Here is a 102,630-nt window from a genome sequence, read left to right as displayed (position 1 = left end):
GGCAAACCCCACGCTCGGGCGATACATGAGCCGCTGGCGGACGCTCGCCGCTTGATCGAGCTTCGAACCGGGACTTATCCGGAGTCGGAATGCGCACGGGCCAACGCCAGAATCTTGCTCGACGTCTCCGCCACGCGATGACACCGGCCGAGATCGCGTTATGGCGTCATCTGCGTGGCCGGCAACGCTGCGGCGCCCGTTTCCGACGGCAGCATCCGATCGGGCCGTTCATCGCCGACTTCGCGTGCCTGGCGCCGACGCTGGTGATCGAGGTGGACGGCGGGCAGCACAGCGGCTCACGTTCGGATGTGAGCCGGGATGCGTACCTGCGCCAGAAAGGATTCCACGTGCTGCGGTTCTGGAATCACGACGTCCTGCGGAACGTGGATGGTGTCTGCCGGGTGATCGACGCCTGGCTCGAGAATCGTGAGGTCCGCATGGACTGAGCCCTCCCCCGCGCGCGGGGGAGGGTTGGGTGGGGGCAAACCGTGAGAGGGCGAAAAAAACGATGCGAGCGCATGACGAGATGCGCGTGCCCGTCGCTTCCGCGCCCCCCAGCCTTTGCCCCCATCCCAGCCTTCCACCGCAGGCGGGGGAAGGCGCAGGTCCATCGCGCTTCAGCCGCCTCGCCCGATCGGGGCGAAGCAATGTTCCGCATCAACGCAGGTTGATGACCGTCTGCGTGATCTGGTCCTGCGTCTGGATCATCTGCGCGTTCGCCTGGAAGTTGCGCTGGGCGGTGATCATGCTGACCAGCTGTTCGGTCAGATCGACGTTCGAGGCTTCCAGTGCGCCGCCCTGGACCAGGCCGAACTGCGAGGTGCCGGCGGCGCCGCGCAGCGGCTGGCCGGATTCGAAGGTTTCGGAGAACGCGTTGTCGCCGGCCTGCTGCAAGCCCTGCGGGTTGGCGAACATCGTCAACGCGACCTGGCCGAGCGGCTTGGAGACGCCATTGCTGTAGCTGGCCTGGACCACGCCTTCGGCCGAAACCGAAATCCCCGACAGGCTGCCGGTGGCATAGCCGTCCTGGGTCAGTTCCGACACGGCGAAATTCTGGCCGTACTGCACCGAGTTGCCCAGCTCCAGCGCCAGTGTCATCGGGCCGGCGCCGCCGGGCGGCGTGTAGGCGGGCAGGGTGAGGCTGCCGCCGGCCGGCGACACCAGCGCGCCGGTGGGCGAGTACTGCAGGGTCTGCGGGGTGCCGACATCGTTGCCGTCGATCTGGGTCTGCACGGTCCACTCGTTGTCGTTGGCGGTCTTGCTGAAGTACAGCGACTGCGAATGCGCGGCGCCCAGCGAGTCGTACACCGTGACCGATGTGGTGTGGCTGTAGGTCGTCGGATCGGCGGCGTCGAACGGCGCGTTGACCGGGACGGTCGCATTGCCGGGCAGGGTCACGCCCACGTTGACTGCGGAGCTGACCTTCGGCGGCGCGTCGCCCGTCGCCAGCTGCAGGTCGCTGAGCCTGCCGGTGTTGAAGCTGCGGCCGTCGCCGGCGGGGGCGTAGACCTGCAGGCGCTGTCCCGACGGGTTCACCACGAACCCGTTGTTGTCGGTGGTGAAGTTGCCGGCGCGCGAGTAGACCGTCTGGCCGTTGTTGGACAGGGTGAAGAAGCCCTGGCCCGACACGCCCATGTCCAGCGCCTGGCCGGTGAAATCGATGTTGCCCTGGTTGAACTGCTGGGCCACGCGCTGCAGGCGCGAGCCGGCGCCGACGGCGTTCTTGGCCAGGCCGTAGGGCGACACCGCGAACACGTCGCCGAACTCGGCGCGGCTCTGCTTGAAGCCGATGGTGTTGGCGTTGGCGATGTTGTGCGAGGTGACGCTCAGATCGGACGAGGCGGTGTTCATGCCGCTCAGGGAAATACGGAAGCTCATCGGGATTCTCCGGAGGAGTCGGGTACGGGTCGGTAGGAAGAGGACAGCGCGGCGGTCAGCCGATGCGACGGACGGCGGCGAGCGACTGGCTGCCGATGCCGGCCATGTTCAAGGTCAGGCCGCTGGTCTCGATGGAGACGCTCTCCACCTTCGCCTTCACGCGCACCGACAGGGCTTCGCCCGTGCCGGCACCGTCGGCGGCGCTGCCCGCGACCGCCCGGATCGTGTACGGGCCGCCCGGCGCCGGCGCACCGGCATCGGTCAGTCCGTCCCAGTCGAACGCCGTGGCACCGGCGCCGGGCGCCTGCACCACCATGCGACGCACCGGCGTGCCACCCGCATCGACGATTTCGATCGTCTGTGCGCCGGCGCGGGTCGCCTGGATCTCGCCGCTGAGCGGTGCGCCCGCGGCCAGCTGCACCTTCGAGGTTTCCACCAGCGCGTCGTGGCCGACGAGGCTGGCCGCGCGCAGGGTCTGGTCCGATTCCATGACGCTGGCCATCGAGCCCATCGCCGTCTGCATCTGGTCGATGCCCTGCACGGTCGAGAACTGCGCCAGCTGGCCGAGGAACTGCTGGCTGTCGAGCGGCTTGAGCGGATCCTGGTTCTTCAGCTGCTCGGTCATCAGCAGCAGGAAATTAGCCTGGCCCAGGGCACCGGTCGATTTCTCGGCGGGGGTCTGCTTCGGCCCGAGGCCGAGCGAGGCGAGGGTGTCGGTGTTGATGGCAGCCATGGTGGCAGTCTCGAAGGGCGGGCCGTCAGCGGCCCATGTTCAACGTGGCCAGTGCGGTTTCCTTCGCACTGTTAAAGACCTCGACGTTCGCCTGGTAGCTGCGCGAGGCGGAAATCAGATCGACCATCTGCGCGACCGGATCGATGTCCGGCGCATAGACGTAGCCGTTGCCGTCGGCCAGCGGATGGCCCGGCTCGTAGCGCTTGATCGGCTGCGCCTGGCTGTCGAGCACCTGGGTGGCGCGTACGCCCTGCAACGCCGGATTCGCGCCCACCTGTTCGGTGGTGAAGACCGGCTGCTTGGCGCGGTAGACGGTGTTGGGATCGCCCGACACCGAATCGGCATTGGCCATGTTCGAGGCGACGGTGCTCAGGCGCACCGACTGGGCGTTCATCGCCGAACCGGCGACGTCGAAGATCGGCAGGTTGCTCATGGGTGCGCTCCTTACTGGCCGGTGATCGCGGTCAACATGCCGCGCACCTTGGCCTCGACGAACGACAGCGAGGCGCGGTACTCGAGCGAGGCCTGCGCGAACGCCGCGTTCTCGCGGTCGCCGTCGACGGTGTTGCCGTCGAGGCTGGGCTGGCTGCTCGGGCGCAGGTAGTGGGCGTTGGTCACGGCGGTGGAGATCGCATTGCCCTGTTCCAGCGGCCCGCCGCGCTGCGCCGCCAGGGCGGCATTGAGCGCCCCGTTGAAATCGAGGTCCTGCGCCTTGTAATGCGGCGTGTCGGCGTTGGCGATGTTGGCGGCCAGCACCTGCAGACGCTGTTCGCGCACTGCGAGCGCGGTGCCGTGGATGCCAAGGAAGTCGGCCATGCTGCCCTCCAGTGGGCGGGGTGTCGCCTGCGATCAGGCAAGCCGCGTGCCAGAGGCGCTGCGACGGGCTTGCACAGGCGTGGCGAGCTGGAATGCGCGGGTGTCCCGATGTCGGCGCCGGTGGCGTCGGATTTCTGTCGCGCCGGTGATCTGCACGCGACTGACCTGACGCATCCAGGGTGGGTGCAACCGGCGTTCCCCGCCTGGCTCTCTCGCAGGGGGATCCGGCGCCCGGCGTTCAGCCGCTAGGCAATCGAGTGCGTCGGGCGCTACGGGCCACGTCACTGGATGACCCGCTGCGCGCTGTCGAGGGCGCCTCCGGACTGCGCCGGAATGACGGCAGCTGGGCGCCGGACGGACCAGCGCCGGCACATCCCTTGCAGCTCTCCCGCGCATGGACACTCCGCGCGCCCGATTCCGATCCGTCTGCCTGCCCGCGATGCTGGTGCTGGCCTGGGCGTCACCCGTTTTCGCCGACTCCGCGCCGCAGCCGCTCGACGCCATCCGCGCTGCCGCCCTGCAGGCGATCGGCGGCCCGGAGGCTGCCGGCGAGGCGCGTCTCGACTCCCGCCTGCGGCTGGCCGCCTGCAGCCAGCCACTCGAAGCCGTCGCCACCAGTCCGCGGATCGCCCAGGTGCGCTGCGGCGATGCGCCCGGCTGGCGTCTGTATGTGCCGGTCACGTTGCGCCGCGAGGCCGACGTGGTCGTCGTCACCGGTCCGGTCCGTGCCGGCGAGCCGATCGATCCGTCGAAGCTGAGCGTGCAGCGCCGCGAGGTCGGCCATCTCGACGGCGCGGTCTTCAGTGATCCTGCCGAACTCGCCGGCCGCATTCCGGCCCGCGGCCTCGGCGCCGGCAGCGTGCTGACCGGCAATGACGTGCAGGCCGGGCAGCCGGTCAAACGCGGCGATCCGGTCGTCCTCGTCTCGCGCGCGGGCGGCGTGGAGGTGCGCGTGCCCGGCGTCGCGCTCGGCTCGGCCCGGGTCGGCGAGCGGGTCGCGGTGCAGAACAGCGGCTCGAACAAGGTGATCCGCGGCCGGCTGACGCCGGAGAGCGGCGTGGTCGAGGTCGTCCTCTGAAACCCGCCGTCCGAAGCTGAACGTGTCATCACACACTCGCGGTGCGCGGGGCCTCAAGTTCCGCCGCGGGTGGCCGTTATCGTGTTCGTACCGAGCACGAGGAGCCGCCCGATGACCCACAGGATCGATGCACCGCCCCCGGCGGCCCGCGCACCGGAAGCGGCGGCGCTGTCGTCCGTGGGCCGCACCGGCGCCCCGCGCAACGAACCCGTCGCGGCGACCCCGGCGGTCGACCGCGTCATCCTGACCGGCGACGCCGAAGGACTGCAGGCCATGGGACGCGAACTGGGCACCGCACCGGCGGGTATCGACATGGCCCGTGTGAACGCGCTGAAGGCCGCGATCGCCGACGGCAGCTATGCCATCGACGCCCCGACCATCGCCACCCGCATGCTGGGTCTCGAACGGCAGCTGGAAGGCGCGCGATGACCGCGATCGCCCAGTCCGGCGCGCTCGACGCGCTCGAAGGCGCCCTGCAGGCCGAGCGCCAGGCCCTGCTCGACAACGACGTGGTCGCATTGCTGGCCTCCACCGAGGCCAAGGTCCGCGCCCTGCGCCAGGCCGAAGCCGCCCCGCCGGATCTCGCCGTCGCCGACCGCATTTCCGCGCTGCGCATCCTCAACCAGGCCAACAACGTGCTGTTGTCGCGCCGCCGTCGTGAAGTCGACTGGGCGCTGCGACACATGGGCCGTACGGAGTCGACCGGCACCTACGGCGCGAACGGCTACACCGGTACCCGCGCGCAGGCACGGCAGTTGGCGGTGGTGTGAGGCGCGCTCCGCTCTGATGTGTCAGGAAGGCCCGCGGAAGCGGGCCTTCTGCTTTTATGGGTGATCAGGTTTTCGACGTTGTGCTTCGCGCTCGCCGGCGCGGCCTATTGCCGAAGCCCGTCGCGCACGAAGCCTCACGTTCGTCGTTCCAGCGAAAGCTGGGCTTTCAACGGATGCATGTCCGATCATCCATTCTGATCTTTCTTTTCGCCTCGGCTCTGGTTTTTGGCTTTGGCTTCGGCTGTTCGCCGTTGACTGGAATCGAGCCGTAAAGCGAGCCGAGCATCGCAGGGCGTCGGGGTCGAAGAGCAGCCCATGTCTGAGCGTAGCGAGTTTGGGCTGCGTGCCCCGTCGCCCGAGAAGCGCAGGGAACCGCTGCGGCTGTATCGCGGCGGATCGCGTCCGGCGAAGGGACCTTTTGGTTCCTTTTGGGTCCGTCCAAAAGGGACTCGCACGCGCAGCGGGCGAAAGCTCTGTACTTGCCTGCGCTTCTCAGCTCGTCTCTCTGCGACTTCGATGTTCCCAGCAAAGAATCAACCGCAGGAGCGAAGGTCAAGTACAGGGCTTCCGCGCTGTCGCGCGGCTTACTTTTGTCTTGGCAAAAGTAAGCAAAACCGTCTTCGCCGGACGCGAGCCGACGCATGAAGCCGCGTCGGTCCCCTCCGCGCCTCGCCTGACGCGGCACGCAGCCCAAACTCGCTGCGCTCAGACATGGGCTGCTCTTCGGCCACGCCAGGCTCCGGTGCTCGGCTCGCTCTACGGCTCGATTTCAGATCAAGAGCTGAAAGCCAGAGCCAGAGCCAGAGCCAGAGCCAGAGCCAGAGCCAGAGCCAGAGCCAGAGCCAAAGCCAAAGCCGAAGCCGAAGTTGAAGTTGAAGTTGAAGTTGACGTTGAAGTTGAAGTTGAAGCAAAGCCGCACAGGTGCGCGATTCCGCGCGCGCCACAGGCCCGCCATCCCCCCGCGCTAGACTGTGCATCCCTGTCCGTTGCCAAACACCCCTATGCGCTCGAAGCTGGATGTCCGCCGGTTCCTGCCGGCACTGCTGTTCGCCCTGCTGGCCGTCGGTTGCCAGCGCGAATCCGGAGAACAGACCGCCGTGACCCCCGGGACCGGTGCTGCGCCCGCCGCCGTCGACCGCGACGAGCATTCCTACGCCGAGCCCGACAAGGTCGTCACCGAGGACCTGGCGCTCGATATCGCGCTCGACTTCGACGCGAAGACCATCGCCGGCACCGCGACCTACACGTTGCAGTGGAAGGACCCGGCTGCGACGCAGCTGGTGCTCGACACGCGCGATCTGACGATCTCGAAAGTCGAAGGCGAAGCCGCGGGTGGCCAGTGGCAGCCGTTGCAGTACGCGCTGGCGCAGGCCGATGCGACCCTGGGCAGCAAGCTCACCATCGAAACGCCCGCGCGCAACGCCAAGGTCCGTGTGACCTACGTGACCTCGCCGGACGCGTCGGGCCTGCAGTGGCTCACGCCGGAGATGACCGAAGGCAAGCAGCTGCCCTTCATGTTCAGCCAGTCGCAGCAGATCCACGCGCGTTCGTGGGTGCCGCTGCAGGACACGCCGGCCATCCGCTACACCTACACCGCGCACGTCACCGCGCGTCCGGACGTCATGGTGCTGATGAGCGCCGACAACGATCCGGCCGCCCAGCGTGACGGCGATTACACCTTCAAGATGCCGCAGAAGATTCCGTCGTACCTGATGGCGATCTCGGCCGGCGATCTGGTGTTCAAGGAGATTTCCGGGCGCGCGGGCGTATGGGCCGAGCCGGCGATGATCGATCGCGCGGTGGCGGAATTCGCCGACACCGAGAAGATGATCGCCACGACCGAGCAGCTCTACGGCCCCTATCGCTGGGAGCGTTACGACCTGCTGATCCTGCCGCCGTCGTTCCCCTACGGCGGCATGGAGAATCCGCGCCTGTCGTTCATCACCCCGACCGTCATCGTCGGCGACAAGTCGCTGGTCTCGCTGATCGCGCACGAGCTCGCGCACAGCTGGTCGGGCAACCTGGTGACCTTCTCCAGTGCCAAGCATGGCTGGCTCAACGAGGGCTTCACCAGCTACGTCGAGAACCGCATCGTCGAGTCGCTGTACGGCAAGGAAGTCAGCGACATGGAGTACGTGATCGCGCGCAACTCGCTGCGCGACAACATCGGCGCCATGCCCGAAGCCACCCAGGCGCTGGCGGTCAAGCCGGGGACCGATCTCGACGCCGACGACGCGCTGAGCGCGGTGTCCTACGACAAGGGCGCGTGGTTCCTGCAGTTCCTGGAGCAGCGCTTCGGTCGCGAGAATTTCGACACCTTCCTGCGCGGCTATTTCGACCACTTCGCGTTCCAGAGCATCACCACGGAACAGTTCCTCGCCTACGCCAAGGAAAACCTGTTCGACAAGTTCCCCGACACCGTGACCGAGGCCGAGATCCAGGAATGGGTTTACGCGCCGGGCATTCCGGGTTACGCGCCGCAGGTGATGTCGCGCAACTTCGGCATCGTCGATTCCGCGCGTCTGGCGTGGCTGGGCAGCGCGCAGCTGCCGCCGCGTCAGATCACCGATGCGTGGTCGACCCAGGAGTGGCTGCACTTCCTCGAAAGCCTGCCGCCGACGCTGACCGTCGAACAGCTGGCCCAGCTCGATGAGGCCTACACGTTCACCGGCACCGACAACGGCGAGATCGCGATGCGCTGGTATCCGCTGGCGGTGCGCAGCGGGTACACGCAGGCGAACGAGGCGCTGGCCGAGTTCACTGCGCGCGTCGGCCGTCGCAAGCTGATCATGCCGATCTACACCGCGCTGGTGCAGACCGAGCCGGGTCTCGCACTGGCGAAGCAGATCTTCGAAACCGCACGTCCGGGCTACCACCCGATCACGACCGGTTCGGTGGAGAAGCTGATCAACGAGGCCAAGCCGGCACCGGCGCCTGCGCCGGCTGACGTGCCGGCGGTCGATCCGGCCGCGCCTGCCGATCCGGCGGCGCCAGCACCCGCCAACTGAGGCGATGCAGGCATTGAGCCAACCGTTCGCGGCCGCCCTCGTGGCGGCCGCGTGCGTTGCGGCCATCGGCATCGCCGCATTCGCGTGGCTGCTGTTCCGCGAGCCGCGGCAACTGATCCGCGCCGAGTACGCGCGCCAGCGTCGAAGGCTGCGGCTGCGCGTGCATCGCGCGCGCATCGACGGCCTGCGCTGGTGCTGGACCGAACGCGCGGGCACCGATGCGTCCGCGTCGACGCTGGTGATGCTGCACGGCTACACCGGCAGCAAGGAGAACTGGTACCGGCTGGTGCCCGAACTCGATGCGCGCCATCGCCTGGTCATGCCGGATCTGCCGGGCTGGGGCGACAGCGAACGCATCGCGGATGCGGATCACGGCTTCGTCGCCGAAGCCGCGCACGTCGCTGCGTTCCTGCGTCATCTCGATGCAGGCCCGGTGGTGCTGCTGGGGCATTCGATGGGCGGCGGCATCGCCGCACTGGTCGCCGCGAAATATCCCGAGCTCGTCGCGCGCGTCGGTCTGCTCGATGCGGCCGGCGTGCACTTCGAGGACAACGCCTTCGGTCTCGCCGTACTCGACGGCCGCAATCCCTTCGGCATCGAGGACACCGCGTCGATGGAGCAGTACATGTCCGTGCTGTTCCACGAACGCAGTGCGCGGCCGCCGCTGCCCTGGCCGGGCACGATCGCGTTCGTGCGCCATCGCCGCAATGAGGCCGCGTTCGAACAATCGGTGCTCGATCGCATCGGCCGCAGTGACGAACGGTTTGCGCCCGGCGATGCTGCCGGCGAGATCCGTCAGCCTGCGGTGCTGATCTGGGGCGCGCACGATGCGGTGATCGATCCGAGCGCGATGGCCCTGTACGCTGCCCGCATGCCGCAGGCGCGTCAGGTCCTGCTCGAGCGCAGCGGCCACATGACCCTGATGGAGCAACCGCGCGATGTCGCCGACGCGGTGCACTGGCTGATCGAACGAGGAACGCCCGCATGACATCCCGACACCTGCTCGCCACCGCACTGCTCGCCGCGCTGCTCCCGCTGACCGCCTGCCAGGATCGCGAAGCCCAGGCCGCCGCACAGGCGCAGGCCCAAGCCGCCGCAGCCGAACAACAGGCCGAAGCGGCGGAGGCTGATTTCGAAGCCGCCATCGCGATCGAGAACTGGGCATTGGCGAAGGCACAGGCCGACGTGTTGCTCGCGCGCTACCCCGACACCGCCGCCTCAGAACGCGTGCGTGCGAAGTTCGACGACGTCGCGGCCAAGGGCGAAGCGTTGCGCGAAACCGCGCGCACCCAGGCGTTGTGGATCTACAACACCGCGAACGTCGAAGGCGGCGAACAGCTGTCGGCGGCGATCTACGCCAAAGACAACATCGACGTCGATGGCACCGGCGCGAAACAGGTGCGCCTGATCTTCCGCGACCATCCGTCCTGGGGACGCAGCAGCTACCTCGTGCTGCAGGCCGGCGATTTCGACTGCTACCCCAGCTGCCGCGTCAGCGTGCGCGTCGACGACGGCGAGCCGCGACGCATGGCGGCAAACCGCCCGAAGACCGACGAGGCCATCGCCATGTTCATCGACGACGAGCGCGCGCTGTGGCGCCTGCTCGACGGCGCGAGGACGGTGTCGATCGAGTTCCCGGTGAAGGCGGGCGGCACGCGGATCGCGGTGTTCGAGGTGGCGGGGCTGGATCGGGCGAAGATGCCGAAGTGGGGGTGAGGTGCGTCGGGCGGTTGTCTGCAGCCTCGATGGCTACTAGCGCCTCAGTGCTCGATCTTCGCGAATCGGTTCGTCCCCGGCATTCCAGCGGACGCCGGACTGCATCCTCATTTCCGCGCGGCATCACCAATCGCCCGATGTGGGATCTCGCGAAGATGGAAGCCCCGTGGTTCCGCTGACGCGAGACGCCTCCAGCGTCTAGTGGAATGTTGACGCAGCGACATCCGCAGAGCGCGCTCCCGCAGAGGCGGTCAGCAGGAGCATAGGTCAGCGGCAGTTGGCCTGGGCGAGCGCGACACGCTGATTCGCTGCAGTGCGCTCGCGCGTCACCATGCGCTGGCTGGCATCGCGCTGCGCGCGCAGTCCCGACCGGTCGGTCGGATCCGCGGCATCGCCACCGCGCGCTGCACGTTGCGTCTCGACCGCTGCAGCCTGTCGTTGCGCGCTCGCCACACGCGCATGGCTGGTCGGCTGGATCGACGCGGTCGCGCGTTGCAGACAGCGGTCGCGCGCGGCATTTCCTGACGGATCAGCAGCAGAGCGCGTGCCCGTCGCCGTCGGAATCCGCGGCGCCGGTTCCACCTGACGCAGCGTCTGTCCGGCATGTGGCGGCGGATCGGCCGGGTCGCGCAACTGCTGCGCAGTCGCAGGCAATGCGACGCACGCGATCAGCAGCGATGTCGTCAGGGCATGGATGAGACGCATGGAAGAGTTCCGGAGGTGCGCGAGGCGTGCGCTCTAGATGCCGCCGCACATCCGGTGGGTCAAGGCATGGCGGGACGAAGATTCAGCCGCGGGCCGGCTGTCGTCCCGCGGGCTCCGCATCGTCGGGATCGACACCGGCCAGCGGCGCCGGCGGATGGGCCGGCACTTCCGACGGAATCGCGCCCGGTTCGCGCGGCGCATCGCCGAGCATGCGCGCGCGGCGCCAGCCGCCCCACCGGTAATAGGCGATCGACAGCAGCATCGCCAGCAGCGCACTCGCGGGGAAGCTCCACCAGATCGCATCCACGCCCAGCACCGGCTGCATGAGTGTCGCGAACGGCACGCGCACGCCCCACAAGGTGACCGCCAGGATCAGCAGCGGCGGCATGACCGCGCCGGTCGAGCGCACCACGCCGAACAGCACGAAGGTCACGCCGAAGAACAGGAACGACCAGACCGCGATGCGGTTGAGATGTCGTGCGGTCTCCAGCGCCACGCTGGCATCGCCGAGGAACAGCGACAGTGCGGCGCGGTCGAGGAGCAGCAACAGCGCGATCAGTCCGCCGGTCATCAGCACGTTGAAGCCCACGCCGGTGGCGGCGATGCGCGAAACGCGATCCCAGTGACCGGCGCCGACGTTCTGCGCCGCCATCGTCGAACACGCTGCGCCGATCGCCATCGCCGGCATCTGCACGTAGGTCCACAGTTGCAGCGCGGCGCCGTAGCCGGCGGTGGTGTCGACGCCGTGCGCGTTGACCATCGAGATCATCGCGATCATCGCCGCCGACAGCATCACCATCTGCAGCCCCATCGGCAGGCCCTTGGCCAGCAGCGCACGCACGATGGTCCAGTCGGGCCGGTAGAGATGGCGCTCGGTGCGATGGATCCACAGCCGGTGGCGGCGATGGCGCAGCCACGCGAGCAGGGCGATCAGGCCGAGCGCGTTCGCGATCAGGCTCGCCAGTGCCGCGCCGGCCATGCCCATGTCCGGCAGCGGGCCGACGCCGAGCATCAGCAACGGCACCAGCACGATGTCGAGCGCGACCACCAGCAGCAGGAACAGGAACGGCGTGCGCGCATCGCCGGCGCCGCGCAGGATTGCCGACAAAAAGGCGAAGGCGTACAGGAACGGCACGGCGAGAAAGATCAGCTTCAGATACGCGTCCGCATGCGGCAGCGCTTCGGCCGGCGTGCCCATCCACAGCAGCACGGGGCGCGACAGCGGCAGGCCGACCAGCGCGACCAGCACCGAGGCGGTGAGGAAGAACGTCGCGCTGGTACCGATCACGCGCTTGGCGCCGGGCAGATCGTCGCGGCCGATCGCCTGGGCCACGAGGATCGTCGCCGCCATGCCGACGCCGAACACCGCGCCCAGCAGCAGGAACAAGATGTTGTTGGCGTTCGCGATCGCCGCCAGGGCGCCCTCGCCGAGGAAGCGCCCGATCCAGACCGCATTCACCGAACCGTTGAGCGATTGCATCACGTTGCCGCCCAGGATCGGCAGGGCGAAGGCGAACAGCGTGGGGCCGATCGCGCCGCGGGTCAGGTCACGTGGGCGGGCGGTGGGATCGGCAGGTCGGCGTCGCGGCATGCGCGCATTCAATCGTCAAGCGGATCGCGGTGCGGTGAGGACACGGGTTGGCGTGTCGCGGAACGGCGCCGCCGGAGCGTGCGGGATCAGAGCTCCATCGCGAAGGGCCGCCTCCCGGGCCACCCGCGAACGGGTATCGCACGCCAAACTGTGACCTGTGCACGCTGGGGCACCCCCCATCTGTCGCCCGGGGCCGCCGGCCGGGACACTGCCTCCATACGGGGTCACCCGTCCCCCGCCGATCCAGGAGCCCGCCGTGAGCCTCAACGCCCTCTCGTCCTCCGACACCGCACAGCGTCTGCAGAGCCTGCCGCCGCCGGGCGAGGCGACCCAGTCTTACACCGCGCAGCGCGGCGACACGCTGTCGGAGATCGCCAGGGCGCACGGCGTCAGCCTCGACGGATTGCTGGCGGCGAACCCACAGGTGCTCAACCCCGATGTCATCTACCCCGACCAGGCCATCGCACTACCGGCGGGCGTGAAGCCGCTGGGAGGCGAGGGTGCGCCGGTCAGCGCGACGACCGCGGCCAACGACCCGCAGGCGCCCTACAGCGGTGGTCCGCTGGATCGCACCCAGCTGGCCCAGCTCTTCCACGAGGCCGGCTTCCGCGGTGAGAACCTGGTGAGCATGGTCGCCATCGCGATGCGCGAATCCAGCGGCGATCCGGCCGCCTTCAACGGTAACCGCGCCACGGGCGACCAGTCCTATGGCCTGACCCAGATCAACATGCTCGGCGGCATGGGCCCGGAACGTCGCGAAGCCTTCGGCCTGACGTCGAACGACCAGCTGTTCGACCCGCAGACCAACGCGCGGGTCGCATTCGAACTGTCGAACAACGGGACCAATCTCTCCCCCTGGGGCGCCTACAAGGGTCTGACGAACACCTACAACACCGATGTGTCCGCCGCACGCGCGGCCGTCGCCGACGCGCAGGCGCAGGGCTTGCTCGGCACGCCGTTCAATGGTGGCGCACGTACCGGCGACGCCGCGCCCGTGCAGCAGAACGCACCGGCGTCGGCAACGCCGACGCTGGAGCGCGACGACCGCGGCCCGGCCGTCGTGGATCTGCAGAACCGCCTGGCGGCTGCGGGTTTCAGCCCCGGCACTGCCGACGGCATCTTCGGCGCCCGCACCGAGAGTGCGGTCCGCAGCTACCAGGCCAGCCGTGGCCTCGAGGTCGACGGCATCGTCGGCCCGAACACCTGGGCGCAGCTCAACGGCGCGCCTGCGGTCAATCCGCCGCCGGCCACCGGGCCGGTGGCGCCGGGCGACGTCGCCCAGGTCAGCGATGGCCCGAGCAACGCCCGCATTGCCGGCCTGCATCCCGAGCTGCGCGGCCAGGCGGCCGAATTCGTCAATCGCGTCGAACAGGAGCTGGGCATCACCCTGCGCGTGACCCAGGGCTTCCGCACCTACGCCGAGCAGGACGCCCTGTATGCCCAGGGCCGCACCACGCCGGGCGACATCGTCACCAATGCGCGCGGCGGCTACAGCAACCACAACTTCGCCACCGCCTTCGACGTCGTCGAAGTCCGCCCGAACGGCAGCGTCAACTGGAACCCGGACTGGCAGGCCATCGGCCGCATCGGCACCGACATGGGTCTGGAATGGGGCGGCAACTGGACGACCTTCGTCGACCGGCCGCACTTCCAGCTCGATACCGGTCTGAGCACCGCGGACATGCGCGGCCGGATCGCGGCCGGCAACGTAGACGCGGATGGGTTCGTCAATCTGCGTTGATGCGAAGTTATGGGAATTGGCAACGACACAGGGCGCCGAGAGGCGCCTTGTGCGTTGGGGCCCGGCGAATACGCGTGAATCCAGCTGGCCCGGTGGGTCGGAAAGAGGTGAACCGGGGGACCGATATCCGCGCCAACAAACACGCGCGGCAGCTGTGGGCGATGCTGGCGCGGGGCGAAGATTACGACGCCGAAGCTTGGCTGAGGCATCCGATGGTGCAGAGGCCGGCGAAGCGCAAGACACACGCCATGGCCACCTGAAAGCGGGGCACGGCACACGAGGTTCAATGCCAGGGCGAACAGGTAGCAAGCGGTCAGACCGTCCCGAAGAGAGCCTGACTAACAAGGTGGCGCCATCGCATGACACGGCTTATCCCCGTGCATGGGCCAAACCGATGAATGAGAGAGGCCGTCGGGTGCGGTTTTTTACCCTGGTCCGGATCGCAACCCCGATCCAACAAGACCGATTAAGGAAATGCAGTCTGGCAGCGCTTGAATCCCCAAATCACTATGGCGAGTGGCACGCAGCACGCAGCAAGACTAAGGAGCAGCGAACGACTGAAGCTCAAGGCAAGGACATCATGCACTCGGGGTTGACGGGAAGCTCTTTACGGATGTTAGGCGCCAACTGGAAGCACACGCCGCGCTAGAACTACGATGCCGCCAACGATGAGCGCCACCAGCAGCGAGAAGCCGCCAAACATTGCAAAGGCCTCAAGAGAAAATGGGGAGGGCAAGCCGCGCTCTTGAATTGAAGATGCAACTGCAAAGAGGAGTGGATTTGCAATCGCACTGACCAACGATGCGCGCCAGAAGCCGCGCAGTTGCCAATGGCAGAAGGCGGCCACTGCAAAGGCAAGCCCGGTAAGGACCAGCATGCCCATCGGAATAACTGGAAGGTCCATCTGTCAAATCTCCTTGTCGTAAGCGCCTAACGCCTGAGTTAAGCCGAAACGCGAAGCGGTTTCGGCTTGAACGAATAGTTAGGCCGCAGGCTACCCACGACACCTGAACCTTGTAAAGAAGGCCTTGTGTGCGAGCCACGTGAGCAAAGGTGCAGCAACCAGCACGACAACCGTAGCGTAGTTGCCAAAGTCGGTGTCACAAGCAAGAACAGAGTGACCACCGTGATTACAGCGAACGTCTCCAGGAAGAAGCTGACTGCGCCGCCAGAGCCACCACAGCACGCCAGCGGTGCTGCAGCACGCTAGGACCAGCGCAGCAAATGCGGGTATGTGGATACTGCGCCTCATCTCTGCGGCCTAACGCCTGAATTAAGCCGACTGGCGAAGCCAGTTCGGCTTGAATGAACTGTTAGGCGGCACGATCTCATCGAAGCCTGTAGTGGGTGGGATTGGCAAAAACAGCCGCTGCCGTTTGTTGCGCCTGCTGGTCCGTCAACTTTGCCTGTTGCAGCACCCTAACTACGGCTGAGAGATCGCGAGATGCAACTGCAGAATCGAAAGCGACGAACAGGCCAAAGTGAGCGAGCCGCTCATTGACCGTCATGCCTCCGATTTGATCGATCTCGCTCATTGCTCTTTGCCGCCTAACGCATGAATTAAGCCGATCCGCGAAGCGGATTCGGCTTGAATGAATTGTTAGGCAGCTCAGCCGTAAACGACCACATTGCCACCACCTTGACCGACCGCAACCATGCCCGACGGCCCCACCACCTGCCAAGCCTCATAACCACTTGAGTCAGCGACAGCCTGAAGAATCAGCACACCGAAGTGGAGAGTGAGATCAGCGGTCCCCTGCGCTACTTGGACCGCGATGAGTGTGTGGCCGAGCAACTTGCCCGCAAGCTCCGATACAGCATGTACTGGCTCATTGAGGCCGAAGAGTTGCCCCTCGTCTTGGCTGGTGCGCGTCAAAGTGCCAGATATGAGTAAGCGCCATAGCGACTCAATTTGTACGTTATAGCCGCCAGTCAAAGTAATAGCGCAAGTGCCGCCTTCCCATTGCTCTATGGCGTTAACAGTCTGGCCTATGAGCTGCGAAGTCCAAGAATCATCCATGAGCTGCCTAACACCAGAATTAAGCCGACCCGCGAAGCGGGTTCGGCTTGAATGAAATGTTAGGGCTCACGCCCCGCATGCTGGTACGACGGCCGGTGCCGGACTCATGTACGTAACCTCTCCCGCACAGATTTGATAAGCAAATGAAGTGCTGGTAACGCCGGAGTCCGGAATAGTCGCGGTATGCATGACCTTGCCGGATGGGGCGATGAGTCTGATCAATGCGCCATCAGGGCTGGCTGAATTGCCCGGTGTCGCAAGCTCAAGTGTGGAACCATCGGAAAGGTGAAGCTTAGCGGCTTGTTTGGAGGGCAACTGCACGTCGAGTGCAATTGGCAAAGAGTCGTCGAGTTGCAAAGTGCCAGTGAACTGAACGCGCTCTGGGGCGCCAGCCGATGCAACAAGAGAAACGCTGGTCAAGAACACAAATGCGGCTACAGCTTTCATCGTGCACCTCCAAGTTGTGGGATTGCTGCTCGTGAGCCCTAACGCCTGAATTAAGCCGATCCGCGAAGCGGATTCGGCTTGAATGAATTGTTAGGCCGCAGCCGGAGGAGCACAAAAACCACAATTGGGAGTGCAGCCGCGAACACTAGCAAGTCTATGGCGAGAACTGCGAGCGTGAAGGGTCTAGAGGATGGCACCGACATGAGATAGAAATCGAAGGCAGCGCCGAAGAGCGAGATGGTGGTGGCAACGAGAAGAGCGTACTGCCGATAGAGCAGCGCAACCGGAACCGCGAAGGCGATGCCGGCGAACAGACCGCAAAGGGCAGAAGCCGCAAGAAGCCCGGACAGCTGCAATGGCCGTGAGGAGAACAAATCCGGCAGCCACTGCGCCCAGAGTGCGAGACGTGAGTGAACGAGCCAGTAGCCGTATAGCAGCGGAAAGTAGAGAAGGATCTGTACGACGAGTCTCATAGATCTCCCATGCGGCCTAATGCTTGAGTTAAGCCGCGCCGCGAAGCGGCGTCGGCTTGAATGAACTGTTAGGCCGCTGACTGGTGCCCACTAACGGAACCGCAATTGTGCTTCTACATTGCCCGACAATGCCGCCGCAACAGCATCTTGCCACTCTTGAACTAACGCCTGATCTGCGGGAGACCCGTCTGCAAGTAGTGACATTGACCCAAGAATCCCGCCAAGCTCCTCGCAGCCCAGCGAGAATTGCTTGTCTAAGAAAGCATACATAGCCAAATACGCTTGATCTTGAGTCAACTGCGCTTGTGTAGTCATCGCGGTGCGTGCTCCTGCGGCCTAACGCTTGAATTAAGCCGTGCCGCGAAGCGGCATCGGCTTGAATGAATTGTTAGGCGGCACCCGCAGACGCCAACCTAGCCACGCGAACAGTAAAACTGAAATCGCCAACGAAGCAGCGGCCCACACCGAATTGCTCGGATAGTCGGGGCCCTCAAGTAGCACTGACAATACATTGGGCGGGATGATAGGCAGCATGCCCGGTGGTGGCATCGGCGCCACTAGCAAGCCAAGCAAGGCGCCTGTAAGTGGGCGAACCCATGGCAGGAAATCGGCGCGGCGATAGCGGAACGCCAAGAAAGCAAACGCGATTAGCAACGGCAAAGCAAACATGACCCAAGTGGCAAATGCCGTTACAACAGCGAGTAATAATCTCTCAACGTCCATGGAGATACTCCGTGCCGCCTAACTAGTATTCGACCCCGGATGCGGGGTGTTGCGCCGAGTATGCGTCGGGTGTGGGCCAGCCGCAAAGGTGGTGTCTGGCAAAGGGAATCAAGGGTTTGACGCATGTGGGGCAGTCTTCGCGATCGCGTGGCCGACTGCGTTATCAGGCAGGAGCCGATAAGCGGTGTTATGCGACGAAAGCGGGGTGTAACGCAGCTGAGTGGTGGTTGGAACAAATACCAATTCTCCAGATAGCGGATCTGGTGAAGCGCCGCAGGCCTCCCTGGATCGCGACAAACTTCACGCAATAAAAAGGCGCCCCGAAGGACGCCCTTGTTTCATTCGTCGCAATGTCGCCCGACTCAAGCCGTCGTCTTGCTTTCCAGCGCATACCCGAACTGCTGGCGGAACTGGAGCGAGAACTCGGCGTAATCGAAACGCTGGTTCTGCGTGCCGGGGTGTTCGACCTTCAGCGCACCCATCAGGTTGCCGATGCGGCCGATGGTCAGCCAGTCGCAGCCCTTCTCGATGCCGAACAGCAGGCCGGCACGGAAGGCGTCGCCGCAGCCGGTGGGGTCGGTGACGCGACGTTCGTGCGCGGGCGGGATGTCGTGGGTCTGGCCTTCGGCGTGGATGACGACGCCCTTGGGGCCGCGGGTGCAGATATAGGCGCGCACCTTGCCGGCGATGACGGTCTCGTCCCAGCCGGTGCGCTCCTGCAGCAGGTTGGACTCGTAGTCGTTGACGACGACGTAGTCGGCCAGCTCGATGAAGTTGCGCAGTTCTTCGCCGTTGAACAGCGGCATGGCCTGGCCGGGGTCGAAGATGAAGGGGATCTTGCCTTCCGAGAATTCCTGCGCGTTCTGCAGCATGCCCTCGCGGCCGTCCGGGCCGACGAGGCCGATGGTCACGTTCGGGACGTCCTTCACGTGGTTCTCGTGGCTGCGCATCATCGCGCCCGGATGGAAGGCGGTGATCTGGTTGTTGTCCAGATCGGTGGTGATGAAGGCCTGCGGCGTGAACAGGTCGGGGATTTCGCGGACCTGCGACAGGTCGATGCCGTGTTCCTCGAACCACTCGCGGTAGGGACCGAAGTCCTGGCCCACGGTGCCCATCGGAATCGGGTCGCCGCCCAGCAGCTTGAGGTTGTAGGCGATGTTGCCGGCGCAGCCGCCGAATTCGCGACGCATCCGCGGCACCAGGAACGAGACGTTCAGGATGTGCACCTTGTCCGGCAGGATGTGGTTCTTGAACTGGTCGGGGAACACCATGATGGTGTCGTAGGCCAAGGAGCCGCAGATCAGTGCAGACATCGGGCGGAAGCTCGCGCGCGGAAAGGTCGCACAGGGTACCGGCGCGGGGGGCGCGAGGCCAGCGCGGAGCCGGTCACGCCGGCGCGCGGGGCCCCGGAACGGACGCCGACCGGGCGCGCAACTGGGGGTGTCCCGGGGCCGCGGGCGGGCTGCTTTTTTGCTAGGCTAATCCGCTTCGTTTCGCCTCTCTGCCGGACGCCCTCCCCCGATGTTCAAGAAGTTCCGCGGTCTCTTCTCCAATGACCTGTCCATCGACCTGGGCACTGCAAACACCCTCATCTTCGTCCGCGGCCAGGGCATCGTGCTCAACGAGCCGTCGGTCGTGGCCGTGCGCCAGGATCGGACCGCCGGCCAGAAGGTCGTCGCCGCGGTCGGTTCGGAAGCCAAGCAGATGCTCGGCCGCACGCCCGGCAACATCACCACGCATCGCCCGATGAAGGACGGCGTCATCGCCGATTTCACCTACACCGAGGAGATGCTGAAGTACTTCATCAAGAAGGTGCACAAGTCGCGCTTCCTGCGGCCCAGCCCGCGCGTGCTGATTTGCGTGCCGGCGGGGTCCACCCAGGTGGAGAAGCGCGCGATCAAGGATTCGGCGCTCGAAGCAGGTGCACGTGACGTGTCGCTGATCGAAGAGCCCATGGCGGCCGCGATCGGCGCCGGCCTGCCGGTCACCGAGGCGCGCGGTTCAATGGTCGTCGACATCGGTGGCGGCACCACGGAAGTGGCGGTGATCGCGCTCAACGGCATCGTGTACTCGCAGTCGGCCCGCATCGGCGGCGACCGCTTCGACGAGTCGATCATCAACTACGTGCGCCGCAACCACGGCATGCTGATCGGCGAGTCCACGGCCGAGCGCATCAAGCTCGAGATCGGCTGCGCCTACCCGCAGGAAGAGGCGATGGAGATGGAAGTCTCCGGCCGCCATCTGGCCGAGGGCGTGCCGAAGATCGTGACCATCAGCTCCAACGAGGTTCTCGATGCGCTGCGCGAGCCGCTGTCGGGCATCGTCGAGGCGGTGAAGCAGGCCCTCGAACAGACGCCGCCGGAACTGTGCGCCGACGTCGCCGAGCGCGGCATCGTGCTGACCGGTGGCGGCGCGCTGCTGCGCGATCTCGACCGCCTGATCAGCGAAGCCACCGGCCTGCACGTGCAGGTGGCCGAAGACCCGCTGACCTGCGTCGCCCGCGGTGGCGGTCGGGCGCTGGAACTGCTCGACCTGCACGGCAACGAGTTCTTCGCGGACTGATGGCGTCGGGACCGGCGATCGGAGCGCAGTTCTGGTCGTCATCCCGTCGTCGCCGCAATACCCGTGCGGCCCGGGGCCGTGTCCCGCCTGCGGATCTGCTGCGCCGTCCCGCGGCGGGCCCGCGATCCGGCCGGCGCCCGCGCGTGCCCGGGCAACGATCCTGCGGCCTTCGACTGTTGAGCCCACGTCCGAGATGACGCCGAGCGACCGCCCCTGATGTCCGCCTACGCCAGCTCTCCCGCGCCCCGGCCCGGCGATGTCGCCGGCACGCTGCGTCTGCTCGCCTATCTCGCCCTGTCGTGTGCGCTGGTGGTCAGTGATCACCAGGGGGGCTGGCTGTCGCAGTTCCGCCAGCAGGCCAGCGTGGCGATGCAGCCGCTGTGGTGGCTGGCCGGTCTGCCGTCGCGCCTCGGCGACAGCATGCGCAACGATGCCGCCACGCGCACCCAGTTGTCGGCCGACAACCGCCGCCTGCGCAACGAGCTGCTGGTGCTCAACGCCGGCCAGGCGCGTCTGCGCGTGGAAGCGGTCGAAAACGCGCGGCTGCGCGCGCTGCTGGGCGCGGTGGAGCAGGGCAGTCTCGACGTGCAGCTGGCGCCGATCCTCGATGTCGACCAGGACCCCACGCGGCAGCGCCTGCTGCTCGACGCCGGCAGCCGCAATGGCGTGCGCGTGGGCCAGAGCGTCATCGATGCCGGTGGCCTGCTCGGCCAGGTCATCACGGTGACGCCACTGACCTCGACCGTGCTGCTGGTGACCGATCTCGAGCACGCGGTGCCGGTGATCATCGCCCGCAACGGCGTGCGTCTGGTCGCCTACGGCAGCGGACGCGCCGATCACCTCGCGCTGCGCAACATTCCGCTGTCGGCGGAGGTCGAAGTCGGCGACACGCTGGTGACCTCGGGTCTGGGCGGGCGGTTTCCGCCGGGCTTTCCGGTCGGCACCATCACCGAACTGCAGCCCGACGACAGCCGCGCGTTCCTGGTCGGCGATCTGACCCCGGCCGCCCAGCTCGATCGCGGGCGCGACGTGTTGCTGCTGCGCGATGTCGTGGTCCCGGTGACGACGGCCGATCTCGAAGCCGCCGCCGAACGCGAGGCCGCGGCGCGCGCGCAGGCCGAGGCCGACGCGGCGGCCGTGCCTGCCGAGGGCGCCGACGCGGCGCTGCCCGACACCGGCGACACCCCGCCCGCGGATACGCCGCCCCCCGCGTCGACCGGCAACCCGGACGCGCCGGCCGCGGCCACGCCGCCCACGCAGGCGCCGCAGCGATGAGCCGTCGTCGTCATCCCTGGGTGCTGCCGGTCAGCCTGTTCGTCGCCCTGCTGCTCGGCCTGTTGCCGTTGCCGCCGGGCCTGCAGCCGTTCCGGCCGTTCTGGCTGGCGCTGGTCGTCGGCTACTGGGTCATCGAGGATCCCGACCGCGCGGGGCTGGGCTTCGCGTTCTCGATGGGCCTGATCGCCGATCTCGCGTTCGGCGGCCTGCTCGGCGAGCAGGCGCTGCGGCTGGTGATCATGGCGTTCATCCTGCAGCGCTTCCGCTCGCAACTGCGCTTCTTCCCGGTCGCGCAGCAGGCGCTGGCGATCGGCGGTCTGCTGCTCAACGACCGCATCGTCAGTGCGGCGGTCCACTTCGCGCTCGGCGTACCGCAACTGCCGTGGGCGTACTGGCTGGCGCCGTTGATCGGCATGCTGCTGTGGGCGCCGCTGTATCTGGTCATGGACGCACTGCGCTTCGGGCGCAAGTCCTGAGGGCGGGCGGCGATGGCCAGGCGCGGGCGCCGTCCCGACATCCGCAACAACGCGGCCGAGGCCGCGGCGTTCCGTACGCGCGCGCTGATCGGGTTCGGCGCCGTCGTGCTGGCGCTGGGCGTGCTGGCGGGCTGGTACTTCAAGCTGCAGGTCGTCGACCACGACATCTACGCCAAGCGCTCGGAAGCCAACCGCATCAAGCCGCGGCCGGTGGTGCCTGGGCGCGGGCTGATCCTCGACCGCAAGGGCCGCATCCTCGCCGACAACGAGCAGGCCTACCGGCTCGAGGTCACGCCGGAGGAAGCCGGCGACACGCGTCGGCTGATCAGCGAACTGTCGCGGATCATCGCGCTGTCGCCCGACGACATCGCCCGGTTCGACCGCGAGCGCAAGGCGCAGCGGAGCTTCCGCGCGGTCACGCTCAAGCTGCGCATCAGCGAGGACGAGATGGCGCGCTTCGCGCTCGACCGCTGGCGCTTCCCGGGCGTCGAAGTGGTGCCGTATCTCAACCGCTACTACCCCTACGGTGATCTGTTCGCGCACGTCGTCGGCTATGTGGGCCGCACCGACGAGAGCGACGTCGCACGTTACGGCCAGGGACATCTGCTGTATCCGCAGACCGGGCGCACGGGCCTGGAGCGGTATTACGACGAAGCGTTGCGCGGCAAGATCGGTTACGAGCAGGTGGAAACCAACGTCGAAGGGCGTGCCCTGCGCCGGCTCGGCCTGCTGCCCGCGACCGCCGGCGCCGACCTGCGCCTGAGCGTGGACGCGGACCTGCAGCAGGCGATGGTGCTGGCCTTCGGCGGCCTGCACGGCTCGGCGGTGGCGGTGGAGCCGGCGACCGGCAACATCCTCGGCATGGTCAGCCTGCCGAGCTTCGATCCGAATCTCTTCGTCAACGGCATCTCGCACGACGACTACCGCAGCCTGATGGACGATCCGGCGCGTCCGCTGTTCAACCGCAACGTGCTCGGCGGCGGTCCGCCGGGTTCGACGATCAAGCCGCTGGTCGCGCTGGCCGGTGTCGACAGCGGGCTGCGGACGCCGGAATCGCGCGTGTTCTCGACCGGCGAATTCTTCATTCCCGGGCAGCGCCGCGGGTATCGCGACGCCGCGCGCGGCGCCGGCTGGACCGATCTGCGCGACTCGATCGCACGTTCGGTGAACTACTACTACTACCAGCTCGCCTACGAGATGGGCATCGAGCGTTTCGACCAGTACATGACGCGCTACGGCTTCGGCCAGCCCACCGGCATCGACCTACTGGGAGAGAACGCCGGCATCGTGCCGTCTCCGCGCTTCAAGGCCTCGCGGACGCGCGAGCCCTGGTATGCGGGCGAGACAGTGATCGCCGGCATCGGCCAGGGCTACTGGATCGCGACTGCGCTGCAGCTCGCCCGAGGCACCGCGGCGATCGCCAACGGCGGACAGCTCAACACGCTGCACCTGGCCCACGAACGCCGTGACGGTTTCGATGCGCCGTGGCGGGTGGTCCCGCGCCCGGCGCCGACCGCCATCACCGACAACCCCGCGCACCTGCGTGCGGTGCAGGAGGGCATGGTCACGACCATCCACGGCCGCGGCACCGGCACGCGCATGGCGATCGGCGCGGACTACCGCATGGCCGGCAAGACCGGCACCGCGCAGCGCGTCAGCCGTCGCGGCAGCGCGAGCATGGACCCGCGCAACCTGCCGTACCACCTGCGCCATCAGGCGCTTTTCGTCGGCTACGCGCCCGCCGAGAATCCGACGATCGCGGTCGCCATCACCGTCGAGCACGGTGGCTACGGCGGCAGCACGGCCGCGCCGATCGCGCGCCGCATCTTCGATGCCTGGCTGCTGGGCAAGATGCCCGAGGTGGAAATCGACGCCGCCACCGGCGCGCCGGCCGCCGTCGCGGCGATCGTGCCGGAGGCCAACCTCGCGCCCGAGCCGTCGTTCGAAGCGGTCGTCGCCGGTGTGCGCACCGCGCCGCGGGACGCCAACGGCCGGTTTCCCGGCGTACCGCCGGCGGACGCAGCCGCGACCGGCGCGCCTTCGACCGGCAATGCGCCGCCGACGGAGACGACGCCATGAACGTGATCCTGCGCTGGCTGCTGGAAATGCTGCAGCGCTTCACCCGCACCCTGGACTGGCCGCTGCTGGCGGCGCTGCTCGCATTGATGGGCATCGGTCTCGCCGTGCTGCACAGCGCGACCAACCAGAACGTCGCGATGGTCGCGTCGCAGGCCAGCCGTTTCGTCATCGGACTCGGCGCGATGTGGGTGCTCTCGCGCATTCCCGCCGTGCAGCTGCGCCGCTTCACCCCGGCCGCTTACGTCGCCTCGCTGCTGCCGCTGGTCGCCGTGCTGTTCATGGGCACCGGGCGCAGCGGCCAGCACTGGATCAACCTGGGCGTGTTCTACGTGCAGCCGGCCGAACTGATGAAGCTGTCGCTGCCGATGATGGCGGCCTGGTGGCTGGGCCAGCAGCCCACGCCGCCGCGGCTGTCCACGATCGGCATCGCGGCGGCGATCATCGGCCTGCCGACCGGCCTGATCCTGCTGCAGCCCGATCTGGGCACCGCGGTCCTGGTCGCCTCGGGCGGCGTGTTCGCGCTGTATCTGGCCGGTCTGTCGTGGTGGTGGTTCATCGGCGGCGCCACCGCGTTCGCGGTCGCCGCGCCGGCGGCCTGGTTTTGGTATTTCCAGCAGTACCAGAAGGACCGCATCCTGACCTTCCTCGATCCCGAATCCGATCCGCTGGGCACCGGCTGGAACATCATCCAGTCGAAGATCGCGATCGGCTCGGGCGGGTTCTCGGGGCAGGGCTGGGGCGACGGCTCGCAGTCGCACCTCAACTACGTGCCCGAGCACACCACCGACTTCATCTTCGCCGTGCTGAGCGAGGAGTTCGGCTGGCTCGGCGTGATCGTCGTGCTGGGCCTGTACCTGTTCATCGTCGGCCGCTGCCTGTGGATCGCCAGCGAGGCGCGCGACGGCTTCTCGCGTCTGCTGGTCGGCAGCCTGGGCCTTGCGCTGTTCGTCTACGTCATCGTCAACGGCGGCATGATCTCCGGCCTGCTGCCGGTGGTCGGCGTGCCGATGCCGCTGCTGAGTTTCGGTGGCACCGCGGCGGTGTCGCTGCTGGCCGGATTCGGTGTGGTGATGGCGGTGCAGGCGAGTGCGACGCGGCGTCGCTAGCCTTACCGGCCCTGACTGCGCCGGTGCAACGGTGCGTGCCGCGCGCACGTGCGTGCTAACCTCGCCGCCGATGAGCCGACGCCCGTTTTTCCGACTCGCCGTGGCCGCGCTGCCCTTCGCATTGGCAGCGTGTGCGACCCCCGTCAACCCGTCCGATGGTCATGCCGAGGACTTCGGAGCGGTGACGCCGTTGCCCGAGCCTGCACGCACCGAAGGTGCCCTGCTGGCGCCGGTGCCGCAGCCGCCCGAACGCCCGGTCGCGCCGAGCCCGGTCACCGATCCGGCGATCCCGCGCGCGCAGCGTGTCGAGAACTTCGTCAACTACACCGCCGCGACTTACGGCGCCGATCCGGCGCACGTGCGCGACGTGCTGGCGAAGGCGCAGGTGCAGCAGGCGATCCTCACCGCGATCAGCCGCCCGGCCGAAGCCGTGCGCCCCTGGCGCGACTACCGCCCGATCTTCATCAACGATGCCCGCATCAACGGCGGCGTGGCGTTCTACCGCGAGAACCGCGCCGCGCTCGACCGCGTGGCGGCCGAGACCGGCGTGCCGGCCGAATACATCGTCGCGATCATCGGCGTGGAGACCAGCTACGGCCGCATCACCGGCAACTGGAAGGTGGTCGACGCGCTGTACACGCTGGCATTCGACTACGCGCCGCGCGCCCCGTTCTTCGCCGGCGAACTCGCGCAGCTTTTCGCACTCGAGAAGGCCGAGCCGCAGCTCGACGTGCTGGACCTCAAGGGCAGCTACGCCGGCGCGATGGGCATGGGCCAGTTCATGCCGTCGAGCTATCGCCTGTGGGCGAAGGACGGCGACGGCGATGGCCGTCGCGACCTGCTGACCCACAAGCCCGACGTGTTCGCGTCGATCGCCAACTACTTCGTCGTGCACGGCTGGCAGCGGGGCGGCCCGGTCGTCGCCCGCGCCCAGCGCGATGCGTCCGCGGCCGACTTCAAGCCTGAGAACTGGGATCCGGTGTATCCGCTGGCCGATCTGGCCAGGCGTGGCTACACCCCGGCGCCGGGCCAGCCGACCGGCGAGGGCGCCACGCTGCTGTCGCTCGATGGCGAGGCCGGCATGGAGTACTGGCTGGCGTATCGCAACTTCTACGTGATCACCCGCTACAACCGCTCGCCGATGTATTCGCTGTCGGTGCACCAGCTCGCACAGGCGATCCGGGCCGGGGTCGGTCCGTGATCCGATGGCTGCTGCCGCTGGCGGCGGTGGCCCTGCTGGCGGGCTGCGCGGGTAACGCCAAGCGCGGTGATGCGCCTGTGGCCGGTGGTACCACCGCGGCGCCGGCGCCTGCCGGCAGTGCGCCTCGGCCCGCGTCGGGCGCGCGCGGAGTATCGCCATACGCACCGGCGCAGGAAGATCCCAGCACCCGCGGCCACTACACCGCCGGCGGTCTGTACCGCCCGGGCGTGCCGGACAGCCTCCCCGATTATTTGCCCAATGTGGACGCGATTCCGGAACCGGAGGTCGTTGACCTGCCGCGTTCCCCGGTCGGCAACCGCAGCCCCTACCAGGTGCTGGGCAAGAGCTATCGCGTGCTCGACGACCACAGCGAATTCGCCGAGACCGGCACCGCGTCCTACTACGGCGCCAAGTTCCACGGCCGGCTGACCTCGAACCGCGAGGTCTACGACATGTACGCGTTCACCGCCGCGCACAAATCGCTGCCGCTGCCGAGTTTCGCGCGGGTGACCAATCTCGACACCGGCAAGTCGGTGATCGTGCGCGTCAATGATCGCGGCCCGTTCCACGATGGCCGCGTTGTCGACCTGAGCTACGCCGCGGCAGTGAAGATCGGCATCCATCCTGCGGGCACCGGTCGCGTCGAAGTGCGCGCGCTGAGCCCCGGCGAGAACGCCCGCAACGACTACGATGCGGTTGCCGCTGCGTCGCCGGCCGTGGTGCCGGTGGCTGCCGCGGCTGTCTCGCCTTCGGCGCGACTTGCGACCGTCGCCGCCACGCCGGCGGCGAGTGCGATCGATACCATTGTCGAAGCGCTGCCGTTGGCCGCCGCGCAGGCGGGCGAACGTCCGGCGCCTGCACCACAGGGCGACCCGGCGAACGGTCGCTTCAACATGTACCAGAACGGCAAGGTCATGACCGCCGACGATTTCGACGCCTGGCTCGCCTCGCGCGGGATCAAGCTCGAGAACGGCCGACAGGTGCCGATCAATCCGCAACCCGCGGCTGCGCCGGCTGCTGCAACGGCCGCCGTCGCGGCGCCGACGCCTGCGCCGCTGCGCACGGCTGCGCAGGCCCTGGGCGGCGTGACCCTGCAGGTCGCCGCCTTCGGCGCACGCGCCAATGCCGAGCGTGCGCTCGCCACACTGCGCGGCGCCGGCATCGCGGCTGCCCAGCTGCAGGACGGCACCGCCGCCGGCAAGCCGGTCTGGCGCTTGCGCGTGGGCCCGGTCGAAGCGACGCAGGTGGCCGAGGTGTCCTCGCGCGTGGCCGGCCTGGGTTTCGGCGCGCCTACCGTCGTTCGCGACTGAATTTTTTCCATCAACCGCCGGTCGACGCGGCCGGTTCCCCGGAGTTGTGCATTACATGAAACTGTCCGTAGTCGTTTCGCGCATGTTGCTGGCCGCGCTGGCCACCGCCACGGTGGGCATCGCCGTGGCGCAGGATCCCGCGCCCACGCCGCAGCCCGCGCCCCGGCCTGCCGCGCCTGCCGCCGCCGCGCCCGCGCTCAGTGACGACCTGCCGACGCCGCCCCCGCCGACCATCACCGGCACCGCCTGGATCGTCATGGATTACGCCACCGGCCAGATGCTGGCGGGCGACAATCCGGACGAGCGCGTCGAGCCGGCCAGCATCACCAAGGTGATGACGAGTTACGTCATCGCCGCCGAACTCGCCGCGGGCAAGATCAAGCCCGACGACCAGGTGCTGATGAGCGAGAACGCCTGGCGCAAGGGCGGCGCCGGCACCGACGGCAGCTACAGCGGGTTCCCGGTCAACCAGACCGCGCCGTTGCTGGACATGGAAATCGGCATGGTGGTGCAGTCCGGCAACGACGCCGCGATCGCGCTGGCCGAACACGTCGCCGGCAGCGAGGAAGCCTTCGCCCAGCTGATGAATGCCTACGCCGCGCGCATCGGCATGAAGAACAGCCACTTCGAGAACGCGACCGGCCTGTCGGGCCCGGAGCACTACTCGACCGCGCGCGATCTGGCGATCCTGGGCCGCGCGATGGTGCGCGACTTCCCCGAGGAATACGCGCACAACAAGATCAAGGAATTCACCGTCGGGCCGATCACCCAGCACAACCGCAACCGGCTGCTGTGGCGCGACGACAGCGTCGACGGCATCAAGACCGGTCACCACAGCGGCGCCGGCTACTGCCTGATGGCGTCGGCCCTGCGCGGCGACCAGCGCCTGATCTCGGTCGTGATGGGCTCGACCAGCGAGGCGCAGCGCGCCACCGATTCGCTGGCACTGCTCAACTGGGGCTTCCGGTTCTTCGAGACCCACGCCGTCTACGACGCCGGCAAGGCCGTCGCCACGCAGAAGGTCTGGAAGGGCAAGGCCGACGCGGTGAACCTGGGCGTCGCCGAGCCGATGCTGGTCTCGATGCCGCGCGGCAAGTACGCGCAGCTCAAGCCGTCGATGGACATCCCGCAGACGCTGGAAGCCCCGATCGAGAAGGGCCAGGCCATCGGCACCGTGCGCGTCGAACTCGACGGCAAGGTCATCGCCGAGCGTCCGCTGGTCGCGCTGGAGGCGGTGGAGGAAGCCGGCTTCTTCAAGCGCCTGTGGCACGAGTTCCTGATGTGGTGGAACGCCTAAGAGCGGGGGCTTTGCGGCTTCATCGGGGCCGCGTGTTCGCCTCCTTCTCCCGCCTACGGGGGAAGGGGAAGGCTGGGATGGGGGCAAACGTTCCGGTTGCGACGGACCTCGCTTTCAGGTCATCCAGCAGTGCTTGATCCTCTTTCAGCGTGTACCTGACGCGCCACCCCCACCCAATCCTCCCCCGCGATACGGGGGAGGGCTTTAACGTCCAGGCGGTTTGTCGCCAGATCATGGTCCCCCACCGCTTGGGTTCGGCCGCCACTGCCCCGATAATCCCGCGATGGATATCTCCTCCGACAACCCCGACCACGGCTTCCAGTTCCCCGGCGTCTTCGAGATCACCGCGATGGGTCCGGCCGACGCCGGCCTCGACGCCGAGATCCCGCGCCTGCTGACGGCCGTCGGTATCGCGGTGCTGCACGAAACGGTCACCGCGCGCGAGTCGAGCGGCGGCAAATATGTGTCGATCAAGCTCAGCATCCGCGCCGAGACGCGCGCGCAGTACGACGCCGCACACGCGGCCCTGCGCGACCATCCCGAAGTGAAGTGGACGCTGTAGCCCACACCACGGAACGCCGCACATGATCCGCCAGCTGCTCTATCGCAGCGGCCAGCTGTTCGAGTTCACCCTGCAGGACATGCAGCGCCTGCTGGTGCGGGCGCGCGCCTACAACGCGCGCCACGGCATCGGCGGCATGCTGCTGTTGCAGGACGGGCTGTTCATGCAGCTGCTCGAAGGCCCGGCCGACGCCGTGGACGCGCTCTACGCGCGGATCGCGTCCGATCCCCGCCACTGCGAGGTTCGCCTGATGGTGCGCGCCGAGCGCACCGCACCGCTGCTGCCCGGCTGGCACATGGCCTGGGGCGAGGCACTGCCCGTGGACGAGGCACCGCTGTTCGACGGCATCGCGCCCGATACGCGGGCGCTCACGCTGCTCGAGGGTGCGCGCAACGATCGCGTCGCCGCTGCGATGCGCGATTTCCTGCACGGTGCGCCGGTGCCCCACGGCGGCCTGGGCTGCGCGCGCGTCATGGAGCGGGTGCTGTGAGCACGACGGCGATCGTCCGCCAGCTCGGCCGTCAGCCCTACGAGCCGGTCTGGCGCGCCATGCAGCGCTTCACCGATGCACGCGGGGCCGACGATGCCGACGAACTGTGGGTCGTCGAGCACGATCCGGTGTTCACCCTCGGCCAGGCCGGCAAGCCCGAGCACGTGCTTGCGCCCGGCGACATCCCGGTGGTGCAGGTGGACCGCGGTGGCCAGGTGACCTATCACGGCCCCGGCCAGCTGGTGGTCTATCCGCTGCTGCACCTGCCGCGCCTGAAGATCGGCGTGCGCGAGTACGTCTGCAGGATCGAGCAGTCGATCATCGACACACTGGGCGACTGGAACATCGACGCCGTGCGCCGCGCCGGCGCGCCGGGCGTGTACGTCAACGACGCCAAGATCGCCGCGCTGGGCATACGCGTGCGCCGGGGCTGCACCTTCCACGGCCTGGCCTTCAACGTGGCGATGGATCTCGAACCCTTCCAGCGCATCAATCCCTGCGGCTACGCCGGCCTGCAGGTGGTGTCGCTGTCCGATCTCGGCGGGCCGTCCTCGCCCCAGGCGGTGGCGCCGATGCTGCTGGAGAATCTGGCCGCGCAGTTCGGGCTGTCCATGCGCGCAGGCCCGCCGCCGGTGCTTCAGTCCGCTGAATGACACGCAGCGTCCCCGGCGACTGGCAAGACAGTGCCGGGGCAGGGGCCTACAATGGCCCTCCGACCGCAGCCCTGGCCGCCATGTCCTCTTCCGTCGACAAATCGATTCCGCTGCAGGTGGTGTCCGCCCCGCCGCCGGCGTCGCTGCAGACCGGCGTCAAGCAGGTGGCCGGCGACAAGATCGCGCGGTCGCCGGTGCAGTTCGCCGATGCCCCCGTGCTGCGCAAGCCGTCCTGGATCCGCGTCCGCATCCCGTCCAACGGCGCGGTCGCCGCGCTGAAGTCGAAGCTGCGCGAGAACCGTCTGGTCACGGTCTGCGAGGAAGCCAGCTGCCCGAACATCCACGAATGCTTCGGCCACGGCACCGCCACCTTCATGATCCTCGGCGAGGTCTGCACGCGCCGCTGCTCGTTCTGCGACGTCGCCCACGGCCGGCCCAAGCCGCCGGATGCGGGCGAGCCGCTGAATCTGGCGAACACCATCGCCGACATGGGCCTGAAGTACGTCGTGATCACGTCCGTCGACCGCGACGACCTGCGCGACGGCGGCGCCCAGCATTTCGTCGACTGCATCCGCGAAGTCCGCAAGCAGTCGCCGCACATCCGCATCGAGGTGCTGACGCCCGACTTCCGCGGCAAGGGCCGCATGGAGCGCGCGCTGGAGATCCTCAAGAGCGATCCGCCGGACGTGTTCAACCACAATGTCGAGACGGTGCCGGACCTCTACCGCAACGTGCGGCCGGGCGCCGACTACCAGTGGTCGCTCGACCTGCTGAAGAAGTTCAAGGCCCAGCATCCCGACGTGCCGACCAAGTCCGGCATCATGCTCGGCCTCGGCGAGACCATGGAACAGGTGCAGGGCACGCTGCGCGACCTGCGCGCGCACGACGTGGACATGGTCACCATCGGCCAGTACCTGCAGCCCAGTGCGCACCACCATCCGGTGCTGCGCTACTGGACGCCCGAGGAGTTCCGCGCGCTCGAGGACTACGGCATGGCGCTGGGTTTCAGCCACGTCGCCTCCGGCCCGCTGGTGCGCTCGTCCTACCACGCCGACCAGCAGGCGATGGGCGCCGGCGTCGCCGCCTGATCCGGGCCGACGCCGTCGCGGGCGACTGACGCCGCGATGAACGCAGCGTCGATTCATCCTGTATCCGTAGAGTCGATTGCACCCGGCGTGCAACTTTCGGCACTGTCGACACGTCTGTTCACGCGACAGCCTCGAAGGCTTGTCGCATGATGCCCCGCATCCGCAATCCAGGACCCTGCATGAAAGCTTCCCGCGTCGTTTCCGGCTCCCTGATCGCCCTCGCGCTGGCGGTGCCGCTTGCGCTGATGGCCCGGCCCGACGCCATCGCCGACGTACCGGCGACGCCGAACGCCGACCAGATGGCCGCGTCGAAGCTGGTCTACGGATTGCTGTCCGACAGCCGCTACGCCTACCGGCCCCGCGCGCTCGACGGCAGCCTGTCGGGCGAGATCTTCGACCGGTACTTCGAGAATCTCGACGCCGGCAAGCTGTTCTTCACCCAGCAGGACATCGCCCGGTTCGAACCGCTGCGTAGCGGCATGGGCGCGGCCGTCCGCGACGGTGACGTCGCCCCTGCGCTGGAAGTGTTCGCGCTCTACAAGCAGCGCGTGGCCGAGCGCATCACCGGCGCGCGCGAGCTGCTGAAGCAGGACATCTTCGATTTCAGCGGCACCGACCGCTGGGAATACGACCGCGAGGACGCTCCGTGGGCGGCCGACGCGGCCGAGCTCGACACCCTGTGGCGGCAGTCGGTGCGCAACGACTGGCTGCGCCTGAAGCTCGCCGGCAAGGCCGACGACGAGATCCGCAAGACGCTCGACCGTCGTTACCTCAACACCGCGAACACGGTTGCCTCGCTCAACGACGAGGATGCCTTCAGCAGCTTCCTCAACGCCTACACCGGCTCGATCGATCCGCACACCGACTACTTCAACCCGCGCGCGGCGCGCCTGTTCAACCAGAGCATGTCGCTGTCGCTCGAGGGCATCGGCGCGCAGCTGCAGAAGCAGGACGACGTGGTCGTGATCCGCGAGGTCATCCCCGGCGGTCCGGCCGCGATGAGCAACCGCTTCAAGCCCGGCGATCGCATCGTCGGCGTCGGCCAGGGCACCAACGGCCCGATGGAAGACGTGATCGGCTGGCGCATCGACGACGTGGTCGACAAGATCAAGGGTCCCAAGGACACCCAGGTGCGCCTGGACGTGATCCCGGCCCAGGCCACGCTCGACAGCGAACCGGTGCGCATCACGCTGACCCGTGCGCGCGTGCGCCTGGAAGAGCAGGCGGCCAAGGCCGAGACGCTCACCCTGCCGGCCGATACCGAAGGCGGCCGCGAGAAACAGATCGGCGTGATCAAGCTGCCGGCGTTCTACCAGGACTTCGAAGGGCGCCGGAACCGTGATGGCGAGTACGCGTCGGCGACGCGCGACGTCGCGCGCCTGCTCGAGGAGTTCAAGGCCAAGAAGGTCGACGGCGTGGTGCTCGACCTGCGCAACAACGGGGGCGGCTCGCTCAACGAGGCGGTCGAACTGACCGGCCTCTTCATCGACCAGGGTCCCGTGGTGCAGGTGCGCGAATCCGGCGGCCGTGTCGGCGTGCAGGGCGATCGCGAACCAGGTGTCGCCTGGGACGGTCCGCTGGCGGTGCTGATCAACCGCGGCTCGGCGTCGGCGTCGGAGATCGTGGCCGGTGCGATCCAGGATTACGGTCGCGGCCTGATCATCGGTGAGACCACCTTCGGCAAGGGCACGGTGCAGAACCTGGTCGATCTCGACCGCTGGCCCGCGAACGAGACCAAGCGCTTCGGCCAGGTCAAGCTGACCATTGCGCAGTTCTTCCTGCCGGGCGGCAGCAGCACCCAGAACAAGGGCGTCGAGCCGGACATCCATTTCCCGGTGACGGTGGATGCCACCGAATTCGGCGAAAGCACCTACGACAACGCGCTGCCGTGGACCCGCATCGCCGCCGTGCCGCATACCCAGTACGGCGATTTCGCGCCGCTGCTGCCGCGCCTGGAACAGCTGCACGACACGCGCGTCGCGACCGACAAGGAGTTCGTCTGGTGGGCGGAGGACATCGCCGAATTCCGCGCCGAGCGTGAGAAGAAGTTCGTGTCGCTCAACGAGGCCGAGCGCCGTACCGAGCGCGACCGTCAGACCGAGAAGCGTCAGGCGCGTCAGGAAGAGCGTCGCGCGCTGGGCCTGGAGCTCGATCCGCTGGCCGAGGATTCCGACGACGATGGCCTGCAGGCCAGCGAGCGTGCGATCGCCCAGCAGAACCGGTTGGAGAAGGCCGCCGAAGAGCGTCCGGACCCGCTGCTGCGCGAGTCGGCCGCGATCCTGGCCGACGCGGTGCGCCTGCTCAACGCGGATCGCGACCTGTCGGCCACGGTGCTGCCGGAGTCGACGGCGCCGGGTCGCTGGGCGCGTTGATCCGTTGACACGCTGGAACACGAAGCCGCCGCGAGTGATCGCGGCGGCTTTTCGTTATGTGGGGTTGCGGCTGAGGCGCACCAAGAAATTTCGCCGAACACGTGGACTCGACGCCTTCCCCCGCTGGGCGGGGGAAGGTTGGGATGGGGGCGGACGGATAGGTTTTTTGAACCCGGAGTTCCATGCGAAGCCCGAGCCCTAAGCTTGGAGACCCGCCATCCTGCCAATCGAGGTCGTCTACGCGCGCGCAATCAAAGCCCTCCCCCGCGAGCGGGGGAGGGCTTTGATTGCGCGCGCGTAGACGACCTCGATTGGCAGCGGTTTGGGCTTGGGATGCGCGCATGCGCAGCGCAGCGTCGCTGCAACACCACCGTTCCAGCCGTGCAACGGGCCGCGGGCGTAGAATTCCGCTCCGCATTCGCGGCTTCTCCTCTCTTCTCCGGAACCTCCATGAGCGTCGCGCCGGTGTCGCGTCCCGCCTCGGCCCTGGCCATCGCGCTGGCGCTGGCGGCCGTCTATCTCGTCTGGGGGTCGACCTATCTCGCGATCCGCTTCGCCCTCGAAGGCGGGTATCCGCCGCTGCTGATGGCAGGCATGCGTTTCATCGTCGCGGGTGGGCTGATGTATGCCGCGCTGCGCCTGCGCGGCGTGCCCGCGCCGACGCGTAACCAGTGGAAGACGCTGCTCGCGATGGGCGTGCTGCTGCTCGGCCTGGGCAACGGCATGGTCTGCATCGCCGAGCAGAGCGTGTCTTCGGGTCTGGCCGCGGTCGCGGTCGCCTCGGCGCCGATCTGGATCGCGCTGTTCGCGGCGATCCGTGGGGACCGTCCCTCGCGCATCGAATGGGCCGGTCTCGCGGTCGGCTTCGCCGGCGTGCTGTGGCTCAACGCCGGCAGTTCGTTGACCGCGTCCCCGATGGGCCTGATCGCATTGCTGATCGCGCCGCTGGCCTGGGCCTTCGGTTCGGTGTGGAGTCGCGGCCGTGATCTGCCGTCGCCGTTCATGGCGGCCGCGGCGCAGATGCTCGCCGGCGGCGTGATCATCCTCGCGGTGGGCCTGCTGATCGGCGAACGCTTCGCCGAGCTGCCGACGCTCAAGGGCACGCTGTCGGTGGCGTACCTCGCGTCCTTCGGCTCGATCATCGGTTTCACGGCCTACGTGTGGCTGCTGCACAACGTGCGCCCGACGCTCGCCGGCAGCTACGCCTACGTCAATCCCGCGATCGCGGTGCTGCTCGGCGCGTGGCTCGCGTCGGAGCGCTTCCACGTCAACGATCTCGGCGCGATGGCGGTGATCCTGGTCGCGGTGGTCGCGATCACGCTGGGCCGCGCGCGCGCGAAGAAGCCGGTGCCGACGCCGGCCGCAGCGGTTGCCGGAGAAGATCCATGATCGACGCCGCACAGAGCCGCCGCGGCCTGTGGATCGCGGTCGCGGCCTTCGTGATCTGGGGCCTGATGCCGCTGTACTGGTATTTGCTGCGGCACGTGCCGTCGCTGCAGATCGTGCTGCACCGCTCGATCTGGTGCGCGATTCTCGTCGCCGCGTTCCTGACCATCCGCCAGGGCCGCGGCTGGCTGCGCGAAATCCTCGCGCAGCCGAGACTCGCCGGCATGCTCGCGATGTCGGGTTGTCTGATCGCGGCGAACTGGGCGCTGTACGTCTGGGCGGTCAACAGCGGACACGTGGTTGAGGCGAGCCTGGGCTACTTCATCAATCCGCTGCTCAATGTCGTCATCGGCGTGGTGTTCCTGCGCGAGCGGCTGTCGGTGCCGCAGTGGATCGCGGTCGCGCTCGCCGGCGGCGGCGTTGCGTGGCTGACCTTCAACTACGGCAGCTTTCCGTGGATCGCGCTGTGCCTGGCGACCTCGTTCGCGCTGTACGGCCTGATCCGCAAGTTCGCCGCGGTCGAAGCGGTGCAGGGGCTCGGCGTCGAGAACCTGTTCGTGTTCGGTCCCGCGCTGCTCGCGCTGGCGTGGTTCGAAAGCCAGGGCGGCGGCGGATTCTTCTCGCTGCGCTGGGGTGGCTGGACCGACGTGCTGCTGGTGCTCGGCGGCGCGCTGACCGCGATCCCGCTGATCTGTTTCGCCTACGCGGTGCGACGCGTGCCGCTGACGATCATCGGCCTGTTGCAGTACATCGGTCCGACGCTGCAGCTGCTGTTGGGCGTGTTCTTCTTCGGCGAAGCCTTCGGCATCGACCGTGCGATCGGCTTCGGGTTCATCTGGGTCGGGCTGGTGGTGTTCGCGCTCGACGGCTATCTGCAATCGCGCAGGCGGATCGTCGCGCAGCAGGCCTGAGGTTTATGGGCCCTCTGGATTCGATGGGTTTCGCTGCGCTCTACCCATCCTACGAAAGCATCAGCGGGCGGCGAGCGCGGTCTGCGGGCAGGCCGCTGCGTCGAACCAGTCGACGACGGTCGGCGCCAGACGGTCGAGCCGCATCGGCAGGCTGAGGTGGTCTTCGCCGGCGAGTTCCAGATAGCGCGCACCGGGCACGGCTGCGGCGAGCGCACGGCCGTGTGCGACCGGTACATGGCGATCCGCATCGCCGTGCACCAGCAGCACGCAGGCCGGTGCCTGTGCCAGCGCGGCGCCGACGTCGATGCCGTCGAGCGGCAGCGACAGCGTGTCGCCGGCACGTGCGATCGCCGCGTCCAGCACCGAGGCGTCGATGCGCCAGCGCAGCCAATGGCGGGTGAGTTGCGCGTGCCAGCTGCCGCCGTCTTCATCGAGCATGTGCGGCACCATGTCGCGGATCGCGGCGCCGGCATTGTCGAAGGATTCCAGTGCGACGACCCGCTCGGCCTGCAGGCGCGGATCGGCCGCCGCGAACAGCGCGGTCGCCGCGCCGTAGGACACGCCGAAGATGTGCAGCGGGCCGGCGATCTCGCCCTGCGCGCGGAGGGCAGCGACCGCGTCGACGACATCGCCGGCCTCGCGCGTGCCGTAGCCCGACGGCGCATGGCCGGAACGGCCGTGATTGCGCAGGTCCAGGGTGATGGTGCGATAGCCGGCTTCGGCCAGCGCGATCGACCACGGCAGCAGCGAGCCGCCATCCATCATCCAGCCGTGCAGCAGCACGATGGTGCCGCGCGGCGGGGCGGACGGCTCGGACGGCGCGTGGAAATCGAGCGAGAAGTCGACGCCGTGCGGATCGTCGGCGGGCCGCGTCCACGCGTAGTCCATGCCGTAGTCGCCGGGATCGAGCGCACGCCAGAACACCGGCACGTCGTCGCGCGTCACGACGTGTCCGCTGCGGTTCGGCAGCCGCGCGAATGCGGCGTCGACGCGCTCTGTCTGCAGCAAAGGCGATACGCCGGGCGGTGCGACCAGCTTCGACGCCAGCGAACTCGCCATGCCCGGCCAGGACGAAAATCCGGCGACGAGCAGGCTGGCGACGAGGAGGGCGGCGAGGCGGCGCATGGCGATGGGCGGTGGCGAGGCGGCCGCGCAGACTATCGACGCGGCGCCGGGCGTCGCTATCGCACGGCGATGACAGCTGCATGACAGACGGTCGCCATTCATCGGCGCGCGCCGGTCACTGCACTGGCCTTCTGGCACAGTGCGGCCATGTCGACCTGTCGCACGGGAGTTCTTCGATGATCACCGCGCATGCCGCGATCGTGCTGGCCGCCGGCGGCAGCACGCGTCTGGGGCGGCCCAAGCAGCTGCTGCGCCACGACGGCGAAAGCCTGGTCGCACGCGTCGTGCGGCTGGTCGCGGAAACCCATCCCTGCAGGCTGGTCGTGATGCTCGGTGCGTATCACGACGCCGTCGCGGCGGAACTCGCGCCGTCGCCGCATGGTTTCGTCGAGCTGCACGACGTGCCCGACTGGCGCGACGGTCTCTCCGCCAGCCTCGTCGCCGCCGCGCGGGCGCTGCAGGCGCATCGCGGTCCTGTATTGGTGACCGGCATCGATCAGCCTGCGCTCAACGCGCTGCACCTGCGCGCGCTGCTGGACGGCGCCCGCAGTGTGCGTTCGGGCTGCGCGGCGGTGATGCACGGCGAACGCCCCGGCGCGCCAGCGGTGCTGTCGCACACGTTGTTCGCGCAGGTGGATGCACTGGCAGGCGATCGGGGATTCGGCGCGCTGTTGGCGGCATTGCCGGAGGACGCGCTGTTCCGGCTGCAGGCGCCCTCGCTGGCGCAGGACATCGATACGGCGGAGGACGTCGCGCAGGCGCTGGCGGACGGGTTGCTGGATCGTCCGGGGCACTGATGCGATCGATCGGGCTGTGCGTTGCGACCCGTGCTGGATGCTCGAACTAGCCGGGGTCTGCTCCTTCCCCCGCGTGCGGGGGAAGGCTGGGATGGGGGCGAACGATCAGCTCGAGGCAATAGGAGTGCCTGCGATAAACGCCAAGTTTCCGCTCGCGTCATCGTCTGTGATGGCCGACGGTTTGCCCCCACCCGACCCTCCCCCGCGTCGCGGGGGAGGGCTTATGGCGCATCTCGCGCCGTCCGGACGCGGTAGAACTCACTGCATCCGCGACAGCATCCACACCACGCACACCGCCCCGACGACGCCGATCGCCAGCGCCGCGTTGCGCCAGCGTTGCGCACGGCGCCGGTAGCGCGCGACGCGTTCGTCGTTGAGTGCGGTCGCGCGCGCGATCCACGGCGCTGTGTCGCGCTCGGCCTGTGCGTAGATCACCTCTGCGCGCGCGGGATCGGCCTCGGCGCGCAGCGCAGCGTCTTCGTAGCGTTCGAACGCACGCTTCTGCAGCGACTGGATCTCGCGTGCGATGTCCGCGTTCGACAAGGTGTCCGGCGATGCAGCACTCATGTCGCGCGCAGCGCCGCGGTGACCGGCAGGCGCGCGGCGCGCAGGGCGGGGAACAGGCCGCCGACGAGGCCGATGCCCAGCGCCCACTTCAGGCCGTTCCACAGCAGCTCGGGCGAGACCTTGAACTGGAACACCACCTGGCTGAAGTTGCTGCCCAGCGTGCTGACGCTGTAGCCGTTGAAGATGCTCCACGCGAGCAGTCCGCCGAGCAGGCCGCCGAGCAGCGCCAGCAGCATCGTCTCCAGCATCACCGCGACGACCACCGGCAGGCCGCGGAACCCAATCGCGCGCATCGTCGCGATCTCGCGCGCACGGCCAGCGACGGCGGCGTACATCGTATTGAGCGCGCCGAATACCGCGCCGACCGCCATGATCGCGCCGATCACCGTGCCCAGCACGTTGATGATCGTGGCGAGCTGGCCGGACTGTTTGCCGTAGTAGGCGCGCGTCGTCGAGACGTCGAGCTTCAGGCGCTGGTCGGCATCCATCGCGGTCTTGAACGCGGTGAAGCCGGCGGTGCCCTCGGTGCGCACGGTGATCGACTGGTAGGCGCTGCGGTTGTAGGTCGACGCCAGCGTCTCGGCATCGGTCCACAGCTCCGAATCGTGTGCATCGCCGGAGGCGAACACACCGACCACCGTCCATTGCTGGTTGCCGAGCGTCAGCGCCTTGCCAACCTCGAGCCCGCGGAACTGGCCGCGCGCGCCCTGGCCGACGACGATCTCGCGCAGGCCCGGCGCGAATTTGCGGCCTTCGATCATCCGCACCTTGTCGTGCACGGCCCAGGCGAGTTCGCCGACACCGCGGAACTGCGCGTTGACGTCGCTGCCGTCGGCCTTCGACGGCAGGTTGACCACCTGCGACAGCTCCGGCGATAGCAGCGGGCGGCCCTGGGCATCGCGTGCGATGCCGGCGAGCGTACCGATCAACGGCACCTGGTCGCGGGTGATCACCGAATTGGTTTCGGCCTGCGAACCACCGCGCAGCACGATCGCCGACGTTTCATCGCCGGTGCTGTTGAGCGTCGCCTTGAAGCCCTCGCCCATCGCCAGCATCGCCACCAGCACGCCGACCACACCGGCGATGCCGACCACGATCACCGACGAGGCGCCCCAGCGCTGCGGCAGGCTGCTGATGCCGATGCGCGCCGCCGCCAGCGCCAACCGGCCACCGCGGGTGAGCACCAGCCAAAGCCCGATGGCGACCGCGATCGCCAGCACGCCGTACCAGGGCAGCAGCACCCACACCGTGAGCCCAATGATCAGCGCGACGATCGACAGCAGGTTCCAGAGCCAGGGTCTTGTCATGTCGGTCCGATCCGGTTCGTCATGCAGCGGAAAGCAGTGCGAAGGGCCATGAGGTCAGCGTCCCGCCAGCGCATCGACGATCTTCAGCCGCTGCGCGCGCAGCGCCGGCAGCACGCCGACGATGATCCCGATGCCGATCATCAGGCCCAGCCCGATCAGCCAGGTCTGCGCCGGCACCGTGGGCAGCGCGATCGCGCCGCCGCTCGCCGCGCTGACCCCGGGCATGATCGCTGAGGCGAGGCCCAGGCCCACCAGCCCGCCGATCATCACCAGCAGCACCGATTCCACCATCACCAGCACCAGCACGGTGCCGTCGGTGAAGCCGAGCGTCTTCAACGTCGCGAGTTCGGGGATGCGCTCGCGCACCGCCTGCGCCATCGTGTTGCCGGTCAGCAGCAGCAGGGTGAAGAACACCGCGCCCATGATCGCGGTGACGATCAGGCCGATGTCGGCGAACTGCTTGGCGAACGCCTGCTGGAACGCGGACTCGGTCTGCGACTTGGTCTCGTGGTCGGAGTTCGCCGAGATCGCATCGATCGCCTGCGCTACGCGCGAGGCCTGGTCGGCATTCGCCAGTTGCACGGTGAACCAGCTGACCTGGTTCTTGATGTAGTCGTTGGATTCGTCGAAGTAGGTCCAGTTCATCATCAACTGGTTTTCCGCGCCGACGTTGCCGCGGTCCTTGGCGCGGAAGATCGCCTTGAGTTCCAGGGGCCAGTCGTTGCTGCCGCCACGCGGGAAGATCGTCGCCTGCATCGGAATCGTGTCGCCGATCTTCCATCCGAACTTCTTGGCCAGCGCTTCGCCCACGGCCGCGCCGGTGCGCGTGTCGCGGAAGGCCTGGAGCTGGTCGGGCGGCACCTCGTATTCGCCGTAGACGTCGAAGAAATTCGGCGCGACCGAGAAGTTCGGGAAGAAGTTGCGCTGGTCCTGGTAGATGCCGCCGAACCACATCGCGTAAGTCACCTGGCGCACGCCGGGGATCGACTCGATCTGTGACTGCAGGCGCACCGGCAGCGACTGGGTGATCGACAGCCGCGAGGCGACGATCAGCCGGTTCGCGCCGTCGACGCTGCCGCCCGAATTGAAGGCCACGCGCACCGAATCGAGCATGCCGAACAGCAGGAACGCCGCGACCACCGACAGCAGGGTCAGCAGCGTGCGCGTCTTGCTGCGGAACAGCTGGGCCCACACCAGCGACAGGTATTTCATCGTGCCGTCTCCCGGTTGCGGTGGGTCAGTGCGCGCCGATCGGCGTGTCGACCAGCTCGCCCTTGTCGAGATGGATCGTGTGGGTCGCGTATTCGGCGGCCTTCGGATCGTGCGTGACCATGACAATGGTCTTGCCGTGTTCGCGGTTGAGTTCCTGCAGCAGGCCGAGGATCTCCTCGGCGCTCTGCCGGTCGAGATCGCCGGTGGGCTCGTCGCAGATCAGGAACGTCGGGTCGGACACGATCGCGCGGGCAATCGCCACGCGCTGCTGCTGGCCGCCCGACAGCTCGTTGGGCTTGTGCGTGCGGCGGTCGGCGAGGCCGACGAGGGTCAGCGCGATTTCCGCATTGCGCTTGCGTTGCGCCGCGCCCAGCGTGGTCAGCAGCAGCGGCAGCTCCACGTTCTTCTGCGCGTTGAGCATCGGCATCAGGTTGTAGAACTGGAACACGAAACCGACGTGGCGGCTGCGCCAGTTCGACAGCTGGCCGGCGCTCATGCGGTCGATGCGCTCGCCCTCGATCTCGATCTCGCCCGAGGTCGGCGTGTCCAGACCGCCGATCAGGTTCAGCAGCGTGGTCTTGCCCGACCCCGACGGGCCCATCAGCGCGACGAAATCGCCGCGCGGGATATCGAGGTCGATGCCGTGCAGCACGTCGACCTTTTCCGGGCCGCGCTGATAGGTCTTGTGCAGGTTGCGGATGCTGACGAGGGACGACATGGCACACTCCGGAGTGGATGCTGCTCGGTGGATGTGGTGTGCGATCAGCGGGATTCGCGTTCGGCGTCGGCCATGCGCACCTTCGCGCCGTCGGTCAGCGTGTCCGGCGGATCGAGGACGACGGTGTCGCCGGCGTTGACGCCCGACAGCACCTGGCGGTCGTCACCGAGCGCGATGCCGGTCTCGAGCGTCTGCTGCGTCACGGTGTTGTCCTCGCCGAGCACGAAGGCGACGTCGGCACCGTCGCGCTGCACGATCGCCGCGCCCGGCACGCGCACGCCGCGCGGCTGCTGCGCATCGTCCGCCTTGGGCGCTTCGAGGAAGCTCACGCGCACGCCCATGTCCGGCACGATGCGCGCGTCCTTCTGCTTGATCGCGATGCGCACCTTGACCGTGGCCTTGCCGCGGTCGGCGGCCGGGATGATCGCGATGACTTCGGCCGGAATCTTCCAGTCGGGATAGGCATTGAGCGTCGCCTCGACCGGCATCTTCGGCTGCACGCGGCCGATGAAGGCCTCGCCGACGTCGACTTCGACTTCCAGCGAATCCATGTCGACGATCGTGCCGATGCCGGTGCGGGTGAAGCCGCCACCGGCCGAGAGCGGCGAGACGATCTCGCCCGGTTGCGCGGCCTTGGCGGTGACCACGCCGGCGAACGGCGCGCGTACCACGGTGTTGTCGACGCCGAGATCGGCGATCGCCAGCGACGCGGACGCGACCTGGGTATTGCGCTGCGCGGTGACCAGCTGCGCCCGCAGCGCATCGCGCTGGGCGATGGCCTGGTCGTACTGCGAACGCGACACCAGCTGCTGCGCGACCAGCGACTGCAGACGCGTGGCATCGGCCTCGGCCTGCGCCAGCTGGGCCTGCACGCTGCCGGTCTGGCTGCGCGCGGCGGCGAGCTGCGAGGCCGACAGGCTGCGCTGCGCATCGGCGTCGATCGGATCGAGCGTCGCCATGATGTCGCCGGCTTCGACGCGCTGGCCTTCCTCGATCAGCACTTCGCGCACGCGGCCGGTGATCTTCGACGACACCGTCGCGGTGCGGCGGGCGACGACGTAGCCGGTGGCGTCCAATACCGATGCATTCGCGCCGCCGGCGGTGATCGCGACGACCGGCGCCGTGCGCACCTCGACGCCGCCATCGCGCCCGAACAGCGCCCAGCCGGCGACCAACACGAGCAGCAGCACGACGACCGCGATGGCGATCCACAGGCCGCGACGACGCGGCGGCTCCGGCGGCGCCTTGCGGTCGATACGGAGTTCGTTGAGCAGATCGGCCTTGGTATTCATGGGTTCCATGGCAAGCAGGACGGAGCGACAGGCGCGAGTGTGACCGCGGGCGGTACGGGATCGAACCTGCCGGAAGTCAGCGACCGGGGCGCCGGACCGGGCGGGCACCGTGAAGCGCCGGGCCGAGTCTGCGCGCTTCCCGGCCGCGGGTCACCTGACGGGTGTCATCTGCAGGAGATGACGCCTGCGACTGCCGGTGCCGGGCGCCGCGCACGAGACTGCGGGCCACCCGGAGGACCCGACATGCACCCAGCCCCGCTCATTGCAGACACCACGCCGCAGATACCGGCACCACTCGCGCGCCTGTGTGGCGTGCGCCGCCGCCGCGGCGCCGTGCAGGCGCTCGACGGCGTCGATCTCACGCTGCCATCCGGTCAGGTCACCGCGCTGCTCGGCGTCAACGGCGCCGGCAAGACCACCGCGATCGAGATCCTGCTCGGTCTGCAGGCCGCCGACAGCGGTGAGGTGACGCTGTTCGACCGGCATCCGTCCGACCTCGACGCGCGCCGGCACATCGGCGTGATGCTGCAGCAGGCGCAGTTGCCGGAACGCCTGCAGGTCGGCGAGCTGCTCGCCCTGGCACGCAGCTGGTATCCGCAGCCGCGCAGCGTCGCCGATTGCGTGGCGCTGGCCGGACTCGACGGCCTGCTCGGCCGGCGTTACGGCCGGCTCTCGGGCGGCCAGCAGCGTCGCGTGCAGTTCGCGATCGCGTTGTGCGGGCGGCCAAAGCTGTTGTTCCTCGACGAACCGACCACCGGTCTCGACATCGGCGCGCGCCAGCAGGTATGGCGCGCGATCCGCAGCCTGGTCGCCGACGGCGTCGGCATCCTGCTGACCACGCACTACCTGGAAGAGGCCGAAGCGCTGGCCGATCGCGTCGTCGTGCTCGATGCCGGCCGGGTGCGTGCCGACGGCCGCATCGGCGAGATCCGCGCGCAGGTCGCGCAGCGGCGCATCCGCTGCACGAGCGTCGTGCCTGCCGAGGTCGTGTCGACCTGGCCGGGCGTGCGGACCGCGGACGTCGTCGACGGGCACCTGGTGGTCATGGCCGAGCACGCGGAAGCCGTGCTGCGCCGGCTGCTCGACGCGGACCCGCAGCTCGCCGACCTCGATGTGCAACGCGCCGGTCTCGCCGAAGCCTTCGTCGCGATGACCGCGCCGGGAGCACCCGCATCCGATACGAATCTGGAGGCCGCGTGATGGGCACCACGATCGACCCCGGCGCGCGCGTCGCGCTGTGGCGCTGCCATCTGCTCGAGACGCGCTGCGAACTGCTGCGGCTGCTGCGCGAACCGATGTACATCATTCCGACGCTGCTGTTCCCGGCGCTGTTCTACGTGATGTTCGGGCTGCTGCTCGGCGGTCGCGGCAGCGGCGAGGCGGCCCGGTACCTGCTGGCCACCTACGGCGTGTTCGGCGCGATGGGCGCGGGCCTGTTCGGGTTTTCGGTCACGCTGGCGATCGACCGCGAGCGCGGCTTCTTCGCCCTGCGTCGCGCGCTGCCCGCCCCGTCGAGCGGGTGGCTGGTCGCGCGGCTGCTGATCGCGATGCTGTTCGCGCTCGCCATTGCGCTGGAACTCGCGCTGCTGGCGACGGTCTTCGGCGGCGTGTCGCTGGCGGCCGGGCAATGGGCGCTGCTGTGGACGGTGACCGTGCTGGGCGCGTTGCCGTTCTGCGCGATCGGCCTGCTGCTCGGCAGTGTGGCCAGCGCGAACGCGGCGCCCGCCTGGGTCAACCTGCTGTTCCTGCCGATGGCCTTCCTGTCCGGCCTGTGGCTGCCGCTGGCGATGCTGCCCGACGTGTTCGCGCGGCTGGCCCCGCTGTGGCCGGCCTGGCACCTGGCGCAGATCGCGCTGGGCGTGACCGGGCAACCGGCGACCACGTCGCCGTGGCTGCATCTGCTGGTGCTGGCCGTCGTGACCGTGGCCTGCTGCGTGCTCGCGCTGCGCCGCCTCGCGCGCGCGGTCTGACATCGCGCTTCGTCTTCTGGAGAGACCGACATGACACATGCGAACAGGACAGGACCGCGACGCTGGCCGGGCGTGGCCGCGGTGGCCGCCCTGGTGGCCGTGCTGGGCGGCGCCGTGGCACTGATGGGGCGGACGTCCGCGCCGACCGCGGGCGCGACGGCGGCAGGGACGCCGGCGGCGCACGCGTTCGCGATCCAGGACGTGCGCATCTTCGACGGCGTCGACGTCATCGAACGCGGCACGGTGGTGGTGCGCGACGGCCGCATCGAGGCTGCCGGTGCCGGGGTGGCGGTGCCCGACGGGGTCGAGATGATCGACGGCGCGGGCCGCACGCTGCTGCCCGGTCTGATCGATGCGCACGTGCATGCCTGGGGCGACGCGCAGCAGGACATGCTGCGCTTCGGCGTGACCACCGGGCTGGACATGCACGGCCTGGCGGACCGGCTGCCGGCCCTGCGCGCGCAGCGCGAATCCCTCGCGCCGACCGTACAGGCCGACCTCTGGGCCGCCGGCACCGCGATCACCGCACCCGGCGGGCACGGCACGCAGTACGGGTTTCCGGTGCCGACCGTCGACGCCGACACCGACATCCCGGCCTTCATTGCCGCGCGCGTGGCCGAGGGCGACGACTTCATCAAGCTGATCGTCGAGGACCTGAGTGGCTACGCCGCCGGCCGCACCCTGCCGACGCTCGACGCCGACCAGGTGCGTGCGGTCGTCGAGGCCGCGCACGCGCAGCAGCGCATCGCCGTGGCCCACGTGTCCACGCAGGCGAGTGCGCGTGCGGTGCTGGACGCAGGCATCGACGGGTTCGTGCACGTGGCCGACGATGCGCCGGCCGACGACGCCTTCATCGCCGAGGTTGCACGGCGCGACGCGTTCGTCATGCCAACGCTGTCGGTGATCGCCTCGTTGGCCGGCGACGCCGCGGGCCGGCAGCTCCTCGACGATCCGGCGCTGGCGCCGTGGCTGACGCCCGGACAGCGTGAAAGCCTGGCTGCGCGCATGCCGATGACGCCACGGCCGCAGCGCCTCGCCGATGCGATCGACAGCGTGCGTCGCCTGCACGCCGTCGGCGTGACCATCCTCGCCGGCAGTGATGCGCCCAATGCCGGCACCGCGCAAGGCGCCAGCCTGCACGGCGAGCTCGCCCTGCTGGTGCGCGCCGGTCTGACGCCGCAACAGGCGCTGGCCGCGGCGACGTCCGCGCCGGCCGCGCGCTTCGGGCTCGCCGACCGCGGACGCATCGCGCGGGGCCTGCGCGCCGATCTGGTGCTGGTCGACGGCAATCCGCTCCAGGACATCGCCGCGACGCGCCGCATCGCCACGATCTGGAAGAACGGCGTGCGCATCGAACGCACGCCATCCGGCGCAGCGGTCGCGACGGCCGCGGCGGGCACCCTGCCGGACGACCCCCGCATCAGCGATTTTGAGACCGGGCTCGACGCTCGCTTCGGCAGCTGGGCGCCGACGACCGATCAGATGGCCGGCGGGGCCTCGACCGTCGCGCATGCCCGCATCGACGGCGGCGCGGACGCGTCGTCCGGCGCGCTGTCGGTGCGCGGCGAGATCAGGCCGGGCTTCGCGTTTCCGTGGGCCGGCGTGATCTTCTTCCCCGCGTCCGAGCCGATGCAGCCGGTGGATCTGTCCACGCGTCGCGAGCTCGTGTTCCGCGTGCGCGGCGATGGCCGCCGCTACAGCGCGATGCTGTTCTCCGGCGCGTCGCCGACCGGGATGCCGGCGACGCAGCACTTCGACGCCGGCAGCGCGTGGACCGAAGTGCGTCTGCCGCTGTCGGGATTCGCCGGCGCGGATCTGTCGCAGGTGCGGGGGCTTGCATGGACCGCGGGGCAGCCGGAAGGCGGCTTCGCGTTTGCGCTCGACGACGTGGCGCTGCACTGACATGCAGGCGGAGCGCCGCGGCGGAAACCGGCCGCCACTTCTGGTGGGCGCCTGAGGTGGCTACGCTGCGCGACATGCAGACCCAGCCGGCCGCCACGACGATGCCCACCTTCGCAGGCCTGCGGGCCGCGCCGGATTCCATCATCGGCAGCGCGCTGCGCCAGGGGCGGCCGGTCTGGAGCGAAGGCATCCACGTGCTGTGGTCGGTGTGGGTGTTCGTCGTGCCGATGTTCTCGCCGCAGGGCTACGACCTGCGCTGGCTGGTGCTGACGCTGCTGTCCTACCCGGTCTTCATCGCCCTGTTCGCGGGCGCGCTGCTGCTGCCCGAACGGCGCGCCCCCTGGTGCGCGCTCGGCATGATCGCGCTGTGCTTCGGCCTGCTGCCCTGGTACGTCTCGAGCCTGAGCTATTTCGTGTTCGGCTGCGTGTTTCTCAGCGCGCTCTCGCGCACGTCCGTGTGGCGGTACGTGGGCATGCTGGCACTGTCGAACGCGGCGCTGCTGTTGTGGGCGCGCACGCTCGGCTATCCGTGGGTGGCGCTGGCCTGGATGCCGGTGACGACGGTGGTGATCGGCCTGCTGGTCCACGTGGAGCGCCTCAGGCACCGGCAGGATGCCGCGCTGCGGCTGTCGCACGACGAGGTGCGCCGGCTGGCTGCGGTCGCCGAGCGCGAACGCATCGGCCGCGACCTGCACGACCTGCTCGGGCACACGCTGTCGATGGTCGCGCTGAAGGCGGATCTCGCCGCGAAGCTGGTGCCGCGCGATCCGCATGCCGCGCAGCAGGAGATCGGCGAAGTCGGCGGCATCGCACGCGATGCACTGGCGCAGGTGCGCCAGGCGGTCAGTGGCATCCGCGCGGCAGGCCTGGCGGCGGAGCTGGCGTCCGCGCGGCTGCTGCTGGAAACCGACGGGGTCGCGTTCGACTACGCGCTCGACGATCGTGTGGCCGCCGCAGGCCTGCCGGACGACATCGAGACCGCGCTGGCGATGACCCTGCGCGAGGCGGCGACCAACATCCAGCGCCATGCGCGCGCCACCTGCGCGCACGCGCAGTTCGCACGGGACGCCGACGCGGTGCGTCTGCAGATCCGCGACGACGGTCGCGGCGGCGCGATCGTGCCGGGGAACGGCCTGTCGGGCATGCGCGAACGCATCGAGGCGCTCGGTGGCGTGTTGCGCATCGAAGGCGGTGACGGCACCCGGGTCGACGTCACGCTGCCGCTCTCCGCGGACCGCTCGACCGTCGGATCGGCTGCCTGACGTCGCAGGGCGCACGCGCCGCCGCGCGGTGCCTGCTAACGTTTCCGCCATGCCGCGCCTGCCCACGTCCGCCGATCCCCTGCGCATCCTCATCGCCGAGGACCAGGCGATGCTGCGTGGCGCGCTGACCGCGCTGCTGAATCTGGAAGACGACCTGTCGGTGGTCGGCAGCGTCGGCGATGGCGAATCGGCCTGGCGCGACCTGCAGCGCCTGTCGCCCGATCTGCTCGTCACCGACATCGAGATGCCCGGCCTCACCGGCCTCGAACTCGCGCAGCGCATCCAGCGGCATGCGTTGCCGGTGCGCGTGGTGATCGTCACCACGTTCGCGCGCGCGGGCTTCCTGCGCCGGGCGCTGGATGCCGGCGTCGGCGGCTATCTGCTCAAGGACGCGCCGGCCGAGCAGCTCGCCGATGCCCTGCGCCGTGTCCACGGCGGTGGGCGCGCGATCGACCCGCAGCTCGCGCTCGATGCCTGGAGCGAACCGGACCCGCTGAGCGAACGCGAACGTCAGGCCCTGCGGCTCGCGGGGCAGGGCATGAACGCCAGCGAGATCGCCGCCCAGCTGCACCTCTCGCACGGCACGGTGCGCAACTACCTGTCGGACGCAATCGGCAAGCTGGGCGTCGGCAACCGCATCGAGGCGTACCGGCTGGCGCGGCAGAAGGGGTGGTTGTAGACCACGCGTCGCCTGACGCGTGCGACCGGCAACTCCTTCCCCCACTGGTGGGGCATTGCGCCCTTTACGGGTGGAAGGGTGGGATGGGGGCGAACGATCAGGTCGCGGAAATCACTTGCCTAAGGTGTCGACGCACGTGCTTGGGTTTCGAGCGTCGGACGGATTGCCCCCACCCAACCCTCCCCCGCAGGCGGGGGAGGGCTCAAACCACCCAACCCTCCCCCGCAGGCGGGGGAGGGCTCAAACAGCGCGTCTCAGCGCGCCAGCCCCACCGCGACCAGCGAATCCCGCTCGATCCGCGCGTAGATTTCGAACTCGTCGTGCACGCGCGCACCGAGCGCCGTTTCGAACGCCTCGCGGTTCGCCTGCGCCGCGTACGCGCGCTGTTCGCCGCCGCCGAGGTTCGACTGGAAGATGCCGGCCGCGCTGACCGGCAGGAAATCCTCGTAGACCACCGGGTCGGCCGTGACCAGGCCGGCTGCGATCGCTTCGTCGATGCTGCCGCGCGCGATGGCCGATGGATCCGCACGTCCCGCATCGGTCAGCGCATAGCGGTAGTAGCCAAGTTCTTCGCGGCGCAGCGTGTCGTCATCATCCGGAAAATCGTTGAACGCCGTCGCCAGGCGCGCGGCGTAATCGCCGGTGCTGCCTGCGCCGCCGGCATCGCGTGCGCGTGCGAGCAGGCTGTCGTAGAGCGCGCGGCCCTTCGGCGTCAGCGCAAGGCCGCGCTGTTCGATCTCGCCGAAACGCGCGGTGTGCGTGCCGGCGTCGGCGCTGTCGCCGACGGGAAACCGCACCGGTTCCTGCAGCGCCTTGAAGCTGGTCTGGCGCAGCAGGATCGGGCAGCGGCGGCGCGGCGGACCTTCGATGACGGCCTTGGCATCGATGCCGCGCGCCTGCATCGCGTCCTGCGCCGCATCGATGTCTAGCGTGCGCGGCGTGAGATGGTTGATGTGCGGGCCGCGGAAGCACACGACATCGGCGATCAGGCGATGCGCCGACAGCAGCGCCTGGTAGGTCGCGTGCGAGACGGTCGCCTCGCTGTGCCAGCGGAAGGTCTCCAGCGCCTGCGCGACGAACTCGGCCGCCTCGTCTGCGGTCAGCCCACCGGCCTGCTCGAAGCGTTCGATCAATGCGAGCGCACGCGGGGTGAAGATCTCGCGCGCTTCGAGAATCGCAGCGGCCTCGTCGCGCAGCGCGGCATCCTCGATCAGTTCGAGCCGCAGCAGCGAGGTGAACACCCGGAACGGATTGCGCGCCAGCGACGCGGCATCGACCGGGCGGAACGCGGTCGCATGGACCGGGACGCCCGCGACGGCGAGGTCGTAGTAACCGACCGGCTGCATGCCCATCACCGCGAACAGGCGGCGCAGCGTCGCCAGCTCACGCGGCGTGCCGACGCGGATCGCGCCATGGCGCTCGGCGTCCAGGCGGTCGAGTGCGTCGCTGCGCTGCAAGCGCGCGGCCAGTGACGGGTCGCTGGACAGCGTCGCGGCGTTCACCTCCGACACCAGCTCCATCAGCGTGCCGTACAGCGGCACCTCGTCGCGGTACATGCGCGACATCGCCTGCGCGAACAGGCTGCGGATCTCGTCGGGGGACAGGTGCATCGAAGCGTTCATGGGGACCGGGCGGAGGACCGGGCGTGCCCCGGCGAAGCGCCCATTTTCGCCTGACGACGGCGACGGCGGGAACCTCGTCACGTTGCGGCGTGGTGTCCGCTTCAGGCAGGACGTGGCGCTGCTACCCTGAGCCGCCGCCGTGCATGACGAGGACACCTGATGCAGACCCGAATGCCGCTGGGCGCCCGCGTGGTCGCGCTGACCGCCCTGTTGTGGAACCTGTTCGGCCTGCTGATCTTCGTGCTGCAGGTGTCGATGACGCCCGAGCAGGTGGCCGCACTGCCTCGCGCGCAGCAACAGATCAACGCGGCCATGCCGCTGTGGATCTACGCCGTGTTCGGCGTTGCGACGATTGCGGGCACGGCCGGTTCGGTCGCGCTGCTCAGCGCGCGCCGCTGGGCCGAGCCCATGCTGCGCGTGTCGCTGGTGGCGGTGGTCGTGCAGATGGCGGCGAGCTACGCGCTCACGCCGGTCTGGTCGCTGACCGGCCTGCGTGGCCTGGGCCTGCCGCTGCTGCTGGTGCTCGTCGTCGCCGCGGTGTGGCTGTTCGCCCGCGGCGCCGCACGACGCGGCTGGCTGCGCTGACGCGGCGTCAGGCGCGCGTCTTCAGCAGCGCCCACGCCGCGCGCAGCCCCAGCGCTTCGCCGCCCTGGGGATGCCCGGCGCGATTGCTGTCGTTCCACGCATAGGTGTCCAGATGCGCCCAGGGCGTCCCGGCCGGGACGAACCGCTCGAGATACAGCGCCGCGGTGACGCTGCCCGCCATGCGCGAACCCGCGTTGGCGATGTCGGCGATGCCGCTGGTGAGATAGCGCAGGTACGGCCGCCACAGCGGCATGCGCCACACCGGATCGCGCGTCGCCTCGCCGCCGGCGATCCAGGCAGCCGCCAGTGCGTCGTCGTTGGAGAACAGGGCCGGCAGGTCCGGGCCCAGCGCGATGCGCGCAGCGCCGGTGAGCGTGGCGAAATCGAGGATGGCGTCCGGCGACTGCTCGCCGGCGAAGGTCAGCGCATCGCACAGCACCAGGCGGCCTTCGGCGTCGGTGTTGTCGATCTCGACGCTGATGCCCTGGCGCGTGGCGATGACTTCGCCCGGACGGAACGCGTCCGGACCGACCGCGTTCTCGACCGCCGGCACCAGCAGCGTGATGCGCAGCGGCAGCTTGCGCGCCATCACCAGTTCGGCCAGCGCGATGGCGTGCGCCGCGCCGCCCATGTCCTTCTTCATGTTGCGCATGCCGTCGGCCGGTTTGAGGTCGAGGCCGCCGGTGTCGAAGCACACGCCCTTGCCGACGATCGCGACGTGCGGATGCGCGGCGTCGCCCCAAGACAGATGCAGCAGGCGCGGCGCGCGGTGCGAGGCGCGGCCCACGGCGTGGATCGCGGGGAAGTTCTGTTCGAGCAGCGCGTCGCCGGCGATGCTCTCGAACGTCGCGCCGTGCGCGGACGCGATGTCGCGCACCACGGCTTCCATCTGCTCGGGGCCCATGTGCTCGGTCGGCGTATTGACCAGGTCGCGCACGCGCGTGGTCGCGGCGATGACGTCGACGGTCTCGGCATTTGGCGCGTCGACCGCCAGTCGCGCCGGCTTGCGCGCGCTCGTCTTGTAACGGGTGAACCGGTATGCGCCCAGGCCCCAGCCGAGCTGCACCGTGGCGGCGTCGTGCGCGCCGGCCACGCGCCAGTCGCCTTCGGGCAGGCCGTAGACCGCATGCGCGTAGCTGTCGGGATCGAGCGCATCGCCGATGCCCAGCACCGCCGCGTCCAGACCGCCGTCGCCGGGCAGCAGGGCCAGCGTGCCGGGCGCCGCGTCGAACGCCTGCGCCTCGAGCCAGGCCTGCACGGCTGCCGGCTGCGCGTCGCGCCAGGCCGCGTAGCCGTCGCGCGCGACGATGTGCAGCGGACGCGCGCGCTGCGCGCCGGTGGTGAAGAGGTCGGTCGTGGTGTCGGTCATGAAACCCCCGGGGTCAGGTGCGGTCGGCGACGGTCGGAACGGCATCGAGCCAGTCGGCGAGCGCGGTGAGCGTGTCGAATTCGAGATCGGGCGCGATCGTGGCGTGTTCCCAGCGCCGGTCCTCGCGATTGATCCAGCAGGTGCGCAGTCCCGCACGCGCGGCGCCGGCCACATCCATCTCGATGTGGTCGCCCACGTGCAGGACGTCGCCGTGTGCGCAGCCGAGCCGGTCGCACGCGGCGTGGAAGATGCTTGCATCCGGCTTGGCCACGCCGTGCTCGCGCGAGCCGAGCGTGAACGCGAACAGGTGACCGATGCCCACGCGGTCGAGATCCGCATTGCCGTTGGTCACCGCCGCCACCGGCACGCGCGCGGCGATGCGCGCGAGCGCGGCTTCGCTGTCGGGGTAGTACTCCACCTTGTTGCGCTCGGCGTAGAACACCTCGTAGGCCGCGTCCAGCAATCCCAGATCGCCGCCGCTGTCGCGCAGCGCGTGTTCGATGGTCAGTTGCCGCAGCGCGGACAGGTCGTGCATCAGGTGCGCGTTCTCGGCGAACACGCGCGTGCGCAGGTCGCGCATCTTCTCGATCGGATACATGTCCGCGGTCGCGGGACTGTGCGTACGCAGGAACGCATCGAGCGTCTGCTCCACGCGCACCCCGATGGGCGCGAACGGCCACAGCGTGTCGTCGAGATCGAGGGTGATGGCGCGGATGGGAAACGTCATGGGCCCATTGTAACGAGTGGCCGCATCGCGCCTCCGGCACGGGCTGACGGCCCGGCGCCGCCACGGGCACGGCGTCGGCCTTGGGTCATACTCGGCGCGCTGAAGCCGTTAACGGCGGGCCGCGGTGGCAAAGGGCGGCTTGCCATCTCCGATTCCGATGCCGAACGCCTACCGATTCTCCGACTCCCTGCTCGACTTCGATGCCCGCGAACTGCGCCGTGACGGCGTGTTGGTCGTCGTGCCGGCACGGGTGTTCACCTGCCTGCAATACCTGCTCGAACATCGCGAGCGCGCGGTATCGCGAGATGAACTGGCGATGGCGATCTTCGCTCGCAACAACGTTTCCGATGCGCAGCTGAGCCAGATCATCTTGCGTGCGCGCCGCGCGGTCGGCGATGACGGCCAGGAGCAGCGCGTCATCCGCACGGTGCCGAGTTTCGGGTTCCGGTGGGTGGCGGAGGTGACGCCGGTGTCCGCTGCAGAACAGACCGCGTCGCCCGCGCCGGAGTCCGGGACGGCGGCGCCTGCAACGCCGCCCGTCGACCCGATGCCGAGCGCGACGTTAGGCCGGGGGCGCCTGTTGTCCGGTATCGCAGTGCTGGTCGCGGCGGCACTGCTGGCGACTGCGGCGTGGTGGTGGACGACCGCCCGGCCGCGCGTGGATGCCGCGCCGCAGCCGGGTGCCGGCGCGTTCATCGTGCTGCCCACCGAGCTCGACCAGACCGCCGACATCGCTTGGGCGCGACTGGGCCTGATGGATTTCATCGGCGATCGTCTGCGCCGCGCCGGCCTGCCGGTGGCCGCCAGCGAAAGCGTGCTGTCGCTGATGCATGCGCACGACGGCGAGCGCATCGAACCCGCGCGCCTGCGCAACGAGGTCGCTGGCGACTGGGTGGTGCACAGCCGGGCGATGCGGCGCGGCTCGGGCTGGCGGGTCGAAATCACTGCCGAAGGGCGCGACGATGCGTCACGGCATGCTTACGGCGAGCACGCCGATCTGGTGCGCGCGGCCGATCAGGCCTGCGGCCGCCTGCTGGCGGCATTGGGCCGGGATGCCACCGGGCCGGACGTCGATGCAGACCTCAGCGAAAGGCTGCAGCGCGCGCAGGCCGCCTTGCTGAGCAATGAACTGGACGCGGCACGTCACATCCTCGCCGAGGCGCCGCCCGCGCAGCGCAACGATCCGCGCCTGCGGCTGCGTCTGGCGCAGGTCGATTTCCGCGCCGGTCTGTATCCGAAGGTCCGCGACGAGGTCGAGCGGCTGCTGCGGATCGAGGCTGCCGACACGCCGCTGTTCCGCGCCCAGGTGTTGCTGCTGCGGGCCGGGATCGACCGCCGGCTCGATCATCGCGTCGCCGCCGAGCGCGACTACACCGATGTGCTGGCGCTGGTCGGCCCTGCGGGCGACATCGTGCTCCGCGGCGATGCGCTCAACGGCCGCGGCATGGTCCGCTCGCTGCTCGGCCATTACGACGGTGCGCTGGATGATCTGGGCCAGGCGCGGATACTGGCCGTGCGCACCGGCGATCCACTGGCCGTCGCCCGGGTCGATGCGAGCCTGGGGTTTCTGGAAAAAGTGCGTGGCCGCCCGGCGCAGGCGGCGGAGTACATCGCCCGCACGCTCGGCGAGTTCCGACGCTTCGGCGCAATCTACGAGCTGGTGTCGATGTCGGTGGCACTGGCCGAAACGCAGCTGTTGCTGCTGCAGCCCGACGAGGCCCGCGCGAGCATCGAACAGGCCTGGGCGCTGCGCGCGCGCATTTCCGATCCGAGCCAGCTGACCAACATCGCCCTGGGCCGCGCCGAGGCGATGGTCCGGCAGGGTGCGTTCGCCGCCGCCGAGTCGATGCTGGGCGCCGATGCGGCCGGCCCGACGCTCAACAGCGATCTGCATCGCGCCGATGCCCTGCGGATCGAGATGGCCTGGCGCGGCGGCGATCCCGCGGCGGCGGTCCGGATCGCCGACCGGGTGCTGGCCCGGTGGAATCCCGAGGCACGGGCGGAACGGTTGTTCCGGGTGCGCTGGATGCGGCATCAGGCGGCGCTGGAAGCCGACCTGCCGCTGCGCGCCGACGACGCCCCGCGACCGGCCTCCGACGACACCGGCTATGCCTGGGACTGGCTGCTGGTGGCGATGACCGCGCAGGCGCAGGACCGCGATGCCGATGCCGGCCACGCCTACCGCGTCGCGGTGGCGCGCGCCGAGCAGGACGGCGTGCCCGAAGAGGTCGCGCAGGCCGTCTACGCCGGCACGACCTGGCTGCTGGCGCACGACGACCGGGCCGAGGCGACGGCGCTGGTCGGCCGCATCGCGCCCTGGGCGCGCCAGGATTTCGACCTGGCCTTGCTGCAGACCCGGCTGCTGCATGCGATCGGACAGGTCGATGCCTGGTCGATCGCGCTGCAGGATGCGAAGCGTCTGGCCGGCGAGCGGGTCATCCCGGCCGCGTTGCAGACCCCGCCCGCGCTGCCGCCGCGCGGCGCCGCAGACCTTTGAACGCAAACGGAAAAATGGAGATGTAATGGATCGGTAACGCGTCAGGAATGGTCTTCTCCGGCGCCGTGCGCCAAGGATCGGGCGTGCCGCACAGCGCGGCGACGCAGGTGGAATGCCCGTTCCGCCGCCACCGTGTCCCTCCGAGAGAAGACCCTTCATGACCCGTACGACCCTGGCGCTCGCCATTGCCGCATTTGTTGCCGTCCTGCCGCAGGCACGCGCGCAGACTTCCGAGACCGCAACGGATGCGACGCGACTGCCCGCCGCTGCAGCGACGCCGTCCGAGCCCGACGAGGCGAGCGCCGACGCCGAGGCCGACGACGCCCCGCAAGCCGGTATCGATCCGCATTTCCAGGCCGACGGCGATGCCGGTGCCTCCGCCACCGGCGCATTCGCGACGGCCGCCGGCTCGGGCGCGATCGCGAACGCACCCGGTGCATCGGCGTTCGGCAGCGGCGCTATGGCGCAGGCGATGCACACGACCGCGGTCGGCTTCGACAGCGCGGCATCGGCCGACTACGCCAGCGCGTTCGGCGCCGGCGCGCAGGCCGCCGCCGACAGTGCGACCGCCATCGGCGGCGAGCTCTACGTGATGAATGGCGAGACCTGGGAGATGGAAGCCTTCGCGACCATCGCATCGGGCCGCGAGAGCGTGGCCGTGGGCGCCGGTGCACGCGCGCTGGCGTACCAGTCGACGGCGATCGGCGCCGGTGCCTATGCCGCCGGCGAGGAGTCGGTGTCGATCGGCGGCAGTGCGCGCGGCGATTCGACGACGGCGGTCGGTGTCATGGCGACAGCGGGCGCCGACCATTCGACCGCGATCGGCAAGGGTGCGACGACCGGTGCGATGCGCACGCTGGCAGTCGGCGGCGGCAGCGCGGCGTTCGGCGACAGCGCCACCGCACTCGGGCAAGCGGCGCAGGCCTATGGCGCGCAGAGCGTGGCGCTGGGCTTTCGAAGCCTGGTGACCGGCGAAGGCGGCATGGCGCTCGGCGCCGATGCATTCTCGACTGCGGCGGGCAGTGTCGCGCTCGGCGCCAATGCCGTCGCCGATCGCGACTTCACCGTCTCGATCGGTGACGCGGGCGCGGAGCGGCAGCTGGTCAACGTCGCCGCCGGCACGGAGGGCACCGACGCGGTGAACCTCGCCCAGCTGCGCGATGCGACCCGGTACGCCGAGCTCTTCGAAGCGACCGGCGGCCCGGACAACCAGCAGCCCGCGACCGTGATGGGCGACTACGGCACCGCGGCCGGCTCGGGCGCGCTGGCCGCGTCGCTCGGCGCGTCCGCCTTCGGCAGCGGCGCGTTCGCCTACGAGAAGCACACGACCGCGATCGGCTTCAACAGCGCAGCGTCCGCCGACTACGCCAGCGCATTCGGTGCCGGCGCGCAGGCCTCGGCCGACAGCGCCACTGCGATCGGTGGCCAGTATTACGTGATGAACGGCGAAACCTGGGAGATGGAAGCGTTCTCGACTATCGCCTCCGGCCGCGAGAGCACCGCGGTGGGCGCCGGCGCGCGCGCACTGGAATATGCATCGACCGCGATCGGCGCAGGCGCCTACGCCGGCGGCGAGGAGTCGGTGTCGATCTCCGGCAGCGCGCAAGGGAATTCGACGACGGCGATCGGCGTGATGGCGACGGCGGCGGCCGATCATTCGACCGCGATCGGCCACGGCGCGGCGGCCGGTGCGATTCGCTCGTTGGCGGTCGGCGGCAGCGCCGGCGCCTATGCCGACAGTGCCACCGCGCTCGGCCAGGTCGCGCGCGCCTTTGGCGTGCAGAGCGTGGCGCTGGGATTCCGCAGCCAGTCCGACGGCGACGGCAGTCTGGCGTTGGGCGCCGATGCGTGGTCCACCGCGACCGGCAGTGTCGCGCTCGGCGCCGGCGCGTTCGCCGATCGCGCGCACACGGTGTCGATCGGTGCTGCGGGCGCGGAACGGCAACTGGTCAATCTCGCTGCCGGTACGCAGGGCACGGATGCGGTCAACTTCGACCAGCTCAGCGCGGTCGCCGCGCGTGTCGGCGAAGTCGCCGACAACGCGATCGGTTACGACGATGCGAGCCGCGGCCGGGTGACGTTCGCCGGCGCGCAGGGCACGGTGCTGACCCACCTCGCCGACGGCGACGTCGCGGCCGACAGCACCGATGCGGTGACCGGCAACCAGCTGTTCGAGACCAACCAACGCGTCGGCGTGGTCGAAGGCCGTGTCGACGGCATCGAGGACCGCATCGGCGACATCGAAGGCGTGGCCGGAAACGCGGTGGCCTACGACGACGATGCGCGCGACAGCGTCACCCTGGCGGGCGAGAACGGCACGCGACTGGGCAACGTGGCCGCCGGAGCGATCAACGCCGCGAGCCGCGAGGCGGTCAATGGCGCGCAGGTGCACGCGGGGATGCAATCGGTCGCGACTGCGTTCGGCGGCGGCACGGTCATCGATGCCGGCGGTCGTCTGATCGGCAGTGTGTTCACGATCCAGGGCAGCCACTACGGCAACGTCGGCGATGCGCTGGGCGCGCTCGACGGCGTGATCGCCGGACTCGATGGCCGGATCGGTGCGCTGGAGACCGGAGGTGGCGGTGGTGGCGTCACTGCGCCGCCATCGGGGCGTGGCGACGGCCTGGCGGTCGGCAACGACAGCGTGGCGGTCGACGGCAACGACACCGCGGTCGGGCATGGCGCGGTGGTCGAGGCCGAGGGCGGCACCGCGCTCGGCAGCAACGCATCGATCACTGCCGATGCATCCAACGCAGTCGCGGTCGGCGCCGACGCACGCGTCGAGGCGGCATCGGGTACGGCCGTGGGGCAGGGTGCACGCGTCAGCGCCGAGGGTGCGGTTGCGCTCGGTCAAGGCGCAATTGCCGACGAGGCGAATACGGTGTCGGTCGGCAATGCCGATCAGCAGCGTCGTGTGACCAACGTTGCCCAGGGCGTCCGCGATACCGACGCCGCCAACGTCGCGCAGGTGAATGCAGGCGATGCGCGCACGCTGCAGAGCGCCAATGCTTACACCGACAGCCGCTTCGCCGCCTGGGAAGACAACTTCTCCGCGCTGCGCGGTGAGATCGACGACCGCATGCGCCACCAGGATCGGCGCATCGACCGCATGGGCGCGATGAGTGGTGCGTACGCGGGCATGGCGAGCAACACGTCGGGACTCGCCGGGCGTAACCGCATCGGCGTGGGCGTCGGTGGACAGGGCGGCGAGCAGGCGATCGCGATCGGCTACCAGCGTGCGATCGGCAATCGCGCGAGTGTCTCGCTGGGCGGCGCGATCGCAGGTGGCGAGAGCAGCGTGTCGGCAGGTGCCGGTTTCAGCTGGTGACGTGACGACCCGTGCCGGCGCTGCCGGCGCGGGTCACGCCAGCAGTCGCGCCCAGCCCTCGAATCCTTCGATGCGCGACAGCACCAGCTTCACGCAGACGATCAGCGGCACCGCCAGCAGCAAGCCGACGATACCCCACATCCAGCCGAACAGCATCAGCGCGAGGATCAGCATCAAGGGCGAGATCGCCATGCGGCGACCGAGCACGATCGGGGTCACGAACTGGCCTTCGATGGTGTGCAGCAGCAGGTACACCGCCGCCGGAATCACCGGGGCCCAGGCCGCGTTCGGCCAGGTGCCTTCATAGCTGACGAAGCCCATCAGCAGCATCAGCAACACGCCGATCAGCGGGCCGACGTACGGCGCGAAGTTCAGCAGCGCGACCACGGTGCCCCACAGCAGCGCGTCCTGCAGCGGCAGGCCCATCCAGAACACCACGCCGGCGAAGACCGCGCCGAGCAGGGTATTGATGATCGAGATCGTCAGGACGTAGCGCGAGATCTCGTGTTCGATGGACTGCATGATGTCCACGGTGAGCTTGCGGCGCTGGCGGTCGGGCAGCATCGCGATCGCGTTGCGCTGCAGGTTTTCGCCATAGACCATGAAGAAGAACGTCAGCAGCACCACGGCCAGCACCGAGGCCAGCATCATCGGCGTGGCGACGATCGTGCGCCATGAACTGTTGTCCTGGATCTGCACCAGCTGCACACGCCGCTGCGGGCGATCTTCGGTCGCGCGCGCGAAGGACTCGGCGGCCTGGCTGGCCTGGTGCACCGGCTGGGTCATCGCCTTGAGGCGCGGCGCCAGGGTGCGCAGGGTCTTCGGCGCCTCCTGCACCCATTCGCTGGCCGGGCCGTAGAGTTGCAGGCCCAGCGCACCCGCGCCGGCGATGCCCAGGCTCAGCACCAGCAGCGCGCCCACCATCCGCGGAATCCACAGCCTGCGCAGGGCGCGCAGCACCGGGTTGCCCACCAGCGCGAAGAACATCGCCAGCAGGACCGGCAGGATCACCGCCTGCGCGGCCCACAGCGTGGCGAGGATCGCGAGCGTGGCGAGGACGACGAGCGCGGTCGAGGCGCGGGGTCGCAGCGCCACCGGCGTCGGCGTCGGCAGGGACGCGTCGTCTTCGGGCGGCGCGCTGGGTGTGGAATTCATGGGGACTCGATGGACCGGGCGCTCAGCGCCCGGATTCCGACAGTTCGGTTGCCGCTTCCGCGGGTCGCGGTTGTTCCGACAGCACCGGATCGGGCCGGCCGCGGTCCGTGCGCGGCGACGCGGCTGCGTCGTCGACGGCCGGCCCGTCTGCCGGTGCCGGTGCACCGCTGCGCTGCTGCTGTGACGCGCCGGCAGCGGTCTGTTGCACCTGCACCGCGGCGGCAGCGCCCGCGGCAGCGGCCGCCTGCGTCGCGCTGGCGCCGCCGGTCTTCGCGGCGACATTGTCGGCCGCCGCGTCGGCGGTCTGCGCAGCGTCGTCGGCCGTCTCGGCCGCCTTCTCCGCCGTCGCCGCCGCCACGGTCGCCTGCACCGAGGTCAGCAGGCCCGACAGGGCGCTGATCAGCTGGATGGACTTCGGCCCGCCCAGCTTGCCCAGACGGGTCAGCGCGCGACGCGGCTCCAGATGCCCGGTCGCGAATCCCATCACCAGACCGGCGATCAGGATGCGCGGCGGCGTCCAGGCGTCACGCCAGCTGGTGCGCAGGGCGCGGTAGCGGTCCGAGGTCTGCACCACGCGACCATCGACCAGCGTCTCGGCACGTTCGACGCGATTCTTGAGGCCTTCGAAATTCATGGCGTCTTCGCCTCGCCAGCGGTGCGTGCGGACGGGGACGTGTCGTCCTCGTCGTCGTCATCGCCGTGTCCGGCTTCCGAAAACATGCCCAGACGGGCCAGCTGGCGACGTGTGGCATGCATGCCCGCGTAGTCGAAGAACACCGACACGCGCCATGCGGCGATCGCGGTCACCACCAGGCTGATCAGCGTGGCGATCGAAATCGAGGCCAGCCACGACAGGCCCCACGATTGCAGGAACGCGATCGCCGCACCCATCGCCAGCAGCCAGGCGGATGCGCCGAACACCACCGACACCGCCGACCATGCCAGCGCACGCCCGAGGGCACTGCGCGACAAAGCCATGTCGGCCGCGACCAGCTTGCGCAGGGCGCGGCCGCTGTCGAGGCCGGAACTGAAGGTTTCGGTGGCCGCCGCACGGATGCGGCGGATGCTTTCGTCGAGGTGTGGCACTTCGCCGGGCGCACGGTCTGCGCTGCCGGCGGCTTCCTCGCGCGGGTCTTCCCCGGTCACGCGCTCGGTCACGAAACGCCGCGCTTACTTGCTGCGCGCGAGCTTGGCGATGATCCAGCCGGCGGCGAACGCGGTGCCGAATGCGGCGATCGGACGCTCGCGGATCAGGTCGGCGGCGCTCTCGACGAGATCGCGGCCCTTGTCCAGCAGCACGTCGTACTGTTCCTTCGCGGCGGTGCCGCCTTCTTCGAACGCAGCGACGCCGGCCATCGCGGAGTCGGCGAGATCGGACTTCACGGTCGCGCGGCCGAGCTTGAGCTCGTCGGCGGCCACGTTCGCGGCGTTCTTCACTGCAGCGCCGGCATCACGGGCGGCCTGGCTCAGGTGCGAACCTGCCTCGCCAAGATGGGTCTTCACCGCGTCGGTCGAAGTGGGGCTCATGGTCGTGCTCCTGTCGGTTGAACGGTGCCACGCACGCGGCGCGGCACAGGGGGGAAATCGGTCAGCGCATGATCAGGTCGTTGATGCGTCCACGGCGTGAAATGCGCAGCACCAGGTCGGACGGCCGGTCCGCCAGCGAGTCGCGGAAACCGGCCAGATCGCGGAATTGCCCGCTGTTCGCGGCGAGAATCAGATCGCCGTCGCGCAGGCCGCTCTGGAATGCGCGGCTGCCCGGCGCCACCGTCTCCACCAGCACGCCGCCGGCGCGCTGGTTCTGCCGACGCAGCGCCTCGGGCAGGTCGGCGAAGGTCGCGCCGGTGAGTCGCGCATCCACGCTCGCGCCATCGCGCGGCAACGCGGTCAGGCGCGTGTCCACCTTGAGCGTGCGCCCGTCGCGCACGACATCCAGCGTCACCGGCGTGTCGATCGCCTGCAGGCCCTGGAAGTTGCGCAGCGATTCGCTGTTGTCGATGCGTTCGCCGTTCGCCGCGACCACCACGTCACCGGCGCGCAGGCCGGCGCGCGCTGCCGGCGAGCCGCCGTAGACGCGCGTGACCACCGCGCCGCGCGCATCGGCCAGTCCCAGGCCCTGGGCGATGCGGGCATCCACCGTCTGCGTGTCGATGCCCAGCGTGCCGCGCTGCACGCTGCCGGTCGTCGCCAGCTGGGTCATCACGTTGCGGGCCAGGCCGATCGGAATCGCGAAGCCCAGGCCGATGTTGCCGGCCATGCTGCCCTGGGTGTTGAAGCTCGCGGTGTTGATGCCGACCAGCTGGCCGCGCAGGTTGACCAGCGCGCCGCCGGAGTTGCCCGGATTGATCGACGCATCGGTCTGGATGAAGTTCTGGAAGCCCACGCCCGGCACGTTGCTGCGGCCGACCGCCGAGATGATGCCCGACGTCACCGTCTGCCCGAAGCCGAACGGGTTGCCCACCGCCACGACGAAATCGCCGACCTGCAGGTTGGCGTCCTGTGCCAGCGGAATCGCGGTGAGGTTGTCGGCCTTGATGCGCATCAAGGCGACATCGGTGTCCATGTCCGAGCCGATGAATTCCGCTTCCACCGTGCGGCCGTCGGCCAGCGTCACCGACACGTCGTCCGCGCCTTCGATCACGTGGTGGTTGGTCAGCACGTAGCCCTGCTGCGCATCGACGATCACGCCCGAGCCCAGCGACTCGTTCATCCGCTCCTGGTCGAGTTCCGGAAACATGCGGCGGAAGAAGGGATCGTTGCCGAACGGACTCACCCGCACGCGCTGCTTGGCGTGCACCGACACCACCGACGGCGTCACCGTCTTGAGCATCGGCGCCAGCGACGGCAGCGGCGCGCCGTCGACCGCCGTCGGCAATGCGGCCATCGTCGGCACGGCGGCCACTGCGCCCGGCGTCGCGCCCGCGGGTTGCTGCACCACGTCGCGGATCGCGGTGGCGGCGAAGCCGCCGAACGCGGCGGCGCAGGTCAGGGCGAGGAGGGTGGTCTTGGCGCGCATGGAACGTCCCCTGTCGGCGGTGCGGCGTGCTCGACGCCAGCTTGGATGTGGTTCGACGGGCGACCCTAACGGCTGCCGTCGAGGCGTGCCAGTGTGCGACGCCGCATTTGAATCGGTGTTGAAAGTCGCATTCATCGGCAGGCCGCCGCGCGGCGTCCATGCGCGGGCCACGGAATCGCCGGAGACGCGGAATTCCGGTTGACACCGGTCCGAGTCCGGGCGTAGCGTGGACCCCCGTTGCCGCCACTACATCTTGGGTGTCGGTTCTGGAAATGCCCAACACATGGGGCTTTCAACGGTCAGCGACACTTCGCAGCAAAGGGGATGCACGCGATGGGTTCGAACGTCATGGAGCAGACGGCCCCAGGCCGCATCCGGCGATGTGCGCGCACGTCCAGCAGTCTCTTGAACACAGCACCGATCGGCGGCGCCTGATGCGCGGCCGGTTCGCGCGTGTCCGCATCACGCACATCACAGGCGACCGGTCCACGCCGGCGCGATTCCAGGAGCGCACAGCAGCATGAGTACGGTTCGCCTCGCGGCGGTGAAGTCCGATCCCGGTCGGGAGATTCCGATGCAGCCCGCGTCGGACGACATCTGGGACAAGAAGTACCGCCTCAAGACCAAGCAGGGCGTGGCCGTGGATGCCGACATCGACGGCACCTATCAGCGCGTCGCGAAGGCGCTGGCCGAGGCCGAGACCACGGTGGAGAAGCAGCGCCACTGGCACGAGCGTTTCCTGTGGGCGCTGCGCCGCGGTGCGATTCCCGCCGGCCGCATCACGTCCAACGCCGGCGCGCTGGAGCACAAGCCCGCGACCAGCACGATCAACTGCACCGTGTCGGGCACCATCGTCGATTCGATGGACGGCATCCTCGAGAAGGTCCACGAGGCCGGCCTCACCCTGAAGGCCGGCTGCGGCATCGGCTACGAGTTCTCCACGCTGCGGCCCAAGGGCGCGTTCGTCGCCGGCGCCGGCGCGTACACCTCCGGCCCGATGTCCTTCATGGATATCTACGACAAGATGTGTTTCACCGTGTCGTCCGCCGGCGGTCGCCGCGGCGCGCAGATGGGCACCTTCGACGTCAGCCATCCCGACGTGCGCGACTTCATCCGCGCCAAGCGCGAAGACGGCCGCCTGCGCCAGTTCAATCTCTCGCTGCTGATCACCGACGGGTTCATGGACGCCGTCGACACCGACGCCGACTGGCCGCTGGTGTTTCCGATCAACGAGAAGGAAGCCGCCGATTTCGATCTGGCCGATGCCGAGCAGGTGATCTGGCGCGAATGGCCGCAGACCCGCAGCTACGTGACCCGCGACGACGGCCTCGTCGCCTGCAAGGTCTACGGCAAGGTCCGCGCGCGGCACCTGTGGGACATGATCATGGTCTCGACGTACGACTACGCCGAGCCGGGGTTCATCCTCATCGACCGCGTCAACGAGATGAACAACAACTGGTGGTGCGAAACCATCCGTGCGACCAATCCCTGCGGTGAGCAGCCGCTGCCGCCCTACGGCGCCTGCCTGCTGGGCTCGGTCAACCTCACCAAGTTCGTGCGCGAACCCTTCACCGAGCGCGCGCGTTTCGACTGGGAGGAATACAAGGAAGTCGTGCGCGTGTTCACCCGCATGCTCGACAACGTGGTCGAGGTCAACGGCCTGCCGTTGCAGAAGCAGCGCGACGAGATCATGCGCAAGCGTCGCCACGGCATGGGCTTCCTCGGCCTCGGCAGCACCATGACCATGCTGCAGATGAAGTACGGCGAGGCGGACTCCTGCGAGTTCACCGAGCGCATCGCGCGCGAGATGGCCGTCGCGGGCTGGGAAACGGGTCTGACGCTCGCCCAGGAAAAGGGCGCCGCGCCGATCATGGAAGAGCGCTTCACCGTTACCGCCGCAATGCTGCGCAAGCGCCCGGAAATGGCCGTCGACGGCTGGAAGCTCGGCCAGGAGATTCCCGGCCGCGTACTGCATGCCAAGTACTCGCGCTACATGCAGAAGATCGCCGAGGTGGCGCCCGATCTCGTCGACCAGATCGCCGAGGCCGGCGCGCGCTTCACCCACCACAGCTCGATCGCGCCCACCGGCACCATCTCGCTGTCGCTGGCCAACAACGCCTCCAACGGCATCGAACCGTCGTTCGCGCACCACTACAGCCGCAACGTGATCCGCGAAGGCAAGAAGTCCAAGGAGAAGGTGGACGTCTTCTCGTTCGAGCTGCTGGCGTACCGCGAGCTCATCAATCCCAAGGCCATGCCGTACTCGGACGATGCCGACGCGCAGCTGCCGGATTACTTCATCGCCGCCGACGACATCACGCCCAAGGCGCATGTCGACGTGCAGGCCGCCGCGCAGAAGTGGGTGGACAGCTCGATTTCCAAGACCGCGAACGTCCCGACGGATTACCCGTACGAGGACTTCAAGGACATCTACCGCTACGCGCACCAGCAGGGCCTCAAGGGCTGCACCACGTTCCGCTTCAACCCCGCCGCGTTCCAGGGCGTGCTGGTGAAGGAAGCGGATCTCGCCAACACGACGTACCGCTTCGAACTCGAAGGCGGCGAAGTGCTGGAGGTCGCTGGCAACGAGCAGATCGAATACGACGGCGAAATGCACACCGCCGCCAATCTGTTCGACGCGCTGAAGGAAGGCTATTACGGCAAGTTCTGACGCGACCGCCTCGCGCCGGCCGCAATGCCGGCGCGCGCAGGGCGCAGCACGTCGATGTCGCACCACCGCCACACCCGCAATTGCTGCTCCCCTGCGCACCGGCTTCGCGCTACATTTCCGCCGCGGACAACGTGCTCCGTAAAGATCACTGACGAGGACACCCAGAATGAGTAACGGAAACGGGGTTGCAGACACCCTGACGCACGCCGCCGAAGATGTCGCCGAGAAGGCGAAGGACATCGTCGCCGAGGTCAAGAAGCGCGCCAGCGCTGTCGCGAAATCCGCGAAGAAGAGCGCGCAGGATGCCGAAAAGACGGTCACCAAGCGCGTCACCAAGGTGCGCAAGGCCGCGACCAAGCGCGCCGAAACGGCGAGCAAGGCCGTCAGCAAGCGCGTGTCCGCGGTGAAGAAGAAGCTCGCTGCCGCCAAGACCGCCGCCTCGTCCGAGATCGCCGCGCTCAAGCGCAAGGGCGCCGGCAAGACCGCCGCGAAGAAGGCCACCAGGAAGACCGCCAAGAAGACGACGGCGAAGAAGGCCACCGCGAAGAAGGCCCCGGCCAGGAAGGCGGTCGCCAAGAAGTCGGTCGCCAAGAAGGCACCGGCGAAGAAGGCCGCCACGAAGTCGGCGACCCGCAAGACCGCCGCCAAGAAGGCCGCGACCACCCGCAAGGTCAACGCGACCAAGAAGACCGTCAAGAAAGCGGTGAAGAAGGTCGCCAAGAAGGCCGCCGCCAAGACCGCGACCGCCAAGCGCAGCGTCGCCGCCCGCAAGGGTGTCGCCAAGAAGACGGCCAAGACCGCCCAGCGTTCGGTCGCCGCCAAGAAGGGCGCCGCCAAGCGCGCGTCGAAGAAAGCCTGATCCATCTGCTTCAAGGCCGCTCTCTCGATGAGAGCGCGCGGTCGTTTTAAAGCCCCTCTCCCTCAGGGAGAGGGGTTGGGGTGAGGGAAGCACGACGTCCCAATCCCGAACCAGGCGCCACCCATCCTCCAGAACATCCGTCGCGACAGCTGCCCGTCGCCGCCGAACGCGTCCCAAGCCGTACCGCCAACCGCCCCACCCAGGACACCCGCCATGGCCGTCAAGATCGACCGCAAGATCACCGGATACGCCGTCGTCAAACCGGAAGACAAGGCCGTCGAAGCCTCGTCCGTGCCGCGCGAGACCGTCGAGGCGGAACTGCCCAAGGCCGATGTCATCCACATGCACGAGCGCATCGAGCGCCCGGACGTCCTGATCGGCAGCACCTACAAGATCAAGTCCCCGCTGGTCGAACACGCCATGTACGTGACGATCAACGACATCGTGCTCAACGCCGGTTCCGAGCACGAACAGCGCCGCCCGTTCGAGATCTTCATCAACTCCAAGTCGATGGACCACTTCCAGTGGATCGTCGCGCTGACGCGCATCATGTCCGCCGTGTTCCGCAAGGGCGGCGACGTGACGTTCCTGGTCGAGGAAATGCGCGCCGTATTCGACCCCAAGGGCGGCTACTTCAAGGCCGGTGGCGTGTACATGCCGTCGCTGGTCGCCGAGCTCGGCATGATCGTCGAGGACCATCTCAAGTCCATCGGCATGATGCACGACCCGGAAATGAGTGAGGCCCAGAAAGCCCTGATCGCCGAGAAGCGCAAGCAGATCGCCCAGCGCGAAGGCTCAAAAAAAAACAGTGACGTGAGCGGCGCGCCGCGCGCGCCCAGCAGTGCCGACGAGCACCACGAAGACATCGCAATCACCGGCGACGGCGCGAGCTTCCCGCCGTCCGCGACCATGTGCCACAAGTGCAGCACGAAGGCGCTGGTGCTGATGGATGGGTGCGCGACTTGTTTGAACTGTGGGTATTCGAAGTGTGGGTGAGATCGAGACCTTTGCTTTCACACGGCACGGGTCGCAGGTTCGAACCCTGCACCGCCCACCACACATAAAGCCCTGATTCGTCAGAGCTTTTTTGTTGTCTGTGCCGCACAGATCGTGTCAACAGACTTGACGGTAACAGCATCGTCACAGCAAAGCGTGTTTTCCGCTGCTAGGGCGCTGAATACTTTGCCAAAGCCTGCCCTGCCCACTGCGCATTGGAGGCGCTACCCTTCTATGAACGCCTAGGGGGGATGGACGATGCAACTCAAGTCATTTCGTGTCAGGAAGTTCCGGAACATTGTCGATTCCGGGGACGTTGCTGCTTCGGATTCGGTGACATGCCTTGTAGGCAAGAACGAAGCCGGAAAGTCGGGGCTGCTGGAAGCGCTCTATCTGTTGCGCCCTGCCTACCAGGACAAGCCAGATCATGAACAGCAGTATCCACGCTGGCTCTTAGCAAAAGATCGACGCGCCGGCGACCTTTCCGAAGTGGAGTTCATCGAAGCTAGGTTCGCACTTGATGAAAGTGAGATCGAAGAACTTGAACAGGAAGTCGGTGCAAAATCGTTTAACTACGAATCTTTGAAGGTCACGCGAAAGTACGATGGCGGCTTGCTTTGGTATATGGATGCCAAGAATGCTGCATCAATAGCCACTCATCTTCGTAGCAGCCTTTCTAAGGATGTGCAAAAAATTGTAGGTAAGCCATCTACGCTCAAGGAGCTTGGCGAAGCTATCAATTCCATTGACAAAAGCGAGCATGAAGATATTGATGCCGCTGAAATTGCACAAGCTAAAAAGTTGGTAACTGATCGCAACCTACTTAAAGCGAGTGCATTTGATCTTATTCACGCCGTCATTGGCAAATATCTCCCAACTTTCTTCCGTTTCACCGGATACAACACACTTCCGGGGCGAATTGATCTTCGGGAAGTGACTGCGGCAGAAGAAAAGCCCGGCAACAGCCCAATGCAGACTGCCCGCGCGTTGATCGCGCTCGCCGGAACGACAGCAGAACAGCTTAGTTCGGATGACTATGAGCAACGCCGCAGCGAAATGGAAGCGGTGTCGATTGACCTTACAAATCAAGTCTTCGACTACTGGAAACAGAATCCAGATTTAGAAGTAATCATTGACGTTGATAAAGAACAAATCCAGCAACATAACGGCGTGCGCATCGCAGCCAGATATCTTGATATCCGCCTTCGGGACAGAAGGACGGGCTACTCCAACAACTTCAGTCAGCGATCTTCAGGGTTCCAGTGGTTCTTCTCTTTCCTGGCAGCCTTCAGTGAGTTTGAAAGCGAGGACTCCACCATCGTGCTTCTTGATGAACCTGCCTTAGCATTGCACGGCCGGGCGCAGGCAGACTTCCTCCGTTTTATCAATGAGCGACTCGCTGTCGTGTCCCCGGTTATCTACACGACGCATTCGCCTTTCATGGTCGAAATGGGTCAACTTGATCGGGTAAGAATTGTTGAGGATCGTGGGCCTCCAACTGGTTCCGTGGTGTCGAAAGATGCATTGGCAAGCGACCCCGACAGCCTGTTCCCATTGCAAGCAGCATTAGGCTATGACATTGCACAAAGTCTTTTCATTGGCCCTAACAACTTGGTTGTTGAAGGAACTTCAGATTTCATTTACCTGACAATGATGAGTCAGGTTGCAAATCAGAAGAAAAAAACGGCGCTAAACTCACGCTGGCGAATTCTCCCTAGCGGCGGCGCAACTAACATCCCAACGTTTGTGAGCCTTGTTGGCCCGCACCTTGATATCACCGTCCTAGCCGACTCGGACACACAGGGAATGCAACGCGTCACGGGGATGATTGAAAAGAAGCTGATTACAGGCACAAGGCTGATTCTTGCAAACGCGGTAACGGGGCAAAAGAATGCCGACATAGAAGATTTGTTTTGTATTGAAGACTACTTAAGCCTTTACAACGACACGTTCAAAGCGAAGTTGAAGCCTGCCGACTTAGGGCCTGGCGACAGGGTCGTTAAGCGAATCGAAGCAAAAATCGGCAAGACTTACGATCACGGTGAAGTCGCTGAAACGCTTTTGAAGACTCATCAGGGACGGACTTTTAGCGATGAGACTGTTGACAACTTTTCCAAGCTAAATGAACTCGTTAACGCGACCATGAAGGTGTGACGGAGGAAGTCGAATGAATGATGCCGAATGGACTGACGTTAACGACCGCCTTCCAATGCACGCAACGTCGGTGTTAGTGAAAGTTCGCAATGGTGACGCGCAGTTAACGGTGCCAGGTTCACTTACGGGCTCAAGAGCTCACGGGGGCCGGCTGAACTAAGGGTGCCAGGTTCACTTATCGCTGAGGCAATTGACCTCTTGAAGCACAAGGAGGGCTTGAACGTTGCATGGATGATCGACCGCCCGCACTGAGCTTTGCTGCATTGGATGCGCGTATCGAAGTGATGCCCGATGGCCCGGCCTCGATCCTCAGGACTTCGCGCACCCTCTACTGGCTCAACATCCTCGGATCAATCGCGATCGTGTTTGGGCTGCAGAACTAACGGTGCCAGGTTCACTTATCGCTGCGGCAATTGATCGGCAAACGGTGTCAGGTTCACTTCCGCTGTCGGGAGCTTGCGTATGTGTCGAAGCCTGATGATGGCGCTTCTCGTTGTGTGGTTGGCTGCGTGTGCGGGTGGCCTCAAAGCCGAGCAGCATCCCCAGCGTAGCGTCAGCTGGATTTTGCAGCAGTACGAACGAGGCGATCCTGCAGCGCTCGAGCGCGTTCTCGACATGCTGGGAACCACAGCCAGCTATACCCCCCATGACATCGGGCCTTCGAGAGATCTCGAAGACGCGCGCATCTACAACATCGGCGGATTCGGTTCCGGCGACATGTGGTTCCGCCTCCAGGCTTCACCCTGCTATTCGCTCGAACAGGCTCGGCGTGTCCTGAAAAGTGGTCTGGCGCCTCGGAGTGAACGCTCGTATCGATACGAGAATTCGCGGTATGTGCTGTTTCTTCGCATGAGCACTGAGCATCCCGACTGTCTGCACCAAATCGACTTCCTGCCCGTCGCTCTTGCGAAGTAGTAGAGCGATAAACCCTGAATGTCCTGATTTCAGCTAACAGTGCCAAGCTTATTTGTAGCGTTCGCAATTGACCGCTCGAAACAGGAGGCCGGGTCAGGTTCACTTTTGAGGTGTAGCGCGACGGCTGGCTGAAACGACAAGGCTGTTCAGAACGCGACAGAGTCTTTGAGAGCGCCGGACGCCAACGCGCCCGCTAAACTGGGCGCCCGTTTCCGCATTCGACAAGGATCCCCCCGAGATAACGGTGCCAGGTTCACTTATCGCTGATGCAATTGACCTCTTGAAGCACAAGGAAGGCTTGAACGTTGCATGGATGATCGACCGCCCGCACTGAGCTTTGCTGCATTGGATGCGCGGATCGAAGCGATGCCCGATGGTCCGGCTTCGATCCTCAAGACGCCGCGCATCCTCTACTGGCTCAACATCCTCGGATCGGTTGCGATCGTGTTCGGGCTGCTGCCGTTTCTGCTGGTGCAGTTCCTGACGCCGCAATGGTGGATGGTGCAGATGGCGCAGGTCGGCGTGTGGAGCGCGGGACTGCTGTACGCCCCCGGCATCCTTCGCGGTCTGGTCGTCATGGCCCGCGAGTTCTGGCACTGGCGCATCAAGCTCGTGGCGCAGAGCGACCACGACCTGGCGCAATTCCGCGGGTTGCGGACGTGGCTGCAGGCCTTTCCGCGCACCGAGCTGGAAGAACACCGAAATTTCGCGCGGTTCGCCCATGAGCGCCTCGGATCGAAGCTGGTGCTGCTGATGGGCGGGATCGAGCGCGCCGGCATCCTGCCGGTGCTGGTCGCCGGGTTCTTTCTGCTGCGTGAGGTCGACGGCCTCGGCATCGAATCGCTCGCCGACGTGCCGCTCTGGCAGGGCGTCCTGGCGCCGTTTCTCGTCATCACCTGGTGGATGGGCGTCATGGCCGTTCGCATGCGCCTGACGCATGAGCTGTACGTCATGGTGCTTACGGATGCGTTGGAGCACGACACCGAGGAGCCGGCATCAACGCTGATTGCTGAGCGCCGCGAATGCCAGGTCATCGAGAGTAGTGATCCGTAACGGTGTGCCAGGTTCACTTACGGGCTCAAGAGCTCACGGCGGCCGGCGCGACTCCAATTCTCTGTCTGAAGATGGTGGCTGAGTGCGGCCATTCCCGAATCTAACGCGGTAAATCCTGGGGGTTCCGATGTTCAGAGCAATGTGTGCAGTCATGATGTTGATCGCAATGCTGCTGCCTGGAGCCGCGTTGGCGACGGCACAGATGGCCGATCGTATCCAGATCGATGGCGAGGCGCACCTGCTTCACACAAATCCATTGGCCTCATATCTCCGCGAGCGGGACTGGAAACCGCCGCAGGACGCCGTCCGGTCTACCGCGAACTGGCGCGGCTACGTCGCTCACTGGGAAATCTCAGGCGGCCAGCTGGTGCTGAAAGACGTCACTGTCCGCATTGCGGTCAGTGAGAGCCGCGAATATGTCGATAAGAGCATTTTGCCTACGCTTTTCCCTGCCTCCCAGCGAGTGGTCGCGAGTTGGTACAGCGGCGCGCTCGTTGTGCCGGAGGGCCAAGTGAAGAACTACGTCCACATGGGCTACGCCTCCACGTTCGAGCGCTATCAAGTGCTGCGAGTCGCATCTGGGCGCGTGGTGGAGCATCTCCACCTATCCGCCGAAGCGTTCGAGGCCTACAGGGCTGAGAAGTTCAGGATGTTCACCGGGACGGAGGCGTATCGCGAAATGCTGGAACGTGTGCGCAATTTGGGGGACGGTAGAACCGAAGCGGGTGCACGGGATTTCATCAGGGATTTTGCGGCCGAGGAGTACTTGGCGCTTTGAAGCTGCGACGCGAGGCTGGGCACGCTCGAACCGCCGAAGAATCTGGCTTCCGACGTACCCGCTAAACTGCGCGCCCGTTTCCGCATTCGACAAGGATCCCGCCATGACCTCCATCACCACGCCGTCCGGCCTGCAGTACGAAGACACCGTCGTCGGCACGGGCAAGGAAGCGCAGCCCGGTCGCAATGTGACCGTGCATTACACGGGCTGGCTGTTCGAGAACGGCGTGCAGGGCGTGAAGTTCGATTCGAGCAAGGATCGCGATGAGCCTTTCATCTTTTCCTTGGGCGGCGGCATGGTCATCAAGGGCTGGGACGAAGGCGTGCAGGGCATGAAGGAAGGCGGCCAGCGCACGTTGATCATCCCGGCGAATCTCGGCTACGGCGCACGCGGTGCCGGTGGCGTCATTCCGCCCAATGCCACGCTGAAGTTCGACGTGGAGCTGCTGGGCGCCTGACGCCGGCGGCGCAGGCCGAAGTCATGGCGGCAGGGCCGCGCGCTCCGCACACGCCGTCTCCAGGTCTGCACCGCAGGTGCTGTGTGGGGCGCCGCGTCGAGCCGCGATGGCGGGCGTCGAGCGCCTGCCCCTACACTTGATGCGGATCGCGCCATGTCGGCGCAGCATGGGGACACGGATGAACCTTGGAATGGGCGATGGCATTGCGGCGCTGGGTCTGTTGTGGATGCTGTTCGTGGCGGTACTCGCGATCCTGTGGATTCTGGTGCCGTTCGCGATCTTCGGCATCAAGCCGTTGCTGCGTGATCTGATCCGCGAGCAGAAGACGACGCAGGCCTTGCTCACGACGATCTCCCAGCAGGTCTATCCGATCTCCGTCGAAGCCACGCGCACGCAGGCGGGGCACGCGGATCGCATCGACACCACGCCACACGCGTAAGCACCGCGGCACCCGTGGGCGGTGCCGGGTGCACTGCCGCAGCACAGCGCCTGTCGGCGCATCAGGGTGGCAACCAGCGCCAGGCGTGTCTGCCTGGCGCTTCGACGTGAGACGTTGCGATGTCTCATCACGCGCAGCGCCGATCGGAGCGCTTACCGCGTTGGCCGATCGACGGTTTCGGCGCCGCGCCGGGATGAGACAACCGCAGCTGCATCTCTTCGCATGCGGGTCACGAACGTAAACCGGCGTCATCACATCCGGAACGCTCCATCACGCGGTGGACGCATCGCACCCTCGACACTCTGCGCCACACCCCAGACGCTGGAGCTTCAGATGACTTCCAATCTCACCCGTATTCCGCTCGCCATCGCCATGTCGTCCATGCTCGCGCTGGCCGTGGGTTGCTCGAACGACCGCACCGCCGAAGACCAGGCCGCGATGCAGCCGGCCAACGATCCGGCCATGCAGACCACCACGCCGCCGGCCGACACGACCATGCCGCCCGCCGACACCGCGATGGACGGCATGACCGACGGTATGGATTCCGACCAGCCGGGTAGCGACACCTGGATCACCACCAAGGTGAAGTCCTCGCTGCTGGCCGACTCCGATGTCGCCGGTCTGAAGATCGACGTCGAGACCGTCAACGGCGTCGTGACGCTGACCGGTCAGGTCGAGCAGGCCTCGCAGGTCACCGAAGCAACGCGCATCGCGCGCGAGATCGAAGGCGTGACCGACGTCGTGACCACGAACCTCACGACCACGATGTAAGAAGCGCTGCGGCGCCGACCGGGCTCGATGCCCGGTCGATGACGCCAGGCGTCAAGCCGCTTGTAACGAAAAAGCCGCGCACCTTCGGGTGTGCGGCTTTTTTTTTTGGAGGCGTCAGGTGCGCGCCGATGCAGCGATCGGCGGGATGCATGCGCGACGACCGGCGTCCGGTCGCGTAGTACGTCGCCGGCGGATCGAGGTCGCGCTGATCGATACGGACGTGCTCGCCGTATGGGCAATCGCGCGCGTCCGCGCGCCATACTCTCCGGCATTCCGCACACGTCCCGGAGACAGCACATGCTCAACCACGTCATGGTCGGCTCGAACGACATCGCACGTTCGAAGCGGTTCTACGACACCGTCCTCGCGGTGCTGGGTGCGGGTGCGCCGCTGGAGAACCGCGCGGCGTCCGGACACATGCGGCTGTTCTACCGGCACGACGGCCATACGTTCTGCGTCAGCGAGCCGATCGACGATGCGCCGGCGACGCCCGGCAACGGCGCGACCGTCGGCTTCAAGTGCGTCTCGCCCGAGCAGGTGCAGCAGTTCCACGATGCCGCGGTGGCGGCCGGCGGCACGTCGATCGAGCAGCCGCCGGGGCCGCGGGACGCCGGCCTGGGCCGGCTCTATCTCGGTTACGTGCGCGACCCCGACGGCAACAAGCTCTGCGCGATCCACCGCCCCGCGTAAGCCCCGGGGGCGCCACGGCCAGCGGATCGGTGTGGGCGGCACCGGCCGCAGGCCCGGTGATGCGGGCCGCGTTGCGGGGGCTGCGCGGGCGTAGGATGCGCTGACCGCCGGCGCCCGCAAGGTGCCGCCATCCGGGAGATTCCGATGCGCCGCTTCCTGCCATGGCTGCTCGTGTGCGTGCTGCCCCTCCCCATGCTGGCCGGAGCGTCCGGTCTGGACGGCGACTGGGTCGTCGACCTGTCCACCGCGCCTGGCCAGGTCTATACGCAGCCGATGGTGCTCCGCCTGGTGGCCGACGGCACGGTGACCGGCAGCTTCTACGGCAGCGCGATCAAGGCGGGCCGCTGGCGGCAGGACCGCGGCCGCCTGTGCGCGAGCTTCCGCACCACCGACGGCGTCGGTCCGTACCACACGGCCGTGTGCCTGGACGGCGAGACCGCCAGCGGCCAGACCTGGGCCGAGCATCGCGCGTTCCTGTTCAACTGGAACGCGACGCGGCCCACGCCCTGACGGCGCGGGCGATCGCGGGTCAGGCCGAGCGCTGTGTGCTCACGTGCGCGTTCGCGACCTGCGCGGCCTGGCCGAGCAGATCGACGAACGGTTCCGGGCGGTGGAAGTGATAGCCCTGCCCGTAGGTGATGCCCATCTCCGCCAGGTGCGCGGCCGTGTCGGCATCCTCGATCTGTTCGGCGACGGCGCGGATCCCCAGCACGCGCGCCACGTCGACGAAGCAGCGCACGGCGGCCTGGTCCAGCGGCGAGCGCAGCACCCCGCGGACGAACTGTCCGTCGATCTTCAGCTTGTCGACTTCCAGCCGGCGCAGGTAGCCGAACGAGGATGCGCCGGCGCCGAAGTCGTCGAGCGCGACCTGGATGCCCTGCGCGCGCAGGTCGTTGATGAAGCGCTCGGCCTGCACGATGTTGGTGATGGCCGCGGTCTCGGTGATCTCGAACAGCAGCATGTCCGGCGGCAGGCCGGAGTCGGCCACCGAGCGCAGGGCGAAGCGGTGGAATTCGGAATCGCCGACCGACTGGCCGGACAGGTTGATGCTCACGCGTTCGATGCCCTGGCACGACAACCGCCGCAGGGTGGCCAGCACGTTGCGCAGCACCCAGCGGTCGATGCGGCTGGCCAGCTGGTAGCGCTCGGCACTGGGCATGAAGATCGCGGGTGAGACCAGGCGGCCGTACTCGTCGCGCATGCGCAGCAGGACTTCGCAGTGCAGGCCCTCGGTGCCACCGTCGAGCCGCACGACGCGCTGCGCGTAGAGCTCGAAGTTGTCTTCGTCCAGCGCGGCCTCGATGCGGGCGCCCCAGGCGGGCAACGGCAGTGCGCTGGCGGCATCGGCCGGCGCGTTGTGCAGCACCGCGCGCCCGCGCCCGGCGGCCTTGGCGGCGTAGCAGGCCGCATCGGCCGCCTTGATCAGCGCCGCCGAGCCGTTCCAGCGGCTGTCGAGCGGCACCAGGCCGATGCTGGCGCCCACCCGGAAGCGACGGCCGTCATCGGCGGCGTAGCGGTGCGCATCGATCGCGTCGCACAGGCGCTGGGCGATGCGTTGCGCGACGGGCAGCGGACAGCGCTCGAGCACCAGAGCGAACTCGTCGCCGCCGAACCGGGCCACGAGATCGGCCTGGCGCACGGCCGCGCCGAGCAGGTCGACGATCTGCAGCAGCACTTCGTCGCCCGCCTGGTGGCCGCAGTTGTCGTTGATGACCTTGAAATGATCGAGGTCGACGAACAGCAGGGCGCCGGTGGCGCCGCCGCCGTGGACGCGCTGCAGCGCATCGTCGAGCCGCGATTCGAGCTCGCTGCGGTTCGCCAGTCCGGTCAGCGGATCGTGGCGCGCACGGAAGCTCTTTTCCTTGGCCAGGCGGCGGCGCTCGCTGACATCGCTGAAGACGAGCACGGCGCCGTGCATGACGCCGGTGTCGTCGATGATCGGCGCGCAGGAGTCCTCGATGGCGACCCGCTGCTGGCCGTCGCGAGTCACCAGCACCGTGTCGGCGGCGAGTCCCACGGTGTCGCGTTCGCGCAGGCAGGTGTCGATGGGGCAGGGCGGCGCGCCGGGGCGTCCATCGGTTTCCAGGCGCAGCACGGCGGAGGCGGGCTGCCCGGTCGCATCGGCCTGCGACCAGCCCGTGAGGCGCTCGGCCACCGGGTTCATCCACACCACGCGGCCTTCGAGATCCGACGTCACCACCGCATCGCCGATCGACCGGAGCGTGGTCTCCATCAGCCGCAGCGTGCCGGCGAGCGCGATTTCCGCCTGCTTGCGCGCAGTGATGTCCTGGAACGCGCCGACCAGGCGCACCGGCCGGCCCTGCTCGAGCACCACGTCACCGACCGCGCGCGCCCAGAACTTCCGGCCGGTGTAACTGACCAGCGGCAGTTCGAGATCCCAGGGCGTGCCGTCTGCGAGCGCGCGTTCCACCGCCTCGGTGATCGCCGGCCGGCCCGACGGCGCGTAGAACTCCAGGGCGCTGTCGACGTCGGGTTCGACGTCGTCGGGCAGGTCGTGCAGGCGGCGCGTTTCGGCGGACCAGTCGAGCCGGCCGGTCGCGATGTCCAGTTCCCAGCCACCGACGCCCGCGGCGCCGTTCGTCCGCTCCAGGAAAGCTTCGCTGTGGCGCAGCGCCTCGGCCTGCCTGCGTTCTTCGGTGACGTCGGAATGGACGCCGATGAAAGCCGTGCGGGTGCCGTCGGCGCCGACGATCGGCTGGATCTCGACGTCGGCCCAGTAGATGCGGCCATCGGCGGCGCGGTTGCGGATCGTGCCGTGGAAGGCCGATCCGTCGCGGACCGCGTCGCGCATGGCGCGCACCGCGTCGGGGTCGGTGCCCTCGTACTGGACCAGCTGGCCGGGCGTCGCGCCGATCAGGGCCTCGCCCGAGTAGCCACTCAGCCGTTCGAACGCGGGGTTCGCCCATTCGATGCGGCCCTGCGCGTCGGTCAGCACCACGGCGTTGCGCGTGAGGCGGGCGACCATCGCCAGCCGCGCCAGATCGCCGGCCATGGATTCGGCGAACGCGAGCGCGCGCATGCGCGACGACGTCAGCACCCAGACCAGCAGCGCGGCCATCGCGCTGAGGCCCAGGCCGGTCAGCAGCACCAGCCACACCGGCACCGGGTCCAGTCCCGCGTACAGGCCCGGCAGGGCTTCGTAATGCGCCGCGAACCGGCGGCCGGCGAAGTCGAACGTGACCGTGCGCGTCTCGCCGGTGCCCGGCGCGGCGCGACTGGCGAACAGCTGCGTCTGGCCGGCCGGCGCGTCGAGGTCATGCAGTTCGAACCGGCCCTGGGTGTCGTCCGCGGGCAGCACCTGCCGCAACAGGTCCGGATAGAGGATCGGCGAGTAGACGGCGCCGATGATCGGGCTGCCATCCGCGCGCGCCGCGCCCGAGGCGAAGACCGGCGTCAGCCACAGCGCGCCCGGCGAATCGGGCGCCTGCAGCAGGCGGACCGGCGCGGTCAGCGTGGCGTCGCCGGTGCGGTAGACGCGCTCGACGGCGGCCCGCCGCAGCGGTTCGGAGCCGATGTCGTAGCCGAGCGCCGCGCGGTTGCCCGAAGCCGGTTCGATGGCGCGGATCGGAAACAGGTCGGCGGCCTCGCCGCTGGTGCGGAGCGCGAACTGGCCGTCGTATTCGGCCGCCACACCGTCCACCCAGCCCGGCAGGTCGGCGCGCAGCACGCGTTCGATCAGCCCGACGCCCAGCATGCCGGGCGCTTCCCGGGCGAGATCGCGCGCGTGGACGTAGCGCGCGAAGGTGTCGGCCCGCATCCGCGTGCCTGCCGCTGCATACGCACCACGCGCGCCGCCCAGGATGTAGGCGGGCCGCTGGAGGGCGTCGCGCATGGCGCGGTCGGTCCGGTCGCTCCACTGGTCCAGTCGCGTCTGCCGCGCCGTCTCGGCATTGGCCTCGACGCGATGCGCGAGCAGTCCGGTGGCGATCAGGCCGAGCACGAACACGACCAGCGGCACGCAGCAGGCGCGCCTGCCGATCGCGGTCCCGCGCCCGGTACGTGCCTTCGATAGGAATGCCCCGAATCCTGCGTTCACACACACCAGCCCGTTGTCCTGTCTGGAGCGGATCAAGCAAGTTGCGTGCCGGATGTGGCGCGGGTCGCTGGCATCGCGACGCCGCGTCCGGCTGTCCGGGCGATACGCCTGCAGCGGCGCGGACGCGCGCCGGGACGGGCGCATACTGCCGGCCTCCCACCCGCCGGCCGCTTCCATGATCGACCCGATTCCCCTCGAAGACCTGGCGCTGCTGGACGTGCTGCAGCAGATCAGCGAGGCCCGCGATCCCACGCCGGTCGAAACCGAAATGACCCGGCGTCTGCGCGAAGGCGCGCTGGTCGAGGAAGCCGAGGGCGACGTGCGCCTGACCCATGCCGGCATCGCGCTGTGCAAATCGCTGCAGCTGCGGGTGGCGGCGGACAAGCTCGCCAACGAGATCATCGAAAAGCGCGGCAGCGCCCCGGACGCCGTCCGTCCGTTGCCGGGCGAGCAGCCGCTGGTCGAGCCGCCGGCGATGCCCTGACGCCTCGCGCTGTGCGGATCGCCGCGCAGGCGGCAACCGCGTGCGGTTTTAAAGCGCGACCGGCGCGCTCGGTCAGCGCGCCGTTTTCGCAGATGGCCAGCGCGTCCGGCGCGCTGCCGCGCCGGTCTCGAACGCAAAACGCAGATCCCGGTCCCGCGCGAAGAAGCGCGTGGTCGATTCCGGATGCAGCAGGACGACGACGTCGCCGGCGGTCAGCCTGAGCTGCTCGCCTTCGACGACGAGCGAAATCCTGCCGATGCGCGCCGAGCGACCGAAGCCGGCGTTGGCGGCGCGCGTCGACGCGGGCAAACCGGATCGCCGCCGGTCCCGCGTGCCTGCCGCGATCGCTGCGTCGGCGATCGGCCGCTCCGGTGCGGCGAAGCCGTTCGACCGACAGACGTGTTCGCGATCCAGCGCAGGGGTGCACCGATGTTCGTTCCGAAATGGCTTCTGGCGGTCGGTTGCGGTGTCTTCGTCGCGTTCGCGGTCTGGACCTGGTTGCTCGCCAATGGCCGCAACCCGTTGCCGTTCCCCGACCGCGGCTCGCGGATCTTCGCGGCGGCGTCGCCGGAGGCCAAGGCGGCGATCGTCGACGTGCTGGCGCGCAACGGGCTGCAGGAACGCATTCGCGTCGACACCGACGGGGTGCTGCGCTCGATCCTCTTCGACGGCACGATCGTCAACTGGTCCGCGCCGGGCGTGACGCGCAGGCTGCAGGGCGCGACGTCGGCGATCGGTCTGGTCGCCGACGATCCGCTCGCCAGCGCCGAAGAGGCTGCAGGCGTCCTGCGTTCGCACGGGTTCCGCGCGGACGTGGTGCAGCACGTGGAACCGGACATGCCGGTGGTGTTCCTGCTGACCGATGCGATGCCGGGCACGGCGCTCAACTTCCGCCGGCACGTCATCCACATGCCGCGGCCCGGCGCCGCGTCGACGCGTTGACCACGAGGCGTGTCCGCATGTGCCGCGTCCGCGGCGCGACCTACATCTCCGCGTCGATCGTCTCGTCCAGCCGGTCGGAGGCCACCATGTAGCCACTGGCCTCGATCGCATCGCGCACTTCGAACAGCGCGATGCCCAGCGCGTCGAGATCACCGGCGTCGGCCATGCCGACGATCTGGATGCAGCGGTCGTTGAACCAGGTCCAGAACTGGCGATAGGTCTTGCCCTGCCAGTGCTCGTGACGGATGGCCTGGTAGAGCTCGCCCACGGCGATGGTCAGGTCGTCGCGCATCAGAACTCCGCCTGGCCGGGCAGCAGCGCCCGCAGTTCGGCATCGGTGAGATTGCGCCACTGCCCGGGCTTGAGATGCGCGAGCTTGACCGGACCGATACGCACGCGGATCAGCTGCTTCACGCGCAGCTTGAAGTGCGCGGCCATCAGGCGGATCTGCCGGTTGAGGCCCTGGACCAGGATGATGCGGAAGCCGAACTTGCCCAGCGGGCTGGTGCGGCAGGGAAGGGTGGTCTGGCCGTGGATCGGCACGCCGCGTGACATGCCGCGCAGCACCTCCTGGCTCACCGCGTGGTTCACGGTCACCAGATACTCCTTCTCCAGCTTGTTCTCGGCGCGCAGGATCGCGTTGACGATGTCGCCGTTGCTGGTCAGCAGGATCAGGCCCTCGGAATCCTTGTCGAGACGGCCGATCGGAAAGATGCGCTCGCGGTGATCGACGAAGTCGACGATGTTGCCCTTGACCGAAGACTCGGTGGTGCAGGTGATGCCGACCGGCTTGTGCAGCGCGATGTAGACGTGGCGCCGCTTGCCGGGTGCCGCGCTGCGCGTCTGCAGGGCCTGGCCGTCGACCATCACGGTATCGCCGTCGCCCACTTCCGAGCCCACGCGACCACGGATGCCGTTGACCGTGACCCGGCCTTCGCCGATGAGGCGGTCGGCCTCGCGTCGCGAGCAGAAGCCGGTGTCGCTGATGTGCTTGTTCAGGCGCATGGCCGCGTGCGGTGCCGGTGATCGCGAAGGGCACGCAGTCTGGCAGATCGTGCAGGCGGGGTCATCGAACGGTACACAGCCGCTGCGCCCCGGACTCGAGACGCGTGCGAACCGGTTCACGATGGCGCTGGCGCCTGTCGAGCGGACGGCGGCGACGGAGAGCGGCCACAAAAAAACCCGGACGTTGCCGCCCGGGTTCTCTGGCGCCGCTTGCGCGACACAGGTCGAGTCGAACTTACTCGGCCTGGACTTCTTCAGCCTGCAGGCCCTTCTGGCCCTGCGCGACCTTGAACGAGACCTTCTGGCCTTCCTGGAGCGACTTGAAGCCGCTGCCCTGGATCGAACGGAAGTGGACGAACAGGTCGTCGCCGCTCTGCGGGGTGATGAAGCCGAAGCCCTTGGCGTCGTTGAACCACTTGACGGTACCGGTCTGACGATCAGTCATGGTGTTACTCCTTGGATCAGTGAGTGAAAGCACGGCCCGCAAGTGCGGTGCCGGGACTGTATCGAGCAAGGGGTAACGCGAAGCGATGGAGCGGATCGTCTGGAGAGGCCGTTGCCGGCCCTGGAACCTGTGATCAACCGCATCGGAGCCACGATGTACCGTGATCCCGCTTTGAACAGTGGGTGCACCTTACAGCACTTTTCAGATTTGTCTGTGAACCGTGAGTGCCGGACGCCACGCCCGATGCCGCAAATCCCGTCCGGGAGGCGGTGTGACGGGCCGGAGCGGGGCGTCGACGCGGGTCGCGACGCACGGCGGCAGCGTGTCGCCCACCACACCAATGCGCCGGAACGCGGGCCATCGCCCGGATGCAGTGCGTCACCCGATCGGCAGGTGTCGATCAGCTGCGGCGGGACGTGGGCCTTGCCTGCAGTGCATCCAGGACCTCGGCATTCCGCCGCGCCCAGTCGTAGATGAGTTCGATCGGTTCCACCAGGCGCACGCCCAGCGGCGTCAGCGCGTAATCCACCGCGGGCGGCACGGTGGCATGCACGGTGCGCGCGACGGCGCCCGCGGTTTCGAGTTCGCGCAGCGTCTGGGTGAGCATCTTCCGCGAGATCTCCGGCAGGCTGCGATGCAACGCGCCACTGCGCGCGCTGCCGCCGTGACGCGCCTGCAGCGTGTGCAGCACCATCGACGTCCACTTGGTGCCGAAGAGTTCGAGCACGCGCCGGGGCGCGCAGTCCTCGCGCCAGTCCGCGTCCGCGCTGCCCGGTTTCATGGGGTGGTGACCATTTGGTGCCTTCTTTCGGATGTCGGCCCGGATGCGCAGGATGGTCGCTCGAATCGGCAAGCAAGGCGAGACAGATGACGCAGCAGGCACTGGTGGTGGGCGCAACGGGAATCGTGGGCAGTGCGCTGGCGACGCAGCTGCTGGACGCGGGCTGGACCGTGCACGGGCTGGCGCGGCGGGCCGACGCGCTGCCGGCAGGCGTCCGGGGCGTGGCGGCCGACCTCACCGATGCGCAGGCCACGCGCGCTGCCTTGGCAGGATGCGCGCCCACCCATGTCTTCATCACCACGTGGTCGCGGCAGGCCAGCGAAGCGGAGAACATCCGCGTCAATGCGGCGATGGTGCGCCACCTGCTCGACGGCCTGCAGCCCGCGGGTTCGGTGCGACACGTGGCGCTGGTGACCGGGCTGAAGCATTACCTCGGGCCGTTCGAAGCCTACGCGCAGGGCGCGCTGCCGCAGACGCCGTTCCGCGAGACGCAGCCGCGGCTCGACATCGAGAATTTCTATTACGCGCAGGAAGACGAGGTGTTCGCGGCCGCCGCGCGCGACGGGTTCCACTGGAGCGTGCATCGCCCGCACACGGTGATCGGCGCGGCGGTCGGCAACGCGATGAACATGGGCACGACGCTCGCCGTCTACGCCTCGCTGTGCAAGGCGACCGGCCGGCCGTTCCGCTTCCCCGGCTCGAGCGCGCAGTGGGACGGCCTGACCGACATGACCGATGCCCGCCAGCTGGCGAAGCACCTGCGGTGGGCCGCGACGACGCCCGCCGCCGCGGACGAAGCGTTCAACATCGTCAACGGTGACGTATTCCGCTGGCGCTGGATGTGGGGCCGCATCGCGGCATGGTTCGACCTGGAACCCGCGCCCTTCGACGGCACGGTGCAGCCACTCGAGATGCAGATGGCGCACGACGCCGACGCGTGGATGCAGTTGGCGCGCACGCACGGCCTGGTCGAATCCGACATCCATCGGCTGATCTCGCCCTGGCATACCGATGCCGATCTGGGCCGGCCGCTGGAAGTGGTGACCGACATGTCCAAGAGCCGGCGCATGGGGTTTCTCGACTACCAGGCCAGCGACGACGCGTTCTACGACCTGTTCGCGACGCTGCGTGCGCAGCGGTTGATCCCGTAGCCGGCGATGGCGCGCGCGTCACGGGTGGTTGATGGGCGCGGGCGCAGGGTGGGCTGCACATCCACCGCATCGCAGGGCGCATTGCCATGAGCATTCCGCAGACACCGGACAGCATGCAGAAGTCGCAGCAGGACAAGACGCCGCCGCAGAAGCCCGCGGACGAGACGCCGTCGAAGCTCTCCAACGACGACGTGGGCGATCGGGCGGAAGAGCGGCAGGGCGGTCACTGAGTGCATGCGGAAACCTGGCCATTTCCGCCTGCTGGAAACGGACATGTCGGCCGGCGCGGGACACCTGTGAAGCCGCGATGCACGCGGGCATCGCGGCGCGGAGGCGTCGACGATGCGGTGTGGTTTTACGCGTCCGTCGCTGACGTCCGCGCGCGCGCGGCGTCCACCAGTCGACCACCACTGGCCAGCGCCTGCTTGAGGGCTTCGGCGCCGTAGGGCTTCTGGAGCACGTAATGATCGCGCAGGCGCTCGGGCACGCCGGCCGCGCCGTAGCCGGTCATGAAGATGTACGGAATGCCGCGTAAGTCGAGCGCATCGGCGATCGGGAAGCTCTGTTCGCCGCCCAGATTGATGTCGAGGATCGCGAAATCGATGTCGCGGGTCTCGACCAGACGCAGGGCCTGGGCGACGTTCGAAGCCACGGCCGGCGGCGCGTAGCCGAGGTCGTCGAGAAAATCCTCCAGCAGCATGGCCAGAATGGATTCGTCCTCGACGATGAGCAGCGCGGCATCGGTCGCGATCATCGGCATTCCGGCTCGTGCGACGGGGCGTCCTGCGGATCGGTTTCCAGCCGCGCGCTGGCGCGGAACACGACGCCGCCGGGTGCGTAACGCAGCTCGACGTCGCCGCCCAGATCGTTGCGCAGCCCGCGCTCCAGCAGCCGCGAGCCGAAGCCGCGCCGCGTCGGTGGCTGCACCGTGGGGCCGCCGGATTCGCGCCAGTCGAACTGCATGGCGGCACCCTCGCCGTCATGCGTGCAGTCCCAGGTGATCTGCACTTCGCCACCGTCGCGTGACAGCGCGCCGTACTTCACGGCATTGGTGGCCAGCTCGTGCAGCGCCATGGCCAGCGCCAGCGCGCGCTGCGGGCTGAGCCTGCAGCTGGGACCCGACAGCTTGAAGCGGACGCCGGGCGCGGATTCGTAAGGGGCGATGGCGCCGGCGACGACGTCCTGCATGTCCGCGCTGTGCCAGTTCTCGCGGGTGAGCACGTCGTGCGCCCGCGACAGCGCCAGCAGCCGCGATTCGATGCGCGTGCCGCCGTCCTCGAGATTCTCGGCGGTGCCGAGCGTCTGCCGCACCAGTGACTGCACCGTGGACAGCGTGTTCTTGACCCGATGGTTGAGCTCGTGAACCAGCAGCTCGAGGTGCTCTTCGTGCATCCGCCGGTCGGTGACGTCGCGCGTGCTGCCGGCGACCGCCTCCACCTCGCCATCGGCGCCGATCACCGGGGTGAAGATGTAGTCGTAGACGCGCACGCCCTTGGCGTGGTGCGTGAACGGCACGTCGCCACGGATCGGCGCGCGGGTCCGGATCACGCGATCGATCTCGGCGTCGTGCATCGCGGCGTGCCAGGGCGCGTAGCCCAGTTCCAGACAGGTCTTGCCGGCAGCCTCTTCCCACGTGGTGCCCCACATCTCCAGCAGCGCATCGTTCGCGAACACGAAGCGGTGCTGCAGATCGAACACGTAGAGCAGATCGGGCGTGGCCTGCAGCAACGCCTCGTAGGCGCGCAGTGTGGCGGGGTCACGCGGTCGGGCAAGTTGCACGTCACGGGCTCGCAAGACGGTGGCCGACTCTAGCACCGGGGTTTGTGCGCATCCTGTCATCGGAGCGGAGATTCCTGAATGCCCGCCAGACGGCGACGGGACGTGCGTGCCCGTGTGTGACGACGCCCTGACGCGCCGCCCGCGTACGCTGCGCGCATCATCAGGATGCCGGACGCGTCACATGCACAGAGAGGGCCGATATGCACTCGTCGCGACGGTGACGCCGGCGGTGGACAGGCCCGGCCTGTGGATGGCGGAAGGCGCGCTGTATCTGGACGGCGGGTCCGATCCGGTCGAGATCGTGCGCGCGGGCGATACCTTCGAGACAGCGGCCGTTGCGGAGGTTGCGGCGATCGAAGCGGCCCGGCAGGTGGCCTCGACGCGCGACGCCGCGCCGCAGGTGCCGGAAGCGGGCTGAGGACGCTCAGGCCTCGGTAGCCTGCTCGAGTTGCGCCCACAGCGACTCGGACACGGTGTCGAGCGCTTCCAGCCGCGGACGGCCGAACAGATACCCCTGGAACAGCGGCACGCCCAGTGCGCGTAGGCGCCGGTATTCGCCGGGGGTTTCCACACCCTCGGCCAGGACCGTGCAGCCGAGCGTCCCGGCGATCTGCACGATGCCGCGCGCGATCGTGGTGCGCACCGGGTCGTCGTCGATGCCGCGGATCAGCGCGCTGTCGAGCTTGAGCAGATCGGGCTGGAAGTCGGCGAGCAGGCCGAGCCCCGCGTACCCGGCGCCGAAGTCGTCGATGGCGGTCAGGAAGCCCCGGCTGCGGTAATCGCGAAAGATGCGGGTCAGGTGCGCATGGTCGCGGATCTGTTCCGACTCGGCGGTCTCGAAGATCAGCCGGTCGGTCGGAAACCCGAACATCTGCGCCGCGGTCAGCGTCAGGCGGATGCAGGTCGCCGGCTCATAGACCGCATTGGGAAAGAAGTTGATGGACAGCCGCTGCTGCAGGCCGAGCCGCGCGGCGGTCTCGATGGCCTTGACGCGACAGGTCTGGTCGAAGCGGTAGAGCTGCGCCGGCGTGACGCGGGCGATGACCTCGGCCGCGCCGCCTCCATCCTCGGTGCGGACCAGCGCCTCGTAGCCGTAGATCGAGCGGTCGCGCGCGTCGACGATCGGCTGGAAGGCCATGCGGACTTCGAAGTCCAGCCGCTCCTCGCCGCCGCAGCCGCTGCACGGATGGGGCGAAGGCGCAGCGCCGAAGAATTTTTCCAGGTACATGCCGGTTCCGCGATGGAGAGATCGACCGGGCGTGGGACGCGCCGCGGCGTGCCGACATCCTACGGTCGTGCCGCAGGGCGGTGCGAGCGCTTCCGCACACAGCGCCCCTCCGCACCGCGCGCGCCTGCGCTCATCCCGTCTGCGGCAGCACGCATTCGTCCGGCACGTGATGCTTGGCCGCCAGTGCGTGGAGTGCCTGGTTGATCCAGTCGCGTTCGTCGGCCGGAGCGCTTTCGCGCAGGCGCACCGCCATGTTCGCCAGCGCCGCGATCTTCTTCAGGCGATCGCCTTCCGAGTCGCCGTAGTTGCACAGACTGACGTCGAGGTCGTGCAGTGCGGCTTTGGTCGCGTCGTTGATCGTCATGGTGTGGAGTCCGGTGGGTTGGGGCACTGTAGAGCGCGCGCGTGCACGATGCGTCACGGTTGGCGGACGTGCCGGCGGCGCGCGTCCGGGCCGGCATGACCGAGTGTGGCGGCGTGCATCTTCCGCAGTGCGGCGGTGGGGCGCGGGTGCAGCGTGCGTCGCGCCTGCGCCCCGGCTAGGCTGCGCAGACACGTCCTGCAAGGCGTCCGGATGAAGTCCACCCACGTGCTGTTGTGTTGCGCGCTGTCGGCCATTGCGGGCGCGTTGATCTGTTACGCCGCGCTGCGCACGTGGGAGTCCGCGAGCGGGCAGGCCGCCACCGCGCCAGCGCAGACCGCGGCGATGGTCCGGTCCGTGGAGGGGGCGCCGAACGCGACGGACGTCGCGGCATCTATCGACAGCCTGGCGCCATCGCCGGAGGCGGGGCGCGCGGCAGGCGGCGCAGCGGACACATCCGCCGGCGCCGTGCCGACCACGGCGGGCGTGGTGTTCGATCCACGCGCGCGTGCCGCGCGACCGGCGTCGGGCGCTGGACCGATGCTGATCTCGGACGCGAACCTGCGCCGCGCCGACGCAGTCGTCGCCGAGATGCGCCTGCACGACAGTGATCTGGATGACCTCTACACCCTGCTGGACGGCGAGGGCCGGGACGCCGCCTGGTCCGATGCCGCGGAGGCGCAACTCGTCGCGTTCCTGCGGACACACGGCGGCGGTTACGATGGGCTGGAAGTGAAGCCGCCACGGTGCAGTACCAGCGTCTGCGAAATGATCGCGGTCGCGCAGCCGGGCCTCGGCACGGATGCCGCAAACGCGAACTGGCAGGCGCTGATCAGCACCCTCTTCGGGCAGGACTGGTTCCGCAATACCTTCGACAGTCCGCGCTCGGGCGTGGTGATCCGGGACGGATCGGTGATCTACATTTCGACGTTCCTGCGCCAGGCGTCCGTCCCTTGAGCCGCCTGCCGGTCGCTCTGTGGCTGCTGGCCGCGATGTGCCCGGCGATCGCTGCGCCGCCCGTCGCCTTCGAATGGCCGCAGGGGCAGCGCGCCGCGGTGAGTCTCGCCTACGACGACGCCCTGGATTCGCAACTCGATACCGCGGTGCCCGCGCTGGACCGGCACGGCCTGAAAGGCAGCTTCTACCTGACGCTTTCGGCCGACACGGTGCGCAGGCGCCTGGACGACTGGCGCGAGGCGGCCCGCAACGGACACGAGCTCGGCAACCACAGCCTGTTCCACCAGTGCGCGGCGTCGAAGCCGGGACGCGACTGGGTGCGTCCCGAGCACGATCTCGATGCGATGACCGCGCGGCAGATGCAGGAACAGGTGCGCCTCGCGTCGACGATGCTCCACGCGATCGACGGCGCCACGTTGCGGACCTTCACCGTGCCCTGTGGCGACACGCTCGCAGGCGACGGCGACTACGCCTCGGACCTGTCCGCGGATTTCGTCGCGATCAAGGTCACCGGCGGCGCCGTGGTGCCCGACATGCAGACCCTCGACGCGGGCGCGGTGCCGGTGGCGGCTTCGGTCGGACTCGACGGAGCCGCACTGATCGCACTGGTGGACGAGGCCGCGCGTCGCGGCACGATGGTGAACCTCACGTTCCACGGCGTCGGCGCCGACCACCTGGCAGTCTCGAGCGAGGCGCATGCGCAGTTGCTCGAACACCTGGCCGCCGCGCCCGACATCTACTGGACCGCGAGCTTCCGCGACATCATGACGTGGGTGCGCCAGCAGCAGGCATCGGCGGTTCCCGACGCGCCGCCCGGCACGCGGACACCCTGAGCGGCCGCATCGCATCTGCGTCTGCAGCGGCGCGCGGCGGCTTTTTTTTAGGTTTTGCAGATGCCCGTGAACGCCTCGCGATCGCTGCGACCTGCGTGATCACGCAGCTGCCGCGCTGCCGTCCTGCGCGCGGCGCAACCGCGGCGGATCGTGAGCGCCTGCCCCGCGGCGGCACGCCATGCCAGGGCGGCAGGCCGCACGTGGCAGAATTCCACACCGTTTCCGGAAGTCTCCCATGCATCAGGCCGCCGATAAGTTGCCCGCCCACGCCGAATCGAGGCGGTTGTCCGCGCTGCGCAGCTACGGGATCCTCGATACGCCCGCCGAGGCCGTGTTCGACGACATCACCCGGATCGCCGCCGCCATCTGCGGCACGCCGATCTCGGTGGTCAACCTGATCGATGCCGACCGCCAGTGGTTCAAGTCCGAAGTCGGGCTGGGCGTGCGCGAGACGCCGCTGGAAACCTCGATCTGCGCGCACGCGATCCTCGAACACGATTTTCTCGAAGTGCAGAACACGACGACCGATCCGCGCTTCGCCGGCAATCCGCTGGTGACGGGCGATCCGGGGCTGCGTTTCTACGCCGGCGCGCTGCTGAAGACGCCCGACGGGCTGCCGCTGGGCACGGTGTGCGTGCTCGACACCGTGCCGCGCGAACTCACGCCGCAGCAGATCGACACGCTGCGGGCGCTCGCGCGACAGGTGATGGCGCAGCTCGAACTGCGCCGCATGCTGGTCGAGGCGCAGGCCCTGAACCAGCATCGTGCGCGCGTGCTCGCCACCGCCGGTCACGACCTCAAGGGCCCGCTGCGTGCGGCGCTCTACGCGCTGAGCAAGGCGCGCGCGGCCGATGGCGCGGATCGCGACGCGCGGCTGGAAAGCGCGGAGCAGGATCTGGCCTACATCAACCAGAAGTTCGGCGACATGATCGCCGGTGCCACCGGCAAGGGCGGCGCCGCGGCGCCGGAACTGCGACCGACCGAACTGGCGCCGGTGCTCGACGAAGTGGGTCGGGTCTGGACCCGTGCCGCGCGTCGCAAGCACATCGACCTGGTGGTCGATCCCTCGGCCTGCACGGCCAGCACCAACGCGGGCCTGCTGGAAACGCTGATCGGCAATCTCCTGTCGAACGCGATCAAGTACACCCCCGACGGCGGGCGCGTCACGGTCGGCTGCCATGCGGTCGAGGACGCCATCGAGATCGTCGTGGCCGACACGGGCATCGGCATGGACACCGCACGCGTCGAGGACTACTTCACGGCCTTCCGCCAGGCGGACGCGTCGTCCGAAGGGCTCGGCATCGGCCTGTGGATCGTCCGCCAGGCCGCCGACGTACTCGGTGCGCGCATCGATGTGCATTCGACGCTGGGCGCGGGGACCCGCATCACGGTCTCGTTGCCGACGCCGTGAGCCGCCCGGACGGCGCGCATGTCCGCGTGATGCGCTGCGTCCACGCGGCCGCGTCGCTGCCGCTAGAGTGGGGCGATGTTCCGACATCGCTGCAGGCACCCTCGATGAAGCATCCCCTTGTCCGGATCGCCTGGCGCGCGGCCGCGCTGCTGGCGTTGTGTGTCGGGGCTCCGACGCTGGCCGCTGCCGATGGCCCCGCGCGCGTTCGCGTCGTCGCCACGGCGGACGGCCACCAGTTGCAGGTCGACGGCACCCCGTTCCGCATCCGCGGCGCCGGGTTGCAGGACGGCGACCAGGAAGCGCTGGCGGCGCGCGGGGCGAATGCGTTCCGGACCTGGCACACGGCCGAGGATCCGGCGCAGGTCCGGGCGATGCTCGATCGCGCACAGCGCAATGGGCTGATGGTCGCGATGGGCCTGCATGTCGGCAAGGAACGGCACGGATTCGACTACGGCGACGCCGCAGCGGTCGCGGCGCAGCAGGCGCGCCTGCTCGCCCAGGTGCGCGCACACAAGGCGCACCCCGCAGTGCTGATGTGGGTCGTCGGCAACGAACTGAATCTGGAAGGCCGCGATCCGCGGGTCTGGGACGCGGTCGAGTCGATCACGCAGGCGATCCACGCCGAAGACCCGCACCATCCGGTGATGACGCCGCTGGCCGGATTCGATCCCGCGCTCGCGGATCTGCTGCGCACGCGTGCACCGTCGCTGGATCTGATCGGCGTGCAGCTCTACGGCGACATCGTCGAGCTGCCGCGCAAGCTCGAGGCCGCGCGCTGGAACGGGCCCTACATCGTCACCGAATGGGGCCCGACCGGGCACTGGGAGAGCCCGCTGACTGCGTGGGGCGCGCCCATCGAGGACGATGCGTCGCGCAAGGCGACGCTGCTGGCCGATCGCTACACGCGCATCATCGAGGCCGATGCCGCACAGGGGCTCGGATCGTTCGTGTTCCTGTGGGGCCAGAAGCAGGAGCGCACGCCGACCTGGTACGGCCTGTTCCTGTCGAGCGGCGAATCCACGCCCGGCGTCGATGCGATGCAGCGCATGTGGACCGGGCACTGGCCGGCGAACCGTGCGCCGGAGATCTCGCCGCTGCGCATCGACGACCGCATCGCCACCGACAGCGTGGTGCTCGCGCCCGATGCCGAGCACCGCGCGCACGTGGTCGCGACCGATCCCGAGGGCGATCCGCTCACGTATCGCTGGACCGTGCGCGAGGAAAGCCGGGCGACGTCGATCGGCGGCGATCCGGAAACCCTGCCGCCCGAGGTGTCGCTGCGACTGGCCGGGCATGCGGACGGCGCACTGCGGTTCTCGGCGCCCACCCGGCCGGGCGCGTACCGGTTGTTCGTCGAGGTCCGCGACGGGCAGGACCATGCGGCCTACGCGAACATGCCGTTCCACGTCGGGCCACCCGCGACGGAATGACCGGTCGCGCCGGCGGGCGCGCGACCGGTCAGTCGGCGGGGGCGATACGCAGCACGCGCCCGTTCGCGCTGTCGGTCAACAGGTACAGCGCGCCGTCGGGCCCGCTGCGCACGTCGCGGATGCGCTCGCCCAGCTCGGTGAACAGGATGTCCTGCGGGCCTGCCCGGCCGCCGGTCATCGGCACGCGACGCACGCTGCGTTCGGCCAGCGCCGAGACGAACAGGCTGCCGCGCCAGGCCGGAAACAATGCACCGTCGTACCAGGCCATGCCCGACGGTGCGATCGATGGTGTCCAGTGCGTCAGCGGCGCGGTGATGCCGGGCCAGGTGCGATAGGGCGATACGCGGGCGCCGGTGTAGTCGATGCCGTCGGTCGTGATCGGCCAGCCGTAGTTCGCGCCGGAGGTGATCGCGTTGAGTTCGTCGCCACCCTTCGCGCCGTGTTCGTTGGCGTATAGCACGGTCCCCACGCGCACCATCGCCTGCGGATTGCGGTGGCCAGTGGAATAGATCTCGGGCAGCGCGCCGGTGCGACCGACGAAGGGGTTGTCGCGCGGCACGCGGCCGTCGGTGTGCACGCGGATGGTCTTGCCCAGATGCGTGTGCAGGCGCTGCGCATCGGTGCGGTCGAGATTGCCGTCGCCGACCGCGGTCACCAGCGTGCCGTCGGCGAGCAGCGCCATGCGTCCGCCGAAATGCTGGCCGGCGCGTTTGGCCGGTTGCGAGGTGAACACCGGCGCGACGTCGTGCAGGCGTGCACCGTCGAAGCGGGCGCGCACGATGCGCAGGTGGTTCGCCTCCGCGGTGCCGTACGCGAACGACAGGTAGACCAGGCCCGAGCGCGCGAAGTCCGGATCGACCAGCACGTCGAACAGACCGGCCTGTCCCATCGCCAGCACCTGCGGAACGCCGTCGACCGGTGCGGTGCGCAACGCGACGGCGCCATCGCGGCCGCGCTCCAGCACGCGCAGGCGGCCCGCACGTTCGGTGACCAGCATCCGGCCGTCGGGCAGGAAGGCGAGTGACCACGGGTGGTCGAGTCCACCGGCGACGGTCTCCACGCGATAGTCGCGGGTGGCGGCCGGTGCGGCACCGGCGAGCAGCATCGACAGCAGGGCGACGCACGCGATGCCGATGCGCGCGGTCGGCGTGCGCGTTACCTGCGGCAAGGCGGGGCAAGGGGCTGCGATCGACATGCACACTCCACATCCGGCGCCGCGACTGCGGCATCATCGACGCGCATGATGCTGCAAGCCCGCCGCCGATGACGATCGCCCGCACGCCCCGCGCCATCGGCTGGGGCCGACGCATCGCCGCGTTCCTGGGCGCGTTGGCGCTCGCGACGGTCTGGGGCAGCGTGGCGCAGACCCAGTTCAATCTGCAGGCACTGGCGGCGCTGGAGGTCGACATGCCGCTGCGCGTACGCGCGTTGACCACGCTGCAGGATCTCGTCGGATTCGGCCCGGCCTATGCCGGCATCGTGCTCGCGGCGTGGCTGCCGGCGTTTCTGGCCGCAGCGCTGCTGGTCCGCGTCTGGCCCAACGCGCGTGTGCCGGTGTATGCACTCGCTGCCGCGGTGGGTCTGGTCGCCGCGATCCGCGCGGTGGATGCGGTCGCGCCGATGCCGGTGTTGATCGACGCGACGCGCGGCACGGGCGGACTGCTGGCCATGGCGAGCGGAAGCCTGCTGGCCGGCGCCGCGTTCGCGATCTGGACGCGCACGGGGCGCCGTCGTCACCGGGCGTGACGGCGGGAGGAATCCGGTATGGGACGGGGTGCCGTGCGGGCGCGGCACAGCGCGCGCCGCGTGACGCTCCGGCGTGGGAGCGTCACGCGTGGGCGGTCAGGCGACGGCCTTGTCCAGGTCCGCGACGCGATAGCCCGCGCCGGTGATGGTATGCAGCAGCTGCACGTCCTGGTCGCGATCGACGGCCTTGCGCAGGTTGTAGAGATGGCTGCGCAGCGTGTCCGAATCGGGCAGGGTCAGGCCCCAGATTTCCTGTTCGATCTCGCGGCGGCTGACCACGCGCGGCGCCTCGCGCATCAGGATGGTGAGGATCTTCAGCGCGATCGGCGCGAGGTTGAGCTCGCGGCCACCGCGCTGCACGCGCAGCGAAGCCGGGTCGAGTACGAGATCGGCGATCTGCAGCACGCTGGCACCGATTTCGCGACGGTCGCGACGGATCAGCGCGCGCACCCGCGCCTCGAGTTCCTTGATGTCGAACGGCTTGGTCAGATAATCGTCGGCGCCGGCTTCCAGCCCCTCGATCTTCTCTTCCAGCGAATCGCGCGCGGTCAGCATCAGGATCGGCGTCGTGCTGCGGTGCTCGGTGCGCAGGCGACGGCACACTTCGAGTCCGCCGAGTCGCGGCAGCATCAGGTCCAGCACGATGACGTCGAACGCGATTTCGGTCGCGAGGTTGACCGCGTCGAGGCCGTCTGCGGCATAGTCGACCTCGAAACCGCGGCTTTCGAGAAACTCACCGACGGGCTCGGAAATATTGCGGTTGTCCTCGACGAGCAGGATGAGACCGCCGGGACTGTGGTGCGCCATGGAGCAACTCCGATCTGCAGGATTAAGGTTCGCGAAGTTCGCATCAAGGCGGTGGAAACACGGTGAAAACCCATGTGCGTTTCCGAACATATAAGCGGCTGTTCGAGGACGTTGAGCGACATTATTTGCAAAGTCTGCCGATCGCATTGCGCAGTGCGGCGTGATGACGCCAGCCGCCCACGCGGCGCGTCAGTCGGCTCGTGATCCTGGGTTCCCGATCGACCCCCGGAGCGGCCTGCCGGCCAGCGCAGCCCCGCAATGCCAGACGCGTCCGATCAGTCGGCGAACTCGGGCAGGGCGTCCGCGAAGGCGGTCCGGTCACGACCGGCACGCTTCGCGGCATACATCGCGGCGTCGGCCCGTTGCAGCAGCCCGTCCACCCCGGCATCGTCGGCGCGCAGCGCACCGATGCCGGTACTCAGGGTGACCGTCAGGCCCGGCTTGTCCAGCAGCACGCCGGTGTTGGACAGCACGGCGCGGAGGGCATCGACCCGCAGGCGCGCATGTTCGGGGTCTGCGCCCGGCAGGATCACCAGGAATTCCTCGCCCCCCATGCGCGCGACGTGATCCGCGCTGCGGAATGCTCCACGCAACGCATGGGCGACATGGCGCAGCACCCGGTCGCCGCACTCGTGGCCATGCAGATCGTTGATGCGCTTGAAGTGGTCGAGATCGAGGAACGCGACGGTCAAGGGTGCGCCACTCGCATGCGCAGCGGCCATGCAGTGCTCGAGGTGTTCCAGTGCCGCGCGCCGGTTCGACAGCCCGGTCAGCGGATCGGTCTGCGCCAACCGGGTCATCTCGTCGCGCTGCCGCCGCAGCAGGCCCAGGCGCAGGGTCAGCACCATGCTGCAGGTCAGCGCGAGCCAGCCGCCCGACAGCATGAAGGCCTCCACCTTCCACAACGCCAGCGCATTCGGTGCCAGGGCCTCCAGGGCGCCGACGGCCAGGAACGGCAACACGCCCGCCAGCAGCGAGGCGCCGCCTTCGCGCCGCTGCACGATCGCAGTCACCGCGACGCCCGCGAAGCCCAGCGCCAGCAGGTAGAACCCGAGTTCGGTCGCCACCGACATCGCGGCAAGCGCGATCGGCGGCAGCAGGGGCGCGCTCAGCCCGGCGATGACCAGCGCGCTCGCACCCCAGCGCACGGCGCGCTCGACCTGCGGCGTACGACGTCGCAGCCACGACTGGCGCACCAGCGCCAGCGTGGTCGCGCCGACCAGCATCACCGCCAGACCGACCATGGCTTCGACCGCGAAGCCGGCGATCGGCAGCCACGGGCGCGGCCATGCCCACATGCCCGACAGCAGCGCCAGCCAGATCGCAAGGACACCGACGGTCGCGGCGTAGGTGAGAAATGCACGTTCCCGCGTCGCGACGAAGCTCAGCAGCGCGGACATCATCAGCGTCAGTACGACGGCGAGCGACCCCACCCGGATGGCGAAGCGTCCGATGTCGGCGCGCTGCACTGGCGTGGGCTCGCCGAGCTGCACGATGGGGCGCCACAGGGGCAGCGGATTGGCGTCGTATTCGATCCGGATCGGCGCGGTGTCGCCGCGCTCGGGCACCAGCACCGTGCCCACGCCGGCGCGGAATCGCGAATCGAGCGTGCGCGCGTCGGCCAGCGTGCCGCAGCGGTCACGCTGGCCGTGGCGGATGTCGACTTCTCCGGCCAGCGCGTTGAGCACGACGACCGCCTGCGGATGCCCCGACCAGCCACCCTGCGGCGCGGGCAGTTGCAGCCGCTGACGATCCGGGCGGTGGGCATGCCTGCATTCGTGCTGGTCGTCGGAGACCAGCGCCGGCGTGCCGGTGACGACGGGCACGGGCACGCCTGCCTGCCCGCAGGCAGACAGCACACACGCCAGTAGCGCCCCCGCGATGGACATCGCCATCGCCTGCCAACCCCGCCTTCGCATCATCGTCCGCGCCGAAGACACCCTGCCTCCCGGAATGGGAGTTCCGTCAATTGTAACGGCCGTGCCGTGCGTTTCATGAGCAGGCGTCACGTGTAGGCTGACCCGCATGACGCGAGCGCCTAAGCTGTACGCCTCTCGTCAGGCGGACCGTCGCGCATGAGTGCACGCGCCATCCTCCATCTGCTGCTGCACGCCGCCGTGCCCGCGCTGCTGGCCTGGCTGTTCTGGCGCGAACGCTTCGGCCGTGCATGGGCGCTGCTGATGCTCGGCTGGATCATCGACATCGATCACCTGCTGGCCGACCCCATCTATGCACCAGGTCGCTGCAGCACCGGCTTCCATCCCTTGCATACCGTGCCGGCGATCGCGGTCTACGCCGGTCTGACGGTCCCCAGACGGACGCGTCTTTTCGGCCTCGGCCTGCTGGTGCACATCGCCCTGGATGCGATCGACTGCGTGTGGATGCGGCATGTCGGCTGACGGCGCGACCGTGCTGCTGGTCGGTGCGACCGGTCTCGTCGGCGGCCATGCGCTCGATAGGCTGCTGGCGGATCCGCGCATCGCGCGCGTCATCGCGCCGGTGCGACGTCCGCTGCCGCACCGGCACGCGCGCCTGTCCGCGCCGGTCGTCGATTTCGAAGCGTTGCCCGACGACGCCGCGCTGTGGCGCGTGGATGCGGTGATCTGTGCGCTCGGCACGACGATACGCGCGGCCGGCTCGCGCGAGACATTCCGCCGCGTCGATCACGACTATCCGCTGGCCGTCGGCGCACACGCGCGCCGGCAGGGTGCGCGCGCATTCGCGCTGACCTCGGCGATGGGCGCCGACGCGCGTTCGCGGGTGTTCTACAGCCGGGTCAAGGGCGAACTGGAAGTCGCGCTGCAGGCGCAGGGCTGGCCGTCGCTGACGCTCGTGCGTCCCGGTCTGATCGGCGGAGACCGCGATGAAGTCCGGCCGGCGGAGCGCACCGCCGCGCGGGTACTGGGCGTGCTCGGTCCGGTCCTGCCGAGACGCTGGCGCATCAGTCCCGCGCCGCATGTCGCCGACGCCCTCGTCGACCACGCACTGGCCGCCGCGCCGGGGTGCAGGACCGTCGATGCCGGCGCGTTGGCCTGAGCGCAGCCAGCACCGATTCAAGCGCGCGGTGCTAGCGTCGAACTCCGGGCCACGCGCTCGCCCACGAATCCGGAGCAGGCCCGTCATGCGAATCACCCCCGTGTTGTGGATATCTCTCCTCGCCGCGCCGCTGATGGCGCACGCGGCGGAGGACGATCGCGTCGACCTGAATCTGCCGTCCCAGCCCATGTTCACCGGCGAGGCGGCGTTCGGTGGCGAGACCTACACCGGCCCCCGGACCGATACCCCCGAATACCGGGCGCGCCATGGCGACGATCTGGTGCGTCGCGGCGGCTGTCCCACCGCACCCGACGGCAGCGAGCGCACCGTGACCGGCAGCGTCACCACCGGCATCGGCTATTCCTCGCGTGGCGGCAACAGTCACTTCAACGCCGCCGACATCAGCCTGTGCAAGGAAACCGTGAGCGACGCCGGCAACCTCAACACGATGCAGCTCAACCTGCGGGTCGCGCAGTTCGACGGTCCCGGCGCCTACGGCCATGGCCCCGGATTCGGTGCTTACGGCGGCTACGGCGGCTATGGCGCGGGCCGTTACTTCGACGGTTTCGGTCCGGGCTACCAGGATCTCTACGGCCCCATGCCCGGCCCGCGCGTCCGCAGCGAATCGTGGACCGAGGGGCGCCAGCCCTGGCGTTGACGCGGTACGCGTCCCGGGCTCAGAGGTAGCGCAGCCAGGCGAGATCGCGCCTGCGCGCCTTGAGTCGCGCGAACGCCGCCGTCGGCGGCTGCAGCAGCAGCGCCAGCGCGATCGAAAGCGCGACCAGCGTGGCGACGCTGTCGAACCCGAACACCGCACCGCGATTGGTGCCCCACAGCGCGACCGCACCCAGGTACAGCAGCTTCAGCACGTACAGGTGCAGCAGGTAGAAGAACATCGGCGCCGCGCCCAGCGCCGACAGCGGCTGCAGACGGCGTGCCACCGCAGGTGACTCGTAGAGCCGCAATAGCAGCAGACCCATGCCGAGCGTCAGCAGCACGAACTGCAGCGACGGCGGGTATTTGGTGACGTTGAAGAACGCCATCAGGGTCCGCGCAGCGCCGTCCTGCAGTGTCCACGCCGCGTCGCCGTAGACATTGACCACGCGCAGCAGCAGGAAGCCGGTGACTGCGGCAAGCCCACTCCAGAGCAGCAGAGCGTGTCGCCGCGACGTGGACGCGTCACGTGCGAACCAGGGGCCGGCTGCCCAGCCCAGTGCGATGACACCGATCCAGGGCAGCACCGGATAGGAGGTGCGCGCGCGCACCGCATCGCCGAACTGCAGCCAGTCGCGCTGGTGCAGCACCGCCCACAGTGTGTGCAGCGGGTGCCCGGCGTCGAGGCGCACGCCATCGAGCAGGTTGTGTCCCGCGACGACGACGACCGCCAGTGCGACCAGTGCCGCGCGCGGCAGCCACAGCAGCGCCGACAGTCCCAGCATGCTCAGGCCGATCGCCCAGATCACCTGCAGATAGAGTGTCTGCGGCGGGAATTCGAAGGTCCACGCGAAGTTCACCAGGGTGAGCTCGAGCACGACCAGGAACAGACCGCGCTTGAACAGGAACGCGGATGCCGCGCGGCGGCCGTCGCGCTGGCGGCTCGCGTAGAGCCAGGCCGAGAGGCCGGTCAGGAAGACGAACACCGGCGCGCACAGGTGCGCCAGCAGGCGGCAGGCGAACAGTGCGGGCGAGGCCGTGGCCACATCGACCGGATCGCCCAGTTGCACGTGCAGGAAAAATGTCTCGCGGACGTGGTCGAGCAGCATCAGCACCATCACGGTGCCGCGGAGCAGGTCGATCGAGGACAGGCGCGCGAAGGGCGCAGGGGCGGGAACGGTCGAGGACACGGTGCAACCGGAAACGTTCAATTGTTAGATTATTACATGACCGTTCCGTGCGTCCCCCTTGGTCCTGAACACAGCGCCGTGGTCCGAACGGAGCCGTGCCATGCCGCTCACATTTGCGTGCCTACGCTGGTGACAGCCGTATCGCGGCACAGACCAAACAGATGGAGGCGAAGATGACGATGAAGATTCCGCAGGGTGCCCTGATCGTAGTGGCGGATGGCGGCTCGGCCCGCGTGTTCAGCAACACCGGAGACGACCGCAACCTGGCGCTGAAGCAGGAGGCACTGCTGGAAGGCATGAACCTCGACGACGAAGGCCCGTCGGGTTCGATGCCGTCGGAATCGAGCGCCTCGCAGCTCGACGAAGCGACATTCGCCAAGCAGCTGGCGAAGGGGCTCAACGATGGCGCACTGAAGAACAAGTACGCGCATCTGGTGCTGATCGCCGATGCCAAGACGCTGGGCCGCGTGCGGCCGCTGTTGCACAAGGAGACCCAGCAACGCCTGGTCGGTGATCTCGCCAAGGACCTGACCAACGCACCGCTCGAAGACATCCAGCGTTCGCTGTCCTGATGGACACCGCCAGCGGCTATCGCGCGGAGGCGCCGCCACGCGACGCGATCGACGCGCAGCGTGGGCCGCTGGTGATCGAGTTCGGCACTGACTGGTGCGGCCATTGCCAGGCTGCACAACCGGCGATCGCTGCGGCGCTCGCCGGTCACGGACCGGTCGACCATCTGAAGATCGAGGATGGCAAGGGTCGTCCGCTCGGCCGCAGCTTCTCCGTGAAGCTGTGGCCCACGTTGATCGTGATGCGCGATGGCGTGGAACGCGCGCGCGTCGTGCGTCCGACCGACGCAGCGGACGTCGAAGAAGCGCTCCGCACGCTGGACTAGCGCAGGCGCGGAAGCCGGGCCTTCGGTGGCCCGCGATGTTTCGAGACATGGGGGCTGCCCGGCACGCAGAAGCGCCAGGGTGCGTCCACCGCATGCCGGATACCGATGCGGGTCGTAACCGACGGCGCGTCAGGCGGCGGCAGCCCGTCATCGCCGATCCAGATGCGGGACGTGCGCCGGGTGATATCGAGACCGGCGTCCGCGCGCGTGACGCCCAGTGCCTGCGCCAATCGTCCTGGCCCGGAGGCCAGCAACGTCGGCGTTGCCGTGCGCCGGGCCTCGGCCATGCACTCCAGTCCCGCCAGAGGCTCCGCTGCGCGAATCAGGACGCCATGACCGGAACGGTGTCCGCAGACCGCGTTGATCGCCCAGTGCATGCCGTAGATGAAATAGACATACAGATGCCCGGCAGCGCCGAACATCACGGCGTTGCGCGGCGTCGGTCCGCGGAACGAATGCGCCGCCGGATCGTCCCGGCCGCAATAGGCTTCGACTTCGACGATGCGCGCGCGGCGTCCGTCCGTGGTGATCAGCACCTTGTGGAGCAGCTCGGGGGCGACGACCTGCGCATCGCGGGCATAGAAACGGCGGGGCAGAGGACGCATGCGGGCAGCGTGCCGGGTATCGCGTGGGCCGCGCGCGAATGCCGCATCACCGGGCGCCACGCATCGACCTTGCGGGCGTCACACACGATGCCGTCATGCCGCAGCTGTGAGGATGCCGCAGTGCCCGGCGCTCCCCGCCGTCGATGGACACCTCCGCAATGCCTCCACTCAGTTTCACCCTGCGGCACAACGCCGCCACCTTCGACTGGGAGCTGGCCGCCGCCGGCGACGCCGCACCCTCGCATCACGCGACGCACTCGTCCGCATTCGACACGCTGGCCGCGAATCCGCTGATCGTTGCGAGCGGCGCGATCGTCCGCGTGTTCGGTGCCGACGGTGGTTACGAGCGCGCGCGCACCTATGCACCGGCCGAGTCGGAACGCCCGGATGCGCATCGTGACGTGACGGGCGCGGCGGTCGCCGTCGCGCTCTAGGACGTGCTGTCGGCCGGACGCCGGGCGCCTGCCGCGCGCCGGACCGGCCCGGCCGTGGCGCCGACGCCTTTGCACGCCAGCGCGCGCGGCCCAGGTCCAGGCGCCGGATCGCGACACGCGCCGCGGCGCATCGCGCTGATCGTGCGCCGTGTACTCAATACGTCTGCGGTGGATCCTGCGGCTGGTTCGGCGCCGGCGGGTCCTGCATGGGCTGCGGGTCGCGCTCGGGATCGCCGGGCGTCGGCAGCGGCGGATCGACCGGCTGGTCCGGCATCGGATCGTGCATCGGATGCGGAATGCTGCCGGGCACGTCATCGGGCGGCGTGGGCGGGTGCGAAGGGTTCGGCATCTGCATGGCAGCGTCTCGGTTCGGGGACGTGCCACCGTGGCCGCGGTCGCGACATGCACGCGTGAAATCCGCACCTGCTTCACGTGCGGCATCGCAGGCTTGCGGCATGTCGCATCGCGCGCACCACCTCGTCGATCCGGAGCCGGCAGATGCGTAGATTCGTGCAGGCCATCGCCGCCGACGCCGTACCGTCCGGTCTGCCGCCGACGCTTGCGTCTGCGCTGTCGGACGCGCCGCCGCGCTACAACATCGCATCCAACGGCGCTGCACTCGCGCTGGTCATGCACGACGGCGAAGTCGCCGTGGATATGCTGCGCTGGGGACTGGTGCCGCGCTGGTCGAAGCTGCCGGAAACCGCGTACAGCACGATCACTGCGCGCCTCAATCGCGCACCGACCAGTCGCATCTACGCGAGGCCGTGGGCATCGCGCCGGTGCGTCGTGCCGATGAACGGCTATTACAAATGGGACCGTAGCGGCGCACATCCCGTGCCGCATTTCATCCAGTCGCGTAGTGGCGACCTGCTGTTCGCAGCTGGCGTGTGGGATCTGTGGGAACGCGAGCCGCCGCCGCTGGCCTCGTTCGCACTGCTGACGATGCCGAACACCGCGATCCCACGGCCGCTCTCGCCTGACGGGCCGCTGTTCCTGCCGGCTGCGAACATTCTCGA

At 68.5% G+C, this 102,630-nt stretch carries 105 protein-coding genes and 1 pseudogene (1 of these 106 only partly in view); 61 read left to right on the top strand and 45 right to left on the bottom strand.

Features of this window, described 5'->3' with window-relative positions; translation table 11 throughout:
- The first annotated feature begins 137 nt into the window (after positions 1–137).
- Complete coding sequence (locus tag CURTO8I2_RS09135) at positions 138–446, top strand: endonuclease domain-containing protein (RefSeq protein ID WP_236551050.1); 309 nt, start codon at positions 138–140, stop codon at positions 444–446.
- A gap of 211 nt (positions 447–657) precedes the next feature.
- On the opposite strand, the gene flgE is transcribed toward CURTO8I2_RS09135, so the two are convergent.
- From flgE to flgB, 4 genes are read right to left on the bottom strand one after another with little or no spacing between them, the layout of a single operon-like run.
- Complete coding sequence (gene flgE / locus CURTO8I2_RS09130) at positions 658–1,878, bottom strand: flagellar hook protein FlgE (protein WP_159680551.1); 1,221 nt, start codon at positions 1,876–1,878, stop codon at positions 658–660.
- 55 nt (positions 1,879–1,933) lie between these two features.
- Positions 1,934–2,611 carry a flagellar hook capping FlgD N-terminal domain-containing protein gene (locus CURTO8I2_RS09125; protein WP_159680549.1) on the bottom strand — a complete coding sequence of 226 codons (678 nt, stop codon included), beginning with the start codon at positions 2,609–2,611 and terminating at the stop codon, positions 1,934–1,936.
- Between the two features lie 25 nt (positions 2,612–2,636).
- Positions 2,637–3,044 (bottom strand): flagellar basal body rod protein FlgC, encoded by a 408-nt coding sequence (flgC, locus tag CURTO8I2_RS09120; RefSeq protein WP_159680547.1) that lies wholly within the window; start codon positions 3,042–3,044, stop codon positions 2,637–2,639.
- Between the two features lie 11 nt (positions 3,045–3,055).
- Positions 3,056–3,427, bottom strand: a complete 372-nt coding sequence (flgB, locus tag CURTO8I2_RS09115; RefSeq protein ID WP_159680545.1) for a flagellar basal body rod protein FlgB — start codon at positions 3,425–3,427, stop codon at positions 3,056–3,058.
- A gap of 394 nt (positions 3,428–3,821) precedes the next feature.
- Here flgB and flgA point away from each other — a divergent pair, with 394 nt between their 5' ends.
- From flgA to CURTO8I2_RS09085, 6 genes are all read left to right on the top strand, one after another.
- Positions 3,822–4,505, top strand: coding sequence for a flagellar basal body P-ring formation chaperone FlgA (flgA, locus tag CURTO8I2_RS09110; protein ID WP_159680543.1), 684 nt, complete (start codon positions 3,822–3,824; stop codon positions 4,503–4,505).
- A 111-nt stretch (positions 4,506–4,616) separates the two neighbouring features.
- Entirely contained in the window at positions 4,617–4,934 is a 318-nt protein-coding gene (gene flgM, locus CURTO8I2_RS09105; protein ID WP_159680541.1) for a flagellar biosynthesis anti-sigma factor FlgM, read from the top strand.
- Positions 4,931–5,275 carry a flagellar protein FlgN gene (locus tag CURTO8I2_RS09100; protein ID WP_159680539.1) on the top strand — a complete coding sequence of 115 codons (345 nt, stop codon included), beginning with the start codon at positions 4,931–4,933 and terminating at the stop codon, positions 5,273–5,275. Before flgM ends, CURTO8I2_RS09100 begins: the two co-directional genes overlap by 4 nt.
- A gap of 986 nt (positions 5,276–6,261) precedes the next feature.
- Positions 6,262–8,283, top strand: coding sequence for a M1 family metallopeptidase (locus CURTO8I2_RS09095; RefSeq protein ID WP_236551049.1), 2,022 nt, complete (start codon positions 6,262–6,264; stop codon positions 8,281–8,283).
- A 13-nt stretch (positions 8,284–8,296) separates the two neighbouring features.
- Positions 8,297–9,271 (top strand): alpha/beta hydrolase, encoded by a 975-nt coding sequence (locus tag CURTO8I2_RS09090; protein WP_236551048.1) that lies wholly within the window; start codon positions 8,297–8,299, stop codon positions 9,269–9,271.
- Positions 9,268–9,999, top strand: a complete 732-nt coding sequence (locus CURTO8I2_RS09085; protein WP_159680535.1) for a hypothetical protein — start codon at positions 9,268–9,270, stop codon at positions 9,997–9,999. Before CURTO8I2_RS09090 ends, CURTO8I2_RS09085 begins: the two co-directional genes overlap by 4 nt.
- Before the next feature lie 267 nt (positions 10,000–10,266).
- Here the strand turns inward: CURTO8I2_RS09085 and CURTO8I2_RS09080 are convergent, their stop codons facing one another.
- Both CURTO8I2_RS09080 and CURTO8I2_RS09075 read right to left on the bottom strand, forming a co-directional pair.
- Complete coding sequence (locus CURTO8I2_RS09080) at positions 10,267–10,704, bottom strand: hypothetical protein (RefSeq protein WP_159680533.1); 438 nt, start codon at positions 10,702–10,704, stop codon at positions 10,267–10,269.
- Between the two features lie 82 nt (positions 10,705–10,786).
- Positions 10,787–12,295, bottom strand: coding sequence for an MATE family efflux transporter (locus tag CURTO8I2_RS09075; RefSeq protein ID WP_159680531.1), 1,509 nt, complete (start codon positions 12,293–12,295; stop codon positions 10,787–10,789).
- Between the two features lie 256 nt (positions 12,296–12,551).
- Here CURTO8I2_RS09075 and CURTO8I2_RS09070 point away from each other — a divergent pair, with 256 nt between their 5' ends.
- Complete coding sequence (locus CURTO8I2_RS09070) at positions 12,552–14,036, top strand: peptidoglycan-binding protein (RefSeq protein WP_159680529.1); 1,485 nt, start codon at positions 12,552–12,554, stop codon at positions 14,034–14,036.
- A gap of 616 nt (positions 14,037–14,652) precedes the next feature.
- On the opposite strand, the gene CURTO8I2_RS09065 is transcribed toward CURTO8I2_RS09070, so the two are convergent.
- The 8 genes from CURTO8I2_RS09065 to CURTO8I2_RS09030 all read right to left on the bottom strand — a co-directional run bounded on the left by CURTO8I2_RS09065 (position 14,653) and on the right by CURTO8I2_RS09030 (position 19,012).
- Complete coding sequence (locus CURTO8I2_RS09065) at positions 14,653–14,940, bottom strand: hypothetical protein (RefSeq protein WP_159680527.1); 288 nt, start codon at positions 14,938–14,940, stop codon at positions 14,653–14,655.
- Positions 14,941–15,364: 424 nt separating this feature from the next.
- Complete coding sequence (locus CURTO8I2_RS09060) at positions 15,365–15,571, bottom strand: hypothetical protein (RefSeq protein ID WP_159680525.1); 207 nt, start codon at positions 15,569–15,571, stop codon at positions 15,365–15,367.
- A gap of 74 nt (positions 15,572–15,645) precedes the next feature.
- Complete coding sequence (locus CURTO8I2_RS09055) at positions 15,646–16,056, bottom strand: DUF6188 family protein (RefSeq protein ID WP_159680523.1); 411 nt, start codon at positions 16,054–16,056, stop codon at positions 15,646–15,648.
- A 66-nt stretch (positions 16,057–16,122) separates the two neighbouring features.
- A complete protein-coding gene (locus CURTO8I2_RS09050; RefSeq protein WP_159680521.1) occupies positions 16,123–16,503 on the bottom strand; it encodes a hypothetical protein in 381 nt (126 codons plus the stop codon).
- A 50-nt stretch (positions 16,504–16,553) separates the two neighbouring features.
- On the bottom strand, positions 16,554–16,976 hold the full coding sequence (locus CURTO8I2_RS09045) for a hypothetical protein (protein WP_159680520.1): 423 nt from the start codon (positions 16,974–16,976) through the stop codon (positions 16,554–16,556).
- A gap of 90 nt (positions 16,977–17,066) precedes the next feature.
- Positions 17,067–17,291, bottom strand: coding sequence for a hypothetical protein (locus CURTO8I2_RS09040; protein WP_159680518.1), 225 nt, complete (start codon positions 17,289–17,291; stop codon positions 17,067–17,069).
- Between the two features lie 33 nt (positions 17,292–17,324).
- Positions 17,325–17,699: a hypothetical protein gene (locus tag CURTO8I2_RS09035; protein ID WP_159680516.1), complete on the bottom strand. Its 375-nt coding sequence runs from the start codon at positions 17,697–17,699 to the stop codon at positions 17,325–17,327.
- 362 nt (positions 17,700–18,061) lie between these two features.
- A complete protein-coding gene (locus CURTO8I2_RS09030; RefSeq protein WP_159680514.1) occupies positions 18,062–19,012 on the bottom strand; it encodes a carbohydrate kinase family protein in 951 nt (316 codons plus the stop codon).
- 208 nt (positions 19,013–19,220) lie between these two features.
- Here CURTO8I2_RS09030 and CURTO8I2_RS09025 point away from each other — a divergent pair, with 208 nt between their 5' ends.
- The 15 genes from CURTO8I2_RS09025 (at position 19,221) to rarD (ending at position 36,467) form a co-directional block, all read left to right on the top strand.
- The gene (locus CURTO8I2_RS09025) at positions 19,221–20,261 is read left to right on the top strand and encodes a rod shape-determining protein (protein ID WP_159680512.1); all 1,041 of its coding nucleotides are present in this window, start codon (positions 19,221–19,223) and stop codon (positions 20,259–20,261) included.
- Between the two features lie 216 nt (positions 20,262–20,477).
- Positions 20,478–21,536 (top strand): rod shape-determining protein MreC, encoded by a 1,059-nt coding sequence (gene mreC / locus CURTO8I2_RS09020; protein ID WP_159680510.1) that lies wholly within the window; start codon positions 20,478–20,480, stop codon positions 21,534–21,536.
- Positions 21,533–22,012 carry a rod shape-determining protein MreD gene (mreD, locus tag CURTO8I2_RS09015; RefSeq protein ID WP_159680508.1) on the top strand — a complete coding sequence of 160 codons (480 nt, stop codon included), beginning with the start codon at positions 21,533–21,535 and terminating at the stop codon, positions 22,010–22,012. The genes mreC and mreD overlap by 4 nt, the downstream gene beginning before the upstream one ends.
- 12 nt (positions 22,013–22,024) lie before the next feature.
- Positions 22,025–24,091 (top strand): penicillin-binding protein 2, encoded by a 2,067-nt coding sequence (gene mrdA, locus CURTO8I2_RS09010; protein WP_159680506.1) that lies wholly within the window; start codon positions 22,025–22,027, stop codon positions 24,089–24,091.
- A complete protein-coding gene (gene rodA, locus CURTO8I2_RS09005; RefSeq protein WP_159680504.1) occupies positions 24,088–25,197 on the top strand; it encodes a rod shape-determining protein RodA in 1,110 nt (369 codons plus the stop codon). The genes mrdA and rodA overlap by 4 nt, the downstream gene beginning before the upstream one ends.
- Before the next feature lie 70 nt (positions 25,198–25,267).
- A complete protein-coding gene (mltB, locus tag CURTO8I2_RS09000) occupies positions 25,268–26,398 on the top strand; it encodes a lytic murein transglycosylase B (protein ID WP_159680502.1) in 1,131 nt (376 codons plus the stop codon).
- A complete protein-coding gene (locus CURTO8I2_RS08995; RefSeq protein ID WP_159680500.1) occupies positions 26,395–27,708 on the top strand; it encodes a septal ring lytic transglycosylase RlpA family protein in 1,314 nt (437 codons plus the stop codon). Before mltB ends, CURTO8I2_RS08995 begins: the two co-directional genes overlap by 4 nt.
- A gap of 82 nt (positions 27,709–27,790) precedes the next feature.
- Positions 27,791–29,005, top strand: coding sequence for a D-alanyl-D-alanine carboxypeptidase family protein (locus CURTO8I2_RS08990; RefSeq protein ID WP_159681621.1), 1,215 nt, complete (start codon positions 27,791–27,793; stop codon positions 29,003–29,005).
- Positions 29,006–29,288: 283 nt separating this feature from the next.
- Positions 29,289–29,567: a DUF493 family protein gene (locus CURTO8I2_RS08985; protein WP_159680498.1), complete on the top strand. Its 279-nt coding sequence runs from the start codon at positions 29,289–29,291 to the stop codon at positions 29,565–29,567.
- Positions 29,568–29,589: 22 nt separating this feature from the next.
- A complete protein-coding gene (locus CURTO8I2_RS08980; RefSeq protein WP_159680496.1) occupies positions 29,590–30,057 on the top strand; it encodes a BLUF domain-containing protein in 468 nt (155 codons plus the stop codon).
- Positions 30,054–30,710, top strand: coding sequence for a lipoyl(octanoyl) transferase LipB (gene lipB / locus CURTO8I2_RS08975; RefSeq protein WP_236551047.1), 657 nt, complete (start codon positions 30,054–30,056; stop codon positions 30,708–30,710). The genes CURTO8I2_RS08980 and lipB overlap by 4 nt, the downstream gene beginning before the upstream one ends.
- Positions 30,711–30,790: 80 nt before the next feature.
- Entirely contained in the window at positions 30,791–31,798 is a 1,008-nt protein-coding gene (gene lipA, locus CURTO8I2_RS08970) for a lipoyl synthase (RefSeq protein WP_159680494.1), read from the top strand.
- A 179-nt stretch (positions 31,799–31,977) separates the two neighbouring features.
- A complete protein-coding gene (locus tag CURTO8I2_RS08965) occupies positions 31,978–34,170 on the top strand; it encodes a carboxy terminal-processing peptidase (RefSeq protein WP_159680492.1) in 2,193 nt (730 codons plus the stop codon).
- A gap of 450 nt (positions 34,171–34,620) precedes the next feature.
- A complete protein-coding gene (yedA, locus tag CURTO8I2_RS08960) occupies positions 34,621–35,559 on the top strand; it encodes a drug/metabolite exporter YedA (RefSeq protein WP_159680490.1) in 939 nt (312 codons plus the stop codon).
- Positions 35,556–36,467 (top strand): EamA family transporter RarD, encoded by a 912-nt coding sequence (rarD, locus tag CURTO8I2_RS08955; protein WP_159680488.1) that lies wholly within the window; start codon positions 35,556–35,558, stop codon positions 36,465–36,467. Before yedA ends, rarD begins: the two co-directional genes overlap by 4 nt.
- A gap of 60 nt (positions 36,468–36,527) precedes the next feature.
- Here rarD and CURTO8I2_RS08950 read toward each other — a convergent pair whose 3' ends face one another.
- A complete protein-coding gene (locus tag CURTO8I2_RS08950) occupies positions 36,528–37,592 on the bottom strand; it encodes an alpha/beta fold hydrolase (protein ID WP_159680486.1) in 1,065 nt (354 codons plus the stop codon).
- A gap of 176 nt (positions 37,593–37,768) precedes the next feature.
- Here CURTO8I2_RS08950 and CURTO8I2_RS08945 point away from each other — a divergent pair, with 176 nt between their 5' ends.
- Positions 37,769–38,389, top strand: coding sequence for a nucleotidyltransferase family protein (locus CURTO8I2_RS08945; protein ID WP_159680484.1), 621 nt, complete (start codon positions 37,769–37,771; stop codon positions 38,387–38,389).
- 258 nt (positions 38,390–38,647) lie between these two features.
- Here CURTO8I2_RS08945 and CURTO8I2_RS08940 read toward each other — a convergent pair whose 3' ends face one another.
- The 5 genes from CURTO8I2_RS08940 to CURTO8I2_RS08920 are packed head-to-tail and all read right to left on the bottom strand — an operon-like array spanning position 38,648 to position 43,485.
- On the bottom strand, positions 38,648–38,956 hold the full coding sequence (locus CURTO8I2_RS08940) for a hypothetical protein (RefSeq protein ID WP_159680482.1): 309 nt from the start codon (positions 38,954–38,956) through the stop codon (positions 38,648–38,650).
- A complete protein-coding gene (locus CURTO8I2_RS08935) occupies positions 38,953–40,263 on the bottom strand; it encodes an ABC transporter permease (protein WP_159680481.1) in 1,311 nt (436 codons plus the stop codon). Before CURTO8I2_RS08935 ends, CURTO8I2_RS08940 begins: the two co-directional genes overlap by 4 nt.
- 54 nt (positions 40,264–40,317) lie before the next feature.
- The gene (locus CURTO8I2_RS08930; RefSeq protein WP_159680479.1) at positions 40,318–41,475 is read right to left on the bottom strand and encodes an FtsX-like permease family protein; all 1,158 of its coding nucleotides are present in this window, start codon (positions 41,473–41,475) and stop codon (positions 40,318–40,320) included.
- A 25-nt stretch (positions 41,476–41,500) separates the two neighbouring features.
- Positions 41,501–42,193, bottom strand: coding sequence for an ABC transporter ATP-binding protein (locus CURTO8I2_RS08925; protein ID WP_159680477.1), 693 nt, complete (start codon positions 42,191–42,193; stop codon positions 41,501–41,503).
- Between the two features lie 44 nt (positions 42,194–42,237).
- Positions 42,238–43,485, bottom strand: coding sequence for an efflux RND transporter periplasmic adaptor subunit (locus CURTO8I2_RS08920; protein ID WP_159680475.1), 1,248 nt, complete (start codon positions 43,483–43,485; stop codon positions 42,238–42,240).
- 243 nt (positions 43,486–43,728) lie between these two features.
- Here CURTO8I2_RS08920 and CURTO8I2_RS08915 point away from each other — a divergent pair, with 243 nt between their 5' ends.
- The 5 genes from CURTO8I2_RS08915 (at position 43,729) to CURTO8I2_RS08895 (ending at position 49,298) form a co-directional block, all read left to right on the top strand.
- Positions 43,729–44,685: an ABC transporter ATP-binding protein gene (locus CURTO8I2_RS08915; protein WP_159680473.1), complete on the top strand. Its 957-nt coding sequence runs from the start codon at positions 43,729–43,731 to the stop codon at positions 44,683–44,685.
- A complete protein-coding gene (locus tag CURTO8I2_RS08910; RefSeq protein WP_159680471.1) occupies positions 44,685–45,455 on the top strand; it encodes an ABC transporter permease in 771 nt (256 codons plus the stop codon). Before CURTO8I2_RS08915 ends, CURTO8I2_RS08910 begins: the two co-directional genes overlap by 1 nt.
- Before the next feature lie 30 nt (positions 45,456–45,485).
- Positions 45,486–47,357 (top strand): CIA30 family protein, encoded by a 1,872-nt coding sequence (locus CURTO8I2_RS08905; RefSeq protein WP_159680469.1) that lies wholly within the window; start codon positions 45,486–45,488, stop codon positions 47,355–47,357.
- A gap of 101 nt (positions 47,358–47,458) precedes the next feature.
- A complete protein-coding gene (locus CURTO8I2_RS08900; protein WP_159681619.1) occupies positions 47,459–48,619 on the top strand; it encodes a sensor histidine kinase in 1,161 nt (386 codons plus the stop codon).
- Positions 48,620–48,668: 49 nt separating this feature from the next.
- Positions 48,669–49,298 carry a response regulator transcription factor gene (locus CURTO8I2_RS08895; protein ID WP_159680468.1) on the top strand — a complete coding sequence of 210 codons (630 nt, stop codon included), beginning with the start codon at positions 48,669–48,671 and terminating at the stop codon, positions 49,296–49,298.
- 254 nt (positions 49,299–49,552) lie between these two features.
- Here CURTO8I2_RS08895 and CURTO8I2_RS08890 read toward each other — a convergent pair whose 3' ends face one another.
- Positions 49,553–50,920 (bottom strand): VOC family protein, encoded by a 1,368-nt coding sequence (locus CURTO8I2_RS08890; protein WP_159680466.1) that lies wholly within the window; start codon positions 50,918–50,920, stop codon positions 49,553–49,555.
- A gap of 159 nt (positions 50,921–51,079) precedes the next feature.
- Between CURTO8I2_RS08890 and CURTO8I2_RS08885 the strand changes: the two genes are divergently transcribed.
- Complete coding sequence (locus CURTO8I2_RS08885) at positions 51,080–51,505, top strand: hypothetical protein (protein ID WP_159680464.1); 426 nt, start codon at positions 51,080–51,082, stop codon at positions 51,503–51,505.
- Positions 51,506–51,512: 7 nt separating this feature from the next.
- Here the strand turns inward: CURTO8I2_RS08885 and CURTO8I2_RS08880 are convergent, their stop codons facing one another.
- Both CURTO8I2_RS08880 and CURTO8I2_RS08875 read right to left on the bottom strand, forming a co-directional pair.
- Positions 51,513–52,874: a leucyl aminopeptidase family protein gene (locus tag CURTO8I2_RS08880; RefSeq protein WP_159680463.1), complete on the bottom strand. Its 1,362-nt coding sequence runs from the start codon at positions 52,872–52,874 to the stop codon at positions 51,513–51,515.
- Positions 52,875–52,887: 13 nt separating this feature from the next.
- Positions 52,888–53,601: an HAD-IA family hydrolase gene (locus tag CURTO8I2_RS08875; protein WP_159680461.1), complete on the bottom strand. Its 714-nt coding sequence runs from the start codon at positions 53,599–53,601 to the stop codon at positions 52,888–52,890.
- A gap of 157 nt (positions 53,602–53,758) precedes the next feature.
- Here CURTO8I2_RS08875 and CURTO8I2_RS08870 point away from each other — a divergent pair, with 157 nt between their 5' ends.
- Both CURTO8I2_RS08870 and CURTO8I2_RS08865 read left to right on the top strand, forming a co-directional pair.
- Positions 53,759–56,098 (top strand): winged helix-turn-helix domain-containing protein, encoded by a 2,340-nt coding sequence (locus CURTO8I2_RS08870; RefSeq protein ID WP_159680460.1) that lies wholly within the window; start codon positions 53,759–53,761, stop codon positions 56,096–56,098.
- A gap of 157 nt (positions 56,099–56,255) precedes the next feature.
- Positions 56,256–59,426 carry a YadA-like family protein gene (locus tag CURTO8I2_RS08865; protein WP_159680459.1) on the top strand — a complete coding sequence of 1,057 codons (3,171 nt, stop codon included), beginning with the start codon at positions 56,256–56,258 and terminating at the stop codon, positions 59,424–59,426.
- A gap of 33 nt (positions 59,427–59,459) precedes the next feature.
- On the opposite strand, the gene CURTO8I2_RS08860 is transcribed toward CURTO8I2_RS08865, so the two are convergent.
- The 5 genes from CURTO8I2_RS08860 to CURTO8I2_RS08840 all read right to left on the bottom strand — a co-directional run bounded on the left by CURTO8I2_RS08860 (position 59,460) and on the right by CURTO8I2_RS08840 (position 63,597).
- A complete protein-coding gene (locus tag CURTO8I2_RS08860) occupies positions 59,460–60,581 on the bottom strand; it encodes an AI-2E family transporter (RefSeq protein ID WP_159680458.1) in 1,122 nt (373 codons plus the stop codon).
- Between the two features lie 22 nt (positions 60,582–60,603).
- On the bottom strand, positions 60,604–61,215 hold the full coding sequence (locus CURTO8I2_RS08855; RefSeq protein ID WP_159680457.1) for a hypothetical protein: 612 nt from the start codon (positions 61,213–61,215) through the stop codon (positions 60,604–60,606).
- Positions 61,212–61,667, bottom strand: coding sequence for a phage holin family protein (locus CURTO8I2_RS08850; RefSeq protein ID WP_159681618.1), 456 nt, complete (start codon positions 61,665–61,667; stop codon positions 61,212–61,214). Before CURTO8I2_RS08850 ends, CURTO8I2_RS08855 begins: the two co-directional genes overlap by 4 nt.
- An 84-nt stretch (positions 61,668–61,751) precedes the next feature.
- The gene (locus tag CURTO8I2_RS08845) at positions 61,752–62,108 is read right to left on the bottom strand and encodes a hypothetical protein (RefSeq protein WP_159680456.1); all 357 of its coding nucleotides are present in this window, start codon (positions 62,106–62,108) and stop codon (positions 61,752–61,754) included.
- Positions 62,109–62,169: 61 nt separating this feature from the next.
- Positions 62,170–63,597 (bottom strand): Do family serine endopeptidase, encoded by a 1,428-nt coding sequence (locus CURTO8I2_RS08840; protein ID WP_159680455.1) that lies wholly within the window; start codon positions 63,595–63,597, stop codon positions 62,170–62,172.
- 520 nt (positions 63,598–64,117) lie between these two features.
- Here CURTO8I2_RS08840 and CURTO8I2_RS08835 point away from each other — a divergent pair.
- A complete protein-coding gene (locus tag CURTO8I2_RS08835; protein WP_159680454.1) occupies positions 64,118–66,268 on the top strand; it encodes an adenosylcobalamin-dependent ribonucleoside-diphosphate reductase in 2,151 nt (716 codons plus the stop codon).
- Positions 66,269–66,748: 480 nt separating this feature from the next.
- Here the strand turns inward: CURTO8I2_RS08835 and CURTO8I2_RS15440 are convergent.
- A pseudogene (locus CURTO8I2_RS15440) lies at positions 66,749–67,015 on the bottom strand (hypothetical protein); the annotation flags it as partial.
- Positions 67,016–67,340: 325 nt separating this feature from the next.
- Here CURTO8I2_RS15440 and CURTO8I2_RS08825 point away from each other — a divergent pair.
- The 11 genes from CURTO8I2_RS08825 to CURTO8I2_RS08775 all read left to right on the top strand — a co-directional run bounded on the left by CURTO8I2_RS08825 (position 67,341) and on the right by CURTO8I2_RS08775 (position 75,890).
- Entirely contained in the window at positions 67,341–68,123 is a 783-nt protein-coding gene (locus tag CURTO8I2_RS08825; protein ID WP_159680452.1) for an NrdJb, read from the top strand.
- A gap of 258 nt (positions 68,124–68,381) precedes the next feature.
- Positions 68,382–70,277 (top strand): AAA family ATPase, encoded by a 1,896-nt coding sequence (locus CURTO8I2_RS08820; RefSeq protein ID WP_159680451.1) that lies wholly within the window; start codon positions 68,382–68,384, stop codon positions 70,275–70,277.
- Between the two features lie 227 nt (positions 70,278–70,504).
- Positions 70,505–70,660, top strand: coding sequence for a hypothetical protein (locus tag CURTO8I2_RS08815; RefSeq protein WP_159680450.1), 156 nt, complete (start codon positions 70,505–70,507; stop codon positions 70,658–70,660).
- A gap of 97 nt (positions 70,661–70,757) precedes the next feature.
- The gene (locus CURTO8I2_RS08810; protein WP_159680448.1) at positions 70,758–71,192 is read left to right on the top strand and encodes a hypothetical protein; all 435 of its coding nucleotides are present in this window, start codon (positions 70,758–70,760) and stop codon (positions 71,190–71,192) included.
- A 309-nt stretch (positions 71,193–71,501) separates the two neighbouring features.
- Positions 71,502–72,245, top strand: a complete 744-nt coding sequence (locus tag CURTO8I2_RS08805; RefSeq protein WP_159680446.1) for a hypothetical protein — start codon at positions 71,502–71,504, stop codon at positions 72,243–72,245.
- Between the two features lie 151 nt (positions 72,246–72,396).
- Positions 72,397–73,023 (top strand): hypothetical protein, encoded by a 627-nt coding sequence (locus CURTO8I2_RS08800; protein WP_159680445.1) that lies wholly within the window; start codon positions 72,397–72,399, stop codon positions 73,021–73,023.
- A 103-nt stretch (positions 73,024–73,126) separates the two neighbouring features.
- Positions 73,127–73,480, top strand: coding sequence for an FKBP-type peptidyl-prolyl cis-trans isomerase (locus CURTO8I2_RS08795; RefSeq protein ID WP_159680443.1), 354 nt, complete (start codon positions 73,127–73,129; stop codon positions 73,478–73,480).
- 190 nt (positions 73,481–73,670) lie between these two features.
- Positions 73,671–73,919: a hypothetical protein gene (locus tag CURTO8I2_RS08790; protein ID WP_159680442.1), complete on the top strand. Its 249-nt coding sequence runs from the start codon at positions 73,671–73,673 to the stop codon at positions 73,917–73,919.
- 333 nt (positions 73,920–74,252) lie between these two features.
- On the top strand, positions 74,253–74,690 hold the full coding sequence (locus tag CURTO8I2_RS08785; RefSeq protein WP_159680440.1) for a BON domain-containing protein: 438 nt from the start codon (positions 74,253–74,255) through the stop codon (positions 74,688–74,690).
- 297 nt (positions 74,691–74,987) lie between these two features.
- On the top strand, positions 74,988–75,380 hold the full coding sequence (locus CURTO8I2_RS08780) for a VOC family protein (protein WP_159680438.1): 393 nt from the start codon (positions 74,988–74,990) through the stop codon (positions 75,378–75,380).
- A 144-nt stretch (positions 75,381–75,524) separates the two neighbouring features.
- On the top strand, positions 75,525–75,890 hold the full coding sequence (locus CURTO8I2_RS08775; protein WP_201295494.1) for a hypothetical protein: 366 nt from the start codon (positions 75,525–75,527) through the stop codon (positions 75,888–75,890).
- Between the two features lie 19 nt (positions 75,891–75,909).
- Here the strand turns inward: CURTO8I2_RS08775 and CURTO8I2_RS08770 are convergent, their stop codons facing one another.
- A complete protein-coding gene (locus CURTO8I2_RS08770; protein ID WP_159680436.1) occupies positions 75,910–79,359 on the bottom strand; it encodes an EAL domain-containing protein in 3,450 nt (1,149 codons plus the stop codon).
- A gap of 253 nt (positions 79,360–79,612) precedes the next feature.
- Here CURTO8I2_RS08770 and CURTO8I2_RS08765 point away from each other — a divergent pair, with 253 nt between their 5' ends.
- Positions 79,613–79,921 (top strand): hypothetical protein, encoded by a 309-nt coding sequence (locus CURTO8I2_RS08765; protein WP_159680434.1) that lies wholly within the window; start codon positions 79,613–79,615, stop codon positions 79,919–79,921.
- Between the two features lie 72 nt (positions 79,922–79,993).
- Here the strand turns inward: CURTO8I2_RS08765 and CURTO8I2_RS08760 are convergent, their stop codons facing one another.
- The gene (locus CURTO8I2_RS08760) at positions 79,994–80,230 is read right to left on the bottom strand and encodes a hypothetical protein (protein WP_159680432.1); all 237 of its coding nucleotides are present in this window, start codon (positions 80,228–80,230) and stop codon (positions 79,994–79,996) included.
- 120 nt (positions 80,231–80,350) lie between these two features.
- Between CURTO8I2_RS08760 and CURTO8I2_RS08755 the strand changes: the two genes are divergently transcribed.
- Positions 80,351–80,863 carry a hypothetical protein gene (locus CURTO8I2_RS08755; RefSeq protein ID WP_159680430.1) on the top strand — a complete coding sequence of 171 codons (513 nt, stop codon included), beginning with the start codon at positions 80,351–80,353 and terminating at the stop codon, positions 80,861–80,863.
- Positions 80,864–80,903: 40 nt separating this feature from the next.
- Here the strand turns inward: CURTO8I2_RS08755 and CURTO8I2_RS08750 are convergent, their stop codons facing one another.
- The 4 genes from CURTO8I2_RS08750 to CURTO8I2_RS08735 form a co-directional block, all read right to left on the bottom strand.
- A complete protein-coding gene (locus CURTO8I2_RS08750) occupies positions 80,904–81,155 on the bottom strand; it encodes a hypothetical protein (RefSeq protein ID WP_159680428.1) in 252 nt (83 codons plus the stop codon).
- The gene (locus CURTO8I2_RS08745; protein ID WP_159680426.1) at positions 81,155–81,868 is read right to left on the bottom strand and encodes a pseudouridine synthase; all 714 of its coding nucleotides are present in this window, start codon (positions 81,866–81,868) and stop codon (positions 81,155–81,157) included. Before CURTO8I2_RS08745 ends, CURTO8I2_RS08750 begins: the two co-directional genes overlap by 1 nt.
- A 235-nt stretch (positions 81,869–82,103) precedes the next feature.
- Positions 82,104–82,313, bottom strand: a complete 210-nt coding sequence (locus CURTO8I2_RS08740) for a cold-shock protein (protein ID WP_159680424.1) — start codon at positions 82,311–82,313, stop codon at positions 82,104–82,106.
- 400 nt (positions 82,314–82,713) lie between these two features.
- On the bottom strand, positions 82,714–83,094 hold the full coding sequence (locus CURTO8I2_RS08735; RefSeq protein WP_159680422.1) for a helix-turn-helix domain-containing protein: 381 nt from the start codon (positions 83,092–83,094) through the stop codon (positions 82,714–82,716).
- Between the two features lie 86 nt (positions 83,095–83,180).
- On the opposite strand from CURTO8I2_RS08735, the gene CURTO8I2_RS08730 reads away from it, so the two are divergent.
- Positions 83,181–84,245 carry an SDR family oxidoreductase gene (locus CURTO8I2_RS08730; protein WP_159680420.1) on the top strand — a complete coding sequence of 355 codons (1,065 nt, stop codon included), beginning with the start codon at positions 83,181–83,183 and terminating at the stop codon, positions 84,243–84,245.
- 86 nt (positions 84,246–84,331) lie between these two features.
- The gene (locus CURTO8I2_RS08725; protein ID WP_159680418.1) at positions 84,332–84,475 is read left to right on the top strand and encodes a hypothetical protein; all 144 of its coding nucleotides are present in this window, start codon (positions 84,332–84,334) and stop codon (positions 84,473–84,475) included.
- A gap of 125 nt (positions 84,476–84,600) precedes the next feature.
- Here CURTO8I2_RS08725 and CURTO8I2_RS08720 read toward each other — a convergent pair whose 3' ends face one another.
- Together CURTO8I2_RS08720 and CURTO8I2_RS08715 are read right to left on the bottom strand one after the other, a co-directional pair.
- Positions 84,601–84,999 (bottom strand): response regulator, encoded by a 399-nt coding sequence (locus CURTO8I2_RS08720; RefSeq protein WP_159680416.1) that lies wholly within the window; start codon positions 84,997–84,999, stop codon positions 84,601–84,603.
- The gene (locus tag CURTO8I2_RS08715; RefSeq protein ID WP_236551045.1) at positions 84,996–86,024 is read right to left on the bottom strand and encodes an HWE histidine kinase domain-containing protein; all 1,029 of its coding nucleotides are present in this window, start codon (positions 86,022–86,024) and stop codon (positions 84,996–84,998) included. Before CURTO8I2_RS08715 ends, CURTO8I2_RS08720 begins: the two co-directional genes overlap by 4 nt.
- Before the next feature lie 181 nt (positions 86,025–86,205).
- On the opposite strand from CURTO8I2_RS08715, the gene CURTO8I2_RS08710 reads away from it, so the two are divergent.
- Positions 86,206–86,442, top strand: coding sequence for a hypothetical protein (locus CURTO8I2_RS08710; RefSeq protein ID WP_159680413.1), 237 nt, complete (start codon positions 86,206–86,208; stop codon positions 86,440–86,442).
- Between the two features lie 6 nt (positions 86,443–86,448).
- Here the strand turns inward: CURTO8I2_RS08710 and CURTO8I2_RS08705 are convergent, their stop codons facing one another.
- The gene (locus tag CURTO8I2_RS08705; protein ID WP_201295541.1) at positions 86,449–87,162 is read right to left on the bottom strand and encodes an EAL domain-containing protein; all 714 of its coding nucleotides are present in this window, start codon (positions 87,160–87,162) and stop codon (positions 86,449–86,451) included.
- 220 nt (positions 87,163–87,382) lie between these two features.
- Positions 87,383–87,616, bottom strand: a complete 234-nt coding sequence (locus CURTO8I2_RS08700) for a hypothetical protein (RefSeq protein WP_159680411.1) — start codon at positions 87,614–87,616, stop codon at positions 87,383–87,385.
- A gap of 210 nt (positions 87,617–87,826) precedes the next feature.
- Between CURTO8I2_RS08700 and CURTO8I2_RS08695 the strand changes: the two genes are divergently transcribed.
- The 4 genes from CURTO8I2_RS08695 to CURTO8I2_RS08680 all read left to right on the top strand — a co-directional run bounded on the left by CURTO8I2_RS08695 (position 87,827) and on the right by CURTO8I2_RS08680 (position 92,244).
- Positions 87,827–88,570 (top strand): hypothetical protein, encoded by a 744-nt coding sequence (locus tag CURTO8I2_RS08695; protein WP_159680410.1) that lies wholly within the window; start codon positions 87,827–87,829, stop codon positions 88,568–88,570.
- Positions 88,567–89,403 carry a polysaccharide deacetylase family protein gene (locus tag CURTO8I2_RS08690; RefSeq protein ID WP_236551044.1) on the top strand — a complete coding sequence of 279 codons (837 nt, stop codon included), beginning with the start codon at positions 88,567–88,569 and terminating at the stop codon, positions 89,401–89,403. The genes CURTO8I2_RS08695 and CURTO8I2_RS08690 overlap by 4 nt, the downstream gene beginning before the upstream one ends.
- 235 nt (positions 89,404–89,638) lie before the next feature.
- On the top strand, positions 89,639–90,814 hold the full coding sequence (locus CURTO8I2_RS08685; RefSeq protein WP_159680409.1) for a GAF domain-containing sensor histidine kinase: 1,176 nt from the start codon (positions 89,639–89,641) through the stop codon (positions 90,812–90,814).
- A 104-nt stretch (positions 90,815–90,918) separates the two neighbouring features.
- Positions 90,919–92,244, top strand: coding sequence for a glycoside hydrolase family 2 TIM barrel-domain containing protein (locus CURTO8I2_RS08680; RefSeq protein ID WP_159680408.1), 1,326 nt, complete (start codon positions 90,919–90,921; stop codon positions 92,242–92,244).
- A 28-nt stretch (positions 92,245–92,272) separates the two neighbouring features.
- Here CURTO8I2_RS08680 and CURTO8I2_RS08675 read toward each other — a convergent pair whose 3' ends face one another.
- On the bottom strand, positions 92,273–93,439 hold the full coding sequence (locus CURTO8I2_RS08675; protein WP_201295493.1) for a PQQ-dependent sugar dehydrogenase: 1,167 nt from the start codon (positions 93,437–93,439) through the stop codon (positions 92,273–92,275).
- A 68-nt stretch (positions 93,440–93,507) separates the two neighbouring features.
- Here CURTO8I2_RS08675 and CURTO8I2_RS08670 point away from each other — a divergent pair, with 68 nt between their 5' ends.
- On the top strand, positions 93,508–93,990 hold the full coding sequence (locus CURTO8I2_RS08670) for a hypothetical protein (protein WP_159680407.1): 483 nt from the start codon (positions 93,508–93,510) through the stop codon (positions 93,988–93,990).
- A gap of 96 nt (positions 93,991–94,086) precedes the next feature.
- Here the strand turns inward: CURTO8I2_RS08670 and CURTO8I2_RS08665 are convergent, their stop codons facing one another.
- Entirely contained in the window at positions 94,087–94,797 is a 711-nt protein-coding gene (locus CURTO8I2_RS08665; protein WP_159680406.1) for a response regulator transcription factor, read from the bottom strand.
- Between the two features lie 275 nt (positions 94,798–95,072).
- Positions 95,073–96,686, bottom strand: coding sequence for a diguanylate cyclase (locus CURTO8I2_RS08660; protein ID WP_159680404.1), 1,614 nt, complete (start codon positions 96,684–96,686; stop codon positions 95,073–95,075).
- A 186-nt stretch (positions 96,687–96,872) separates the two neighbouring features.
- On the opposite strand from CURTO8I2_RS08660, the gene CURTO8I2_RS08655 reads away from it, so the two are divergent.
- The 3 genes from CURTO8I2_RS08655 to CURTO8I2_RS08645 all read left to right on the top strand — a co-directional run bounded on the left by CURTO8I2_RS08655 (position 96,873) and on the right by CURTO8I2_RS08645 (position 98,491).
- Complete coding sequence (locus CURTO8I2_RS08655) at positions 96,873–97,196, top strand: DUF6122 family protein (protein ID WP_159680402.1); 324 nt, start codon at positions 96,873–96,875, stop codon at positions 97,194–97,196.
- Complete coding sequence (locus CURTO8I2_RS08650) at positions 97,186–97,833, top strand: NAD(P)H-binding protein (RefSeq protein WP_159680400.1); 648 nt, start codon at positions 97,186–97,188, stop codon at positions 97,831–97,833. Before CURTO8I2_RS08655 ends, CURTO8I2_RS08650 begins: the two co-directional genes overlap by 11 nt.
- An 85-nt stretch (positions 97,834–97,918) precedes the next feature.
- Positions 97,919–98,491: a hypothetical protein gene (locus CURTO8I2_RS08645; protein WP_159680398.1), complete on the top strand. Its 573-nt coding sequence runs from the start codon at positions 97,919–97,921 to the stop codon at positions 98,489–98,491.
- A 19-nt stretch (positions 98,492–98,510) separates the two neighbouring features.
- On the opposite strand, the gene CURTO8I2_RS08640 is transcribed toward CURTO8I2_RS08645, so the two are convergent.
- Positions 98,511–99,677 (bottom strand): heparan-alpha-glucosaminide N-acetyltransferase domain-containing protein, encoded by a 1,167-nt coding sequence (locus tag CURTO8I2_RS08640; protein WP_255475777.1) that lies wholly within the window; start codon positions 99,675–99,677, stop codon positions 98,511–98,513.
- A gap of 173 nt (positions 99,678–99,850) precedes the next feature.
- Here CURTO8I2_RS08640 and CURTO8I2_RS08635 point away from each other — a divergent pair, with 173 nt between their 5' ends.
- The gene (locus tag CURTO8I2_RS08635) at positions 99,851–100,249 is read left to right on the top strand and encodes a host attachment family protein (protein ID WP_159680396.1); all 399 of its coding nucleotides are present in this window, start codon (positions 99,851–99,853) and stop codon (positions 100,247–100,249) included.
- Complete coding sequence (locus CURTO8I2_RS08630; RefSeq protein ID WP_159680394.1) at positions 100,249–100,572, top strand: thioredoxin family protein; 324 nt, start codon at positions 100,249–100,251, stop codon at positions 100,570–100,572. The genes CURTO8I2_RS08635 and CURTO8I2_RS08630 overlap by 1 nt, the downstream gene beginning before the upstream one ends.
- Here the strand turns inward: CURTO8I2_RS08630 and CURTO8I2_RS08625 are convergent.
- Positions 100,569–101,168 (bottom strand): DNA-3-methyladenine glycosylase, encoded by a 600-nt coding sequence (locus CURTO8I2_RS08625; RefSeq protein ID WP_201295540.1) that lies wholly within the window; start codon positions 101,166–101,168, stop codon positions 100,569–100,571. The two genes, CURTO8I2_RS08630 and CURTO8I2_RS08625, sit on opposite strands and share 4 nt — an antisense overlap.
- 167 nt (positions 101,169–101,335) lie before the next feature.
- Between CURTO8I2_RS08625 and CURTO8I2_RS08620 the strand changes: the two genes are divergently transcribed.
- Positions 101,336–101,611, top strand: a complete 276-nt coding sequence (locus CURTO8I2_RS08620; protein ID WP_159680390.1) for a hypothetical protein — start codon at positions 101,336–101,338, stop codon at positions 101,609–101,611.
- A 154-nt stretch (positions 101,612–101,765) separates the two neighbouring features.
- Here CURTO8I2_RS08620 and CURTO8I2_RS08615 read toward each other — a convergent pair whose 3' ends face one another.
- Positions 101,766–101,966 (bottom strand): hypothetical protein, encoded by a 201-nt coding sequence (locus CURTO8I2_RS08615; RefSeq protein ID WP_159680388.1) that lies wholly within the window; start codon positions 101,964–101,966, stop codon positions 101,766–101,768.
- 143 nt (positions 101,967–102,109) lie between these two features.
- Between CURTO8I2_RS08615 and CURTO8I2_RS08610 the strand changes: the two genes are divergently transcribed.
- On the top strand, positions 102,110–102,630 hold the 5' portion of the coding sequence (locus tag CURTO8I2_RS08610; RefSeq protein ID WP_159680386.1) for an SOS response-associated peptidase. It continues 190 nt past the right edge of the window; only the first 521 of its 711 coding nucleotides appear in the window; the start codon lies at positions 102,110–102,112; its stop codon lies off the right edge, out of view.

The organism is Luteimonas sp. 9C (assembly GCF_902506295.1).
Lineage (GTDB): Bacteria > Pseudomonadota > Gammaproteobacteria > Xanthomonadales > Xanthomonadaceae > Luteimonas.
Note: the sequence above shows the minus strand (reverse complement) of the source record. Positions and strands in the feature narration are given on the sequence as shown.

Coding starts and splice junctions, on each gene's coding strand:
- CURTO8I2_RS08650 (WP_159680400.1), top strand. CDS start 97,186: ATGTCGGCTGACGGCGCGACCGTGCTGCTGGTCGGTGCGACCGGTCTC.
- CURTO8I2_RS08745 (WP_159680426.1), bottom strand. CDS start 81,868: ATGCGCCTGAACAAGCACATCAGCGACACCGGCTTCTGCTCGCGACGC.
- CURTO8I2_RS08735 (WP_159680422.1), bottom strand. CDS start 83,094: ATGAAACCGGGCAGCGCGGACGCGGACTGGCGCGAGGACTGCGCGCCC.
- flgB (WP_159680545.1), bottom strand. CDS start 3,427: ATGGCCGACTTCCTTGGCATCCACGGCACCGCGCTCGCAGTGCGCGAA.
- CURTO8I2_RS08870 (WP_159680460.1), top strand. CDS start 53,759: ATGCCGAACGCCTACCGATTCTCCGACTCCCTGCTCGACTTCGATGCC.
- CURTO8I2_RS09035 (WP_159680516.1), bottom strand. CDS start 17,699: ATGGACGTTGAGAGATTATTACTCGCTGTTGTAACGGCATTTGCCACT.
- CURTO8I2_RS08945 (WP_159680484.1), top strand. CDS start 37,769: ATGATCACCGCGCATGCCGCGATCGTGCTGGCCGCCGGCGGCAGCACG.
- CURTO8I2_RS09030 (WP_159680514.1), bottom strand. CDS start 19,012: ATGTCTGCACTGATCTGCGGCTCCTTGGCCTACGACACCATCATGGTG.
- CURTO8I2_RS08890 (WP_159680466.1), bottom strand. CDS start 50,920: ATGAACGCTTCGATGCACCTGTCCCCCGACGAGATCCGCAGCCTGTTC.
- CURTO8I2_RS08905 (WP_159680469.1), top strand. CDS start 45,486: ATGACACATGCGAACAGGACAGGACCGCGACGCTGGCCGGGCGTGGCC.
- CURTO8I2_RS08815 (WP_159680450.1), top strand. CDS start 70,505: ATGGATGATCGACCGCCCGCACTGAGCTTTGCTGCATTGGATGCGCGT.
- CURTO8I2_RS08655 (WP_159680402.1), top strand. CDS start 96,873: ATGAGTGCACGCGCCATCCTCCATCTGCTGCTGCACGCCGCCGTGCCC.
- mltB (WP_159680502.1), top strand. CDS start 25,268: ATGAGCCGACGCCCGTTTTTCCGACTCGCCGTGGCCGCGCTGCCCTTC.
- CURTO8I2_RS08795 (WP_159680443.1), top strand. CDS start 73,127: ATGACCTCCATCACCACGCCGTCCGGCCTGCAGTACGAAGACACCGTC.
- CURTO8I2_RS08845 (WP_159680456.1), bottom strand. CDS start 62,108: ATGAGCCCCACTTCGACCGACGCGGTGAAGACCCATCTTGGCGAGGCA.
- CURTO8I2_RS08695 (WP_159680410.1), top strand. CDS start 87,827: ATGAAGTCCACCCACGTGCTGTTGTGTTGCGCGCTGTCGGCCATTGCG.
- CURTO8I2_RS08925 (WP_159680477.1), bottom strand. CDS start 42,193: ATGTCGTCCCTCGTCAGCATCCGCAACCTGCACAAGACCTATCAGCGC.
- CURTO8I2_RS08980 (WP_159680496.1), top strand. CDS start 29,590: ATGATCCGCCAGCTGCTCTATCGCAGCGGCCAGCTGTTCGAGTTCACC.
- mreC (WP_159680510.1), top strand. CDS start 20,478: ATGTCCGCCTACGCCAGCTCTCCCGCGCCCCGGCCCGGCGATGTCGCC.
- rodA (WP_159680504.1), top strand. CDS start 24,088: ATGAACGTGATCCTGCGCTGGCTGCTGGAAATGCTGCAGCGCTTCACC.
- CURTO8I2_RS08860 (WP_159680458.1), bottom strand. CDS start 60,581: ATGAATTCCACACCCAGCGCGCCGCCCGAAGACGACGCGTCCCTGCCG.
- CURTO8I2_RS09055 (WP_159680523.1), bottom strand. CDS start 16,056: ATGGATGATTCTTGGACTTCGCAGCTCATAGGCCAGACTGTTAACGCC.
- CURTO8I2_RS09125 (WP_159680549.1), bottom strand. CDS start 2,611: ATGGCTGCCATCAACACCGACACCCTCGCCTCGCTCGGCCTCGGGCCG.
- CURTO8I2_RS08635 (WP_159680396.1), top strand. CDS start 99,851: ATGACGATGAAGATTCCGCAGGGTGCCCTGATCGTAGTGGCGGATGGC.
- CURTO8I2_RS08840 (WP_159680455.1), bottom strand. CDS start 63,597: ATGCGCGCCAAGACCACCCTCCTCGCCCTGACCTGCGCCGCCGCGTTC.
- CURTO8I2_RS08805 (WP_159680446.1), top strand. CDS start 71,502: ATGGATGATCGACCGCCCGCACTGAGCTTTGCTGCATTGGATGCGCGG.
- CURTO8I2_RS08930 (WP_159680479.1), bottom strand. CDS start 41,475: ATGAAATACCTGTCGCTGGTGTGGGCCCAGCTGTTCCGCAGCAAGACG.
- CURTO8I2_RS08615 (WP_159680388.1), bottom strand. CDS start 101,966: ATGCAGATGCCGAACCCTTCGCACCCGCCCACGCCGCCCGATGACGTG.
- CURTO8I2_RS08785 (WP_159680440.1), top strand. CDS start 74,253: ATGACTTCCAATCTCACCCGTATTCCGCTCGCCATCGCCATGTCGTCC.
- CURTO8I2_RS09065 (WP_159680527.1), bottom strand. CDS start 14,940: ATGGACCTTCCAGTTATTCCGATGGGCATGCTGGTCCTTACCGGGCTT.
- flgE (WP_159680551.1), bottom strand. CDS start 1,878: ATGAGCTTCCGTATTTCCCTGAGCGGCATGAACACCGCCTCGTCCGAT.
- CURTO8I2_RS08810 (WP_159680448.1), top strand. CDS start 70,758: ATGGCGCTTCTCGTTGTGTGGTTGGCTGCGTGTGCGGGTGGCCTCAAA.
- CURTO8I2_RS08865 (WP_159680459.1), top strand. CDS start 56,256: ATGACCCGTACGACCCTGGCGCTCGCCATTGCCGCATTTGTTGCCGTC.
- CURTO8I2_RS08875 (WP_159680461.1), bottom strand. CDS start 53,601: ATGACGTTTCCCATCCGCGCCATCACCCTCGATCTCGACGACACGCTG.
- CURTO8I2_RS08710 (WP_159680413.1), top strand. CDS start 86,206: ATGCACAGAGAGGGCCGATATGCACTCGTCGCGACGGTGACGCCGGCG.
- CURTO8I2_RS08820 (WP_159680451.1), top strand. CDS start 68,382: ATGCAACTCAAGTCATTTCGTGTCAGGAAGTTCCGGAACATTGTCGAT.
- mreD (WP_159680508.1), top strand. CDS start 21,533: ATGAGCCGTCGTCGTCATCCCTGGGTGCTGCCGGTCAGCCTGTTCGTC.
- flgA (WP_159680543.1), top strand. CDS start 3,822: ATGGACACTCCGCGCGCCCGATTCCGATCCGTCTGCCTGCCCGCGATG.
- CURTO8I2_RS08630 (WP_159680394.1), top strand. CDS start 100,249: ATGGACACCGCCAGCGGCTATCGCGCGGAGGCGCCGCCACGCGACGCG.
- CURTO8I2_RS08750 (WP_159680428.1), bottom strand. CDS start 81,155: ATGCGCGACGACCTGACCATCGCCGTGGGCGAGCTCTACCAGGCCATC.
- CURTO8I2_RS08800 (WP_159680445.1), top strand. CDS start 72,397: ATGATGTTGATCGCAATGCTGCTGCCTGGAGCCGCGTTGGCGACGGCA.
- CURTO8I2_RS08720 (WP_159680416.1), bottom strand. CDS start 84,999: ATGATCGCGACCGATGCCGCGCTGCTCATCGTCGAGGACGAATCCATT.
- CURTO8I2_RS08940 (WP_159680482.1), bottom strand. CDS start 38,956: ATGAGTGCTGCATCGCCGGACACCTTGTCGAACGCGGACATCGCACGC.
- flgM (WP_159680541.1), top strand. CDS start 4,617: ATGACCCACAGGATCGATGCACCGCCCCCGGCGGCCCGCGCACCGGAA.
- CURTO8I2_RS08965 (WP_159680492.1), top strand. CDS start 31,978: ATGAAAGCTTCCCGCGTCGTTTCCGGCTCCCTGATCGCCCTCGCGCTG.
- CURTO8I2_RS08730 (WP_159680420.1), top strand. CDS start 83,181: ATGACGCAGCAGGCACTGGTGGTGGGCGCAACGGGAATCGTGGGCAGT.
- CURTO8I2_RS08780 (WP_159680438.1), top strand. CDS start 74,988: ATGCTCAACCACGTCATGGTCGGCTCGAACGACATCGCACGTTCGAAG.
- lipA (WP_159680494.1), top strand. CDS start 30,791: ATGTCCTCTTCCGTCGACAAATCGATTCCGCTGCAGGTGGTGTCCGCC.
- CURTO8I2_RS09100 (WP_159680539.1), top strand. CDS start 4,931: ATGACCGCGATCGCCCAGTCCGGCGCGCTCGACGCGCTCGAAGGCGCC.
- CURTO8I2_RS08660 (WP_159680404.1), bottom strand. CDS start 96,686: ATGTCCATCGCGGGGGCGCTACTGGCGTGTGTGCTGTCTGCCTGCGGG.
- yedA (WP_159680490.1), top strand. CDS start 34,621: ATGAGCGTCGCGCCGGTGTCGCGTCCCGCCTCGGCCCTGGCCATCGCG.
- CURTO8I2_RS08620 (WP_159680390.1), top strand. CDS start 101,336: ATGCCTCCACTCAGTTTCACCCTGCGGCACAACGCCGCCACCTTCGAC.
- CURTO8I2_RS08835 (WP_159680454.1), top strand. CDS start 64,118: ATGAGTACGGTTCGCCTCGCGGCGGTGAAGTCCGATCCCGGTCGGGAG.
- rarD (WP_159680488.1), top strand. CDS start 35,556: ATGATCGACGCCGCACAGAGCCGCCGCGGCCTGTGGATCGCGGTCGCG.
- CURTO8I2_RS08950 (WP_159680486.1), bottom strand. CDS start 37,592: ATGCGCCGCCTCGCCGCCCTCCTCGTCGCCAGCCTGCTCGTCGCCGGA.
- CURTO8I2_RS08985 (WP_159680498.1), top strand. CDS start 29,289: ATGGATATCTCCTCCGACAACCCCGACCACGGCTTCCAGTTCCCCGGC.
- CURTO8I2_RS09040 (WP_159680518.1), bottom strand. CDS start 17,291: ATGACTACACAAGCGCAGTTGACTCAAGATCAAGCGTATTTGGCTATG.
- CURTO8I2_RS08790 (WP_159680442.1), top strand. CDS start 73,671: ATGGGCGATGGCATTGCGGCGCTGGGTCTGTTGTGGATGCTGTTCGTG.
- CURTO8I2_RS08725 (WP_159680418.1), top strand. CDS start 84,332: ATGAGCATTCCGCAGACACCGGACAGCATGCAGAAGTCGCAGCAGGAC.
- CURTO8I2_RS08880 (WP_159680463.1), bottom strand. CDS start 52,874: ATGACCGACACCACGACCGACCTCTTCACCACCGGCGCGCAGCGCGCG.
- CURTO8I2_RS08670 (WP_159680407.1), top strand. CDS start 93,508: ATGACGATCGCCCGCACGCCCCGCGCCATCGGCTGGGGCCGACGCATC.
- CURTO8I2_RS09135 (WP_236551050.1), top strand. CDS start 138: ATGACACCGGCCGAGATCGCGTTATGGCGTCATCTGCGTGGCCGGCAA.
- CURTO8I2_RS08705 (WP_201295541.1), bottom strand. CDS start 87,162: ATGGCCTTCCAGCCGATCGTCGACGCGCGCGACCGCTCGATCTACGGC.
- CURTO8I2_RS08680 (WP_159680408.1), top strand. CDS start 90,919: ATGAAGCATCCCCTTGTCCGGATCGCCTGGCGCGCGGCCGCGCTGCTG.
- mrdA (WP_159680506.1), top strand. CDS start 22,025: ATGGCCAGGCGCGGGCGCCGTCCCGACATCCGCAACAACGCGGCCGAG.
- CURTO8I2_RS08920 (WP_159680475.1), bottom strand. CDS start 43,485: ATGAATACCAAGGCCGATCTGCTCAACGAACTCCGTATCGACCGCAAG.
- CURTO8I2_RS08855 (WP_159680457.1), bottom strand. CDS start 61,215: ATGAATTTCGAAGGCCTCAAGAATCGCGTCGAACGTGCCGAGACGCTG.
- CURTO8I2_RS08685 (WP_159680409.1), top strand. CDS start 89,639: ATGCATCAGGCCGCCGATAAGTTGCCCGCCCACGCCGAATCGAGGCGG.
- CURTO8I2_RS08675 (WP_201295493.1), bottom strand. CDS start 93,439: ATGTCGATCGCAGCCCCTTGCCCCGCCTTGCCGCAGGTAACGCGCACG.
- CURTO8I2_RS08775 (WP_201295494.1), top strand. CDS start 75,525: ATGCGCCGCTTCCTGCCATGGCTGCTCGTGTGCGTGCTGCCCCTCCCC.
- CURTO8I2_RS08910 (WP_159680471.1), top strand. CDS start 44,685: ATGGGCACCACGATCGACCCCGGCGCGCGCGTCGCGCTGTGGCGCTGC.
- CURTO8I2_RS09075 (WP_159680531.1), bottom strand. CDS start 12,295: ATGCCGCGACGCCGACCTGCCGATCCCACCGCCCGCCCACGTGACCTG.
- CURTO8I2_RS08765 (WP_159680434.1), top strand. CDS start 79,613: ATGATCGACCCGATTCCCCTCGAAGACCTGGCGCTGCTGGACGTGCTG.
- CURTO8I2_RS09050 (WP_159680521.1), bottom strand. CDS start 16,503: ATGAAAGCTGTAGCCGCATTTGTGTTCTTGACCAGCGTTTCTCTTGTT.
- CURTO8I2_RS09045 (WP_159680520.1), bottom strand. CDS start 16,976: ATGAGACTCGTCGTACAGATCCTTCTCTACTTTCCGCTGCTATACGGC.
- CURTO8I2_RS08825 (WP_159680452.1), top strand. CDS start 67,341: ATGGCCGTCAAGATCGACCGCAAGATCACCGGATACGCCGTCGTCAAA.
- CURTO8I2_RS08885 (WP_159680464.1), top strand. CDS start 51,080: ATGCAGACCCGAATGCCGCTGGGCGCCCGCGTGGTCGCGCTGACCGCC.
- CURTO8I2_RS09060 (WP_159680525.1), bottom strand. CDS start 15,571: ATGAGCGAGATCGATCAAATCGGAGGCATGACGGTCAATGAGCGGCTC.
- CURTO8I2_RS08665 (WP_159680406.1), bottom strand. CDS start 94,797: ATGGCGCACCACAGTCCCGGCGGTCTCATCCTGCTCGTCGAGGACAAC.
- CURTO8I2_RS09025 (WP_159680512.1), top strand. CDS start 19,221: ATGTTCAAGAAGTTCCGCGGTCTCTTCTCCAATGACCTGTCCATCGAC.
- CURTO8I2_RS08900 (WP_159681619.1), top strand. CDS start 47,459: ATGCCCACCTTCGCAGGCCTGCGGGCCGCGCCGGATTCCATCATCGGC.
- CURTO8I2_RS08645 (WP_159680398.1), top strand. CDS start 97,919: ATGCGAATCACCCCCGTGTTGTGGATATCTCTCCTCGCCGCGCCGCTG.
- CURTO8I2_RS08895 (WP_159680468.1), top strand. CDS start 48,669: ATGCCGCGCCTGCCCACGTCCGCCGATCCCCTGCGCATCCTCATCGCC.
- CURTO8I2_RS08915 (WP_159680473.1), top strand. CDS start 43,729: ATGCACCCAGCCCCGCTCATTGCAGACACCACGCCGCAGATACCGGCA.
- CURTO8I2_RS08700 (WP_159680411.1), bottom strand. CDS start 87,616: ATGACGATCAACGACGCGACCAAAGCCGCACTGCACGACCTCGACGTC.
- CURTO8I2_RS09085 (WP_159680535.1), top strand. CDS start 9,268: ATGACATCCCGACACCTGCTCGCCACCGCACTGCTCGCCGCGCTGCTC.
- flgC (WP_159680547.1), bottom strand. CDS start 3,044: ATGAGCAACCTGCCGATCTTCGACGTCGCCGGTTCGGCGATGAACGCC.
- CURTO8I2_RS09080 (WP_159680533.1), bottom strand. CDS start 10,704: ATGCGTCTCATCCATGCCCTGACGACATCGCTGCTGATCGCGTGCGTC.
- CURTO8I2_RS08935 (WP_159680481.1), bottom strand. CDS start 40,263: ATGACAAGACCCTGGCTCTGGAACCTGCTGTCGATCGTCGCGCTGATC.
- CURTO8I2_RS08990 (WP_159681621.1), top strand. CDS start 27,791: ATGTTGCTGGCCGCGCTGGCCACCGCCACGGTGGGCATCGCCGTGGCG.
- CURTO8I2_RS08755 (WP_159680430.1), top strand. CDS start 80,351: ATGTTCGTTCCGAAATGGCTTCTGGCGGTCGGTTGCGGTGTCTTCGTC.
- CURTO8I2_RS08740 (WP_159680424.1), bottom strand. CDS start 82,313: ATGACTGATCGTCAGACCGGTACCGTCAAGTGGTTCAACGACGCCAAG.